Source organism: Halomonas sp. I5-271120, assembly GCF_030553075.1.
Lineage (GTDB): Bacteria > Pseudomonadota > Gammaproteobacteria > Pseudomonadales > Halomonadaceae > Onishia > Onishia taeanensis_A.
In genome coordinates, this window is the sequence record NZ_CP130701.1 from 2,636,780 (window position 1) to 2,747,743 (window position 110,964).

The following is a 110,964-nucleotide window of genomic DNA, read 5'->3' on the forward strand; positions in this document are numbered from 1 at the left end:
ACCGAGACCGCCGCCATTTGTGCCTACTTGGCCGATGCCTTCCCCCAAGCCGGGCTAGCGCCGCCATTGGCGCTGCGGGGCGACTACTACCGCTGGCTGTTCTTCGCGGCTGGGCCGCTGGAAACCGCCGTCTCGCTCAATGGCCTGCTGGGAGTCCATCCGGACGAGCGTCAGCAGATGCAGCTTGGCTGCGGCAGCCTTCAGGCGGTGCTCGATACCCTGGCAGGCGCTGTTGCGGGCAAGCGCTATATTGCCGGCGACGCCTTCAGTGCCGCGGATATCTATGTGGGGGCTCACCTGAGCTGGGGCCTGCAGTTTGGCTCCATCCCCTGGCGGCCCGAGTTCGAGGCTTACTGTGCTGGCCTTAACGAGCGTCCAGCGCGCCAACGCTGCGAGGCCTTCCTCCAGCAGGCCATGGCTCAGGGGGCCTGAGGCGGTAAATGAGATTCCCATGCGCCGGTGTGGCATGGCAGGCTAGCGCTTATGGAAAAGCTACTGATCAGTGCCTGCCTGCTCGGCCAGCCGGTGCGCTACGACGGCGGCGCCAAGGCGCTGCATGATCCCACCTTGGAGCGCTGGCGCCGGGAAGGGCGCCTGGTAGCCGCCTGCCCCGAAGTACAGGCCGGCATGAGCACTCCGCGGCCTCCCGCCGAGATTCAGGGCGGCACAGGCGCCGCGGTGCTGGACGGCACCGCCCAGGTGATCGCCCGGGACGGCGCAGATGTCAGCCAAGCCTTCCTAAGCGGCGCCGAACAGGCCCTGGCGCTGTGTCAGCGGCATCACATCCGCGTCGCCATTCTCACCGAAGCCAGCCCCTCTTGCGGCAGCAGTGCCCTCTACGACGGCAGCTTTACCGGCCAGCGCGTGCCCGGCCAGGGCGTAACCGCCGCATTACTCGAACGCCACGGCGTGCGGGTCTTCAGCCAGTTCGAACTCGATCAAGCGGAGCGAGCGCTACAAGAAAGCCTGGCGTGATCATCGGCGGCGTTGTGCCTTTATAAGCAAAAGGCTATGGTCGGACCTAGGATGGTGGCTTAAGACCTAAATCGGCCCTGCCGGCAAAGGGAGCAGGCGCGTTTATTGGTGTTATATAGCCACGCCAATGGAAATGCATCGAGAAATCAATGGGTTACTTAGGTGGCATGAGAATATTGCACGGCGAAGAAATGCTGAACAGTTGGGTGGTTTCTTAAATTTTAGAATTTCAGCTTATCGAGGAGTCAGCGTGACATCAAAGATTGAAGTTCTTCAGTCTCTCGAACTTGGGGCACGGGTCGCCGAGGACGAAGTCGAGAGCCTAGAGAAGTATTTTGTTGAAACTGATCAGTGGAGTCAGATTCGCTCGGGAAGAATAGATGTTGTATATGGTCCGAAGGGATCAGGAAAGAGTGCGCTCTACACTCTCTTGAATAGGCGAGAAGATGATTTTTTTGATGAGGGAATTCTGCTTTCTTCAGGGGAAAATGTACGAGGGGCCACAGTTTTCAGCCATGTCATTTCGGAGCCGCCCCCTAGTGAAACTGCCTTCATCTATTTGTGGAAGCTTTATTGCCTAACCTTAATTGCGAGAACTCTTCGAGACTATGACATAAGTAATGATGCGGCACGTGCGTTAGTAAGCTCCCTTGAAAAGGCCAAGCTGCTTCCAGATTCTGGCGTTTTATCTGTGATGTTTAGAGCCGTATCAAGTTACATAAAACGTTGGTTCAGCAGGGATGCCCAGGCAATAGAACATGCTGTTACTATAGACCCATCAAGCGGAGCTCCTACCGTGTCAAGAAAAACGGAGTTTCGAGAACAATCTGATGAAAAGAATCTTGCTGAAATACCTGCCGATGAGTTATTGCACTTCGCCAACTCGGCCTTGGAGAAAGAAGGCCTGAAAATGTGGCTGTTATTTGATCGACTTGATGTGGCTTTTGCAGACTCTCCAGATATGGAGAGAAATGCGCTGCGGGCATTATTTAGAGCGTACAATGATATGAAAGGGTTCTCTAGTGTCGCTTTGAAAATATTTGTTAGAGATGATATATGGAAAAGGATTACAAAGGGAGGCTTCACTGAGGCGAGCCATATTACAAAAACAGTAAATATAACATGGTCAGAGAATTCATTGATGAACCTGGTGGTTTCTCGGCTAGTTTCAAATGAAATTTTTTCACGTTATTTGGAAATTGATCCAGAGGAGATCAGAAAGAATTACTCTGATCAAAAAGAAGTGTTTTATCGAATAGCGCCGGAAAAAGTAGATACTGGTAGAAACCCCTACACTTTTGGGTGGATATTATCTCGAACTGTTGATGCGAGTGGAAATCCCGTTCCGAGAGAAGTGATTCACCTTTTAGATACGGCAAAAACTATCCAAATTCAGAAGCTAGAGAGAGGTGAGGACGATCCTGAAGGGGATATTCTGATGGATCGGGCTGCCTTCAAAGACTCACTTCCTCAGGTTTCGAAAACTCGCTTTGAACAAACGCTTCTCGCAGAGTATGCGGACGTTGCAAGTTATGTAACTAAGTTGGAAGGGGAGCGAGCGGAACAAACGAGCACTTCCTTGGCTCAGGTTTGGGGGGTGACTGAGGAGCAAGCTGGAGAGATGGCGCGGCGTCTTGCTGAAATTGGCTTTTTTGAAGTTCGTGGTGATAAAGAAGCACCTTCATATTGGGTGCCTTTTATTTATAGACCGGCATTAAATCTTGTCCAAGGGAAAGCTAATTAGAGTCGCAATACGGAAACCTGTGGAAATGCCACCCGACAAACGGCTGCACGGCTACCGGTTTTCGCCTCTTCGCGGGCTCCAAATCGGCGCGTGAGCCGGGCGTTATGTATAGGTGAGACCAAATGGAAATAGTACTGACTGAAATTATGGAAGATGGCTCGTCTATTGAAAAGGAAACTTGTTGGCTTAAGTGTCGGACATCTTCAGAGGGGGCGGTGGTCTTTTGGGGAGAGCCGGATGGCGCCAACAGGAATATCGTTTCTTTGAGAAACCAGATGCTTCCCGTCATGGTAGAGCTATCTGACCCCGAAGCTTGTATCCCAAGTGCACGAGAGCGGTCACGTCATAAAATATCACTCAGTATACCATCCAATGTGGTGGTTACTGTGAATACGGAGTTCTAAATATATAAAAGACACAGTAGTTCGAGGCCGGTGGCCGCCGGATGCCCTTTCCGTGGCTACTGCGTCGCCACTTCAAGGTCGCCGATGTGCTCCGGTGTTAAGATCTATTGTTGCGTGATGCGCAACATGCTATTATTCCTTCATGATTAAATCATTCCGTCACAAAGGACTGAAACGGTTCTACTCAACCGGCAGCACATCTGGCATCCAGCCTGATCACGCCAAGAAGCTGCGTATGCAGCTAGCTGCTCTGGATACTGCTACTTCGGTGGAGGACATGGACATCCCTGGCTTTCGGCTTCATCCATTGATGGGAAAGGATAAGGGGCGGTGGTCGGTCAGAGTTAACGGAAATTGGCGCATGACGTTCGAGTTTCAGGACGGTAACGCCTACATTCTTGATTATGAGGATTATCACTAATGACTATGCATAATCCGCCGCATCCTGGTGAATTCATTCGGGAGGTCTACTTGGAGCCTTTCGGTATCAGTGCCCGTCAGCTTGCGTCCAGTCTGGGGGTTTCACCCTCCACGTTGTCTCGGCTACTCAAAGGGGGGAGTGGTGTTAGCCCGGAAATGTCGCTTCGGCTATCCAAGGTTCTGGGGCGTACACCTGAGAGCTGGTTGGCGATGCAGGATATGTACGATTTGTGGGTGGCCCGCAACACGGTCAATCTTGATGAAATTCATCCACTGGACTTCGATGCAGCTTAACCACCGGCTGCTGTAGGACGCACCTAAGCTGCGCTGGCGCGCATTGCTACCGGCAATAAAAGAGAGGTAGTCACTGACCCTGCTCCGAAGTTTTTGGGTCGCTTCATCGCTGAAGCGTCCCTTTCTATTATTCTGGCTTCAAGCGCCCTTTGAGCACTTTTCCACTCGATGCTCCCGTCTGCCTGCGAGCAAGGTGCCAGCTGGTAGAGCGCTGCCGGTCGCTGTCACACTGGCAACATCATTGTTGGCCAATGGAGCCCATCATGAGCAATGGACCTTTCTACCAGGGCGACTGTGGCTGCGGGGCGGTGACGCTAATGGTCACCGGGGCGCCGCTGGGCGCGGCACACTGCGATTGTGCGGATTGCTGCGGGGCGGATGGCAGTGCCACCAAGCTGCTGTTCTGGCCAGAGGTGTCGGTGCAGTTCGCCGGCGGCTTCGATGAGCTAGAGCATCGACACGCGGGGCACGGCGGCGAGAAGCTATGCTGCCGGCGCTGCCAAGAGTGGGTGCTTACTGTCCATGAGAAGGCCGGCATCATGGCGCTGCCGGCAAAAGTGTTGCCCGAGATGACCAAACCGGTGGTCGATAACGCAGCATTGCTGGGTCGGCTCGGCCATCGTCGGCGGTAGCTCTCTAGTAATCGTTCTAGTCGTTAGCGTCTGTTCGTAAGCGCCTGCTCGGAAGCGTCTGGTCGTTCAGCCCTGTGTAGCACCGAGGGCCTGACGCTCTAGCTCGGCGCGCATCTCGGCGTCTAGCTCCAAGGCCGCGGCAAGCTGATCGAGCCAGGCGCGCTCCATGGGGTTCTGGTCGTCGATGATCGCCACGCTGGCAAGATAGATCTCCCGGGCGGCCTGGGGCGAATCGGCCTGCTGGGCCAACGCTTCGGCATCCAGCGGCGCCTGAAACTGCCGTTCAACCCAGGCTTGTAGCTCAGCGTCGGCGCCTAGGGCTTCTATCTGTTCACCAAGCTGGCGGCGCTCGGCGTCGTCGATGTGGCCATCGGCCCGGGCGGCCATAATCATTGCCTGTAGGATCTCCAAACTGCGCTGCTCTTGGGCCTGGCCGTCCAAGTCGTCGATGGGCGAGCCTTCTTGGGCAGAATCGCCACTGGCCTGGCGATTCTGCCAGGCCTTCCAGGCCAGCACGCCGACGCCTGCTATGGCGCCGTACTTGAGCGCCTTGCCGCCCATCTTGCGGCCGCGTTTGGAGCCGATCAGCGCGCCCAGGGCGCCTCCGCCGAGCAGGCTCTTGACGTCGAAGCCGCCGCTGGATGTGCCATCCTTGCCGCTATTGCCACTGAACTGAGAGGAAAGGCCTTTGACCAGCTGCTGGGCGTCGAAGCCGCCGCTGGATTTGCTTTGGCCGCCGGCCTGCTTCATCAGTTGATCGAGGATTCCCTTGGCATTCATTGGTCGTCTCCATTTCCGAATGGGGCCGGCTCGGCCTGTGAGGCGAGGGCATCGTCATGTGTGAGCCGCAGGCGGCGAGAAAGTTCGTGGCTCAGAAATCGATGCCGCGGCGTGCCTTGAGCCCCGCGTTGAAGGCATGGCGGGTCTCCTGCATCTCGGTCACTGTGTCGGCCATGGCGACCACCTCGCGGTTGGCGTTGCGGCCGGTAATGATCACCGTCTGCTCCGCTGGGCGGTTCTCGAGTGCGGCAATAACCTCGGCGCTGTCCAGGTAGCCGTACTTCATCATGTAGGTGATCTCGTCGAGCACCACCAGGTAGACCTCGGGGTCCTCGAGCATGCGTTTGGCTTCCTGCCAGACTTCCTGGCAGGCCTTGGTATCGCTCTCCCGGTTCTGGGTGTCCCAGGTAAAACCGGTGGACATGATCGCGACCTCGAGGTTGGCATCGTCGTTAAGCCGCTCGCGCTCGCCGCATTCCCATAGCCCCTTGATGAACTGGATCACGCCGACCTTATAGCCGTAGCCCAGCGCGCGGGTCACGGTGCCCCAGGCGGCGGTGGTCTTGCCCTTGCCGTTACCGGTGAAGACCATCAGCAGGCCGCGTTCTTCGGTGGCGTTGGCCACCTTGTCGTCGACGTGGGCCTTGAGTTTCTGCATCGATTGCTGGTGGCGCGTGTCGCGATCGGTCATGGGATCTCCGGCGGGAAATAGGAAGTCCTCAAGCTTACGCGAGCCATGCCATGGCGTCAGCTGTCCCTCGGGCAGCGGTCGGCATGGCAGGCGTCGGCATATGCTCTAGAATGGAGGTCCGGTTAGTGCCGGTTGTCTTCCCTCAAGGTCAGGAGTTTGCATGTCCAAGGAACGTGATGTCAGCGATACCATCGTCCTGGGGGCCGGCATGGTCGGCGTGTCGATCGCTTATCACCTGGCCAAGCGGGGGCGTTCGGTGGTGCTGGTCGATCGCCGGGAGCCGGGCCACGAGACGTCGTTTGGCAATGCCGGCATCATCCAGCGCGAAGCGGTGGCGCCCTATCCCTTCCCGCGGGATGCCAAGACCCTCATGCAGGTGGTGCCCAACCGCCGCGTGGATATCCGCTACCGGCCCAGCGGCATGCTGGAATCGGCCAGTTCGCTGTTTCGCTATTGGCAGAATTCAGCGCCGGGCCCCTATGCGCGAATTCTGTCCGAATACGCTTCGCTGATCGCGCTGTCGACTCAGGAACATGCACCGATGATCGAGGCGGCCGGGGCAGATGCCCTGGTCAGCCGCGACGGCTGGCTGGAGCTCTATCGCACCCGCGAGGCCTTCGAGGCGCGTCTGGCCAAGGTGGCCCCCCTGGCAAAGCGGTTTGGCCTCACCTATGACCGGCTCGATCGGGCAGCGCTCGCCGAACAGGAACCCGACCTGTCAGACGAGATCATCGGTGCGATTCTGTGGCGCGACAGCTGGACCGTCGCCGATCCCGGTGGCCTGGTGGCCGCTTATGCCGAGGCCTTCAAGGCGCTGGGCGGCAAGGTGGTCAAGGCAAGCGTCGAGTCGGTTGCCCAGAGCGCTGATGGCTGGCAGGTGAAAACCGACGCTGGCTCTCTGGAGGCCGGTGAGTTGGTGATGGCCATGGGCCCCTGGTCCGGCGACTGGCTGAGTCGCCTGGGCTACCAGTTGCCGCTGTTCGTCAAGCGCGGCTATCACATGCATTACGCCCTGCAGGAAGGGCGTGCGCTCAATCACTGGGTCATGGATGCTGAGATCGGCTATCTGCTGGCGCCGATGCGCGCCGGCGTGCGCCTGACCACCGGTGCCGAACTGGCGAACCGGGATGCCGCGCCGGCTTTGGATCAGTTGGATGCGGCCGAGGCGGTGGCTCGCAAGCTGGTGCCGCTGGGGGCCAGGCGCGACGACACGCCCTGGAAGGGCGCTCGCCCCTGCACCTCGGACATGAAGCCGGTGATCGGCCCGGCGCCGTCACACAAGGGGCTGTGGTTTGCCTTCGGCCATGGCCATCAGGGCTTCACGCTTGGGCCGGCGACCGGGCGTCTGCTCGGCGAGCTGATGGATGGCGAGACACCCGCCATCGATATGGCGCCTTTCCGCGCGGATCGCTTCTAGAGAGTGCGCGGGAGAGTGCGCGGGTCGGCTGGAGACCGCTGTTAGGTCACGACCGGGTCGATCTGGCGCTCATGGATAGCCCAGCGCCGTCTTGATGGCGGCCTGGTGGCGGGCGATCCACTCGGGGTTGATGGCGCCCCAGTCATGAATCACGTAGCGGCCAATGTTGTGGCGCTCGCCCGGCTCGGGCTCGAACCGGCAGTCGATGTCCAGCTCGGCCAGGGCGTTGAGGGTGTCCTGGGCAGTGCGCCTTGGCATGCCGGTGGCCTCGGTCAGGGCGGGCACGCTGGCGATTCCCTGCTCGATCAGGTAGGCCACATAGAGGCGGCGATAGAAGCTGGTCTTGGTCTTGCTGATCTGGCTTGGAGACATCGATGTTCCTGGCAGCGAATGGCCTGCTCATCCTACGTGAGGCAGCTTCCGCGTAAAGCCTGACACGCTATACGGACCAACTGTATTTGCCACCTTCTGCAGCCTCGCTCTTTTTCCAACCTTCTGCAGTCCTGATCTGTTAGCCGCCCTTCAATAATCCTCGAGACGCTGAATATCCCGGGCCAGCCGGCGCACTTCGCCATCGTGCCCGGCGGCGAGGGCAGCGAAAAATTCGCGCTCTTCCTCGATGCTGGCCCGGTCGGCCCGGTGCCGGTAGAGATCCTGCAGCGTCTTGTGGGTGGTCAGGGCGGTGGCCAGCACGTCCTGCACGCTTTCGCAGTCCATGCATCCGGGAAGCCGATCGAGCACCGGCAGGTGGGGAAAGTCGGCCGGGTCGTCGAACCAGGTGTCCAGCACGGCGTGGTGATCGCTGCCGTCGGTGAAGTAATCCTCGAGGTTTGCCTGCAGGGTGCGTTCATGATTGGCCAGATACTCGAGGGCCATGCGCACCCGCTCTTTGACATCGTCGCCGGCGTGCTTGGCGTAGTGCTCCGCCAATCGCTGGTGATAATCCGCCGCCCAGTGCACCAGCTCTTTTACCTGATGAAAGCGCATTGTCATGCCCTCTGTGATTATCGCCCTTGCACCCTTTGCCTGGGGCGTCCTTTTCTCAGGCTAGCCGAGTCTCAGGGCGGCGAGTGGATAAAGGTCACTGTCTGTCACAAAGCGTCGCCAGGCGCATGCTCGCGCCAGAGTCTCTGGCCTGTCGGTGAGGCGCGCAGGCCGAGCCCTGGCCACTGCAGGCCAGGCTCCGCGGGTGAGGCTCTGGTAAGATGCCTGGCTTGAAAAGAATCTCCGGAGACGCGCCGTGAATGATCCTTCGCCACTGATTCCCGGTCTCGACACAGCCTGTGCCGAACGGGTCGGTCGCTACCTCGATACCCTCACCAAGCCACCCGGCAGCCTGGGGCGCCTCGAGTCCCTGGCGGTGACCCTGGCCGCCATTACCGGCGAGGACTTCCCCAGCGTCACGCCGCCCGGCGTAGTGGTCTTCGCCGCTGATCACGGCGTGGCAGAGGAAGGCGTTTCGGCCTTTCCCCAGGCCGTGACTGCCCAGATGGTGGCTAATTTCGTCACCGGTGGGGCGGCCATCAACGTCTTTGCGCGACGCATCGACGCTCGGCTCGAGGTGGTCGATGTCGGGGTGGCGAGTGACGTGTCGGGCCCGGGGATCGTGCATGACAAGGTGCGTCCGGGGACGCGCAACATGGCGCGTGAGAACGCCATGACCCAGCACGAGGCCCGGGCGGCCATTGCGGTTGGCCGGCGTGCCGCCGAGCGCGCCGCGAAGGCCGGCTGTCGCTGCCTGATCGTCGGCGAAATGGGCATCGCCAATACCACCGCCAGCACGGCCATGCTGGCCGCCCTGACCGGTGTGCCGGTAGCCGAGCTGGTGGGGCCGGGCACTGGTGTGGCCGGCGATGCCCTGGCCAGGAAGCAGGCCGTCATCGAGGCGGCTCTGGTCGCTCGGGCGGCCGATCCCGACGATCCCATGGACGTGCTCGCCCGCCTGGGCGGGCTCGAGATCGCCGCCATGGTGGGGGCCTACCTCGGCGCCGCCGCAAGCCGCCTGCCGATTCTCGTCGATGGCTTTATTGCCACCGTCGCCGCGCTTACCGCCTGCCGCCTCGAGCCATCACTGCGCCCCTATCTGATATTTGGCCATCGCTCCCATGAGCCCGGCCATGATCGGGCCCTGGCGGCATTGGACGCCGCCCCCCTGCTGGATTTTTCCCTGCGGCTGGGGGAGGGCAGCGGCGCTGCCCTGGCCTTCCCGTTGCTCGAGGCGGCGACCGCGATGCTCTCGGAGATGGCGACCTTTGCCGATGCCGGCGTCGATAACCGTGAGGCCCGCTGAGCCGATGGCGGCCTCGTGCCGCTCGCCCGGGGCGTGGCTGGATGTGGGAGGCGGCCTCGCGCTTGCTGTCGATGCCGGCTGCGTGCACTTCCATCATGAGACGCCCCTGCGCACCCTGAGCAGTGCCCTGGTCGGGCCGGGACTCGGCTGGTCGCGGGACTTCTGCAACTTTCACGTCGACAAGGACTATGCCGGCCAGGCGCCCCGTGCCGACCTGTTGGGCTGGCTGTCCGCACGTGGCCTTGAGGCCGAGAACTGCGTGGCGATGATGACCGCGGTGCCCCTGGCCCATTTGGCGCTCGAGGAGGTCCACGCCGGCGAGCGCCGGGTGCTGGTCGCGGTCACCGCGGGGGTCGGTAATGCCGTGGATATCACCGCTCCGGTGCGGGACGACCCGCGCCTGGTCGCCGGCACCATCAATACGCTGGTTTTCATCGACGGCCATCTTGATGATGGCGCCCTGGTCAATGCCGTTCAGTCGGCCAGTGAGGCCAAGGTGCGGGCCCTGGCCGTGTGGGGCGTTCGGGATCCGATCTCGGGCACGCCGGCCACCGGCACCTCCACCGATTGCCTGGCCATCGCCGCCACCCAGTGCGGGGTGGCGACTCCTTATGCAGGCTCGGGCACGCTGCTCGGGCGGGCCATCGGAGCAGCCGTGTTCCAGGCCATCCAGGCCTCCTTGGCCATGGCGGAGGAGGGCAGACGATGAGTCTGGCACTTCCGGCGTTCGAGCCCCTGTCCCTGTCGCTGCTGGCCATGATCGCTGCCGCAGTGCTGCTCGACTTGTTGCTGGGTGACCCACGCTGGTTGCCGCATCCGGTGGTGGGCATTGGTCGGGTAATCGCTTGGCTCGAGCGGGCCTGGAATCACGGACCTCCTGCCGATCGCCGGCGGCGTGGCCAGTGGCTGGCGGCGCTGGTGGTGGGCGGCACCTGGGCGCTCGCCTGGAGCGTCCTCGCCGTTCTCGCCTGGATCAGCCCCTGGCTGTCAGCGGCCATGGAGCTTGTTCTTCTGGCCACGACGCTGGCGGCTCGAGGGCTCGCCGACGCTGCACGGGCGGTGGCCGTGCCGCTGGCACAGGGGGATATGGCGGCAGCCCGAAAAGCCCTTTCCATGATCGTTGGCCGTGACACGGCCGGCCTCGACGAGAGTCAACTGGCCCGGGGGACGGTTGAGACCGTGGCCGAGAACACCGTGGATGGCATCACCGCGCCGCTGTTCTGGGCGCTGCTGGGCGGTGCGCCGCTGGCGCTGGCCTACAAGGCCACCAACACCCTGGATTCCATGGTCGGCTACCGCAGTCCGCGCTTTGCAGATTTCGGTAACGCCTCGGCGCGGCTAGATGATGTGGCGAACTGGCTGCCGGCAAGGCTCACGGCGCTGACTCTCTGGTTGGCCGCCTTGGTCATCCCTGGGAGCCGTTGGCGCGGGGCCATCGCCAGCACTCGCCGCGAGGCACCGAGCCACCCCAGTCCCAATGCGGGCTGGCCGGAGGCCATGGTCGCCAACCTCATGGGGGTGCGGCTTGGCGGCCTCAATCACTACGCCGGGCGTCCCTCGCCGCGTGCCACCCTGGGCACGCCCCATGAGGCCCTTACTGCAGGCCATGTCGAGCGGGCCATTACGTACATGCACGGCGGGTGGCTGGTCTTCCTGCTGCTGGCGGCTCCCCTGGTGCTGATGCGGGAGTGGCTGATATGACGTCATGGATCGCCAACTGGCCCGCTCACGGTGGTCGCCGGGCGGCCTTGCTGGCGCGTTTCGGCCTGCCGTCTGACCATCCGCTGATCGACTTCAGCGCCAACCTCAACCCGTTGGGGCCCCCGGCCTGGCTGAGCGACTGGCTGACAGGCGCCGCCGATCGGTTGGCGGTCTACCCAAACCCGGATGACGATGCGCCTGCCCAGGCCATCGCCGCCCAGCAAGGGCTGACGCCCGAGCAGGTGCTGGTGACCAACGGCGGCGCCGAAGCCATCTATCTGGCGGCGGCCCTGCACGCCGGTGGCCGGGCACTGGTGGTCGAACCCACCTTCAGCGAGTACCGCCTCGCCTGCGCCCACTATGGCCTTTCGGTCGAGTCGCTTGCGCTGCGAGGCGAGGCATTCGAGCTCGACGTCGATGCGGCCGAGCGGGCCATGGAGGGCGCTGTTGAAAGTGCTGTTGAGAGAACCGAAGAGAGAACTGAAGAGAGAACTGAAGAGAGAACCGGAGAGGGGGCGAGAGCACCTGCCTCGGTGCTCTTTCTGTGTCGCCCCAACAACCCCACCGGCACTCTGTTGCCGTTTGAGACCGTTGAGCGCCTGCTGGCCCGAGGCTTTGAGACGGGCACCACCGTGGTGGTCGATGAGGCCTTTATCGACTTCAGCGATGAGGGCGCGCTCACGCCATTGCTGGCCTCTGCGCCGAACCTCGTGCTGCTGCGCTCGCTGACCAAACTCTATGATTTGCCGGGCCTGCGGCTGGGCTACCTGCTCGCTTCGCCATCGCTGGTGCGACGTGCCCGTGACCTGCAGATGCCCTGGAGCGTCAACGCCCTGGCGCTAGGGCTGGTGGCACCGCTGTTGGCCGACACCGACTATCTTTCCCGCACCCGTACCTGGCTTGCCGATGTACGCCCTGGCGTGCCCGAGGCGGTGCGCGCGCTGGGCTATGCGGTGCCGGCCACTCAGGCCAACTTCATGCTGCTGGATGGCGGAGACGCCGCCAAGGCAGAGGCGCTGTTCGCCTTCCTGCTGCGCCGGGGCCTGCTTTCCCGGCATACCCATAACTTCCCCGGCCTCGATGGCCGCTGGCTGCGCCTGGCGCTGCGCGACAGCGCGGACAACGCCGTTTTGCTCGAGGCGCTGGCCGCCTGGAGGCGCGCATGATCGCCTTCGTCTCGGGTGGCGCGCGTTCCGGCAAGAGTGCAGTGGCCGAGGCACTGGCCCGAGCTTGGCGCTCGCCTGCGCCCGGCGGCCTGGTTTACCTGGCCACGGCCCGGGTCAGCGACGACGAGATGGCGACAAGAGTTGCGCGGCATCGTCGCGAGCGCGGCGAGGGCTGGCTGACCCGGGAAGCGCCACTGGACATAGCCGGTGCACTCGATCGCGTACCGGTCGGGGCTTGCGTACTGCTCGACTGCCTGACGCTCTGGGCCAGCCAGGTCATGTTCGAGGCCGGCCTCGAGGGGGAGGCCGGGTGCAGGATGCTTCGCCAGTGGGTCGAGACGGCCCGCCGCCGCGAGATCACGCTGGTGGTGGTCTCCAACGACCTCAACGAAGATCTGCCGCCGCGAGATGAGCTGGTCTGGCGCTACCTGGTATTCCTGCAGCGCCTGCACCGAGACCTGGCCCATCAGGCTGACCGGGTGATCGAAGTGGTGGCCGGTTGCCCGGTCGACTGGAAGGGCTCGATCGATGGCAAGGACGCGGTCGATGGCAAGCACCCCGATGACGGCAAGGGAGAAACATCATGAAGGACGCTATCTTCGGCGCACTGCTGGCGATCCAGTTTCTGACCCGAGTCCCGGTGCCCGTGGCCTGCCCCTGGACGCCGGGCACCCGGCGCTGGGCGGCAAGGGCCTATCCGCTGGTGGGGGCGCTACTCGGCGCCCTGGTAGGTGGAATCGGTGTGCTACTGCAGCCGCTGCTGCCCACCCCGATGCTGGCCCTCATGCTGCTGAGTCTCTGGGTGGCGCTCTCTGGTGGCCTGCATCTGGATGGCCTGATGGACCTGGCCGATGCCCTGGGCAGCAATGCGCCGCTGGAGCGGCGCTGGGCGATCATGAAGGATTCCCAGGTGGGCAGCTTCGCCGTGCTGGCGCTGGTGTTTCACTTGGCCTGGAAGGCCGTGCTGCTATGGGCCCTGCTCGAGGCGGGAGCCAGCCCCTGGTGGCTGGTGCCCGTCGCGGCTCTTGGCCGGCTGGGCGGCGTCGGCCTGCTGGTCTGGGTGCCGGCGGCACGGCCCGAGGGCCTGGCACACGCCTGGCAGCAGAGTCTCGGCTTTCGGGATCTCGCCCTGGCGGCGCTGCTGCCGCTGGCCGTAGTGGTCATCATGCCAAGCATGGTCTGGCTGCTGATGGGCCTTGCGATATTCATCATCATCTACGGCCTGGCGGTACGCCGGGCCTTCGGCGGCATCAACGGCGACATCGTTGGCGCCGCCATCGAGGGAGGAGAATTATGGTTGCTGATGATCGCCTGGAGTTGGTGGTCGTTCGTCACGGTCTGACCAGTTGGAACCAAGAGCGCCGCTACCAGGGCCACCGCGATATTCCGCTGTTGCTGCCTGACGCTGAGCCAGACCTGGATCGGCTGCGCGATCACCTGGCAGGTGTCGATTTCGATGCCGTCTACTGCAGTGATCTGACGCGCTGTCGTCAAACGCTTGCGCATGTGCGTGAAGGCCATCCTGATACGCCGCGCTTTGATGCCCGGCTGCGCGAGCTGAATTTCGGCGACTACGAAGGGCAAACCTGGGCCGCGCTCAAGGACGATCCCGACTATCGGGCCTGGGTCGACAGCCAGGGCCTGTTGGCCACGCCCGGCGGCGAATCGGCGGATGATCTCTGGGCGCGGCTATCGGCCTGGCTGGATGAGGTGCTCGCCGAGGCACGCCAGTGCCAGCACCGTCGCGCGCTGGCGGTAAGCCACGGCGGCACTATTCGCGAACTGCGTCGCCGCCTCGAGGCGGCCGATTTCTGGGACGGGGTGGTCGGCCAGGCCCAGGGGCGCTGTTTTACCTTTACGATCAAGGAGGACGGCTGGTCATGCAGCTCTTCATCGGTGGTGCCTGCGCCGGCAAAGGCGACATCGTAACCGCGCGCTTTCCTGGCGCCTTGTGGTTGAAGGCGGATGATGCGCTCTCCGACTGGCGTGACCGGCTCGTCTCAGGGCGAGTGCTCGTGATTACCGGCTGGGCAGACTGGCTTGCACGGGCGTTGGCTGACGAGCGCGATGATGACCGGCTGCGCCAGCGTTTGGTCGATACCCTTCAGGCAATGATCGAGGCCGAGGGGCACACCGGCGGGCAGATGGTGTTGATTCTGCCGGAGATGGGGCGCGGCATCGTGCCATTGGCGCCCGAGGACCGCCGACTGCGTGATCTGGCCGGTTGGTTGAGTCAGGATGCGGCCTCCCGTGCTGACGCCGTCTGGTACGTGCGCCACGGGCTGGCTCGATGCCTTAAACGGCGCTCGCCGGGGGAGCGCGTTGACTCGCCTATCCGCGGTTGCTAGCTTACGTCTACTCTCAGGTGACCCAGGACCGCGCAGACGGGCCGGGTTTAAACGGGAAGTCGGTGATGCAATCAGCCATTCCGACGCTGCCCCCGCAACGGTGATCGAATCGAGGTCCGCCACTACCTTTAATGGTATGCCACTGTGCCCCTGCGGCATGGGAAGGCGGCGGTCCGGAAGGTGCCTCTCTTTTAGTAGTGCCAGGCCCTTCGTTCGTCAGTCCGGATACCGGCCTGTGAGCGCATGCCAGGACGCGGAGGGCGAACCATGGGCAGGGTCGCGTTGTCCTCATCGCTGACTGACCTGTCTTCCCCTTCGTTTCCCGGCCCTTCAAGGGTTCTTGCCGCACGGGTGCGTGCGGCCCTGGGATATACCATTATGATGACACCACTCTCCCGCCGTCGGGGCCTGGCCGCCCTGTGTCTTGGCGTGGCGCCGTTTGCCAGCGCCGCTTCCGGTACGGCATCCCCCGAGGCCGTTTCTTCCACGGCTGCTCCCGTTGCGTCCGACACTGCCGCTAGCGAGCAGATGCTCAATCCCATGGTAGTGACCGCGACCCTCGCGCCGCGCACCGCCGACCAGAGTCTTGCCTCGGTCACGGTGATCGACGAAGCCGAGCTGCGCCGCCAGGACCCCAAGGACATTACCGATATTCTGCGCGCCCAGCCCGGGGTGGATGTCACCTCCAACGGTGGCTATGGCAAGACCAGCAACGTCAATATTCGCGGCGCCGGCGGCGAATCCACGCTGCTACTGATCGACGGCATTCGGCTGCGCTCGGCCACCGCTGGTAGCCCGGCCTGGCAGCTCCTCGAGCCACGGATGTTCGAGCGGGTCGAGGTGGTCCGCGGACCGCGCGGCAGCCTCTATGGCGCTGATGCCGTGGGCGGCGTGGTCCAGCTGTTCACCCGCGAGGGAAAGGACGAAGGGCCGCATCCCAGCATCACCGCCGGCGGCGGTTCGTTTGGCACCGAGCGCTATGGGGCCAGTCTGACAGGGCGTGCCGATGACACCCGCTATGCCTTCTCTGCCAGCCACCTAAGCACCGATGGCACCGAGATAAAGCGAGGAGATGGCGACAAGGGCTACGACAACACCACCGGCTTCGTGCGGCTGTCTCAGGGCTTCGATAATGGCGGCGAGATTGGCCTGCTGGGGCTGCGTGCCCGGGGCAACAGCGAATACGTCGGTGGTAACACCGATTATGTGCAGCAGGTGGCCGGCCTCTACGGCGAGCTTCCGGTGACCGAACGCTGGACGAGCCGCGTCACCCTCAGCGAGGCCCGCGATGAGAGCGATGACGATGCCAACGGCAGTCTTACCCACTTCGATACCGTGACCCACAGCGCTCGCTGGGAAAACACCCTGATGCTTGGGCCCCATGATCTGATCGCCGGCGCCGAATACAGTCAGGACAAGATAGATAGCAGTTCAGACTACAGCGAGGACAGCCGCGACAACGCGGCCCTTTTTGCTCAGGCCCTGCTGGACTTTTCTCCCCTGAGCCTGCAGGCCGGGCTTAGGTTTGATGACAACGAAGCCTTCGGTGAAGAAGTTACCGGCCATCTGGGCATGAGCTACGCCCTGGATCGCGTGCATACCCTGCGGGCCAGCTATGGCACGGCCTTTCGTGCGCCGACCTTCAATGAGCTCTACTTCCCGGGCTTTGGCAATGACGACCTGGATCCCGAGCGTTCCAGGACAGCCGAACTTGGTCTGCGTGGCCAGTTTGGCAAAGGTTTCTGGGATCTGTCGGTCTATCGGACCGAGATCGATGACATGATCGCGAATACCTCGCGCAATGGCCGCTTTGCGCCCTTCAACGTCAATCATGCCCGCATTCGCAGTGTGGAACTGGCCACCGGCGCCGACGTGCGTGACTGGACGCTGCGCGCCGCCCTGACCTACACCGACCCCGAGGACCAGGACACCGGTAACAGGCTGGTGCGCCGGGCGTCACGCAGTCTGCGCCTGGATGCCGACCGTGCTCTCGGCGACTGGACGCTTGGCGGCTCCTTCATCGCCCAGAATCATCGCTACAACGATGTCGACAATGACCAGCGCCTGCCGGGCTTCGGCCTGGTCAATCTGCGCGCCGGCTGGCAGTTTGCACCCCTCTGGTCGGCCCAGATGACGCTTGAGAACGTGCTCGACAAGGAGTACGCAACGGCGCGTGCCTCGGCGTTCCAGGGCGGCTGGGATTACCTGAATCCCGGCCGTGCTGCCTTCCTTAGCGTGCGGTTCGGCGAGTGATGCGCAAGAGCGCCCGCGCGGCCCCGATGGCGGCCCTGCCCCTGACTCTGAGCCTGATTCTGGCCATAGGGCTGGGGGCTTGCCTCCCCGGCATTGCCTGGGCCGAGGCCTGCGTCAGCGACGACGCCGGGCATGACATCTGTCTGGAGGCGCCGGCTCAGCGTATCGTCGCGCTTTCACCCAGCGTCACCGAAATGCTCTTTGCCGCTGGCGCCGGCGAGCGGGTGGTCGGCGTGGTCAATTTCAGTGACTACCCGCCCGCTGCCAGAACGCTTCCTCAAGTGGGCGGTTACGACCGTCTCGACCTCGAGGCCCTGCTGGCCCTCGACCCCGACCTGGTGGTGGCATGGCAAGGTGGCAATCCCCGTGAGCAGGTCGACCGGCTGTCGCGACTCGGCCTGCCGGTCTACTTTTCTGACGTGGAAGACTTTGCCGGCATCGCCAAGACCCTCGAGCGCTTCGGCACCCTGGCAGGTACCTCTGAGGTCGCCGCAACCGCGGCGGCGTCACTGCGCGAAGACGTGGCGACGCTGCGTGAGCGTTATGCCGACGCTGCCCCGGTGCCGGTTTTCTATCAGGTCTGGGAGCAGCCGCTGATGACCATCAATGGTGAGCACTGGATCAGCCGCTCGCTTGAGCTGTGTGGTGGGGTCAACCTCTTTGCCGATGCCTCCGCCCTGGCGCCGCGGATCGGCGTCGAGGCAGTGCTGGCTCGTGACCCGGAAGCGATTATCACCGGCGGCATGGGCAACCCCGACTCCACCTGGCTCGAGGCCTGGCGTGATTTTCCCCGGCTGACTGCGGTGAAGCGGGACAACCTCTTCTTCGTCGACCCGGACCTGGTTCAGCGCGCTACGCCGCGGTTGCTGGACGGCACTCGGGCGCTCTGTCAACGTCTGGAGGTCGCGCGTGGCCGACGCTAGTGCTGATGTGGTGCGCCGTGCGCGGCGGCTGCGGCCCTTGGCCTGGCTGGCGCTGGCCGCGCTGCTGGCGCTGGCGATAGCCCTGGCACTGGGCAGTGTCGGTATTGCCCCCGATGAACTGGTGGCGGTGCTTTTGGGCGGCGGCGATGCTCTGCATCAGACGCTGGTGCTGGAGCTTAGGCTGCCTCGGGCGCTCGCGGCCTTCGGCACCGGTGCCTTGCTGGCCCTGGCCGGCGCCCTGATGCAGATACTGCTGCGCAACCCGCTGGCCGACCCCTATGTGCTGGGGCTTTCCGGCGGGGCCTCGGTGGCGGCACTGCTGGCAATGCTCGCCGGATGGAGCCTGGTGCTGGTCTCCGGTGCGGCCTTTACCGGCGCCCTGGCCTCGACCCTGATCGTCTTCGGCCTGGCTCATGGCACCGGCAGCTGGACGCCGACCCGCCTGCTGCTCACCGGGGTGGTAATGGCTGCGGGCTGGGGCGCCTTGATCAGTTTTCTGCTGGCAGTGAGCCCCGTGGAGCAGCTGCCCGGCATGCTCTACTGGCTGATGGGCGACATGGCCTATGCCGGCAGCCCCTGGCCGGTGTTGAGCGTGGCCATTGCCAGCCTTCTGGTGGTGACGCCCCTGGGGAGAACCCTCAACGTACTGGCTCGCGGCAGCCTTCAGGCTGGGGCCCTGGGCGTGGCGGTCCGTCCGTTGGAGTGGACCCTTTACCTGTTGGCCAGCCTGCTCACTGCGGTGGCGGTTACCACGGCCGGCAGCGTGGGCTTCGTTGGCCTGATGGTGCCCCACATGCTGCGGTTGAGGCTCGGCAACGATCAGCGGCTGATTCTGCCGGCAAGCCTGCTGGCCGGGGGCACGCTCTTGACTCTGGCCGACACCCTGGCGCGCACCCTGATCGCCCCTCAACAGCTGCCGGTGGGCGTGATCACCGCGCTGCTCGGGGTGCCGAGCTTTCTCTACCTGCTCTCTCGGAGCCGCTGATGGCCATCTCGGAACCGCTGATAGAGACACTCGAAGCTCGTGATCTGGTCATCGATGTCCCTGGACGTACCGGGGGAAGGCCGCTGCATCTGCGGATCGCTCCCGGCGAGCGCTGGGGCGTGCTGGGCCCCAATGGCGCCGGCAAGACGACGCTGATGCACACCCTGGCCGGGCTGCGGGCACCACGCTCAGGCGAGGTGCGTCTTGGCGGAACGCCCATCTCACGCCTCAAGCGTCGGGCACTGGCGCGCCGGTTGGGCATCGTCTTCCAGGCACACCACGACGATTTTCCGGCCACCGTCCGCGAGACGGCGTTGATTGGCCGCCATCCCTTCATCGCCCCATGGCAGCAGGAAGGGGCGGAGGATATCGCTCGTGCCGAGGCGGCACTCGAGCGGCTGGATTTGACGCACCTGGCCGAGCGAGAGCTCTCCACCCTCTCCGGCGGTGAGCGTCAGCGCGTCAGCCTCGCCACACTACTGACCCAGGCGCCGCGTTTCTGGCTTGCCGACGAGCCCACCAACCACCTCGATCTGCACCACCAGGTGGCGGTCATGGAACTGCTGGCCGAACAGGCCGATCGTGGCTGCGGCGTGGTGATGTGTCTGCATGACCTCAACCTGGCGGCTCGCTGGTGCAGCCACCTGCTGCTGCTCTACCCCGACGGCGAGGCCTGCTGGGGCGAGGCGAGCAGCATGTTGGTGCCGGCAGCGCTTGAAGGGCTCTACGGTCAGGCGTTGACCACCGCCATGGTGGACGGCGCGCCCGTCTTCGTGCCCAGGCGTTGAGGCGAGAGCGCTCAGTGCTTATCGAGTTTCTTGAGACGTTGAGCTGCCCGCTGGTTGGTCTTCATCCGCTCCTGCCGCTTCATCGCGCGCCAGTGGGTGATCTCCTCCATGGTGCGCCCGCAGCCGACACACAGCCCGCTCTTCAGCTGGCAGATCGCGACGCAGGGACTTTCGATGCCCTTGGCCATGTCAGTGACGCCCCCGGGTCGCCAACCGGCGCTCCCAGTCGCCGCCGTGCACGCGCCGGCATTCTTCCTCGCAGTCGACATCCAGGTGGGCATCGATGTCGGCGATGTCGGCCCCCACCTCGAAGAGGGCGGCCTCGGTGAGCTCAGCCATCTGGCGGCGGCCGTGGCCCTTGAGGGCGTAGGTCATGTCGGTCTGGGTCTCGAACACCCAGACGACCCTGAGGCTCTCGGGGAAGTGGTGGTAGTCCACCAGGTGGGTCAGCCAGGCGAAGCCCGGCAGCAGCGGCTTGGCGGTCTCGCAGGCTTTGGTCAGTGCCTGGGTCAACCGGCGCTCCATCTGCCGGCTGGCTTTCTTGTCGAGCATGACGGGGCTCCTGATGAAGATGTCGTGGTGACGCCCTGTGTGAATCAGCCGGCCGGGGCAGATGGCGCCGCGAGGGCTCCGGCGTACCTGCCGAAGGTATGCCGCGGCCGGTCGGTTGTCAGCAGCTTACGGGGCCGGCCCGTGGCGACCAGCAGGGCTCAAGGCTGCTGGGCCAGGGGCGGTCGATATGCACCCGCTGACACTCGCCGCCGGAAAGAGTATGCCAGAAGCGGTTCGCCAGGGGCGCCGGGTCGATGTCGGCCATCTTCAAGCGTCGCGCCGAGCTGCGCGTACGTCACGGCTGGATCACGGAGACCTATTGACTGGCACGGACGCCGTTATTGTCACGAACGCCTAGCTAAAGGGCGTTCTCGAATTTTCTCGATGGAGACTCCGATGAAGCATATCAACCCCGAGCGTCATGCTCAGCGAATGGCTGCCAAGCAGCGCATCATGGATGAGCGCATCGCCGCCGCCGACAAGGAGCAGGGCGTGCTGCTGGTGCTCACCGGCCCCGGCAAGGGCAAGAGCAGTTCAGGCTTCGGCATGGCCGCCCGCGCACTCGGCCACGGCATGAAGGTTGGCGTGGTGCAGTTCATCAAGGGGGCCTTCAGCACCGGCGAGGAGGCCTTCTTTCGTGACCTGCCCGGTGTGGATTATCACGTCATGGGCGAAGGCTATACCTGGGATACCCAGAGCCGCGAGCGCGACATTCGCGCCGCCGAAGCCGCCTGGGATCAGGCTCGACGCATGCTTGTCGACGAACGCTACGGACTGGTGCTGCTCGACGAACTCAATATCGCCCTGCGCCATGGCTACCTGGACCTCGATAGCGTGCTCGACGATCTGCAGGCGCGCCCGGCCATGCAACACGTCGTGGTCACCGGGCGTCATGCACCGGAGCCATTGATCGAGCTGGCCGACACCGTGACCGAGATGAAAGTGATCAAGCACGCCTTCAAGGATCAGGGCATCAAGGCTCAGAAAGGTATAGAACTCTAATGAGCGGCGACAGACATGCCTTCAGTGAGGCTGAGCGAGCCGGCCTTTACCGCGCCATCTTCGAGCGCCGCGACGTGCGCGCCCAGTTCCGCCCGGACCCGATTCCGCCCGAGGTGTTGGCGCGGCTGCTCGAGGCCGCTCATCATGCGCCCTCGGTGGGCTTCATGCAGCCCTGGGACTTCCTGATGATCGACGACCGCGCGGTGCGAAGCGGCGTACACGCCATCTTCGAGCGCGAGAACGCCAAGGCGGCCGAGGCCCACACCGGCGAGCGCGGCGCGCTGTATCGTCGCCTCAAGCTGGAAGGCATTCTCGAGAGCCCGATGAACCTGTGCATCACCTGCAACCGCAGCCGTGGCGGCGAGCACGTACTGGGGCGCCAGAGCATCGTCGAGATGGACCTGTTCAGCACCTGCCTGGCGGTCCAGAACCTGTGGCTAGCGGCCCGGGCCGAGGGCATCGGCGTAGGCTGGGTCAGCATCCTCGACCAAGAGGAGCTTGCCGAGGTGCTGGGCCTGCCGGAGCATGTCTATCCGCTCGCCTACCTGTGCCTGGGCTATGTCGATGAGTTTCTGGACAGCCCCGAACTGGCCCGCGCCGGCTGGCGTCAGCGCCTGCCGCTGGCCGAGCGGGTGCACGGTAACGGCTGGCAAACGCCGCCGGCGGATGAGGCGCTGGTCGCTGCTATCGACGCCTTGCCACCCCACTCATGAGGATACTGCCATGCCGACCCTGATGATCCAGGGCACCACCTCGGACGCCGGCAAGAGCACGGTGGTGGCGGGACTGTGCCGAGCGCTTGCTCGCCGCGGCGTGTCGGTGGCGCCCTTCAAGCCTCAGAACATGGCGCTGAACAGCGCCGTGACGCCGGAGGGTGGCGAGATCGGCCGCTCCACGGCCCTGCAGGCCTGTGCCGCTGGCATTGCCCCTCACTGCGACATGAACCCGGTACTGCTCAAGCCCGAGACCGATCAGGGCGCCCAGGTGATTCTCGACGGTCAGGTCTATGGTCACATGGGCGCGCTCGATTACCACGCCTTCAAGCGCCAGGCCCGCGCTTCGGTGTTGGCGGCCTGGGAGCGACTGTCGAGCCGCTTCGAGGTGATTATCGCCGAGGGGGCGGGCAGCCCCGCCGAGGTCAACCTGCGCGAGGGCGATATCGCCAACATGGGCTTCGCCGAGGCCATCGACTGCCCGGTGCTGCTGGTCGGTGACATCGATCGGGGTGGCGTCTTCGCCCAACTGGTAGGAACCCTGGTGCTTCTCTCCGAGACCGAACGGGCCCGCACCAAAGGCTTCATCATCAATCGCTTTCGCGGCGATATTGCCCTGCTCGAATCCGGCCTCGACTGGCTGACGACGTATGCCAGCAAGCCGGTGCTCGGTGTCCTGCGCCACCTCGATGGCCTGCTGCTCGACGCCGAAGATGGCGTTGGTCTCACCGGCCGGGAATCGGATCAACCCGAGCTGCATATCGTGGTGCCGATGCTGCCGCGCATCAGCAATCACACCGACCTCGATCCGCTGCGCCTGCATCCACGGGTGTCCTTGAGCCTGGTCAGCGAGGGCCAGCCGATTCCGCCGGCCGATGTGATCCTGCTGCCGGGCAGCAAGGCGACGGCATGCGATCTTGCCTGGCTGCGCGCTCAGGGCTGGGAGGCGGCGATTCATCGCCACCTTCGCTATGGCGGCAAGGTGCTCGGCATCTGTGGCGGTTTCCAGATGCTGGGGGACGCCATCGACGATCCCGAGGGCCGGGAAGGCCCGCCCGGCGTTACGCCAGGGCTCGGGCTACTACCCATGCGCACCCGTATGGTGGCGGGCAAGCAGCTGCGCAACGTGCGGGGTACGCTTGTCGGGTCTCTGGTTGGCACTCACGCTAGCACTCTCACCGGCACTGTTTCAGCCACTGTCTCAGCCACTGTCTTAGACACCCTGGCCGGCGAAGGCGTAGCGGTGAGTGGGTACGAAATCCATAACGGCGTCAGCGAGGGGCCTGCGCTGGAGAGGCCGTTGATGCACTTCGAGGGTCGCCCGGACGGGGCGGTCAGCGCGGACGTCCAGGTGCTCGGCACCTACCTGCACGGCCTCTTCGACGAAGCGAGCGCTTGCACCGCGCTGCTTAGCCGGCTGGGTCTCGAGGATAAAGGGGCCGCGGCGGTGGACTATGCGGCCCATCGCGAGCGCGAGCTTGACCGCCTCGCCGATGCGCTGGAGGAACAGCTCGATATGGCGCAGGTGCTCGAGCTGCTTGGCCAGCACGGATGCCAGCACTGATGCCGGCCGATGCCTGAGGCGTCAGTCGTTGTGCAGCACCAGTTCCACTCTGCGGTTACTAGCCCGGCCTTGGGCGTCGTCGTTGGAAGACAGCGGCTTGGTGTCGGCATAGCCGATGGCACGCAGGCGTGTGGCGTCGATACCTTGCTCGGTCAGGAATCGCAGCACGGCGCTGGCCCGCGCACTGGATAGCTCCCAGTTGGAGGGATAGCGCGACGTGGTAATGGGCCGGTTATCGGAGTGCCCCTCGACAGAGATGCGTCCTGGAAAGGCGCTCAGCTTGTCGGTCAGTTGGGCAAGCGTGGCCTCTCCGCTGGGCGTTAGCGAGGCGCTGGCGCTGTCGAACAGCAGGTGATCGGCGATGCGCAACATCGTGCCCTGGGCGTGGCGGGCCACCACCACGCCGTCTACTGCCAGGTCGTCGAAGGCGGCGCTCACGCCATCGCCCTGCTGCGGCAGTATCCCCGCCTGGCGCTCGCCTACCTTGGCCAAGGGAGTAAAGCTGGGGTTGTTGGACGTTGCCTGAGACGACGTGGCATCGCCTGCTTGGCCGCCGCTCATCGAGATCAGCAGCACGAAGAGGGTGATCAGTAGGGTCAGCACGTCCAGGTAGCTGGTCAGCCAGTTTTCGCCGTCGCTGTCTCTGCTGGCGTGGCCGGTGCCTGGCAGCAGGGAGTCATCTGAATCAGCCATCCTGTCGAGCCTCCTGACCTCCGGGGCCCCTGGTTTCTGGACTCGTGCTCGCGACGTCGATCCCCGGCGGCGCATCGCGGATCTCGTCGCGGTAGTTGGCCATGAAGGAGTTGAGGGTCTCTTCGATGAAGGAGGGCAGCCGGCGCCGGCAGATCAGCGAGATGCCTTCGAGCACCATGTTCATGGCGATTAGCCGTTCCTCGGTGCGGCGTTCGAGTTTCACGGCGATAGGCTTGAAGACCAGGTTGGCCAGTAGGATGCCGTAGAAGGTGGTCAGCAGGGCGATCGCCATGCGCGGCCCGATCACGCCGATATCGCCGGCCTCCATGACCTCGAGCATGTTCACCAGGCCGACCAGGGTGCCGATCATGCCGAAGGCCGGGGCATAGGTGGCCATGGTGCGAAATATCTGTGCCTCGGCGAACTCCCGAGCCTTGAGGCGGGCGATACGCCAGCGCAGCAGCTCGAGAATATCCTCTTCCTTGGTGTTGGCGATCACCAGCTGCACGCCGGTGCGCAGGAAGGGGTTACTGGCCTTTTCCAGCGACTGCTCTACGGCGCGCACATCGCCCTTGAACCACAGCCGCGAGATCGCCACGAGCTCCTGGATGTCGCCACGGGTGTAGGTGTTCTCGCGGCGAAAGACCAGGCCTACCAGGCGCACCACCCGGACGACTTCCCTGAGGGGATAGCTGATGAAGGTGGCGGCTAGCGTGCCGGTGACGACGATGGCGAGCCCCGGCAGATTGATGAAGCTCTGAGGCGATTCGGCGGTAAACAGCAATACGGTGCCGAGCAGGCCGATGCTTGCCAGTATGCCGATCAGCGTCGACGGGTTCATGCACATCTCCGATTCGGGGGAAGTCATGAACCCTCATCGGCGCCTGGGTGGCGCTCTTGACCACAGTGTCGCGCTGGTTTGATCCAGATCAATTCTTGCCAGGGGTTGAGCTCAATCTAGTCGAATTCCGCCTTTACTGAACCGCTAGACAGCATCGGGCAGTCGGCCGGAAAAACGTCGCGGATCGTCGCTGATCGCCGCATCGACGCCCCATTGCCACAGCGGCGCGAAGGCCTCGGGGGCGTTGGCGGTGTAGCAGATCAGCCGATAGCCGGCGGCCTTGATCGCCCGGGCGCGGGCTTCGGTCAGCCGCGTCCAGTCGCCGTGCACGCTGAACGCCTCGAGCCTGCTGGCATCCGCCTCCCAGCGCTTGGATATTTTGTCGTAGAGCCGGCCAAGCCTGAGTCGCTTGGGGTCTGGCTCGAGTCCCCGGGCGGCCTTGAGGGCCGTGCCCGAGAAGGAGGAGACGATCAGCCGTGTGGCGGGTAGCGTCGCCATCGCCCTGGGCACCGCCGTTTCGGCCAGCGCCGCCGGGTCGCGGCCACGGGCGAGCTTGAGCTCCAGATTGAGTCCCATGCCAAGCGTGTCGATCAGCGCGAGCATCTCGTCTAGGGTCGCCATGCGCTCGCCGGCAAAGGCCGCGTCAAACCATGCGCCTACGTCCAGCCGCCGAGCCTCGGCAAGGCTGAGTTTCGCCAGCCGGCCGCGGCCATTCGAGCAGCGGTTGACAGACGCGTCATGCCAGATGACCGGAGTCCCATCGGCGAGCAGCTGGACGTCGAGCTCTACCCAGGCACTGCCTGCCTCATAAGCGGCGCGCACCGCGGCAAGGGTGTTTTCCGGTGCGCTCGCCGAAAGGCCGCGATGGGCGATCAGCCGCGGCGGCGCCAGTGACGGGGACGACGAGACCGCCGAGGAACGTGTCGAAGAGTCTGGAGAAGAGAGGGGCGAAGTCTCTGACGCGTCGATGGAAGAGGCCGACATGACGGTGGCTCCTGAGCGTGAAGGGGCGGCTTTCAGACTAAACGATATGGGTCGCGCGGCGCAGTGCCGATGATTCGGTTAGCCCTTCATCCAGGTGCAAAAGTGCGGGACGGGGCCAGCGACGTCTGACTGTGCTAGGCTGCGGCTTTTTTACACGAAGGCCCGCGTCCGCGGGCGCTGCGATAGAGGTAAGTCGATGAGAGTCGTGCACGTCAAGAACGTCCAGCAGCGCGAGGCCTGCCTCGCTCGGTTGTGTGCCGAGGTCTACGGTCACCAGGCAGGATTGGCGCCGCTTGCGACCTTTGCCGGCACTCTGGGCGTGCTGGTCAAGCAGGAGGCCGCGCGCATTTTTGCGCTGGTCGACAATCAGTCGCGGCCGGCGGCCTTGGCGCTGTTGGTGCTGGATGAGGCGGGCCAGGGCATGGAAGTGTCGCTGCTCACCGCCCTCGAGGAGGGCAGCGTGGCGAACCCCGTCCAGCGCCTGGTGCAGGAACTCGCTCTCAAGGCGCCGCTGAAAGTGGTGGCGACCGATCCCAAGCAGGAAGCCATGTTCCGCGAAGCCGGCATCACGCGCTGGTTTGACGGCGAGCAGGGGCGGCGCATCGGGCTCGGCGCCCAGCATCCGGCCGAGGGGCTTGATGACATGACGCGCACGCTCGCCTTCGATGAAGGCTCGGTGGTGGCCTCCTTCAAGCAGGACAAGGAGGTCTTCGAGGGCTACAAGTCACGTTTCGTACGCGGGCTGGAGTCCTTTCCGGCCACGCTGTAAGCCGCCATCTGTTACGCCTTCTTGTCATGCCCTCTTGCTATGACAGGCAAGGTGGCAGCCGCCGCAGTGCCGGCGGTTGCTGCCAATGGCGGGCTTGACCCCCTCGGCTGAGGGCGCTTGGATAGACGCAGTTCCCTTACTCTGTTCATGCATACTCCAGCACAAGGAAGGTTTTTCATGGCCAAGCGCATTCAGCTCGCCAGCACCGGCGGCCCCGAGGTTCTCGAATTCGTCGACTTCACCCCCGCAGATCCCGCGCCGGGAGAGGTCCGGGTTCGCAATCAGGCGGTCGGGCTCAACTTCATCGATATCTATGTGCGCACCGGGCTTTACCCGGTGCCGGGGCTGCCCTCGGGCCTGGGTACCGAGGGGGCTGGCGTGGTCGATGCCGTCGGCGAAGGAGTGACGCACCTCAGGGTTGGTGACCGGGTGGCTTATGCCCAAGGGCCCCTGGGCGCCTATGGTGAGCTTCATACGCTGCCCGCCGAAAAGGTCGTCAGCCTGCCTGAGGGCGTAGACGTCGAGACCGCCGCCGCTTCGATGCTCAAGGGCCTCACGGTCCAGTACCTGCTGCGCCAGACCTATCCGCTCCAGGGTGGCGAGACCATCCTCTTCCATGCCGCCGCCGGCGGCGTCGGCTCGATCGCCTGCCAGTGGGCCAAGGCCCTGGGCGTTCGGTTGATCGGTACCGTCAGCTCCCCGGAGAAGGCGGCACTCGCCGAGAAGAACGGCGCCTGGGCCACCATTGATTACACCCAAGAGAATGTGGTCGAACGCGTCCGCGAACTTACCCAGGGTGTGATGTGCGATGTGGTCTACGACTCGGTGGGCAAGGACACCTGGGAGATGTCGCTTGATTGCCTCAAGAAGCGCGGCTTGATGGTCAGCTTCGGTAACGCCTCGGGTCCGGTGGAGGGGGTCAACATCGGCATCCTCAACCAGAAGGGCTCGCTGTTCGTCACCCGCCCGAGCCTCAACGGCTATGCCGACACCCGCGAGCGGCTGGAGGCCATGAGCGAAGAGCTGTTCGCGATGCTGGAAACCGGCAAGATCAAGGTCGATATCGCCCAGCGATTCGCGCTGGCCGACGCGGCCAAGGCACAGCAGGCCCTGGCCGGCCGTCATACCACCGGCTCGACCATCCTGGTGCCCTGACTTGCTGATGACCCGCTGACAGGAAAACGGACCGGCTGACACGACGACGCCCGCCATCGATATGGCGGGCGTCGTCGTTTGAGCTGGCGTTTTCGGCCGCTTGCTGGTGTGCTTAACGGGGTACCTGCGCTCGGGGTGCTGCCACAGGGAGGTGATATGCATGACCGACAGCACCCAGATATTCCTGATTCTTGGCCTGACCCTGGCGGCCTTCGCCTGGGGGCGCTTCCGCTATGATCTGGTGGCGTTGTCGGCCCTGCTGGCGACGACCCTGACTGGCCTGGTGCCGGCCAGTGAGGCCTTCCTGGGCTTTGGTCATCCGGCGGTGATCACCGTGGCGGCGGTGCTGGTGCTGAGCCGTGGCTTCGAGCGGTCTGGGCTTGTTGATGTGATCGCCGAGCAGACGCTGAAAGTCGGCGAGCAGCTGGTATGGCAGGTGCTGGTGCTCACCGGCACGGTGCTGGTGCTCTCAGCGTTGATGAATAATGTTGGTGCCCTGGCCCTGATGCTGCCGGTGGCGATGCGCATGGCCCGTGAGCATGCTCGCTCGCCGTCGCTGCTACTGATGCCGCTGGCCTTCGGCTCGCTGCTCGGAGGCCTCACCACCCTGATTGGTACCCCACCCAACATCATCATCTCCAGCTACCGCGCCGCCCAGACCGGCGAGGCCTTCGGTATGTTCGCCTTCTCTCCGGTCGGTGTGGGCGTGGCGTTGGCGGGGCTTTTCTTCATCGTGTTGCTGGGGTGGCGGCTAACCCCGCGCCGAGAGGGCCAAGCCTCCGCGGACGAACTCTTCGATACCGCCCACTACCTGATCGAGATGCGGGTTGATGAAGACAGCAAGGCCTTGGGTTGGAGCCTGCGTGAGCTGCAGGCAGCGCTTGAAGAGCCGGTGCCGGTGTTGGCGGTGGTTCGCGACGAGACACGTCGCGCCGGCCATGCCTTCATGGGAAAGCTCGAGGTGGGTGACATCCTTTTGATCGAGGCTGGCCCCGACGAGATGAAGCTGCTCGAGGATAAGGCCGGCCTGCGGCTTGGCGCCGAGCCCGATGGAACTGCCGATGGAACTGCCGATGAGGCTGGCGATGATGGTAGTGACGCTTCGGGTAAAGAGGTATCGGCAAACGTCGCCGCTAGTGAGGATGCCGGCGACGGGGCGGAGGCCGGTGTAGCCGATGCCGATGGAGAGCAAAAACCGCCACGTCGACTGGACCCCGAGGGCCTGCAGCTGGTCGAGGCGGTGGTGCGCAACGACTCGATGATGATCCATCGCACCGTGGTGCAGCTGCGACTGCTCAACCAGCATGGCTTGCACCTGGTGGCGGTGGCCCGGGACGGCGCGCGCCTCAAGCAGCGCCTGCGCGATATCCGCTTTCGCGCCGGCGACGTGCTGCTGTTGCAGGGCGATGAGGGCGGGCTTGGCGAGAGCCTGGCGATCCTCGGTTGCCTGCCTCTGGCCAGTCGCAATCTGACCCTCGGCCAGCCGCGACTGCTGGTGCTGTCGCTGGCGATCTTCGCACTGGCCATCGTCGCCATGCTGCTCGACTGGATGCCCGCAGCGGTGGCGCTGTCGACGGCGGCGCTGGCTTCCTTGCTCGCAGGGGTGCTGCCATTACGCGAGGCCTACCAGGCCATCGATGGGCCGGTGATCGTGCTGCTGGGGGCGATGCTGCCGGTGGGTCAGGCCCTGGACACCAGCGGCGGCGCCGCGCTGATCGCCGACCAGATGTTGGCGATGGGTCGCGACTGGCCAGTGGTGGCGACCCTGACGGGCCTCTTCGCCCTGAGCATGCTGCTCTCCAATGTCATCAACAACGCCGCAGCGGCCCTGCTGATGGCGCCCATTGCCGCCAGCCTCGCCAAGGGCTTCGATGTGTCGCTGGATCCCTTCCTGATGGTGGTGGCGGTGAGTGCCTCCTGCGCCTTCCTGACCCCCATCGGCCACCAGTCCAACACCCTGGTAATGGGGCCTGGCGGTTATCGGTTCAGCGACTACTGGAAGCTTGGCCTGCCGCTGTCGCTGGTGGTGATCGTCACTGCGATTCCCCTGATTCTATGGGTCTGGCCGCTATAGGGCGGGTTGTCGGCTCGCGTGACGCTAGCAGGGTGCTGACGATATCCGCGACCCCTCGGCCATGGGAGCGCTCGGTCAGCCAGGCCGGTTCGTGATTGAGTCGCTCGCGGTGGGGCAGCAGATTGGCGACCCCCACCGTATGGGCGAAGGTGGCGAACATGGGGGCATCATTGGGGGCATCGCCGATGTACATGACCTCGCGCTGTTGGTCGGCTTCGCTGAGCCCGAAAGTCTCGGCCAGTAACCGGCTCGCCATGCGGGCCTTGTCGAAGTCGCTCTGCCAGGCATTGATATGGATCGAGCTGGCGCGCGCCTGAATGTCGGCGGCCTGGAAACCATGCAACAGGGCGTCGATGGTTTCCGGCGCCAGGGGACCCACGGCCTGAGCATGATCGACGGCGACATCGGCCAGGCGGTAGGGCTGGTCCTGAGCCAGGGCGGCCTGCGGGTGGGCGGCGAGCAGGCGCTCTGTGACGGCCAGCACCTCCCGCTGCTGGGCGCGCAGCCGCTCGGCGTCGTCCCACCAGGTGGTCAACAGGCGCTTGCCGTCGCGGCGGAAGGCGAAGGCGCCGTTCTCGCCGATCACCGCGGCCACGGGCCAGCTGCGGGCAATATGATCGCACCAGCCGGCACAGCCGCCGGTGACCGGAATCACCTGGATGCCGGCATCTGTCAGGTGCTCCAGCGCTGCCAGGGTGCTGGCGGCCAGGCGGCCGTCTTCGGTCAGGGTGTCGTCGATGTCGGTGAGCAGGTAACGGATACCGGCAAGGGTGTCGGCGGGGCAGTCGGTGAAGGCTTGCATGGCAGTCGGGTGCATCCTCAAAGGGCGGTATCACAGGTTAGCGGGGCAGCGGCCAGGGCGTCCCGATATTCGGCAGACGCCGGCAGGTGATCGGTGACCAGGCGGTCGATGTCAGCCAGGGGGGCGATACGACACATGGCGGCGCGCCCCCACTTGCTGGCATCCGCGGCCAGTACCCGCTGGCGGGCATGGGCGAGCAGGGCCCGGCTGACGGCGGCTTCTTCGGGGTCGAAATCGAGCAGGCCCATGGCATCCAGGCCACCGCAGCCGAGCACGGCGATATCCACATGGTGGCGGGCGAAGAAGGCCACGGTGGCGCTGCCCACCACGTCCAGGTCGCGTGGCCGAAGATGCCCTTCGGCGAGCTGAACGTCGGCGCTCGGATGGTTGGCCAGTACCTGGGCCACCTGCAGGTTGTTGGTGATAACACGAAGATCGCGCCGCACGATCAGCGATTCGGCGACCGCCACCACGCTGCTGCCGATGCCCAGCGCAAGAGAGACGCCGTCGGGAATCTCCTCGACCACTCGTGCGGCGATGGCGCGCTTGGCGCCGGGGGCCAGGCCGAAGCGTTCGTCGAGGCCCAGGTTATGGCCGCCCGCCGGGCGCTCGATGCCGCCATGGCGGCGCCGTGCCAGGCCACGTTCGCAGAGCACGCCGAGATCGCGGCGGATGGTCTGGGGCGTGACACCGAAGTCCTCCGCCAGGGGCTCCACGTCAAGCCGCTGTGTCTGGCTCAAGCGCTCGAGGATGCGCGCCTGGCGCTCGGTGAGGTTCTCGGCGGCTGTCGCCGTCATGGCTGTGCCTCTTCATGGGAATGATTGACAGCATGATGGTCGCTGTCTTGCCCGGGCTCGTCCATCGTCGGTGCATCATTGAGCGCTGCATAGAACGATGTCGGCGTATCGCTGATTACGGCACTGATGCCCCAGGCCCAGCGCGAGGCGAAACTCGTGGCATCGTTGGGGGTATAGCAGAGCAGATGACGGCGGCTGGCGATTACCTCGGCGGCGCGCTCTGGGGTCAGCTTTCGCCAGTCGGCATGCAGGCTGGCGGCCGAGAGCTCGTCGGCCAGCGCCTGCCACTCTGGGGGAATGGCGTCATATAGGATGCCCAGGGCAAGCGCGGGATGGCGCTCCCGGGATAGTCTGAGTGCCTCTGGGCTGAAGGAGGACACCAGCAGGCGTTCGGGGTGCAGGGTGGCGATGGCGGGCGGCAGCGCCGCCTCGATGAGAGGGCCTGCCGCCTGGCCGGGACTTAGCTTGAGCTCGAGGTTGAGACCCATCTCGAACTCGTCAAGCAGTACCAGGGCTTCTTCCAGTGTCGCCATGCGCTCGCCGCTGAATCGATATTCGAACCAGCGGCCGACGTCCAGGTGGCGGGCCTCATCAAGTGTCAGGGCGGTGAGGGGCCCCAGGCCGTCGGAGCAGCGTTCGACGGTGGCGTCGTGCCACAGCACCGGCGTGCCATCGCCTAGCAACTGCACATCCACCTCGACCCAGGTGATGCCGGCGGCATGGGCGGCGCGGATCGCCGCCAGAGTGTTTTCGGGAGCGGCATTCGACAGGCCGCGATGGGCGATGGCTTTCGGCAGGTCGAGAGGGCTCTTGGAGGCGACAGGTGGCGAGGTCATGTTCATGTGGTGGCTCAAGCTCTGACTTAGGTTTCGTTCAAGTTCCGGTTCAGGACAGACGCTGACCGTCGCCGTCGAAGAGGTGCGCCCGGTCGGCGGTGATGGCCAGGCGCAGGCGGTCGTCATCGGCAACGGCATGCTCGCCATCCAGACGCACCACCAGCGGGGCCTCCTGACCCTCGAGACGGCAGTAGGCGAGGGTGTCGGCCCCCAGCGGTTCGACCAGCTCGACGCGGGCCTCGAGCTCGGCGGTGCCGGCGGGCATGCGTTGTCCGGCTTCCAGCGGGACCAGGTGCTCGGGGCGGATGCCCAGGGTCAGGGGAGCGTCGCTTGCCAGCGAGCGCGCTTTCTCATGGGAGAGGCGGGCGCCAGAGGGCAGCATCAGATCGCCGTCCTTGGGCTGGGCGGTCAGAAAGTTCATCGCCGGAGAGCCGATGAAGCCGGCCACGAAGGTGGTGGCCGGGCGGTCGTAGAGTTCCATCGGCGTCCCGCACTGCTCGACGCGACCGCCGTTCATGACCACCAGCCGGTCGGCCAGGGTCATGGCCTCTGTCTGGTCGTGGGTCACATAGACCGAGGTGACCTTGAGGCGCTTCTGGAGGCGGCGGATCTCCAGACGCATCTGCACGCGCAGTTTGGCGTCGAGGTTGGAGAGCGGCTCGTCGAACAGGAAGACCTGTGGTTCTCGGACGATGGCCCGGCCCATGGCGACCCGCTGGCGCTGGCCACCGGAGAGCTGCTTTGGACGGCGGTCGAGCAGGGTGCTGAGGTCGAGCAGCTCGGCGGTCTCTGCCACCCGGCGGCGGATCTCGTCCTTGGGGGTGCCACGGTTCTTGAGTCCGTAGGCCATGTTGTTGAACACGCTCATGTGCGGATAGAGAGCGTAGTTCTGGAACACCATGGCGATGTCGCGTTCTGCCGGCTCCAGATCGTTGACGCGCCGTCCATTGATCTCGAGATCGCCGCTGGAGATGTCTTCCAACCCGGCCAGGGTGCGCAGCAGGGTCGACTTGCCGCAGCCCGACGGGCCGACGATCACCACCAGCTCGCCGTCGTTGAAGGCGAGATCGATGCCGTGTAGCGCCTGAAAGCCGTTGGGATAGTGCTTTTTCAGCTGGGTCAGGGTGAGGGTTGCCATGACGAAGATTTTTCCAGATGACGGGGTTCGTGGGTGCCGCGCTGGAGCGGGCGGCCAGGGCATCGGGGCGACTATTTCTCGGTGTCGACCAGGCCCTTGATGAAGAAGCGCTGCATGACCAGGATCACCAGGATCGGTGGCCCCATCGCCAGCAGGGTCGCGGCGGTGACGTCCTGCCAGGGCACCAGGCCGTCGCCGGTGGTCAGCATGCGCTTGAGGCTGACCACGATGGTCAGGTAGTCGGCGTCGGTGGTGATCAGCAGCGGCCACAGGTACTGGTTCCAGCCGTAGATGAACATGATCACGAACAACGCGACGAGATTGGTCTTTGACAGCGGCAGCAGAATGTCACGCAAAAAGCGCCACGGTCCGGCGCCGTCGATGCGGGCGGCCTCCACCAGCTCGGCGGGAATCGTCAGGTAGAACTGGCGCAGCAGGAAGGTGGCGGTGGCGCTGGCGATCAGCGGCAGAATCAGGCCTGCATAGCTGTCCAGCAGGTTCAGGTCGGCCACTACCTTGAAGGTGGGCAGGATGCGCACCTCCACCGGCAGCATCAGGGTGATGAAGATCATCCAGAAGCAGAGTTTCCGGAAGCGGAACTCGAAGAACACGATGGCATAGGCGGCCAGTACTGAGATGGCGATCTTGCCAAGGGCGATGCCGAGCGCCATCACCATCGAATTGAACAGCAGCGTGGTCACGTTGGCGCCAAGGCTCGACACCGGATTGTTGAGCAGATGCGCATAGTTGGAGAGCCCGGCATCACCGACCCATAACGGGGCGACGCTCGAATAGAGGTCCCCCATCTCGTGCGTGCTGGCGGTGAAGGCCATCCATACGGGCAGGAAGAACAGGGCGCAGCCGACGATCAGCAACGCATGGCTGGCGATGTTCAGTCCGGGACGGTTGTAACGCATCAGTACTGCACCTTCTTCTCGACATACTTGAACTGGATCAGCGTCAGGACGCCGACGATTACCATCAGTAGCACCGACTGGGCAGCGCTCGACCCGAGGTCCTGGCCGATGAAGCCATCCTGGTAGACCTTGTAGACCAGGGTCCGGGTGGAGCCCCCGGGGCCGCCGGAGGTGGTGGCATCGATGGTGCCGAAGGTCTCGAAGAAGGCGTAGACCACGTTCATCACCATCAGGAAAAAGCTGGTCGGTGACAGCAGCGGAAAGGTGATGGTCCAGAAGCGTCGCACCGGCCCGGCGCGGTCCATGGCCGCGGCCTCGAGGAGGCTCTTGGGAATCGCCTGCAGGCCGGCGAGGAAGAACACGAAGTTGTAGCTCATCTGCTTCCATATCGAGGCCATCACCACCAGTGCCATGGCCTGGCCGCCGTTGAGTTGATGGTTCCAGTCGATGCCCAGCGTCTTGAGCACGGCCGGCATCAGCCCCAGGGTGGGATCGAACAGGAAAAGCCACAGCACACCGGCGACGGCCGGGGCGACCGCATAGGGCCAGATCAGCAGCGTCTTGTAGGCACTGGCGCCCTTGATCACCCGGTCGGCGAGCACGGCAAGCCCCAGGGCGATGGCCATGGCGCCGATGGCCACTGCGCTTGAGAACACCAGTGTCGTCCCGAGAGTGGAGAGATATTCGGGGTCGCCGAACACGGCGAGGAAATTGCTGAGGCCGGCGAATTCACGGGAAAGCCCGAAGGCATCCTCGATATAGAAAGCCTGGCTGACGGCCTGGAAGGCCGGCCAGAAGAAGAACACGGCGATGATGGCGAGCTGTGGCGACATCAGCAGCCAGGGCGTCACGGGGTGACGTTGGAAATGTGCCATGCGGGATCTCTCGGTAGTGCGTGACACACCGGCAGTCGCCTCTGTGGAGCATGCCGATAATAGGCGGGCAACTCCCTTGCGGGATGTCTGACGGTGCTGAGGCCATGGACCTTGATCGGCATGGCCAAACGTAAAAGGGCTTGATGACATCTGCCTGGTTGGACCAGGCACTGCCGCCGGACGTCATCCGGCGGCAGGACGGCTAGGCTTAGTTCAGCCCTGACGGCGGGCGAACTTTTCTAGCAGGGCGTTGCCGCGCTCGACGGCCTCATCGAGCCCCTGCTGGGCGCTCTTGTCACCCGAGAAGATCTGCTCGAGTTCCTCGTTGATCACGTCACGGATCTGCACCATGTTGCCCAGTCTCAGCCCCTTCGAGTTCTCGGTGGGGGTGGCGGAGGTCATCTGGGTGATGGCAACGTCGGTGCCCGGGTGCTCGGCGTAGAAGCCCTGCTCGCGGGTCAGTTCGGCGGCTGCCGTGGTGATCGGCAGGTAGCCGGTGAACTGGTGCCAGTCGGCCTGGACCTCGGGGCTCGACAGGTACTGGAAGAACTTGGCCACGCCGCGGTATTCATCGTCCTCCTGGCCGGTCAGCACCCACAGTGAGGCGCCACCGATAATGGAGTTCTGCGGGGTGTCGATGACATCGGCATCGTAGGGCAACGGGGCGACGCCGAATTCGAAGCCCTTGGCGCTTTCCTTGACGCCGGCGTAGCTCGCCGAGGAGCCCATCATCATGGCGCACTCCCCGGAGTAGAACTTGGGCGCGGCGTCATCGTAACGGCCGCCATAGACGAAGCGGTTGTCGGCCTGCCAGTCATCAAGGCGCTGTATCTGGTCGACCACGGCGGTCTGGTTGAACTCAAGGCGAGCATCCACGCCCGCGAAGCCATTGGCTTGGCTGGCGAAGGGGATGTCGTTGCGCGCCGAATAGTTCTCAAGCATTACCCAGGACGGCCAGGTGGTGGTAAGGCCGCACTCGGCGGCGCCTGAGTCGACGACCTTCTTGAGGGCGTCATCCATTTCCTGCCAGGTGGTCGGCACGCTATCGACGCCGGCCTTGGCCAGTACGTCCTTGTTGAAATAGGTGACCGGCGTGGAGGAGTTGAAGGGAAGTGACAGCATCTGGCCATCGCGGTCGGTGTAGTAGCCGGTGACCGCCGACAGGTAGGCGTCGGGATCGAAGGCGGCACCTTGCTCGGGGGCGTAGTCGGCCATCAGCTGATGCACCGGCACGATCGCACCCTTGGCACCCATCATGGTCGCGGTGCCGACTTCGAAGATTTGTACGATATCCGGGCCCTTACCGGCGCGGAAGGCGGCGATGGCGGAGGTCATGGTCTCGGTGTAGTTGCCCTTGAACACCGGCTTGATCACGTAATCACTCTGGCTTTGATTGAAGTCGTCGGCGATCTCATTGACCTTGTTGCCAAGGGTGCCGCCCATGGCATGCCACCATTCGATTTCGGTGGCAGCCATGGCACTGGCGGAGGTGGTGGTCAGCGCGGTAGCTACGACCAGGCCGAGCAGCCGGCGGGGAGAGGGGCTAGAGGGGGAACGATGCGAGAGGCAGGCGGGCAGATAACGCATGTCGAGCTCCTTGGAAGTCGGTAGCGCCATGGCGCAGACCGCGGTCGGCGATGGCGAGGCGATGCTCGAATGAAATACGCTCCGGCGTTTTTGATGATCATTCGAACATAGGCGACAACATATCCTGGCTCCATGACAGTCGTCTGACAGTTTCATGTGCGAATGATGATGATGGTATGACAGCCAATGAAATCGCCCCGCTCAGAGGAAATCCTGAGCGGGGCGATGGGGCCTGACCGTCAGGTGGTCAGGGTGGATGGAGCGGCCTTAGGCCGCGTTATGCCAGGTGACGTTTTCCTTGGCGCTGGCAAAAGCGTCGAAGGCGAAGTCGTCGACGCTGAGCATCGCAAGCACCTCGGCTTCATGCAGACGCATAAAGTGGGCGTCATCGTCGCTGATCAGGCCGGCGGCCAGGGCCGCTTCGATGCGCTGTTCGGGGTGTAGCGCGTCAGAAGGCAACTCGCCCTTGGCGTAGGCCTTGTTGAGGGTGCGATAAATCGGCTCAGCACGCTCCTGCTCAACAAGCAAGGCGTTGTAGCGGGCCAGGGGGTTGTCCTGCTGGCCTTTTTCCTGAGTATCCCAGGTATGGGCGAGCAGCATGGTGCGCAGCGCCGAGTCTTGTGAGACGTTCTTGGCGATACCGCGAGTCAGCGTATCGGCCGGGCGTGCCCAACGCCGCCCCAGCGGCATCACGATGGGCTTAAGCACTCGGGCCAGAGCGCGGTTCGGCAGGTTGTCGAACAACTCGACGAAGGCCTGTTCGGCGCGCTGCAGCAGGAAGCGACAGCTGTAGTGCAAGAGTTCGTCCTCGCCTTCGACCTTATCGCCTTCGTGCCAGGACTTGAGCACCATCGAGGCCAGATAGAGGTTCGACAGGACATCGCCAAGCCTTGCCGAGAGCATCTCGCGCAGCTTGAGGCTGGCGCCGAGGCTCGCCATTGCCGCATCTGCGGCGAGGCCGAAGCCCGCCGAGAGCCTGGCAATATCCTGAGCATAAGGCGCGGCGACGGCATCGAAGGGCACCGCCGGGCGGCCGATGCCAAGCCCCTGGGTCAGGGCACGAGCGGCGTTACCCAGGATCAGGCCGGTATGGGCGAAGAAGGCCTGGTCGAAGGCCTTGAGGTCGTCGGCGTCCTTGGCGGCCAGTTCCTCGAGCACATAGGGATGACAGCGAATCGCCCCCTGGCCGAAAATCATCAGGTTGCGGGTCATGATGTTGGCGCCTTCCACGGTGATCGCCACCGGGTTGGCAGAGTAGCCGATGCCAATATAGTTGCTCGGTCCAAGCGTGACCGCCTTGCCGCCGTGGATGTCCATGGCGTCGCCGAGCAGGCTGCGCTGGAACTCGGTGAGCTGGCTCTTGAGGATCGCCGAGGGTACCGCCGGCTTGTGGCCGTGGTCGATCATGTTGGCGGTCTGGCGCACCGTGGCCTGAGCGATATAGGCCATCGAAGCGATGCGGGCCAGCGGTTCCTGAACGCCTTCCATTTCCGCTACCGGGACGTTGAACTGGCGACGAATTCGGGCAAAGCCGCCGCTCCAGCCCAGAGCGTAGCGCGCGGTGCCGGTGGCGCCGGAGGGCAGGGTGATGCAGCGCCCCACCGACAGGCACTCGACCAGCATCCGCCAGCCTTGGCCGGCCATTTCCGAGCCCCCGATGATGGTGTCCAGCGGCACGAACACATCCTTGCCCTTGATCGGGCCATTCATGAAGGGGCTGCCGATGGGGTGATGGCGGCGGCCGATCTCCATGCCGTCGGTGTCGCGGGGAATCAGCGCGCAGGTGATGCCCAGGTCCTCGTCATCACCCAGCAGGTGATCCGGGTCGAACATGCGAAACGCCAGTCCGACCACAGTGGCAATGGGCGCAAGCGTGATCCAGCGCTTCTCGAAGTTGAGCCTGAGGCCCAGCACTTCCTTGCCGTCGACGACCTGTTTGCAGACTACGCCGGTGTCCGGCAACGCGGTGGCATCTGAGCCGGCCCGCGGGCCGGTGAGCCCAAAGCAGGGAATCTCGCGGCCGTCTGCGAGGCGCGGCAGGTAGTGATCCTTCTGGGCGTCTGTGCCGTATTTGAGCAGCAGCTCGCCCGGTCCCAGTGAGTTGGGCACGCCCACGGTGACCATCAGGGTCTCGTTGACCGCAAGCTTCTGTAACACGAGCGACTGTGCCTTGGCTGAGAAGCCCAGGCCGCCGTAAGCCTCTGGGATGATCATGCCGAAGAAGCCTTCCTGCTTCAGATAGGCCCAAAGCTCCGGAGGCAGGTCGGCGCGTTCTCGCGCGATGTCCCAGGCGTTGCACATGCCGGCCGCCACCGAGCACTGATGATCGAGGAAGGCCTGCTCCTTGTCTGTCAGGCCGTCGTCGGTGGTATCCAGCAGGGTCTGCCAGTCCGGCTTGCCGGAAAACAGCTCGCCGTCCCAGCCGACGCTGCCAGCCTCAAGGGCCGTGCGCTCGGTGGCCGACACCTTGGGGGCGACTCGCTTGAACATGGCGAAGAGCCGCGGCGACAGCCAGCGACGGCGCAGCGGCGGCAGACCGCATACCGCCACGCCAGCGGCTGCGATGAGAAGCACCAGGCCAAGCAGAGGTGCGCCGAGCACGAGTCCAGCGACGCCAAGTACGGCGAGTACGCCAAGGGCCGCGAAGGCCCCGGCTTCGCGCCGCATTACTGCGATGAGGCCCGCCAGGGCCAGAACGATCAGTAAGAGGTGGATCATGGGGGAGGCTCCGTTACGATAAGTGGCAGCATTCTAACGAGCGTTTGAATTCTTGTAGCCTAGCCCATTGGTCGGCCGGCGACCAGCCCCTGAGGCGACAGGCGATATCTGGTGTGCTGTTCGTTCCGATGCACCAAAAAGCCCCGCAGATGCGGGGCTTTTTGTTTGAAGTCAGGCAGAACCACCTGCTTTGTACGTTCATGGGTGGCGAGATCACGTAAGTAGCAGCGCTTAGATGTCCTGTGAAGCCTGATCATGGGAGGAGGGCGGCAACCCGGCCACACGCTGTTGGAAGGTGTCGATGGCGTCTCGTCCCTGCTGAGTATCCGCGAACCCCCAGGTGTCACGCTCTGCTCCCTCAATGATGGCGGTATAGACCGCCAGTTCGATGGCCTCACGTACGGCAAGTTGCGGTGGATCGTTTCGGGTATATCCGGCTTCGAGTTCGAGGATTTCATCGGCCGCGATGTACTTGAAGACCGACCCCTGAACCAGAACAGAGTAAATCTTCTTGGTGGTGGTAATGCTGTTGAGGATGCGCCCCGTCTGCACGCTCACCAAGCGTAGGTTGATGGTGACCAGATCGGTGCGGTATTCGGAGTTGACCCCTATGCCCAGGTATCGTGCGCCCGCACCGCCAGTCGATAAATTGGTTTCATAGGCAATAATGCCACCCTCGATAATAACGCCAGCAAAGGTCAGAGGGGGCAAGGGCGCAGCCGCCTGGCCATTGAACTGCTGGCGAGTGGCTTGTATGACCTGGCGCTCGCGTAGCAGGTTGGGGAGCCCCCGTCGTTCGACAACATTAAACCACTGGCCTTGCCCGGCATCGGCGAGCACATCGACAAGAATGGCATCGGCTCCCTGAGTCACTGCACGGGAGTATTCCGCAAAGCCTTCATTCGGCTTGTATTGTCCGGTCAGGTCAGAAAACTCATAGACCGCGATGTCGACTGGCCTGGCCGCCGCTGGCAGGTTCTTGAGCAGTGAAGATGTGCTGGTTTCACTGACGTAGGATGCGGGCTCTGACATCGGGCCAGGGGTCGATACACACCCGGACAGTATAATGCTTGCCAGTATGCATAGGGCTTGAGTGAGACTTTTCATGATATTCCCTGCGCGAGAATGCTGATTAATTAGTATTGGGCTTAGGAATGTCAAAGGAATTGGTGGTGATGCCATCCGATACTTTTACATAAACACGGTTATTGACTGTTTCATATGTCACCGTGGCGCCATTCAATCTGAAGGTGCCGGAAGGTGGAGCACCATCGTCAAAGATTGCTGCTTTTAGCTGTGAGGATGCGCCGGAAATCATGGTGTTTTGCATTGAAGATACAAACTGATCCGCAGCCGTTTCCTCCGCGAAAAGTGAGTCAAGGTTGCTGCCATCATCTTTGTACTGGTTTTGTATGTCAGCCATTTGCAGCAGATGAGTGCTGTTGAAGGGGTCGCCGCCAAACGAAGGATTGATGGGGCGGTAGGTAAGATCACCTGCGTAAACACTAACCGGGAAAAACAAAGTAGCTGCCGCCATCATAGTAAGGGCTGATATGGCGAGTGGCGTGGTGGTCTTCATTTTAGTATCTTCCTATAATAATAATTTTCAGTTGGCTATTGTTTTTGTCAGGCGCCCTTTGGGGGTGTCGAGGATGACCTGTGCTTCTCGCTGGTTCCCCGTATAAAGTAGTGGCTGTTGCTGGCCACTCTGACCGGTGCCTCGCTGAAAGTGGAAGATGACTTTATTGCTACCTACCACCTGGATATCCGAATCTAGGTAATTGCCACGTTGATCAACGGAAATGGCATTGCGTTGCCCTGCAAGCGCTATGTCCGAGGTGTTGCCTACTCCTTGCTGCTGCTGCAGGGTGATATTTGCCCTTCCCATGGCGACGACTGAAAGACGATTATCTCTTCCCTGCTGATTAGCGATAGAAAGAGTACCATGCGTGTTTTGTTCTGATACTTTAGATAACGCTAAACGGTCAATGTCCAAGGAGCCGAGCTGGCCAGTTCCAGGTGTTGAAAAGTTAGCGACTTGACGATCATTGTCTTGTGCCTGTGCATCACTTGTTGTCACTTGGGTAATGAAAGCGCTGCTGTCGCTTGCTGATGCAAGTGCTGGTAAAAAGGTAAATACCAGTGCAGTGAGATAATAGGAGAGTATTGATCGCATGGCATTTACCTTTTTAGTTGGTACGTTAGCAGGTGGCTCTATTGCCTGATGCTACATTGGGCTAACGATTTCCTTTGCCTCACATGAGGTCCCTGTCAACCGCTCAGTGACGCGTAAATGAAATTCGAGCCAACCTGTTTTAGCCAGTCTGTGAATTGTCTGTGCAGTAGTAGCGGACTCACCGGGTAGCAGTGAAATGGAACCGGATTGTTCACTTGTTCCGGAGCCGGCGGCATCAATTTTTAGTGCCCTAAGGACATAGTCGGCACGGGTTGGCTTGTTAGCCTCGATGACGCTTGTTGCCCTTACGGTTTCGCCGTCACGCTCGATGACGACTCTACAATTGAGCTGTGTAAAAACTTGCTGAGCCATGAGCGAAGGAGAAACACTGAAAGTGATAATGCCAGCGATAAGCGCCTTCGATAGCATTCTCGAGCGCCTGATGTTCCATTCTGTAATGTGGGGCATCAATTATCGCACCTTGAGAAAACCCGGGCACCCTATTGGGTGCCCGGCAGTTCTTATATGTGGCAGCCCTGGGTCAGTGCTGAGTCACATGGGCGCGGTTTCCGGTACCGGCTTGGCTCAGCTGTGCCATATTATCATTGCCATGCTGGTGCGAAACGATAAGGTTATGGCTACCAACCTGATATGAGGTCAGCATGTTGTCGGTGCCGAACTGCTTGGCAGTAAGGCTGTTGCTATCTACGAGCTGAACTGCTTCGATGGTGTTATCATCGCCGCGCTGCTCTGCATTAATATCGTTGCGGTAACCACTTTGAGTCGCGTTAATCAGGTTGTTGTCACCGATTTGCTTGGTGTTAGATTCGTTATCGACCCAATATTGAGCGACGTTAGTCTGGTTACCATCGCCTTTTTGGTAGGTGTTTGAATCGTTGCCGTAGCCGACTTGGTCGATGTCTGCGCGGTTATAGTTACCATCTTGCATGAATCGGTCGATGCCGTTGTAACTACCAGACTGGTCTAGGTCTGCGTAGTTGCTGCGACCATCCTGAGTGGCCGCATAACGGGACCCGCCGATGGTGTTTCCGTATCCGCTTTGATCTGAGTAAAAGCTGTTACTAACGCCGAGCTGATCCATATAGACTTCATTGCTATCCGCCAGGACCGGAGTAGACATGATGGCCATAATGCTTGCGGAGAGGAGAAGTTTCTTCATTTTTATCACCCTTGCTGTAAAACGATGAGATATCGTCGTAATTCCATCCACTGGCTCGACGATGGAGTGAGCAGATACGTTTGGTAACGTTTGTTTACGCTCGGACTCATACTGGCACTCGCCGGGTAGAGCGTCAATTTCTAGATGATGTGGTTTTTCTAATACATTAATATATTAGAAACCTAATACTGAAAGTATTAATCAACTAATCAGATGAAAGGTGAGAATGCTGCGAGTGTGTTGTGCTCTTGGTAGCTTTTTTGAGGCGAGGTGTGGCAGGTGGGGACTCATTGAAAAGAAGCAAAAAATAAGCCCCGGCAGGCCTAACCTTCCGGGGCTTTTAGACACATGCATGGCTAACGCTTCGGCGCTATTTCAAGCGATATTTGGGCGCTGCCTGGGCCGGTGTATCTTCAGCGACGTAGTAGGGCGCTTCGGAGCGGCTCAGGGGCGCACGGCCACGGATCTTGTCGGCCATTTTTTCGGCCAGCATGATCGTCGGCGCGTTGAGGTTGCCTGTGGGGATCAGCGGGAACAGCGAAGCGTCCACCACCCGCAGACCCTCGAGGCCGTGTACGCGGCCGGCGCCATCGACCACGGCGTCCTCGCCTTCGCCCATGCGGCAGGTGCCACAGGGGTGGTAGGCGGTCTCGGCATGTTCGCGCACGAAGGCGTCAAGCTCGGCATCGGACTGCACGTCTGGGCCAGGGGCTAACTCGCGACCACGGAACTCGTCCATGGCAGGCTGGGCGATGATCTCGCGAGTCAGGCGGATGGCGTCACGGAACTCCTGCCAGTCCTTGTCGGTGGACATGTAGTTGAACAGGATGCTCGGCGCGGCCTTGGGGTCGCGAGAGGTCAACTGCACGCGACCGCGGCTTTCCGAACGCATTGAGCCGACATGCGCCTGGAAACCGTGGGCCTGAATGGCGCTGGTGCCGTTATAGTTGATGGCAATCGGCAGGAAGTGGTACTGCAGGTTCGGCCACTTCTCGTCATCGCTTGAACGGATGAAACCGGCCGCCTCGAACTGGTTGCTGGCGCCAATGCCGGTGCCATTGAGCATCCACTCCAGGCCGATCTTCGGCTGGTTGTACCATTTCAGCGCCGGGTACAGGGAGATCGGCTTCTTGCACTCGTACTGGATGTACATCTCCAGGTGGTCCTGGAGGTTCTCGCCCACGCCCTTGAGGTCATGAACCACGGGGATATCGAACTGCTTGAGCAGTTCGGCATTGCCGACGCCGGAGCGCTGAAGCAGCTGCGGCGATGCGATGGCACCGGAGCACACCAGAACCTCGCGATGGGCGCGAACCTCAATGGTCTGGTCCTTGTGCTGGTAGCTGACGCCCACCGCACGCTTGCCCTCGAAGAGAATACGATCGGTGGTGGCCCGGGTGACGATGGTCAGGTTGGAACGCTGTTTGGCGGTGTCCAGGTAACCGCGGGCGGTGGAAGCGCGACGCCCCTTGGGGGTTACGAAACGGTCCATCGGGCCGAAGCCTTCCTGCTGGTAGCCGTTGACGTCCTCGGTACGCGGATAGCCGGCCTCGACACCGGCATCGATGAAGGCGTGATAGAGCGGATTATTGCCTTTCTTCGGGGTTGCCACTGCGACCGGGCCGTCACCGCCGTGGTAGTCGTTGGGGCCGATATCACGGGTCTCGGCCTTGCGGAAGTAAGGCAGGCAGTCGGCGTAGGTCCAGTCCTGGAGGCCGGCACCCTTGGCCCAGTTATCATAGTCAAGGGCGTTGCCGCGGATGTAGCACATGCCGTTGATCAGTGAGGAGCCGCCGAGGCCCTTGCCACGACCGCATTCCATGCGACGGTTGTCCATGTGCGGCTCGGGGTCGGTCTCAAAGGCCCAGTTGTACCGCTTACCCTGAAGCGGGTAAGCGAGAGCCGCCGGCATCTGAGTGCGGAAGTCGAAGCGATGATCCTTGCCACCGGCTTCGAGTAGCAGCACCGAGACGTTGGCGTCCTCGGTCAGTCGGGTGGCGAGCACATTGCCGGCTGAGCCAGCGCCAACGATGATGTAATCGAACTCTTTAGGCTGTGTCATCGACAAGCCCTCCTGATTCAGTGAATGGGGGTGGTGAACGTAACGCTTGGGTGATGTGCGCAAACGGCGGCGTCACGGTGATGAGACGCAAGATGCCGTGCCATGCCCCATCGGGGCATGGCAGGCGGTAGTGGTGCCGTTTCCGGGATTACGTCAGAGGCGTATCAGAACACCGATTCGAAGGGAGCCATCTCGATCTGCACGGACTTGATCTGGGTGTAGTGATCCAGGGTCGAAATGCCGTTCTCACGGCCTACGCCGGACTGCTTGTAGCCGCCCACCGGCATCTCGGCGGGGGAGTCACCCCAGGTGTTGATCCAGCAGATGCCAGCCTCAAGGCGATGGATGCTGCGGTGCGCACGGTTCAGGTTCTCGGTGAAGACGCCTGCGGCCAAGCCGTACTCGGTATCGTTGGCGCGGCGGATCACTTCGTCCTCATCGTCGAAGGCCAGCACGGACATCACCGGGCCGAAGATTTCCTCACGCACGATGCGCATCTCGTCGGTGCAATCGGTGAATACGGTCGGGGCCGCCCAGGCGCCTTTCGCCCACTCGACTCCATTGGCGTCGCCCTGGTCCCAGGCTTCGCCGCCGATCAGCACGCGAGCGCCTTCTTCCTTGCCCAGTGCGATGTAGGACAGGACTTTCTCCTGATGCTCGAAGCTGACCAGCGGGCCGAAGTTGACCGCCGGGTCCATCGGGTCGCCGGCCTTGATGCGGGCAACGCGCTCGATGAGCTTGGCTTCGAACGCTTCCTTGATGCTTGCATGCACGAACACCCGAGTGCCGTTGGTGCAGATCTGGCCGCTGGAATAGAAGTTGGCCATCATCGCCGCATCGGCAGCGCGATCAAGGTCGGCGTCTTCGAAGACGATCAGCGGGGACTTGCCGCCGAGTTCCATGGTCACGTCCTTGAGGCTCGAGCTTGCCGAGGCGGACATGACTTTCTTGCCGGTAGCGACCTCACCGGTAAAGGACACCTTGTCGATGCCCTGGTGGGCGGTCAGCATCTGGCCGACGCGGCCATCGCCCTGCACCACGTTGAAGACACCAGCGGGTAGGCCGGCTTCGGTAAAGATCTCGGCAAGTTTCATGGTGGTCAGCGGCGTCACTTCGCTGGGCTTGAAGACCACGGCGTTGCCGGCGGCCAGCGCCGGAGCGGCCTTCCAGCAAGCGATCTGGATCGGGTAGTTCCAGGCGCCGATCGAGCCGATCACGCCCAGCGGTTCGCGACGGGTGTAGACGAAAGAATCTTCGCGCAGCGGGATCTGCGTGCCTTCGATGGCGGGTGCCAGGCCGGCAAAGTACTCGAGGGCGTCGGCACCGGTGACGATATCGACCGCTGCGGTTTCGCTGATCGGCTTGCCGGTGTTGCGTGTCTCGAGTTCGGCTAGCTCGTCGTTACGCTCTCTCAGGAGTGCGACGGCCTTGAGCATAATGCGCGAGCGCTCCATGCCGCTCATGGCACCCCATATCTTCTGCCCTTCGCGGGCGGCGGCCACGGCGGCATCCACGTCGGCCTGAGAGGCCTGCTGGATGGTGGCGAGCAGCGAGCCATCGACCGGATTGGTGACGGTGAAGGTCTCGCTGGAGGTGGCGTCGGTCAGCTTTCCGTTGATATAGAGTTGCTGAGTGGGAAGTGTCGTCATGAGAACCTCCTTAGAATGTGCGTTAGGCCCTGCGCAGCGAACTGCGCTCTGCGCCGTGGGCAAGTTTCTCGTCCAGGTAGTCGTAGGCAAGCTTGCGGGCACGATCTACATCGAGGCCTTCGGGCGCCAGAGCGCCGCGCAGCCAGAGGCCATCGATCATGGCGGCCAGCCCGCCAGCGGCCTCACGGGCCTGCTGCTTTGGCAGGCACTGCCTGAACTGATGGCAGAGATTGGAATATAGCCGTCTATCGTTGACATGCTGCAGTCGATGCAGAGAGGTGCGGTGCATGCTACTGGCCCAAAAGGCCAGCCAGGTCTTCATCACCGACTGGCTGACCTGGCTGCGGTCGAAGTTGCCGTCGATGATGGCGCGCATGTGCGCTCGCGGGGCATGTTTGGGAAGCCCCTGGCGGCGCTGATGAACCGCATCCCCCAGGTCTTTCAGGATCTGGCGCATGGTGGCTTCCAGCAGCCCATCCTTGCCGCCGAAATAGTGGCTGATGATGCCTGCCGAGACACCTGCCAGGCGGGCGATGCGTACCACTGTGGCATCGGCCAGGCCGGCTTCGTCAATGGCCTCCATGGTGGCCTGAATCAGCTGACGGCGGCGGATGGGTTCCATTCCAACTTTCGGCACCGTGGTGACTCCTCTTCTGTTTGGCCCCGCCGCATACCGGGTGGGCAGGGGAGGGCAAATGCTCTATGGTGTTAAGTATGCATCTTTTTTATTGAACGTTCAATCAATAAAAAGATGTCGGCCAACTCGGCCTATGATCCGGGGGTGTCTGGCCATGTAGCAGGCGATGTCGCGCACGTCCCTGCTTCGTCGCTCAGTCATTCCTTTTTTTAGACCAATAAGAGGTTCGATCCCTATGTCCAAGACGATCCCGACTCTCAAGATGTCCCTGATGGCCCTGAGCGCCGGCGCGCTGACCCTGGCGGCGACACAGAGCCAGGCGGCTGCACCGGAATCCTGCCAGAACGTGCGTTTCGCTGAGGTTGGCTGGACCGACATCACCGCGACGACCGCCCTGACCTCCGAGGTGCTCGATGCACTGGGATACGATACCCGGGTTGATACGGTCTCAGTGCCGATCGCCTACTCCGGCATGAAAAACGGCGACTTTGATGTGTTCCTGGGCAATTGGATGCCGTCAATGGCGTCGATCAGTGACCCCTACGTCGAGCAGGGCTCGGTGGATCGTCTGAACGCCAACCTCGAGGGTGCCAAGTACACCCTGGCGGTGCCGCAGTATGTCTATGACGCTGGCGTTACCAGTGTGGCGGATCTGGCCGATCATGCCGAACAGTTCGATAGCGAGATCTACGGCATCGAAGCCGGCAACGACGGCAACATGTTGATCCAGGACATGATCGATGACGAAGCCTTTGGCCTGGGTGACTGGGAGCTGATCGATTCCAGTGAAGCGGGCATGCTGGCTGAGCTGAAGTCGCGCTCCAGCCGCGAAGACTGGATGGTGTTCCTGGGCTGGGAACCGCACCCGATGAACACCAACTTCGATATTGCCTACCTTGAAGGCGCCGATGACTACTTCGGCCCCAACCTGGGTGGTGCAACCGTTTATACCAATACCCGCGCCAACTATGCGCAGGAATGCGGCAATGTCGGGACGCTTCTCAACAACCTGACCTTTACCCTTGAGATGGAAAACCAGCTGATGGGCACCATCATGGATGACGGGGAAAAGCCGCGCGAGGCTGCACGCGCCTACCTGCAGGCCAATCCGGCAGTCCTTGATGGTTGGCTCGAGGGCGTTACCACCGTCGACGGTGAGCCCGGTCTGGCCGCGGTGAAGCAGGCGCTGGATATTTAAACCGGCCCGCTCTCATCTTTAGGCTTGCCAAGCGTAACGGGGGTATGCATAATACGCCCCCGTTGCCGAGCGCTAAGCCTTCGGTAGCGGTGTGGCTACGTAGCTCAGCTGGTTAGAGCACATCACTCATAATGATGGGGTCCCCTGTTCGAATCAGGGCGTAGCCACCAAGAATCAAGACAGCAGGCCCACACCCATGGTGTGGGCCTGTTTTGTTTGTGGGGTCTCAATCAGGTTCATCACTGATTCCGGCTTGTTTGTGGCGTCAGGTAATTGATTCGCCATGGGTTATGGTGCGAATTTACAGACCGGCCTTGACCTTGCGCTGCCAATCCTTATACTACGTCGCGTGTTCCGGTCATTCCCCGATAGCTCAGTTGGTAGAGCAAATGACTGTTAATCATTGGGTCACAGGTTCGAGTCCTGTTCGGGGAGCCACACTGAACATCACGATCGATAGGGTCATTCCCCGATAGCTCAGTTGGTAGAGCAAATGACTGTTAATCATTGGGTCACAGGTTCGAGTCCTGTTCGGGGAGCCATCCCTACCCTGATCGATCAATGACGCGGCGCGTCAATCCTGCCAGATACGCCATGTATCGTACGGCAAGCACAAAGCAGTAAGTATGTAGTTGTTCCCCGATAGCTCAGTTGGTAGAGCAAATGACTGTTAATCATTGGGTCACAGGTTCGAGTCCTGTTCGGGGAGCCATTTCTGCTGTTGTTTGCGGTTTTGGATAATCCTTCTTCTGCTCTATTAGCGTGCTCTTTCTGGGCTCGTTCTCTCTTAGATTAGTCTTGCTTGCTTGTCGAGCCTTAGCTTCTGTCTGAATTAGACCCTATGTGCCGACCGTTTCCGGTCGTTGGTGCAGGTCTTGTTGCGTTCTGTTGCTGTACTTGCTGTATTCCTTTGCGCGGGTGCGCCGCCAAGCGTGCTGGTTAATGCCAGTGGTTTTAGTCTGCGTTTGTGCGTCCAGCGCTTCGGCCGAACGTTATAAGCTGGTGTTATGAGCGATTGTTATGAATGGTTGAGGCTAGCTGTTAGCAGGCGCCGGATCTCCGGATGCTGGAAGAAGGCGCGGAGTTCTTGCGCGGTCACGGGGCCTATGCCATCGAAAGTTGTCCAGTCTTTTATCGATCGTGCTTGAAGGGCTGGCAGGTCCGTGACTGGCGTCAGGCTGTCGTCCGCGGCGGGAGGCATGCCTAGCGCCTTGAGCCAGGTGCTCAGCCGCCAGCCACCTGCTGGATGAAAGGCATCAAGCCACTGAGCGGCGCGCGCCTCGCCGACCCCTGGAAGTTCGCGCAGCTGCCCCTCCTCGATGGTCTGCCAGTCGCTGAGGCCTTGCACCAGGCCGGCGTCGATTAGCGTTGCCCAACTGCCCTCGCCAATGCCTGCCATGTCGAGCCCTTGATCCCCGGATAGCCAAGTTAGCCTGGCGAGAAACTGCTCACGACAACCGTCGCTGAGCCGCAGGCAACTCAGGGTGTCATAGGTGGCTGGGTCTGGAGGCGACACGGCGGGGCGTGGCTGTATGCGAACCAGCATCTGCTCGAATTGGGGAATGATACCACCGGCCAGCTGAATGATGACCTGGTCGCCGGGACGTACGTCTGCCTCCTGCCAGCGGTCTAGTGAGCCAAGACTGACGCGACTGATTTCACGGTCGTCCAGCTCGACGGGTTGCAGTTCGAGAAGGGGAGTGATTCGCCCAGTGCGACCGATGGTGAAATCGATGCCTGTGACCAGGGCGTGAGCGCTGCGTGAGGGGTGTTTCCAGGCGATGGCCCAGTCGGGTGGTGTGGTGGCTGCTTCACGAGTAGGTGTTGTTTGGGCCAGCCGGTGCGATTGACGAATCACCACGCCGTCGGTGGCAAAGGGGGCCGGCTCGCGATACCAGCGCTGCCTGGTTTTGGCGACTGCCTGTGCCGAGTCAACAGCTTTGCTGAAGCGCGCGCTGTCGGTGAAGCCCCAGTCGGCGAGTCGGCTTAGCCGTGTTTCGATGTCTCTGGGGCCATCCGGCCAGCCCCACACGAAGAGGCCTATCTCAGCACCTGCATCAGTGCTCAGTGTATTCCTTGCCATGAGTCCGGCAATGGCGCTGCGGGCGCCGGCGCTGCCTGAGTCGGCCTGGATGTGATCCTTGAGGCGGAGATAGAGCTCGCCTTGCAGGGTTGCTCGAGCCGGTGTCGGTGCAGGCAGCTGCTTGGGAATGCCAGCAATGGCCTGGGCCTTGTTGCGCCAATCCTGCCCCCTGACGTTATTGCCGCGGCTAATCACTCGCGTGAGCTCGCCGGACTCATAAACCAGGGTGACGGCGACGCCATCGACCTTGGGTTGAACCCATAGTGCCCGTTCTCGGCGCTGTGCCATCCAATCATGAAGCGCGGCTAGGTCGTCGAGCTTATTGAGCCCCGTCAGGGGGTAGGGGTGCCGAAGGGTTGAGTCCGCTGCGGGAGCGGTTGAGGTCTCGAGTGTTTGAATATCGAAGCAGGCTTGCCACTGACGGTAGTGCCGTTGAGCCTGATCATAGGTGGCATCATCGACCAGGCGTTCCCCGTCGCGGTAATAGGCGTCGCTCCATTCAGCAAGGCGTTTCCCAAGGGTGTCGATAGCGCTTTTAGCTGCGGGGCGTGACCAGTCTGGACAGTCGTCTGCCATTGAGGGTGATGTGGCCAGCCACAGTAGGCAGAGCAAAAGCATCAGTCGATTAAGGATGCGCGGGCAGTCGGGCATGGTGGGCCTCCCTGGTTTCTGGCGGTCGCACTCGGTCCATGAGTGGCTATTTCAGCAACAGCAACAGCAACAGCAACAGCAACAGCAACAAGGTTTCGTGTCTGTTTAGTAGAGCTCACTACATGAGCATAGTGCGTTATACCAATCGCGCATGGAGCATCGTTGTATGGCGTCGAGGCGAGGCTGCCATCACTTGGGGTGTGGTAGTCAAGGGGGGGGGAAGCGGGAGGAATAGGGCGTTAGGCGCGTGAGGACACCAGGCTGCGGCGGGGTTCAGACTGGCCATTGGGACCATATAAGCTATTGCCTGCTGCCTCGCGCAGCGCATTGAGCATGCGCTGATTTTGCTCGAGGCGCTGGCGAATCATGCCGCCGTTGATGGCATTGAGACGTGCCGTGCGTTGAGCGTCTTCCAGCAATGCTTGCCAGACGGAAAGGCAGTCTGCATCAGCGGCAGCCCTGGAAGCGCCTTCAAGGCCCGCGCCATAGCCAAGGCGTTGCTGTACCTGGTTGCGCTGGGTCTCGAAGCGCTCAATCTGGGTCAGCATTTCCTGCTTGTCGGCGGCAATGCGATTGAGCAACTCACCGTCGACACGGCCTTCGAACAATGCCTGTCGCTCATTGTTCAAGAGTGCTTCCAGTGAAGCGATGCGCTGCCGCTGGCGTTCGAGAGATTCTCTCAAACTCATGAAGACTCACCGTTGAGGATATCCTGGACGCTAGCGATGAGGCCGTCGGCGATCTTGTCGGCGTCGATTTCCATGCGGCCTTCGCTGATGGCAAGGCGGAGTTCTTCGACCCGTGCGGTGTCGATGTCTCCGCTGACATTCTGGCTGCCCTGGCTCAGGTGGGCGATTGATGCAGAGGTCGGCGTTGCCGATGCCTGTGCGTTGCCGGCGGGAGCGGGCTTGCCTGTCGTGGTCTGATCCGTCTGCTGTAGGCGGGTCAGAGACTGTGAGCTGTCGATTTTCAAGGGAGCGGCCTCGTCAGTGGTGCTTGCCCATGGTATCGGCCAGGTGGGCGGTATCTTTAATCGTAGCGGTCTTTTTTTGCCGGTGCCGCAAGATGCCTTTAGAAATCGACGGCGACGCGACCGGACCCAATAACTTTGCCGGTAATGATCTCACGTCGTGAGAGGCGAATTCTAACCTCATCTCCCATGCCTCCATCCTCCAGTGCCTCGCCTTCCCGCGAGATGCGGAACCCGCTGCCTTGAGCCTCCACCGATACGGACTGGCGTTGTTCGACCAGCGGAACGCTGCGCAGTTGGTGCTCTCGCAGGGTCGAGCCCGAGGTGATCGTGCGCCTGGTCAGCATGCCAATTGCCTCATCCGCATGGCGAATCGTGCCGGATGGCAGGCGGCCCAGGCTTCCCTTGCGCATGGTCAGCATGCCTTGATCGATGACCGTGCCGGTCTCGATGCGTTCGGCAGCCGTGACATAGCTGCCGATGCCTTCCACCTCTGCCTGAAGGTAGCGATCCTGAGCACCTGCACACTCGACGCCTACCGAGACGCGACCCCATTGGCGCTGGTTTCTATTGGGTAAGAAGGGGCGTGGTGATGAACAGGCAGCGAATTGTGCAGAAGGCGGAAACACCTCGACCCTGATCTCTTCGGCGTCCTCGGGCGCTTGATCCAGCAGAAAGCGTTTTACGGCTTCTACTAATGCTTGATCCTGGTTTAGCGCTTGATTCTGCGCGAGCGCAGGTGCCGCTGTCATCGCTATCCACATCAGGAGACATAGCGACAGGGCGAAGCGCAGGCTTCTCTTGCGAGATTCGCTCGCGATGCGAAATCGAGAGACAGGCTTGCAGGGCGTTTGGGGCATGGCAATCACTGACTCAAGGAGGCTGGATATCTGATCTGGGCCAATTCTACTCGGCTGCCGGTCAGGTCAATAACGGAATTGGGTGCGAAATGCGGGTCTGTTTGATCCTTTGAGATGACGGGGGCATCGCTATTCTTCACTCTCAACATTTCCCCATTTCGCGATTGTGGGTGCACAAATGATCGATAAGCTTGGGTCGGCGCTGAACTTCCAGCAGGAAGTCCTCAACCTTCGCCAACAGCGGCATGAGGTCTTGACCAGCAACATTGCCAACGCCGATACGCCTAATTACAAGGCCCGCGACTTTGATTTTTCGCAGGAGCTGTCGCGGGCGATGGAGGGTGGTGGCGCGAGTCAGAGCGGTCTCGCTCTGTCCACCACCTCTGCGGGTCACATTGAAGGTCACGGCTCTTCGGGCAGCAAGGTGCATGACCTGATGTATCGCGTGCCGGCCCAGCCAAGCCTCGATGGTAATACGGTCGATATGGATCGTGAGCGGGCGGAGTTCGCTGATAACGCTGTCCGCTATCAAGCCTCCCTGTCGATGCTGAACAGCAGTATCCGGGGCCTCAAGTCATCCATGCAATCGGAATGACCATCTGACTGATGGCTGCCCCGAGCCCTAGGAGTGAGCGTAGCATGTCGATGTTCTCAATCTTTGATATATCCGCCTCCGCCATGAGCGCGCAGGCGCAGCGGATGAACGTGACCGCCAGCAATCTCGCCAATGCGGATAGCGTGGCAGGTCCCGACGGTGAGGCTTACAGAGCCAAGCAAGTCTGGTTTGAAGCCCAGCAGCAGGGGGGCTCTGAGGTCGGTGGTGTGCGTGTCTCCGGCGTCGTGGATGACCCTTCGCCGATGCGCATGGAATATCGCCCTGAGCACCCGCTTGCGGATGATGATGGCTACGTGACCATGCCCAACGTGGATCCTACCAATGAGATGGTCAACATGATCTCGGCGTCACGTTCCTACCAGGCGAATGTCGAAGTAATGAATACCAGTAAACAGCTGATGACCAAAACGCTGACCCTGGGAGAGAGCTGATTATATGGCTACTAGCATCGATTCGAATGTCCTGAATAGTGTCAACGGCACCGTCGGGCAAGCCGGCAAGGCAGCCGCTAATCGTGAATCTGACGATCTCAACGATCGGTTCATGACATTGCTGGTAACTCAGCTGAAAAATCAGGATCCCATGAACCCCATGGAGAATGCTGAGATGACCTCGCAGCTGGCGCAGATCAATACCGTAAGCGGCATCGAGAAACTCAACACCACACTCTCTTCCATCACAGATCAGATTGACCAGGGCAGGGCGCTTGAAGCAGCCGGCTTGGTCGGCTCTGGCGTGATGGTGCCGGGCAACAAGGTGCTGACCAGTCAGGTGGATGGAAAGGTGACCACCACGCCCATTGGCATTGAGCTTGATCAGCCCGCCGATAACGTGCGCGTGACCATTACCAACGGCAGCGGTCAGGTCGTCGACCAGTATGACGCGGGTAGCGCCAAGGCCGGCGTATCGAATATTTCCTGGGATGGCCAGCTGTCCTCGGGTGAGCTGGCGCCTGACGGTGCCTATAACGTGTCCTTGCAGGCGACACGCGATGAAAAGCCCATCGGTTCCCAGGCCCTTAACTATGCACAGGTGGGGGCGGTGACGCCTCAGGAAAGCGGAGGTGTTCTGCTTGACCTCGGCGCCGTCTATGGACAGATCGGCCTGAATGACGTCAAGCAGATCCTGTGAATCCCTCGGTCTGAGGCTCAGCGAGTTTTATTCGGCCCAGGCTATCCGGTTTAAACACTGGTTAAGAACAAGTACCCGTCTCTCATATCGCATCTTCACATCGCTACAAAGGAAATGAACCATGGGCTTTTCACAAGCGCTGAGTGGCCTGAATGCCGCCAAGGCCAACCTGAACACCTTGGGCAATAACATCGCCAACTCCCAGACCGTTGGCTTCAAGTCGTCCACCACTCTGTTTGCTGATGTCTTCGCCAATGCCGATGTGGGCCTTGGGACACAGGTTTCGGACGTGCGGCAGGATTTCAGCGACGGCAACATTGAAAGCACCAGTCGTGAGCTGGATCTGGCCATCAGCGGCGAAGGCTTTTTCCGTATGCAGCAGAATGGCGAAACGGTCTATTCGCGCAACGGACAGCTGACCATGGACGCCGATGGCTACCTAGTGAATGCCCAGGGCGCACAGCTCATGGGTTACGGGCTCTCGGACCCTAACGATCCCTTCTCGGATGTAGTGGCCGGCGGCCAGCCCGAGGTGTTGAGAGTGCCGGCGGCCGGTATGCCAGCCCAGTCGACCACCCAGATCAATGCCGTCTATAACCTGGATGCCAGCTCTACCCCAGGCGATCCCGACCAGTTGGAAACGGCGACGGTGGATACGGGGCTTGCTGCACCCGACGATACGCTGGATATCGACTATCACTACTCCAACAGCTTCACGACCTTCGACTCGCTGGGTAATTCGCGCAACGTGACGGTCTACTACCAGAAAACCGGAGCGAATCAATGGCAGGGCAACGTCGCGCTCGATGGCCGCATCAATGATGATGGTGCTTTGCCCGTCGCAGACGAGAATCAGTTTACCCTTGAGTTCGATTCCAGTGGTGCCCTGAGCGGTGTCAACGGGACGCCTGGAGATGACGCTACCAACTTCACCTTTACTGCTGCTCAGCTTGGTGGGGGGGCAGCTGACATGGCTGGGGTGCAGCTCAATCTCGCTGGGACCTCGCAGTTTTCCAAAGACTCGACCAATGACCAGCTGACACAGAATGGCTATACCGCCGGTACGCTGGTGGGCATCCAGATCGAAGACGATGGCAGCATCGTGCGTAATTTCTCCAACGAGCAGTCCCAGGCCGCGGGGCAGATTGCCCTGGCCAACTTCCGTAATCCGGAAGGCCTGAAGTCCGCCGGTGACAACGCCTGGACCGAGACCGCTGCGTCTGGCGGTGAGCTGGTCGGGCAGCCGGGGACCGGGGTGCTGGGCAGCGTGACATCTGGTGCGGTCGAGACCTCCAACGTTGATATGGCCTCCGAGCTGGTCGACATGATCGTCGCGCAACGGGCCTACCAGGCCAACTCCCAGACCATCAAGGTCCAGGATGAGATTCTGCAGAGCGCGGTTAACCTGCGTTAACGGGTGAGGATGAGCCGATAATGGACCGCATGCTATATACCGCCATGAGCGGTGCCAGCCAGAGTCTTCAGCAGCAGACCGTGGTCAGCAATAACCTGGCCAACGCTTCGACCTCGGGGTTTCGTGCGCAGCTTCATGCCATGCGAGCCGTGCCGGTTCAGGGTGATGGCGTTCTGGATACGCGAGCCTCGGTGGCGGCCAGCACGCCGGGGTCGGACTTTAGCCCCGGCCCTGTCAACGCCACCGGCCGCGACCTCGACGTCGCGATTCGGGGTGATGGCTGGCTTGCCGTTCAGGATGCGGGTGGCAATGAAGCCTATACCCGCCGCGGCGACCTACAGATAGACGGTAACGGCGTACTGACCAGTGGTGGACGTCCCGTGTTGGGCGACGGCGGGCCCATCGCCGTTCCTCTGGAAGCCAAACTTGCCGTGGGGGGGGACGGTACCATCAGTGCGATTGGCGCCGGCCAAAACCCCGATGCCATCGTCAATGTTGGACGCCTGAAGCTCGTCACTCCCGGTGATGCCGGCCTGACACGTGGCGAGGATGGCCTCTTTCGTTCTGGGCCCAACGGTCAGGCACAAGTGCTGGGTCGTGACGAGGATGTCCGAGTTGCCTCCGGTGCGCTGGAAGGTAGTAACGTCAGTGCGATCGAATCGATGGTGTCGATGATCGATACGGCGCGGCGCTTCGAAATGCAGATGAAGGTCATCACCAGCGCCGACGAGAATGCTCAGCGTGCCACGAGCCTGCTGTCGATCAGTTGATAGCGGCTTAACTTCAGGCGAACTGTTTCAGGAGAGAACATCATGATTCGATCATTGTGGACCGCCAAGACGGGACTCGAGTCTCAACAGGTTCAGATGGACGTCATCTCGAACAACCTGGCCAACGTCAGTACCAACGGGTTCAAGAAATCTCGTGCCGTTTTCGAAGATCTTATGTATCAGAACCTGCGTCAGCCGGGCGCGCAGAACGATGCTCAGAACTCTTTGCCTTCGGGACTGCAGGTAGGTAGTGGTGTGCGTCCGGTTGCCAACGAGCGACTGCATAGCCAAGGGGGAATGGAGCAAACTGAGAACTCCCGCGACCTGGCGATCAACGGCAACGGTTTTTTTAACGTATTGCGTCCCGATGGCACTACGGCCTATACCCGCGATGGCAGTTTTCAGCTCGATGCCAACGGCCAGATGGTGACCTCGAGCGGTTATCCCGTTCAGCCGGCGATTGTGATCCCGGACAATGCGCTTTCGGTGAGCATCGGTCAGGACGGTATCGTCTCGGTTACCGAGCCCGGTGTGGCAGGCAATCGTGAAATTGGTCAGCTGACTCTATCAAGCTTCGTTAACCCGGCTGGTCTCGAGAGTATCGGGGAAAACCAATACCTTGAGACCGCATCCTCAGGGCCTCGTAACGAGAATATCCCCGGTGCCAATGGCTTGGGCACGATTTATCAGGGCTATGTGGAAACCTCCAACGTCAATGTCGTTGAAGAAATGGTCAGCATGATCCAGACCCAGCGGGCCTATGAGATCAACAGCAAGGCAGTCAAGACGTCCGATGAAATGCTGAGCCGGCTGGCACAGCTGTAACCAAGGGGCGGTCATGATGTTCAAGGGGTGTATGCCGGTCCGACTCTGGGCTTTGGTGGTGGTGCTGTGCTTGCTGGTCTCTGGCTGTGCACAGCTGCCGCGAGCATCGGTGGTGGGCGAGCAGGAACAGATCAACATCGCCGAACCGCGGCCGCCCGAGCCCAACGGCTCCATCTATCAAACAAACGCTGGCTACGCCTATCAGCCGCTTTTTGAAGATCGCAGGCCTAGAGCGATCGGCGACATTCTGACGATCGTGCTCGATGAAGAAGTCAGTGCCAGCAAGAACTCGCAAAGTAATGCGGATCGTTCCGGCTCTGCCGGACTGACCATCGATAACGCACCCGATGCGCTCGATAAGTTGGCCGAATATGGGTTCGACCTTTCCGGAAATAGCGACTTCACCGGCGGCGGCGGGTCCGAGGCCAACAATACGTTTACCGGCACCATTACCGTCTCGGTATTGGATGTCATGTCCAACGGTAACCTCCGAGTGAGGGGTGAAAAGCAGATCGCCATCAACCAGGGGACCGAGTTCATACGCTTCTCCGGCGTGGTGAACCCTCGCACTATTAGCGGACAAAATACCGTGCCTTCGACTCAGGTCGCCGATGCGCGTATCGAGTATGTGGGCGACGGCTATATCAACGAGGCGCAGCACATGGGTTGGCTGCAGCGTATTTTCCTCAATATTTCGCCGTTCTAGGTGTTATCCGACTTCCTTGGCAAGGCCTGAATGATGCGTGCATTTTTCGTTTCTCGAGAGTTTTGTGTTCTTCGGCAAGGCCTGTTGCTTGCCCTGCTGCTGGTTTGGGCGCTGTCTGCACGTGCCGAGCAGCTGCGTGAGCTGTCTGATTTTGCCGGTGTGCGTGATAACGCTCTCGTCGGTTACGGTTTGGCCGTTGGGCTTGATGGCACTGGCGACCAGACCACCCAGGCGCCTTTCACCAGTCAGAGCCTGACCAACATGTTGTCTCAGTTGGGGATCACGGTGCCTCAGGGTACTAACCTCCAGCTGCGCAACGTGGCGGCCGTGATGGTCACGGCCAAACTGCCGGCCTTCGCACGCCAGGGCCAAGAGCTCGACATCGTGGTGTCCTCAGTGGGTAACGCGCAAAGCCTGCGCGGCGGAACTCTGTTGATGACCCCTCTAAAGGGCGCCGATGGACAGACCTACGCCATGGCGCAGGGTAACTTGCTGGTTTCTGGCGTCGGTGCCCAGGCCGGTGGCAGCAGTGTCCAGATCAATCAGCAGGCCAGTGGGCGCATTCCGGGGGGCGCGCTGGTCGAACGCCAGGTGCCGCTCGAACTTGGCCGCCAGGGGGGAATGCTGGAACTGTTGCTCAAGGAGACGGATTTCGGCACGGCCCAGCGCGCCGTGACGGCGATCAACATGGAGTTTGGGCGCCCGGTGGCCTCTGCGCTCAATGGCCGCGTCATTCAGCTACAGGGGCCTTTAAACGACAATGCGCGGGTCGGCTTCATGGCGCGGGTAGAGAACGTGGACATCACCCCGCGTGAAGCGGCCGCCAAAGTGGTCCTTAATGCGCGCACGGGATCGGTGGTCATGAACAGTCGCGTAACGCTGCGGCATGCGGCGGTGGCTCATGGCAGTCTGTCGATCATCATCGATACCGACTTCCAGGTCAGTCAGCCCAATGCCTTGAGTCAGGGCGGCCAGACAGCCGTCGTGCCGAATACCAATATCGGGATTCAGCAGCAGGAGGCCTATCTGCGAGAGGTTGAGGGTGCCGATCTGACCGAGGTCGTGGATGCACTCAATGCGCTTGGGGCGTCACCCCAGGATCTGATGTCTATTCTTCAGGCCCTCAAGGCTGCTGGTTCTCTGCGCGCCGAGTTGGAGATCATCTAATGACGATTCAGGACATGAGCGGTCAGTTTGCCCTTGATATGCAAGGGCTGCAGCGCCTGAAGAACACGGCGCGCGTGGACGAGGATGCCGGTAGGCAGGCGGCGGCCAAGCAGTTCGAGGCCCTGTTCTTGCAGAAGATGATGACCAGCATGCGCGATGCGATCCCCCAGAGTGATCTTCTAAACAGCAAGCAAACCGAAATGTTTACCTCCCTGCTCGATCAGCAATGGTCGCAGCACCTTTCCGGTCAGGGCTTTGGTCTGGCCGAGATGCTGGAGGAACAGCTCGGTGGCGCCCGGCGTACCGTTGATACCCGCAGTGATAGCCTGATTTCGGGCATTCCCCGCGGCGAGCCGCTGCAACAGGTGGTCCGTTCAAAAGCGCAAAACGCGGCGAGAACCCAAGGTACAGACCGTTCCGCGGCACCACAGAGCTTCCTGGATGCATTGGACGCCAGGTTGCCGGGTGATACCGCAGAGCCTGCCGATCAGATGGCTGGCAGTTATGAGCAGGAGTCGACTCGTGAGGCTTCTCGCCTCGAGCATGTCGAGAACTTCAGGGCCAAGCTCGAAGAGCCCGCACAGAGGGCGAGTCGGACGACCGGTGTGCCTGCCGAACTGATACTGTCCCAGGCTGCCCTGGAAACCGGCTGGGGACGCTACTCGATTACTACTCAAGACGGCGGCAACAGCCACAACCTCTTTGGCATCAAGGCTGGCAGCGATTGGCAGGGTGAGACGACTGACGTGCGGACCCATGAGGTGATCGATGGCAAGCGGGTGGCGATCACCGATAGCTTCCGGGTCTATGACTCTTACGAGGCGGCCTTCACCGACTATGCCCGGCTGATCGGTGACAACCCACGCTATGCCGGTGTGTTGACCGCTCCGGATGCTGGGCAGGCTGCCCAAGCCCTGCAGGCAGGCGGTTACGCCACTGACCCCCGCTATGCCGATAAATTGATTGCCGTCATGGATACGCTGGGTCCGCTGACGCCTGCGGGTCAGCGCAGCCTGGCAGAAAACTCAGGTAGTGAACGCTAGCACGATTGCCCTGCACCACCATCAAGTCTCTGGGCCCCCGGCCGATATATTGGTTATTGATGTAAAGGATCCCCGTCATGAGCATGTTTTCTATCGGCCTCAGCGGCCTGAACGCCGCCCAGAATGCCCTGAATACTACCAGTAACAACATCAGCAATGTCTACACACCGGGCTACAACCGAGAGCTGACGATCCTCAACGAGGGTAATACCGCAGGTGGCGTCCAGGTTAGCGATATCCAGCGCCAGTTCGATCGCTACGTTGCCGATCAGCTCAATGATGCGACCAGCACCTCTACGGCCTTGGAGTCCTACCAGACTCAAGTCAGTCAGATCGACAACCTGCTGGCCGACGACGAGGCGGGGCTCTCACCGCTGATGCAGGATTTCTTCTCGGCAATGAGCGATCTGTCCGGCTCACCTTCAGACCCTGCCGCCCGGCAGGGCGTGCTGGGGTCGGCCGATACGTTGAGCGCTCAGGTGCGATCCTTCGATTCTTATCTCCAGGACATGCAAACCGGCATCAATGCCAAAATCGGTGATGAAGTCACGCAGATCAATAACACCACTAAGCAGCTTTCTTCACTTAACCGTGAGATCGTCCTGGCCGAAGCCAAGAACGGTGAGGCGCCAAACAGCTTGCTCAACCAGCGGGATAAGCTGGTGAACGATCTGAGTGAGCGACTGAATATCAAGCTCAATATTCAGGACGGCAGCACTTACAATGTGACGCTGTCTAACGGTCAACCTTTGGTTGCCGGTACCAACAACTACCAACTTGAGGCGATCAGCTCTAGTGCCGACCCCCAGCGCACCGTGGTGGGATACAAGGATTCCGGCGGTAACATGGTGGAGCTCAATGAAGATCGCATTACGGGTGGCAGTCTCGGTGGTCTGATGAACTTTCGCAGCGAAACTCTGGACAAGACCCAGAACCAGATCGGCCAGCTCGCGGTATCACTGGTCTCTGGTTTCAATGAGCAGCATGCGGCTGGTATCGATCTCGATGGCAATGTCGGCGAGGCTTTCTTCAGCGTCGGCTCACCCCGTGCCTATGCGCATTCCGACAATGACGGTACTGCCGATGTCGCTTCTACGACGTTTGGTGACACCGCCAACCTGCTTGCTACCGACTACGAAATTCGAGTCGAGAATGCCACTCCGACGGCGGCTGGCGACTTCACCATCACCCGTAGAGATTCGGGCGAAGAGCTAACTGCGGGCAGTGATTTTACCTTCAACGGTACCAACGAGCTGACGTTTGGGGGCGTGGTCATTACCTTCGATGGAGGGTCTCTGCAGCAGGGAGATCGTTTCGAAGTGCAGCCGGTTCGCCGCGCGGGCCGTGACATGCAGACAGAAATCAGCGATCTCGACAAGATTGCGGCGGGTAGCATATTGAGCGGTGATAAAGAGGCCGTCGAGTCCATTAAGGGCGACCCCGGTAACTCTCTTGCTTCGGGCAATGCTCCCTGGTCACTTAGCATCAGCGACGCTGGTGGCGGCAACTTCGATATCGTTGCCAACCCTGACACCGGCCCGTCTCAGAACTTCAGTGTGCAGTCTGGTGACGAGATAACCGTTGATGGTGTGACATTGACCCTCGGTAATCTGGCGGATGGACAGACACTGAGCCTAGGCCTGAATGGTGCCGGTACTGGCGACAATCGCAATGCGATTGCACTACAGGACTTGCAGGGAAGTGAGTTGGTTGCTGGTTCTGCGACGTTGAATGAGTCCTATGCGTCGATGGTCAGTGATGTGGGGAATCGCACGAATATCGTGCAGGTTAATCTCGATGCTCAGAGTGGCCTCACCGAACAGTTGCGCGGTGTCCAGCAGTCGGAATCCGGGGTCAACCTCGATGAAGAAGCGGCCAACTTGATTCGTTACCAGCAGTATTATCAGGCCAATTCCAAGGTCATTCAGACCGCTTCCACCGTGTTCGATACCATTCTCGGCCTGCGGACCTGATCATAGGAGTTTCGAATCATGCGTATCAGTACCGTGACAATGTTTGAGCAGAGTGTCAGCAGCCTGAACCGACAACAGAGTCAGTTCACTGACGTCGGCCAGCAGATTGCAAGTGGCCGCCGGGTGGTTAATCCTTCGGATGACCCTCAGGCGGCCTCACAGGCAGTTGGTGTCTCCCAATCAATATCGATTACCGAGCAACATACCGATTCTCGTGTCAGCGCCCGTAATTCCCTTTCACAAGAAGAGAGTGTGCTCAACAGTGCTAGCCAGGCGATCAGTAGTGCCAAAACACTGCTGGTGCAGGCAGCTAACGGCACACTGAGCGATGCCGACAGGCAATCTGTGGCCAGTGAGCTAGAAGGCATCTATAACACCATGCTCGGCCAGGCAAATGCCACCGATGGCAACGGGTCTTACCTGTTCGGTGGCTATCAGGATGACGCTCCGCCTTTCGTGCAGAATGATAGCGGCGACGTGGCCTATATCGGTGACAGCTTCAACCGTGAGGAGCGCATCGACTCATCACGGCTCATGCCCGTATCTGATAGTGGCGATGCCATTTTTAACAGTGTCCCCAGTGGTGCCGGCTATGTGGCCACTGCAGCACGCGATTCAGCAGGCGATGGCAGCGTCACCTTCTCCGGACCGAATCGTCTCGATGCCTCTGCTCCTGGATACGGGGATAACGCGTATCAGATCAACTTCCTTGATGACAGTAACTATCAGGTCGTTACTACCGAGCCTGATGGCACCACTACAACGGGGCCTGTTGAAAGTTACACCAGCGGGAAAAGCATTGAACTCGGCGGCGGAGGCTTGTCGATTACTCTTGAGGGCACGCCGGACGCAGCGGGAGGAGATAGTATCAATGTGAACCCTGCTGATGGTTCCGCCGCCAATCAGGATGTCTTTGCTACGCTCAAGTCGGCCATTGATGTGATGAAGACGCCGGTTGATGGCGACCCAGGCCGCCAGGCTGATCTTGAGAATACGCTTTCCACCTCGATGCGTGAGCTGGATAACAGCCTGGATAATGTGCTCACTGTGCGCGCGTCTGTAGGTGCTCGCCTTAATGAGTTGGATGTGGTGGACCAGGTCAGCAGTAACCGTACGCTGAGTTACGAACAAACGCGCTCGGATCTGGTTGATCTGGACTATGTGGAGGCGATCTCCGAGTACAGTCTGCGCCAGGTGGGCTTACAGGCAGCCCAAAAATCTTTTGCCGATATTCAGGGCATGTCACTCTTTGATCAGATCTGACGGTTATTTCGGCTATCTACAAGCATGAATGGATAGTGGCATGAGAAATGGAGTAGGTGGTGACATATCACTAGCCATGTCAGTGAGGTCATAACACAACGCTCCCTGATCAGATGATCGTTATCAGAACGCCTCTTACCTCAACGCTTCTGATGACAAGGTTACTTACCAAAAAAGCCCCCCGGAAGATAGAAGCCGGTAGGGGGCTTTTTCGTTGATATGGCTGTCAAGACGGCTACCTTCGCTGGAGCTAACCAAGAGGCGTCATGGCCGTCAGCAGGTTACGCATGAAGCCAAGCCCTATCGCAAACAAGTGCTCCAGATAGCGATCCAGATCGGTCATTAGCACCATCAGCAGGAAAACGCCGGCTGTGAGTGACATGGGAAAACCGATCGAGAAGACGGTTAGCTGGGGCGCCGAGCGGTTGAGAATGCCAAGTGAGAGGTTGATGATCAGTAGGGCTGAGACGACAGGTAAAGCCAGCTGTAAGCCTAATACGAAGATAGTGTTACCGAAGCGTGCCAGCAGTTCGAAGGCATCAAGATTCACACCCGAGCCTATGGGCAAGATACTAAAGCTATTGACCAGGATCTCCAGGGCAACCAAATGGCCGTTCATGGCCAGAAACATAAGTAACGTGATCATGTAGAGTATCCGGGCCAGGATCATGGTGTTAGTGCCGGTATCCGGAGAGAAAAAGGTGGCGAAGCCTAGCCCCATTTGTAGTGCAATGAAGTCGCCAGCTGCCTGAACGGTGGCAAAGATGACGTGCATGACCACGCCCATTGCGGCACCGATCACTACCTGCTCGATGATAATGCCAAGCCCTGCCCACGACATGATAGGCGCGTTGGGCATGGGGGGAAGGGTGGGGGTGATGGCCACACAGATTAAAGCAGTAAGGCCAATTTTTACCTGACGGGGGACGCTGGAATGTCCCCAGAGCGGTGATGCCATCACGAAGGCGGACAGGCGCATGAAAGGCCACAAGAAGGCGACTAGCCAGCCATGTAGTTGATCAAAGGTAATCTCGACCATGGCCCTAGCTGACCATGAGGGGGATATTTTGAATCAGCTCACGAGTGAAACCTATAATCAGCTTGAGCAGCCAGGGGCCAAGCAGTACCAGCATGCCAAATACCCCGAGTATCTTTGGGATAAAGGAAAGCGTCATTTCGTTAATCTGCGTGGCGGCTTGAAAGAGACTGACCAGCAGACCAATCAGCAGTGCTGTCAGCAGCAGTGGGGCGGCCATGAACAGCGTCACGCGCATACCCTGATAGGCCATGCTCATTACCATCTCTGGGCTCATGGGCGTTGCTCCTTACAACTTAGACGTTAAAACATCAGACGCATCGCCCGCGCTGTTTGCCTGGTGCGATGATGTTGATGCCGGTGTCATAAATAAAAGCTCTGCGCTAGTGAGCCCATTAACAGCTGCCAGCCATCGACCAGAACGAACAGCATCAGCTTGAAGGGCAGTGAAATTGTCGCAGGGGGCACCATCATCATGCCCAGTGCCATCAGCACGCTGGCGATGACCAAGTCGATGATGAGGAAGGGGATGAACAGCGTGAAGCCAATCTGGAAGGCAGTTTTTAATTCACTGGTGACGAAAGACGGCAACAATACGCGCATCGGCACATCCTCGGGGCCTTGCATCGGGCCTATGTCGGCCAGGCGTGCAAAGAGAGCCAGGTCAGGCTCGCGGGTCTGACCCATCATGAATTCACGCAACGGCTGACTTGCCAGCTCAAAGAAGCGAGGAAAGGCGATGTCATCATTAGCCATGGGTACCCAAGCGGTCTGATAAATATCGTTGAGCACCGGCGACATGACGAAGAATGTCAGAAAAAGGGCAAGGCCGAGCAATACTTGGTTGGGCGGGGCAGATTGGGTGCCCATGGCGGTTCGCAACAGGCCGAGGACGATAATGATACGCGTGAAGCAGGTCATCATCAGCAAGGCGGCCGGCAGAAAGGCCATGCTGCTGAGAAGCAGTAATGTCTGCAGCTTGATGGACCACTGTTGCCCGCCGTCCCCAGTAGGGCGCGATACAATGCCGGGAAGCGATTGTGCCCAGGCCGTCTCGGGTAGCAGGATCGCCACGAGCGCTATGATCACTAGGCCGAGGGTCAAGACATAGGCGGGTAATCTGGAACCGGAAAGTGGGCTCATGAGTCTTCCCGTCCGTTTTCTCGGTGGTTCTTCAGCATGGTGCCGGTATTGTGTCGCAAGGCAGTGGCAAAGCGTTCGGCGAACCCTTTACCGCTATCTTCAGATGCCGAGGAGGGAGATGAAGAAGGATCAGAAAGCGCTGGGGCTGTGAGCTCATGCAGTTTGTTGACCTGACCTCCGCCGACGCCAAGCACTAACCAAGTGCCTTCAACCTCGACGATGACCACACGCTCTCGCTGACCGACGGCCGCCGAGCTGACCACCTTGATACGTTGGCCAGCACGCAAACTGCGGGGACCTATCCGGCGTATCAGGCGGCTTCCAAGCAGGATTACACCGATCATAAGGGCTAGGACCAGCCCTACCTTACCGATAACCGCGAGCCCGATCAGGCTATCGCTGCCGGTGGCAAGGGTATCGATCCCAGCCGACGACATATCGGCAGCGGAGCCGGTGGTGGAGGCTGACAGACTCATCGATTCAGTTTCTGTACCCGCTCCGAAGGCGTGATGATCTCCGTGATACGAATACCATATTTGTCGTCGACTACCACGACCTCGCCCTGAGCGATCAGGTAACCGTTGATCAGGATATCCATCGGTTCGCCGGCGAGACCATCCAGTTCGATCACGGAGCCCTGCGCAAGCTCGAGCAACTGTTTGATGGTGATCTTGGTGCGGCCAAGCTCCACGCTCAGTTTGACCGGGATGTCCATGATCATATCAAGATCGCGAGCCGTACCACTGTCGGCTCCATCACCTAGCTGGCGAAAGACTTGGCTACCTGCCGAGGTCGCCTCTTTACTTTCGCCTGCTTCTTCTCCCACTTCACGACCTTTGGCATCACCCTGGTCACTCGCCTCGGCATCGCCCTGTTCTGCGAGTGCTGCTGCCCATGGATCATCTTCGGCCGACTGTTCGTTACCCGAAGCAGTGGCATCTTCTTGCTCGGCCATGGCGTCGGCCCAATCATCGGGGATAGAGTTCTGATCGGGTTTGTTCGGGTCACTCATCGTTACTTTCCTTGGATGTCTCGGATCCCTTGATGAAGGTATCCGGGGTGTTGCCGGACATTGAGGCGTGATCGATCATGCGCAGCACACGCAGAGCTCGTTGTTCCTTCTGACTGCCGTACTCGCACTCCATGACCGGAACACCATCGACGCTGGCGCCCACGGTCTGGGGAAGCTCGATTGGCAGCACATCGCCAACTTGCAGGCTCATTACGCGAGAAATGCGGGCGGGGATATCGACAAATTCGGCAACCAACTCGACTTCGGAGTGGCGGATCTCACCTGCCATCCGCTTGGTCCAAGTCTTGTCACCGCTACCGAAGCTATCGTTTTGCGGATTAGTCAGAATATCCCTGAGCGGTTCGATCATCGAATAGGGCATACAAATCTGGAAGTCACTCGCCAGATTACCCACCTCAAGATGAAAAGTGGTGTTGACCACGATCTCGTTAGGAGAGTTGGTGATATTGGCAAACTTCGCCTGAATCTCGGAGCGCATATAGCTGATTTCAAGCGGATATACTGATCGCCAAGCCTCCTGATAGGCTTCAATGGCCAGGTTGAGAATCCGCTGAATGATGCGCTGTTCGGTGTTGGTGAACTCACGCCCCTCGGATTTGGTCACGAAGCGACCGTCACCGCCGAACAGGTTGTCCACGACCATGAACACCAGACTGGGTGGAAACACCACCAACGCCGAGCCGCGCAATGGCTTCATGGTGATCATGTTGATGTTGGTCGGGACGGGTACGTTGCGCGTGAAATCGCTGTAGCTCTGGTAGCGCACGGAGTCGACAGTAATGTCGGCACTGCGTCTGATCAGGTTGAAGAGGCTCATGCGGAAGTGCCGCGCAAAGCGTTCGTTGATGATATCCAGGGCATGCAAGCGCTCACGGATCACCCGGTGCTGGTTGGCCGGGTCGAAGGGTTTTACCCGCGATTCATTGCCAGCGGCGTCAGAGGAACTGTCCTCTTCGCCGCTTACGCCCTTGAGCAGGGCGTCGATTTCTTCCTGCGATAGCAGATCATCTTGAGACATGGCGCTTGGGCACTATGAGTTATTGCACAATAAAATCGGTGAACAGCACATCACTGATCGCCAGCTCGGGTTGTGGCTCGGTCAAGGGGGTATCGAACAGGCTCATGACTTGATCCGAAAGACGGGTTTTCCCGTCTGGAGAGGTCAACTCCTCGACGCTTTGATCGGCAAATAGCATCAGCATTCGACTGCGTACCTGAGGCATGTGGTTCACTAGCAGGTCGCGTGTTGTCTCGTCGTCGACCTGCAGAGTCAGGCCTATATACAGGAAACGATTGCCGTAGTCGCCGCCACTGATGTTGACAGTAAAGGGGTCAATCTTGACGAAAATGGGGTCGGGAGCCGTAATGGGTTCAGGCTCGGTATTGTCGGCGGCCTGTGCCTGGCTACCAGTATCCATCAAAAGATAGACACCCGCTGCCGTCGCGGATGACACGAAAACCATCAGCAACACGACCAAAAGCCATTTTTTTCCTGAGGAGGTCGAAGATTTTGCCATTTATTCCGCCATTGTCGTAATTCATGCCCTTTGGGGAGCGAGTATGCAGGCTATTAGGGTAAAACGGTGGCGCGAATAGGCCACCGTAAAGCACTCATCTCACGATTTTGTCACCACTAACTCATCTGCCAGGTGGTGGAGATGTGACCATGTGGAACAGGTGACGGAGGAGAATGTTTCCGTCAGTGCCAGTCAGGCATACAGATCCACGCGCCCATCCAGTTGGGTGGTGGCCGTTGAGCTAAGCATTGAGCGCGGGTCCACCACACTTTCATCAGTATCCCCGATGCTGCCGGGTCCCTGTGACTGACGACCCGCAAGGCCCTGTTCCTGAGGCTGCTGGCCGGACGCTTGGTGTCCGACGGAAGTGTCGCCAAGAGTGATGCCCTGCTGGGCCAGTGCTTCCCTCAATTGAGGCATGGCTTGCTCAAGCGCGTTGCGAACCTGGGAATGAGCGGACAGGAACTGTGCTTGTGCACCACCATGTTCCGCTACCTTGAGGCTGACGGATAGTGGCCCCAGGTCGGCGGGATGCAGCTTCAACTCCATCTGCTGATCGCCGCGCTGGGTCATGCCAAGCAGTTGCTGTCCCAATTGTTGCTGCCATTGTTGGCTAGCGACCGGGGCGGTCAATGCCCCGCTGCCGGCCTGAGCCTGAGCAGATGCAGCGACAGATGCTGGGCTGGACGCTGTTCCGGCCATGCCGGTAAGACGGTCACCCGCTGAGAGGGCCAGCATATCCGAGCTAGCGGACGATGAAGAGAAGGCTGCGCTGCGAGCATCGCTTCCATCTGCCATCAGCGCGGCTGCCGCGCTATCCGAGAAGACGGTTCCTGCCATGCTTTGACGGTTGGTTGCTGCCGCAGAAGAATCACTGACTGCCTGGGCCACTGCGTTGCGGTTCAGCCAATCTGTATTGAGTGCAGTCTGACTGAGAGTTGCCTGGTCTCGACGGCCGTCGCCATTCGCCGCGGCCTGGCCTGCCAGCGCTAATTTGTCGCCATTGCTGGCGGCGGCTGCGGAACTGCCAACCTGGTCGATGAGATTCATTCGAGCGGCAATCATGGCCAGGCCAAGGGGGCCATCCTTGATCTCGGTGCTCGGCGTAGCATCAGGTGAGGTGCCGCTCGCTATGGATGAGTCGGCTGCACCCGTGTCGACGTCTCCCACCCAGGTCTGCGAGCCATCTAGGCCTGAAGCCAAGCGCTGCTGGGCATTCTTGGGCAATGACTCAAGTGCTGACAGGGCGTCGCTCAGGTCCTGGTAGGCTTTGTCGCCCAGAGCCTCGCCATCGAGAAGGGCGGTGAGTGCCTCTTGTTGTGAAGAGGTGAGTGCCTCCAGGGCGGCAGGATCCTGCTGAAGTTGCTCCTTCAAGGCACTTTGCTGCTCTGGGCTTAGCGCCGAAACCGCCTGCTCCAGGCTCGCTAGCGATGCGTCTTGAGACGTCGACAAGGTTTGGGTCGAGGAACCGGCTTGTTTGCCGTCGCCGTGGGTCTGGCGTTGAGACAGTAATGCCCCAAAGTCCTGAGTGGCGCCTTGCTGTGCACCGCTCGCCTGCCGTCCTGTGGCTTTGCTCGAGGATGAAGGGGCTGACATTACGTCTATGATATCCATATGATCTCCTAGAGGCCCCGATCATCGGGTGTGCGACGCAGCAGGCTATTGCTGCTCATTTCATCGTTGTGGCGTTGTTCCTGGCGTTGCTCGAGATGGCGCGCCTTTTCCTGGCGGCGATTCGCCAAGGTATCGTAGGACGTCAAGCGCTTTTGCTCTTCCCGCCAATGCTGCTGGCAGCCTTCGACACGTTGCGAATGATCCTCAAGCGCTGCGCGAGCTCGGTCTACGGCTGCATCCAGGGAGGCTAGGAACTGTTGATAGTTGTGCAGAGTCGCAGGGTCTATGCCTTTATGCATGGCATCCTGCAGTCGTGTGGCGTACTCAAGTCGGTAGCGGCGCAGCGTGTCCAATTGCGTCGAGGCCTGCTGCTGGGAGCGCCGTTCGTTGGCCAGCGTCTGGCCGGCAGTATCCCTGGCCTCTCTGGCCAGTTCTGTCAGGGTATCGAGCGGTAAAGATGCACTCATTTTCCACCTCCAACGATAGCCGATAAGGACTGCTTGGCCTCTGCCACGTCGGCCCGTTCTTCAATCTGCTGCTGCAGGAAGTATTCCAGGCGCGGGAATAGCTGGACGGCCTGATCAAGCTGCGGATCATGACCGGGGCTGTAGGCGCCAACGCTGATCAGGTCGCGGTTGCGCTGATAGCGCGAAAAATGCTGCTTGAAAAGGCGCGCCTGCTGTTGCTGTGCTTGATCCGTGATGGACCCCATCGCGCGGCTGATCGAGGCTTCGATGTCGATAGCGGGATAGTGGCCCGATTCGGCCAAAGTGCGCGACAGCACGATATGGCCATCCAGAATCGCGCGCGCCGAATCGGCGATAGGGTCCTGTTGATCATCACCTTCGGTCAAAACCGTATAGAAGGCAGTGATTGATCCGCCGCCTTTTTCGCCATTGCCTGCACGCTCGACCAGCCCAGGCAGTTTGGCGAATACCGAGGCGGGGTAGCCTTTGGTCGCGGGCGGCTCACCGATCGCCAAGGCAATCTCACGCTGTGCCATGGCATAGCGCGTCAGCGAGTCCATGATCAGCAGCACGTTCTTGCCTTCGTCGCGAAAGCCTTCTGCTAGGCGAGTGGCATAGGAGGCACCCTGCAGGCGTTGCAAAGGAGAGGTATCGGCAGGCGCCGCCACTACTACGGATCGCTTGCGACCTTCGTCACCGAGGATGTTGTCGATGAAGTCCTGCACCTCTCGCCCACGTTCGCCAATCAGCCCAACGACTATCACGTCGGCTTTGGTGTATCGGGCCATCATGCCCAGCAGCACCGACTTACCGACGCCTGAACCGGCAAAAAGGCCCATACGCTGACCGCGACCAACGCTTAGCAGCGAATTGATGGCGCGAATGCCAACATCGATCTGTGTATCAATAGGCGCACGTGAAAGCGGGTTCAGCGGCGGCGTTGCCAGTGGCGCATGGGGAGCGTCCTGTAATGACCTCTCACCGTCTAGAGGCTTACCGTTGCCATCGACGACTCGTCCGAGCAAGGCTGTTCCCAGCGGGAAGCGCCGGGCAGTTTGTACTCCACCATCACCGAGAGGCAGCACGCGGGCGCCTGGCGTCAGGCCGCTTATCTCCGCGAGTGGCATCAGGAACAGTTTTTCACCAGAAAAGCCCACTACTTCGGCTTCGGCGTAGCGCGCCTTAGCATGGGTGCTATCCGCGCTCAGCTCGATACGACAGGCGCTGCCCAATGGCACGCGAAGCCCTACGGCTTCAAGCACCAGCCCCGTGGCGCGAATGATTCGGCCGCTGGCCCGGTAGCTGGGCAATGCCTCGACGCGCGCCATTACCCGGTCGAGAGTTTCTCGCCAGTGGGCCTGGTGCGTGGTCGCGCGCTCGGCGGCATTCATGCTTCCGTCTCCTGATCTTGCTCCTGCTGCTGATGAAGGGCTGAGTGAGTAGGTAACCGCTGGCGTATCTGGTCAGAGATGGCCTCGAAGCGTGACTCCCAGCTGGCATCCAGTTCGCCGCTCTGACTCGTGACCCTACATCCGCCACGGCTGAGCTGATCGTCTGGCTGTAGCTGCCAGCCTGCACTTTCGATCTCGATGCCAAGCTGTTCTTGCACGATGGCCATGTCCTCTGGATGCAGCCAGAGTCTTGGCTTGCCGGACAGGGCCGGTTCGACATGAATCAGTTCACGCACGATGTCCAGAATCTGCTCGGGGCTGGCCTTCAAGGCATCCCCCGCTAGTTGGCGTCCCGTCGCAATGGCCAAGTTAACCAGTGCATCGGCGATCTCGTCATCGAGTTGTGCAATGGCTTCGCCAAAGCGAGAGGCCAGTGGTTGGAGAGGGGCAATGGTTTCTTGCGTCTTCTGGCGTAATTCCTCTTCGCCTTTTTGGCGGCCTTGTTTCAGCCCCGCTTCATGCCCTTCCTTGTGCCCTGTCTCGAAGCCCTCTTGGTAGCCTTGTTCGCGTGCCTCGTCATGTACTCGCTGCCGCTCGGCCTCAAGAGCTGCCTGATGTTCCTGAGCACGACGCCGGATTCTTGATTGGCGCTCGAGATCGGCAGGGCGTGCAGCAGGAGCGCTGCGTGCACGCTCCTTGAGCTCATCCATTTGCCAGGGGCGCCATTGATCATTCCAGCGACCGTCAGGATCAGACATAGCTGTCGTCTCCTCCACTCAGTACCACTTCGCCGTTATCGGCAAGGCGCCTGACGACTTGCAGAATGGACTTCTGTTCGGCTTCTACCTGGGACAGGCGAATCGGGCCACGAGCTTCCATGTCTTCACGCAGCAGCTGGGCCGCTCGCTGCGACATGTTGCGCATGAACTTCTCCATCAGGGTGTCTGGCGCACCCTTCAGTGCCACAACCAGCGAGTTGGTCTCGATCTCCTTGAGGAGCATCTGAATGCCGCGGTCGTCGATATCTTCCAGGTTCTCGAACAGGAACATTTCGTCGATGATGCGCTGAGCAAGGTCCTCGCTGTGAGCCCGCACGGTCTCGATAACGGTCTCTTCCTGGCTGGAGTTCATCAGGTTGAGGATTTCGGCTGCCGTTCTCACGCCGCCCATCTTGCTGCGCTTAAGGTTCTGGCCGTCCAGCATATTGCCAAGCACTTCTGTCAGCTCCTGCAGCGCCGCCGGCTGAACGCCGCTGAAGGTGGCGATGCGCAGGACCACGTCATTGCGCAGCTTGTCATCGAGAAGCTCCAGAATATCGGCGGCTTGGTTGCGCTCAAGGTGCACAAGGATGGTGGCAATGATCTGGGGATGCTCGTCGCGAATCATTTCGCAAACCAATGACGCTTCCATCAGATTCAGAGCATCTATGCCGGAACTCGCGCCCTTGGACTCAAGCACATCCTCGATCAGGCTGGTCGCGCGCTCACTGCCCAGCGCCTTGGTCAGGACGGAACGGATATGATCGCTGGAGTTGACGTTGATAGAGGCATATTCGTCAATCTCCCTACGGAACTCATTGAGCACGACGCGCATATCTTCATGTGAGATCTGGCCGAGTTCAGCCATCTGCTGACTGATATTCTGGACCTCTTGCGCCGAGTAAAACTTGAATACCTCGGCGGCACTGTCTTCATCGAGTGACAACATGAGGATGGCGCTCTTACGGGCGCCACTGAGTGTGCTCGCGTCTTTACTCATCTTTGTTCATCCAGCTGCGTGCGATCATCGCGACCATGCGGGGATCTTCCTGCGCCATTTCACGAAGATCTTGAAGGTTTTGTTCGTACGTCGCTGACTTGCGCGGTCGTCTGGGCGCTGAATAGGTTTCTGCCGGCCCTTCGTCTCCGCCTGCGATACTGTCGGCGCCACTCTCATCACCGTCCTGCCCGACCGAGGTACTGATGGTCTGGCCGGAGCTATTGATTTGGCCGGCGCCAGGCAGGCTTGGCTGCTCTGTATAGCGCTTGATCAGCGGGCGCAGGATCAATAGATACAGCAGCAGGATGGCAAGCCCCACCAGCAGGTAGCGTCCCAGCTTGAAGGCCATTTGCTGGATGTCTGACTGTTGCCACCACGCCAGTTCGACAGCCTTGTCATTCTGGCCAGTGAACGGGCTGTTGACGATTTCGATGGCGTCGCCACGGCCTTCCGAAAAGCCCATGGCCTGTCGTACCAGGCGCTCTATCTGGGCGATCTCAGCATCGTCCAGCGCGACCATTTCCATCTGGCCTTCGTCATTCATCTCTTCACGGTAGTTGACCACTACCGCGGCGGTGAGACGTTCGATATCACCACGCTGGTACTGGACATGGGTCACGTTACGATCGACTTCGTAATTGATGACGTTGTCTTGACTCAAGCGACTTGGTGGTTCGCCGCCATCGTTCGCACCGTTACCATTGGCATCATTGTTACCGCCAGTACCAGCATCCGCGTTGGCTTGATCGATCGGCGAGGCCGCGGCGCCTGGTGGCGTATTGGTGAGAGCCCCAGGCACCCCTTGGGCTAGTTCGTTGCCACCGGAATAGGTGCCACTGACCTGTGTGCTCCTGATGGCGGCTTCGTTCGGGGCCTGATTGGGACCATAGCGCTCAGCCGTTTCTTCACGACGTGAAAAATCGACCTGTGCCGTCACCTGGGCATGGATGTTCTGATCACCCAGAATGGGCTTGAGAATGTTTTCTATGCGCCGCTGGTAAGAGTTTTCTACCTCAGCAACATAGTCCAGCTGTGTACCGTTGAGACCGCTATTGGCCCCGCCCGATTGTGACAGCAGGCGGCCGTTCTGATCGACAACGGTGACATTCTCTAAGGCCAGGTCCGGCACGCTGCTGGAAACCATGTGGGTAATGGCGTTGATCTGCCCCTCACCCAAGACTCTGCCGGGTTGCAGGGTCAGAACTACCGACGCTTTGGCCGGTTTCTCGTCGCGGACAAATACTGACGGCTGAGCCATCGCTAAATGAATCCGGGCCTTGGACACAGGGCCCAGCGCCTCCATTGAGCTTGCGAGTTCGCCTTCCAGCCCCCGCTGGAAGTTGACCTGTTCGGCAAATTGACTGATGCCGAAGGCCTGATCGTCCATGATCTCGAGGCCGACATTGCCGCCCCGGGGAAGTCCTTGCTCGGCCAGTTGTAGGCGCAGCGTATTCACTTTGTCACTCGGCACCAGCAGGGCACTGCCGCCAGCAGCAAACTGATAGGGCACCTGACGAGTATCGAGTTCGTTGATGATGCGGCCGCCGTCTGCTTCGCTCAAATTGCTATAAAGCACACGGTAGTCCGGTGATTGAGCCCACATCAGCAGGGCGATCACTACCGCGATCACCGCAGCCAGTGCGATCAACAATGGCACCATGGGGTTGCGCTTCAACTGATCCTTGATTCGGTCGAAAGCTGGCTGTGCCGTGCCGCGCTGTGCGTTGGCAGAGGACGCATTGCCCTGGCGTGCGGAATCGGTGGCCGTGGCCCCGTTGCTCATGAAAGCCTCCGGCAGCGATCGGCAGTGCGTGTCGTGATGTGCTCAAAGGTGTGGGCAGAAGACATGTCAACATCCGTTCATCGCGGGTGTCCGTCCCGAGTCGGGCGGTACTAGTTCTGGCTGTGCTACTTCTATCAGTACTGTTTCGGTCAGTACTGTGTCTGCCAGCACAATTTTGTCAGTACTGTGATGAACGCTATTATCCCCAGCTGCAGCAACGACAAAGGTCAGAAAAGCCTGCGGTTTTGTCGCCAATTGGCTGAATGGGCAGCGGCGTGTTCCTGCTAGTCTTCATGCACTACTACCAAGACGAGGCTACGTCCATGAGTTCCCCTTCGATTCAGTCGGCGCTCCAACAGATGCAGAGCCTTTCCGCTCAGGCTAGCGGCGAGCAGCTCAAGGGGCAGTCCGTGTCCACGTCGGTTGGGCAGGGCGGCTTTGCCGACGAGCTCAGCTCATCGCTACAGCGCATCAATGAGATGCAACAGACGGCTGCCAGCCAGCGCACCGCATTCCTGTCAGGTGACAGCGACGTTGCGCTGAATGACGTGATGGTCGACATGCAGAAAGCCAGTGTGGCATTCGAAATGGGGGTGCAGGTCCGCAACCGCCTCGTCACCGCCTACAAGGACGTGATGAACATGCAGGTCTAGGCAGGCCTGACAACATTTCTTGCGGCTAAGCCGTGGGTATGACGTTTGCGGCGTGGGTACGAGTCCTGCGGATTGGCTTCCCTGATTTGCTCAAGGTTGCTTTTTTCAATTCCGGCATCGCTTGGCGCGGCATTGCTTGGCATGCCGACGAGAGCAGCAAGGCGCTAAGGTAAGGCGCTAAGAAGCGGCGGCCAGAAGCAAGGTTCATAAGCTTAAACGGCTTGGTATTCATATAGCCGGATCAAACTTCGAGGCTGATCAGGCGTCCCTGCAGCTCGTCCAGCTGTTGTGCAATTCGCAGCACTTCTTCTGACGGGATCTGGCGAATTACGTCACCGCTGGCACGATCGACAATGCGCGTCACCACGCGAGTCGGGTGTTCATCGAGGGTGAACTCGATCCCGTAGCTGCGCATGACCTCGTTGATGCGTTGAAGAGGGGCAACCAGCTCCCCTGCACCCGGTGATCCAGTGCCGGTTGCAGCACTTGCGGTGGAGGCACCAAGCCCATCGGCGCCCGATTCGTCTGCTGGCGGCAGTTGAGCGAGAGCACTGTCCATGCGCTGACGTGGAGTGAGTTCATTTAACCCCGGCATTGCGTTCATAGCGCCTGTTTCATTGATCGGTGACGTCATGGCCTTTTCCCTTCATGTGCAGACGTTGATCCCCTGCAGTTCGTTATCGACGGGGGAGATGGAAACTTTAGCGAGATATTGCTTTCACCTTGGTGATGAATACGACCCCTGAAGCGACCTACCGGTTTTTACTTTTCCTTATCAGCGACCCAGGCGGATATCCAGAACATGAACCCCTCCACACTGATTGGTATTGCGGCCAGCTTGATGATGCTGGCCAGTGTGCTATTGCTGAGCGCCCAGGCGCCGTCTAGCTTCATCAACCTCCCCGGGCTTGCTATCGTGCTGACCGGCACTCTTGCCGCCACTTTTATCAGCTATCCCTTGCGTGAAGTGGTGCGGGTGGTTCGCTTGGTTGGTCTGGTATTTCGTCGCGAGAACAGCCGTGTCGAAGAAGACCTGCAGGAGTTGGTGGGCCTGGCAAAGCTATGGTTTTCGGGCGACGTGCGAGGGGTCGAAAAAAGGCTGGACACCTTACGCAATCCTTTCATGCGCACCGGCATTCAGTTGGTCATCGACAATACCCGTGAAGAAGAAATCATTGATTTGCTGAGCTGGCGAATTGCCCGTCTAAAAGCCCGTGAGCGGGCCGAAGCACAGATATTTCGCACCATGGCCCTCTATGCGCCGGCCTTTGGCATGATTGGCACCCTGGTCGGGCTGGTCAATATGCTGGAGGGCATGGACGCCGCACAGATCGGCATTATTGGTGAGCGCATGGCCGTGGCCCTGCTGACGACCTTTTACGGGATCGTGTTGGCGAACCTGATTTTCAAGCCGATCGCCGTGAAACTCGAACGACGCACCGAAGAGCGCTTGATCGCCATGAATATGATCCTCGAAGGCGTATCGCTAATGTCGCGTCGGCGTTTGCCGTCGTTCATCGAAGAGACCCTCAAGTCGTTGATGGCCAATCATCGCGACGAGCTTCGTGATGAGCTGGGTGACGAACCCAATAACGCCGCAGATGCTCAAGCGGCCAGCGGAAAGCCACGCCGGCGGTTGCCCAAGATGATGCGTAAGGCCCGTAATAATGCGTGAGGCAAAACATGGGCGAACCAGCAAACACGATATTCTCGACGATGCCGTCCCTGAGGACAGCAGCAGCGTATGGATGCTCAGCTATATCGATGTGATGACGCTGCTGGTTGCCCTGTTTGCCCTGCTATTGGCGGTCGCCGCCGCAAATGACGCAGACGAGCCAAATGAGCAACTGTCGGGTGGACCGCTTGCAGAACAGGTATCGCCGGGGGCTATTGTTGTGGCGCTGGGTGTCGGTAATGGAGCGCCTGTGTTCGTTCCTGATGAGGCGCTACGCGTCCAGACGAAGGGAGCGGTGATGCTGGCCGGTGCCATCCAGGCCTGGCAGCAGGCGGCGTTGGAGGGAATGACAGCCTCATCCCGTTCTCAGTCTGAAAGACAAGCCATTACTCGCGAGCCCTTGGCCCTGGCGGAACACCTGCCAGCGCCGGTAAAGCAGCTTGATCCGTCTGGTGCCCTGGCACTTCGTCCGTCGTCTGGTGGGGGCGCAGGATTTGCTTCTATGCCCACTGTTATGCTCGACCAGCGTCTCAATCTAGCGGCGCTTGGCGATATGGAAGTCGTCGTTACGCCCGCCGCACCTGCCAATACCGTTCGCTTATCTCCAGAGGCGGTAGCGGCCGCGACAGATCTTAGCGATGCCATCGAATCACAGCTCGCCGACGCCACGGTGCTGCCAAGCCTGGAGGGCGTGGAGGTCGCAAGGGTCGCTGAAGGCCTCAATCTGCGCATCCAGGACCGGCTGGTCTTTGAGTCTGCCGCCGCGGACCTGACCGAGATCGGGGAAGACGTCGTCAACCGGCTGGTGAGCATCATTCAGCGCTACGACGGCACCGTTTCGGTGGAGGGCCATACCGATAGCCGTGACATCAACACCGATCGCTTCCCATCCAACTGGGAGCTGTCTGCAGCACGTGCCACCGCGATTCTTCGCCAACTTCAGGTGGCCGGCGTCGACGGTCAGCGGCTAAGAGCGATTGGCTACGGCGATACACGGCCGCTGGAAAGCAACGATACGCCAGAAGGGCGGTCAGCGAACCGGCGGGTGGAGGTGATTGTGCATTTGTAGCCTGTTGAAGTTGGGTGCGGCATGGCCCGGGGAGAGTGGGTGGAAGTGAGTGGAGAGAGAGGTGAGAAGATAAGGGAGGGGGCAGCACTGAAGGTAATGTTTGAACCGCAGCGTCATAAAACTGCTGTACCCAGCAGCCAGCAGGCTTATTCTTTGAGCATCGCTCGTGTGTAACAGGCTTGATCTTTTATCGCCTGATCATAGATGGCCAGCAGTTTGTTATAGTCTTCTTGCATTTCTCCATTCATGCCGGTGCTGTCGAAACGCTCGATTAGTTGCTTGGTATCCTGGATAAGCTGATCAAGCTCACGAATTACTCGCTGATAATCGTTTTCCTGCATGGGGGCGGGTATTGTTTCCGGCTTTTCATCTGGCATGGCGCGTCCACTTATTTAGAGTTGCGTGATGGCGCTATGAGTTGGCGTATAGAGTGCGAATTCGTTGGTGCAGTCGCTTCAAGTGCTCGATCGCTGCCGCTTCACTCTTGTCGATATCAACTTCAGGCCCGCAAGATTGTCGGCTGACTCCAAGCCGAGAAAGGGTCGCCTCATGTCGCTTGGTGAGGTGTTCGATATTCATGCGAATGATGAGAAGTTCCGTATCCAGTTCGGCTTTCAGGTTTTCCTCCCGCTTTCGCTCTTCGACACTCTCTTGCCGCTGAATACTTGCCGACAAGTTGTGATCAACGAAGCTCTGGATGGAAGCCAGCTTGGGCAGGATATCGTCAATGATCTCCCGTGCCGGAATCCTTGTATTCGGTTGATCCATTAAGTTGGCCCCTTAAAAAAACAGGCCTCCAACTGGAGGCCTGTTCGGTATCACGCTTTATGGTGCAACCTTGCGGTTTAACCCAGCAGAGACAGCACGCCCTGTGGCAGCTGGTTGGCCTGGGCCAGCACGGAAGTACCGGCCTGCTGCAGGATCTGGTTCTTGGTCATGTCGGCCACTTCGGTCGCATAGTCGGCATCTTCGATGCGCGAACGAGCGTCGGAAAGGTTGGTCTCGTTGGTCTGAAGGTTGGTAATGGCAGACTCGAAGCGGTTTTGGACAGCACCAAGATCTGAACGCAGCGTGTCGACCTTGCTAAGTGCATCATCCAGGGTCGACAGTGGATCAGCAGTGCTTCCATTCTGAAGACTAGCGGCACTCAATGAAGTACCATCAACTGTAAATGCTGCAGTTCCTGCTGTTGAAGTAGTATCTGCATCTTGCGGATCTAGTGCCACATAAAAAGTCTTAGCAGCGCCGTCGGCAGCAACATCAAGTCCTTTGCTAGCCAGGCTCTCTGAAGCGGCTTGACCTGCAGCGTCATTTGTAAGTGTAACTGAGACCTCGGCATACCAGTTGCCTTTACTGTCTACTTGGGCGTTGCCAGTAGACGTATCAGCAATAGTAACACTAGCATTTCCGCTCAAGCCCAAGGAAGTTTGCAGGTTAGCTGAGAAGTCATTGATAGTAGATGTAGTTACTGCCGTAGTATCACCATATGCCTCTTTCATGGCTGCAGTAGGGCCGCCAGTCTGAGCTGTAAAGCCTCCGGCAACATCTGGCCCGGAAACGCTAAAAGTACTCAAGCCCAAGGTTGAAGAGGTGATTTCTTCTAAGTTAACGGAGATCTGCTCGCCGTCATTTGCCCCGACTTGGATGCTGAGAGCTTGGTCCTCTGAAAGTACCTTCACACCGTTAAAATCGGTTTGTTGAGAGATGCGGTTGATCTCTCCCAGACGTTGACCGATTTCAGCCTGGATGGAGTCCAAGTCTTTTTGAGAGTTGGTGCCGTTCTGTGCCTGTACGCTCAGCTCGCGCACACGCTGCAGGTTGTCGTTCACCTGATTGAGAGCACCCTCAGCAGTCTGGGCGACGGAGATGCCGTCGTTGGCGTTGCGCTGCGCCTGACCGAGGCCGGTGATCTGACTCGACATGCGGTTGGCGATGGCCTGACCGGCGGCGTCGTCCTTGGCGCTGTTGATGCGCAGGCCGGAAGACAGGCGCTCCATGGAGGTAGTCAGGGCGCTCTTGGATTCGCTGAGGTTCTGCTGACCAATCATCGAGGTGATGTTGGTGTTGATTCCCATTGACATGGTGATGTCCTTCCTGTTTTTGAGGGCTCCATTGGCTGGCCGCGGTGTCGGCTGAGCGAGTCACGCCGGGCCTGCCACAACGGCGCCGTTGGCCGTTACCTTAGTTATCGGAAGGTGTCGAAAAAGCTTTAGGGCTTGATGCAGATTTTTTGATAAAGGCTCAGGCTGAGGGATGAGAGTTCACGTCGCGGGCAGCAGAGATGGCCGTTCGCGGGGACTCGTTGTGGTTTTCGCTTTGGTTTTCGCTTTCGTTTTCATTACGAGCGTCGTTGGCAGCCCCGCGCGCATCATCCATTTCGCTTTGCTGCATCGCGAGCTCCAGCCGCGCGGCCATCAGGTGCTGGCTGGCCTGAGCGGCGACCTTGCGATCCTGCGCCGAGGGCTCTGCGGGGGCATTGGCCGCGGCGCGGATCTGTTCCATTTTGGCGATGGTGGCGGCGGGGTCGCCGGGCACGGGGCTTGAATCGATCGACACCTCGCCGGCCACGGCATACTGCTGGCCGTCGGGGCCGCGCTCATATTCATATTCGATGCTGCCGGCGAACTTGCCGCCTGTGCTTTGATGGGCATGCTCGTGCTGACGCACCTCGCGGTCGGTCTGCTTGAGCCTGTCGAGTTGTTGTAGCTCGGCCTCGGTTAATGCCTCTTGGTTGGTCTTATTATGCGGGGCCTTGGTGTGCTCTGAGGTATCTGGCTTGTTGGTAGGCTTATCATCTGTCTTTTGGCCTGACTCGGGGGCGCCCGCCTGTCGAGTTGGCTGTATCTTGGAGGTGGACTGGGCATTTTAAGCTTGTGCGGCGTGTTGAGCTTCCTGGTGGGCGGATGATTTGTCACTGGTGCCTCTGGATGCCGCTGCGGCATCTACACGCTCGGCAGGGCGCTGGATCGTGGGCTGAAGGCTGTGATGGGCGCGACTTGCATGGCATCACCTGTGATCGAGGTAAGGTTGTTCGGCGTTAACGGCGCTTGGCCGGTAAAGTGGTGTCATCAGTATTTCCTTATGGCGCGGCCATCGCAAGCCAAGAGGGCGGGCAGTGAATTAACGTAAAAAAGGAGTCCGCGGTGCCGTGTGTCGATATCTGGCTGAGCCTGAGTCGTGAACAATGCCTGGGGTACTACCAGGGCCAGGTGCAGCAGGTCTATGCAAGGGCCCTGGATGGGCGTCGTGTAGCGTTCCCGGCAAGCGCGCTGAACAGGGTCGTGGGCAAGCACGGCGTGGAGGGCCATTTTCGCCTGAGCTTTTCTGGCGAAGGGCGTTTTGAGTCGCTGACGAGCATAGGGGGGGCGGGCCAGTAAGAGTCGTGATCCGCTGGGAGCTCTATTGACTAATCGCGCTTTAGACAGCTTTTCATGATGGTGCCGCCATGAAAAGCACGCGTGCTGGCCGTTTGCTGTCAGCGTGCTCTTCCCTACTAGTGCGCGTCGAGGGTGTGTCGAGTACGTGTAGAGAGACTCGAGTTACCTGATCTTTAGCAGCCTTAAAGGTTTGTTACATAAAGCCGATAGCAAAAAAATGGGCGTTACTACCTGCGCAGCGGCCGCTAGGCGCGGGCAGTGCAATCGAAGAGATGAGGGTGGGATGGCAGAAACAAGCAGTGATTACGAGCCGGTCAGCAATGGGCGGGATATACAAGGTTTGCTTGATGTCTTGAGCGAGCCAGGCGGTGCTTCACTGATGCTTGATAAGCCAGGGAGCGAGCCGCTGCCCGTCTTGTTGATGGATGTTCGTGTGGATGAATCGCTGGTATTGGATGTCAGCGCCATTCGCGAGGTGGCGGGGGACCTGAAGCGTGGGCTTGGTTTCCGGCTGCTGGGGCAAGCGCGATCCAAGCTGGTGCGTACACCGGTGCTGAATACCTCGCAGGCGTATGAATTCGAAGGCCGGCTGTTATGTGAGGTGCCTTATCCTGAGCAGTTGGAGGTGTTGCAGCGTCGTGACAATTTCCGCGCTGAGTTGAACATGAGCATGGACGCCACTGTGCTGCTGGGTCATGCACAAGACCGCGAGCCTTTGCAGGGGGCGCTAAAGAACCTTTCGCTTGAAGGAGCGTTGGTCGTTCTGCCGCTGGGAACGGGGTCGGTGCTGGCGTCTGCATCATCCACAATCCGACTCAAGCTGATCTTTCCCAATGGCAGTCAGTTGGAGGTCAATGGGGCCTTGCGCCACGATCACTCTGACCATGATCGACAAGTCATGTTTGCGGGCTTTGAGTTCATGGGATGCAGCCCTGAGCAAGAGAGGCAGTTGTGGTTCTTCGTGCGTGAGATCGAGCGTGAAGCGGCCCGGCGTGCCAGGGAAAGTGCCAGTGAAGGGAGCCCCGCAAAAGAACGTTCTCCCTTGTTTCAGGCAAGCGAGCAGAAGCCAGTTTGCGCGGCATCCAATCACAATGAATTTGCCACGCCAATGGCGCGAAGGCTGTCACGCCTTGCCGCCTACCTAGATAACCAGCTCTTTGCGCTAAAGCAGGGGCGCCGCTTGGATTCCATTCAGTTGTCGCGTCATGCTGATCGTCTGTTGGCATTGCTTGATGAGGACCGTGAAGCGGTGCTTTTTGCGCTTGTCTGCATGCAGCGTGAATCGGTGTTGGTTCAGCATGGGTTGGCCGTTGCCGTTCGTCTGGCGGATATCGCCGGTCAGCACTCCATGCCCCGGGATCTGCGCAAGGCCTTGTTGGCCTGTGCCATGGTGCACGACTTGGGCAAGGCGCTATTGCCTGATGGCCTACGCCAGGCAACTTCGCTGGATCAGGCCCAGTACCGTGAACTCCAAGTTCATGTGGAAAGCGTCATGAGTAGTCTCGCGGAATGTCACTGGTTGTCTCGTGCTGTCATTCAGGCGGTGGTTGGCGGTGCCAACGAGCGTCTGGATGGCACTGGATATCCGCGTGGGTTGCAAGGTGAACAACTGCACGAGCTTGCCCGGCTAATGGCAGTGGTGGACGTCATCGATGCGATGGGGCGCGACCGCCCGGACCGCGCCGCCTGGCCGATCGATGCTATCTACAAGCATCTGCTGGAACAGCCTCAGCAGTTCGACCAGCGCTGGGTCCGGCGCTATATCCGTCATTTTGGCGTCGTTCCTATCGGTACCCTGGTTCGCTACGCCGGTGGTGAGTTGGCCAGGGTATTGCGGGTAGATGAGCGAGGACAGCCTTCCCGCGTTTGGATGACTGAGGGTCTAGCTGCTCCTGAGCCGAAGACGCTGGGGGCAATGCTGGAGGGGAGGGCCCTGGCGCAACTTGGTAAGCCGACCGAAAGGTTGGCCGTGCCGGCAAGTGATTCCTGAAGGCGGGGTGCTTGAGGGCAGGATGCTCGAGGATGGATTGCGTGATGTGTTCCTCAAGTTCTCCTGCTAGTCGCCGATAGGTGAAATAACGGCAATTTAAGAAGCTATTCGGCCCCTCGCGGTGGCGCTCTACTTGGCAGAATGGCTTGCAACAGGAGGCACCGGCATGGCGACTATTTCATCACTGGGCATCGGCTCGGGGCTCGATCTAAACGGGCTGCTGGATCAGCTCAAGAGCGCTGAGCGCGAAAAGCTCGCGCCTATCACGCAGCAACAGAAGAGCTACCAGTCGCAGATTTCTGCCTATGGGCAGCTTGAGAGTGCGCTATCTAATTTTCAGGATGCCTCCGCCAAGCTGAATGACGCCGAGTTCTTTCAGGGCGTGACCAGCGAGGTGACCGGCAGTGCCGTGACGGCAGCAGGGGGCACCGATGCTGCGCCGGGTCGATACGATATCAATGTTACGAAGCTTGCCAGGGCTCAAAGCCTGGCGGCTAATGGCGTTGATGATAGCACCCGGGCGTTGAATTCCGCCGCCGGCACTCTGACGCTGAGCGTCGGGGGCGGTGCAGGCACGGATATCGCCATCGCTGCCGATAGCTCGCTCGAGGATGTGCGCGACAGCATTAATGCGTCTGGCGCCGGTATACAGGCCTCAATCGTCAATGATGGTGATGCTGCCAATCCCTACCGACTGGTGTTGACTTCCGAGGCCACGGGCACCGAGTCGGAAATGGATGTGTCTTACAGCGATCCCGGCAGTGAGCTCGGAGGTCTGATGGACTATGACAGTGCCGGTGGCTCAGGCGGCAGCATGACGCAATCGGTCGCGGCTGAAGATGCTGCCCTCAGCGTCAATGGTATCTCTATCTCCAGTCAGTCCAATACCGTCGAAGGCGCGGTACAGGGCGTGACGTTGTCGCTTGCGGAAACCGGTACCGCAACCCTTGCGGTCGAGCGAGATAACGGCGCCGTGGAATCCGCCGTAAAGGGCTTTGTCGACAGCTACAACAAGTTGCAGTCGAAGATAGCTGATCTGACCAGTTTCAATGCAGAAACCGGTGATGCGGGTGAATTGCTGGGAGATGGCACGCTCCGCAGCGTCGAATCTCAACTCCGCAATGCCCTGGGCGGCAGTGCCGGGGACGGCACTTTCAAGGTGCTCTCGGACGTCGGCATCAGCCTGCAGGTTGATGGCTCGCTTGAGCTCGATGAAAAGGCGCTTGGCGATGCAGTTGACAATGACCTTGCCGCCCTCGGTGAGTTTTTTACCGGTGCCGATGAGGCGGGCGGCATGGCCGGTCAGGTCGATGCCGTGCTGGGGCGTATGCTTGAAGAAGGAGGCCTGGTTGCAAACTCGACCCAAGGCCTTAAAGACAGCATCGAGCGCCTGGGTGAGCGCTACACGCGCACTGAGGAAAATATTAACGACACGATCGCTCGCTACCGTACTCAGTTCGCCCAACTGGACAGCATGATCGCCAACATGAACTCGACGAGCAGCTACTTGACCCAGCAGTTTGACAATATGAACGCTCAGCTGGGTAAAAACTAGCCGCCTGAGCAGCACCAGAAGTGTCAGCCACCAATGATGCTGAATATGAGGAAATGATCATGAGTGCCATGAGAGGAGCTGCCGCTTACAGCAAGGGAGCCAAGGCTTATGCTCGCGTCGGCGTCGAAAGCGGCGTGATGTCGGCCACACCGCATCAGCTCATTACCATGCTGTTCGACGGTGCGCAGGCATCGATTCGGAAGGCGCGCATTTATATGCAGGATGGCAATGTGGCGGAGAAAGGCCTCGCTATTTCCAAGGCATTAGATATCGTCAACAACGGCCTGCAGGCCGCGCTAGATGCTGAAAAAGGCGGGGAAATTGCCGAGCGGCTGTGGTCACTTTATGACTACGTGTCCCGGCTGCTAATGGAAGCTAATCTGCGCAATGATCCCGAACGTCTTGATGAGGCCTCGGCTCTTCTCGAGAATATCGGTTCTGCCTGGCGTGAGATCGGTGGCCGGTCTGACGGGGTGTGACATGACTGAGCGGCGGTTCGAAGAAGGCAATGGTGCCCATGCAGATATTATTTCCGGTTATGAGGCGCTGTTGGAGCGCTCAAGCCGAATGCTAGCCTTTGCCTGCGAAGAAGATTGGAGCCGCCTGCTCGAGGAAGAAGCGAGCTATGTGATCGAGGTCGAGCGACTGTCCAGAATCGAGGCCGGTCAAGCCTTGAATGCCGTCCAAAGCGAGCGAAAGGCGATGTTGCTTGAGCGCATTCTTGAAGGCGACCTGGAAATTCGCCGTCGACTTAACAAGCGGCGCGACGAGCTTGGCGCCCTGCTGAATGCCAGCCAGCGCAAGCGTTCGGTTGATAGCGCGTATGGGGGCGCCGCCGGGTCTCAGGTGCTTGGTGGTTCTTCGCGGTTCAAGAAGGGTGATGCTTGAGCGGTATCACGCCTTTGATCGATACCCTGCTCCATCAGGTGTTGGGGAAGCGGGTCGATGTACCCGTGCCGCGAGAACTCAATGCTCCGGTTCAGCCTTCGAGCCCAAGTGATGCCGTTCAAGCACTGCGCAGTGACTCACGGCTGGATCCGCGTCAGGGAACGGTTTCCACCCCGTTGGTCGGCCGTTCCGTTGGTCAGGGAGTTTTGCCCTCAGATGTATCCCGGCCTGGGGCTCAGCCCTCTACCCAAACGCACTTCAGCCCGTCGGCGCAAACCATCGCGAGCGTGCTCGACCGTTTCCCGGCTCCACCCTCCACGCTGCGCGTTCAAGGCCCCTTGCTGCCTACCGAGGCGAGTACTGCACCATCCACTCAAGTAGCCTCTCGGCTCCAGCAGAGCATTGAGACAAGTGGGCTTTTCTACGAATCGCATTTGTCAAAGTGGTACCGCGGTGAGCTTCCGCGACAGCAGCTGGCGCTCGAGCCCCAGATGAATCGCGCTAATAGCGCCAACCTCTTTCAACAACTGACGCCGATCACTACTGCGCCGTCGCCTATGTCATTGCCATCGCCCACGCCCACGCCCATGTCAGGCTCAGCCTGGGCTAGCATCATTGTGGGCTCCGTGCCAGTGGGCAACCCAGAGATGAGTGCTCGCAGTGCAGCGGGGGGGGCAACGTCTGCCTCGCCGGGTGGGTCAGTCAGTCCAGCAGCCAGTTCAGGCGCCGGGGCCGCTCTTGGTTCTAATGCTTCTGCAATGGCGCAGACGTCAGGCGTTAGTCCTAATCCTGCTGGGGGAGGTCCGGCGCTGCAAGCCTACCAACAAGGGGGCGGCGCTGAACGCACAGAAATGCCACTGCCGCCCGCTGGTGCGGAGCGTTCACATCATGCCTCGGCGAGTGTTGATGGCCTGGATGACGCACAGCAGAATGTGGTGCGACATCAATTGGAAATGCTTGCGACCCCGTCGCCTGTGTTGCGGTGGGAGGGGGATGTTTGGTCGGGTGTGTTCATGGCGCTCATCGTACAGATGCCTCAGGGAGGGCAGCGCGGCGGCGAGCAGTCGGCATCTGATGAACCTGACGAAGAAGCCGACCAGGGTGCCTGGCAGACGCAAATGTCGCTGCGGGTGGCGGGCCTTGGGAGCCTGGATGTGATGTTGCGTTTTGCTCCCAAGCAGCTGGATATTACGCTGTCTGCCGAGAATCAGGAGGTTCTGGCCAGGCTGCATACGGGTGAGGCTGACTTGCGTTCACGTTTGCAGGCCTGCGGTTTTGAGGCCGTCGGTTTGCATTTGATTGAGCGGCAAGGAAAAGGAGGCTCTGTATGAGTGCTAACTCTCGGGGCGAGCGGCGCCAGGCTGTGGCCCTGGCGTATCACCAAGGCGACCGGGCGCCGCATGTGGTTGCCAAGGGCTACGGTGATATGGCGGGTCGCATCATTGAGGCGGCACGGGAAAACGATATTTTTGTCCATGATGCGCCTGCATTAGTAAACATGCTCATGCAGCTCGACCTTGATGAAAAGATCCCGTCTGAGCTATATCAGGTGATTGCTGAATTACTGGTCTGGGTTCGTGATTTGGTGCCCCAGGCTGACTGACCGAGGGGCGGAGAACGTCACCTTGTCGATGGCTCTGCTTCTCATATCCTTTTCCCCCACGCTCTTCCCCCCCTTACAGAGATAATGAGCAAGCTAATCTCTTTCCGCGTAATGAAAAGAAAAAAAATGTATCTTAATGAAAGTTTCGTCAGTCTGGCATAAGCATTTTCCCGCCACGTATATGGTCCCCTTTGTGCAATTTACGGCCTTACACCCCTGCTTTTCTCCGGTTACGCCTTTGTAACCCGCTGGCGAAGGTTCGCTGGCGTACGGTTGAAAATGTAATGCTAAAAAACTAACAATGGCCAAAAGAAAGATCAGGCACTCCCTAAAAAAGCTGATGCACCTAGTCAGACATTGTCATGATCATTTAATAATTGCATGCCTTCGCAGGGGTCAGGAATGGTTAATCAGCAGCTCTTGGATGAAATCCAAGACTTGAATCTGTCGTATTTGCTATTGGCTCAGCGTCTGTTGGCCGAAGACCGGGCCATGGCCATGTTTAGGCTCAAGGTCGATGGAGAGATGGCTGATCTTCTTGCCTCACTCTCGGCGCGCCAGCTTGGTCAGCTCTCACGCACCAACCAATTGCTTTGCCAATTAAGCCTGGGGGATGCTGCTCAGTTGCAGGCTCTGGTCCGGCAGAGGCGCGAACATGGCCTTATCCACACGCATGCGTCAATGCTGCTGTCACAGGTTGCATCCACCTCGACAAGCCAGTCGACTGGAGGCCTGGCATGAGCGAAAAGAGCCTGGTGCTGGAGATGCAGCAAATCCAGATGGCCGTTGAGCTGATCGAGCTCGGTGCTCGATTACAGGTTCTCGAAACTGAAACTGAACTCAGTCGTGGTCGGTTGATCAGGCTATACAAGGAAGTGCGCGGCATGTCGCCTCCCAAGGGGATGCTGCCATTTTCTACTGACTGGTTTATTACTTGGCTACCTAATATCCACTCCTCTCTGTTTTATAATTATTATCATCGCCTTTCCGTCGACTGTGATTGCGATCGCATGGAGGCCTTTGTCAAGGCCTTTCGGCTTTACCTTGAGCAGGTTGAGCTGGACGGCGCCGAGCCGGTTCTGGGTCTGACGCGAGCCTGGACGCTGGTGCGATTCTTCGAAAGTGAGTTGCTTGAATTGGCCACCTGCACATCGTGCCGTGGTCAGTTCGTGGCTCATGCACATACGCCAACTCAGGAGTTTGTTTGTGGGATCTGTCAGCCGCCCTCCAGGGCCGGCAAGACACGCAAGCGTATTGCCAAGGCAAACGAGGATGTGCGCACTGCCAGTCTAGGCTCGCCTGAGCGTCGTGCCGCAGCATCGCGTATGTCATGAGTAAAACGGCGGTGTGAGAAATAGCTTCCCTGCTGATGCCCTGGCCCGATCGCCAGGGTTTTTTCGTTGCTGACTGACGTTTTTTCCCTTCTGGGCCTCAAGGCCTTCGACACATTGCCGATAGGTGTATAAGACGCCATTCGCCGCAGTGAAGGACGTAGCTTGTGTTTATACCTCTCGGGTTCATTATCGTAACGTTGTCGGTCTTCGGCGGTTTTGCCCTCGCCGGTGGCGAGCTCGGCCCTCTCTACCAGCCCACCGAATTTCTGATGATTTTCGGTGGTGCCTTGGGCGCTTTCATTGCTGCCAACAACGGCAAGGCAATGAAGGCGACGATCAAGAGCTTTTCCAAGCTCAAGCGTACTGCCAAGTATGACAAGCAGACCTATATGGAAGTCATGGCAGTGTTGTACAAGCTGCTGAGCAAGGTCCGTCGCGAAGGCATGCTGGGCATCGAGCGAGATATTGACGCGCCTGAGGATAGCCCGCTTTTCACTGAGCATCCGCGGGTCGTCAATGATCCTATGATCATGAATTTTATCACCGACTATTTGCGTCTAATGGTCAGTGGTGGCATGGATCCCCATCAGTTAGATGAACTGATGCTGCATGAGATCGAAGCCTTCGAACACGAGGCGCACATCCCCGCGGATGCCTTGGCCAAGGTTGGTGATGGCCTTCCTGCATTCGGTATCGTGGCGGCGGTCATGGGGGTGGTAAAAGCATTGAGTTCCGCGGATGCAGGAGCGGAGCAGATGGGCGTGATGATTGCCCATGCCTTGGTGGGAACCTTTCTCGGCATCTTGCTCGGCTATGGTTTCTTCAACCCATTGTCGAGCCGCATTGACCGCCAGGTTCAGGAAGGCGTCAAGATGCTGCAGTGCATTCGCGTGACCCTGCTGGCTAGCCTCAATGGCTATGCGCCCCAGTTGGCAGTTGAGTTCGGTCGCAAGGCACTGCATAGCGAGGAGCGGCCTGGTTTTGCCGAGCTTGAAGAGCATGTGCGATCAGCTAAGGCCTCTGCTGGAACGGGAGGCGCATGAGCTCGCAGGGCCCCCCCATTATCATCCGACGCAAGAAAGTCGTTCATGGTCACCATGGTGGTAGCTGGAAAATTGCCCTGGCCGATTTCATGACGGCCCTTATGGCGCTTTTTCTGGTCCTGTGGATTCTCTCGTCAGCGAGTCGAGAGCAGCGACAAGGTGTGGCCGAGTACTTTAGTACGCCACTGCTGACGGCTATCGCTGGTGGTGAGAAGCAGGCCAACACTCGCAATGTCATTCCCGGTGGCGGCCCTGACCCGACCACCACCGAAGGAGAGCGTGAGCGTATTGATCGGCGCATTGACCATCGGCCAAGCGAGATGCAGCAGCGCTTCAAGGATCTGCGCCGCAGCGTGGAAAACGCCATTCAGGCAGACCCCGTATTGCGTGAATTGCGCAACCAGCTTCGCTTTGACATGACGCGAGAAGGCCTGCGTATCCAGCTGGTTGATACGGACAAGCGGCCGATGTTCGAACTGGGGAGCGACCAGGTTGCCCCCTACATGCGCCGCCTGCTTCGGACACTGGCGCCTCTCCTCAATGAAGTGCCAAACCCGATCAGTATCAGTGGTCATACCGATAATGTGCCGTATTTGGGTGGGCTGCAGGGTTACAGCAATTGGGAGCTTTCTAGCGACCGGGCCAATGCCTCTCGCCGAGAGTTGGTAGCGGGCGGGCTTGAGCCTGACCGGCTGCTGAGAGTCGCAGGCATGGGAGATCAGGTGCCGATTCCGGATAGCGAGCCTGGTGATGCCATTAATCGTCGTATTGCTTTAGTGGTGTTGTATCAGCAAGTGGCCGATCACATCCGAAATCAGGGGGCGCGAGGGGAAAGGGTAGGGCTGCCGCCCGCAATGAATGGGCAGGGCAACTCCTCGCCGACTCAAGAATTCCTAGAGGGCGTGCGCCAGACGGTAGGTGCTCAATGACCCCTGTCGGCCGGTTATATGATCAGTTCGGGGACGAACATGGATATCAGTGAATTTTACGAAACATTCTTTGAAGAAGCCGAAGAGCTGCTCGGTGATATGGAGAGGCATCTGCTTGAGCTGGATGTCGATGAACCTGATTCAGAACAGCTTAATGCGATCTTTCGAGCGGCGCATTCAATAAAGGGCGGTGCCGGCACTTTCGGCTTCGATGTCTTGCAGCACACTACGCATCTGCTCGAGAACCTGCTCGATCACACGCGTCACGGCGAGCTGGTGCTACGCAGAGATATCGTCGACACCTTTTTGGAAGCCAAGGATATGCTGCACGATCAACTTGATGCCTATCGACAGGGTGATGAACCCGATCCTGAAGCCTTCGAGCGCATCTGTCAGACCTTAAAACAACTTGCTCTTGATGAAATGGGCAAGAAGGTCGGTCATGATGCGCCGGGAGCTGCACCAGCAGCCAAAGCTGAGCCTGAGCGGAATCCCCAGCCTGAGAGCGAGTCGTCTGGCGCAAGCGATGGCAGTGCAGAGGGTCGGCTGAATATCGCGTTGCTGGGTATCGCCGACAAGGATCGGGAGCTGCTGGTCGAGGAGCTGGCCAACTTTGGTGAAATCATCGAGCGTCGCGGTGACAGCAGTCGCTACGAGGTGCTGCTGGAGACCTCGACCAGCGTCGATGATATCGAAATGGTGATGTGCTTCATCGTCGAGCCCGAGCAGCTCGAAATAGTTGCGGCCGGCGCCCCGGCGGCTGGCGACCCAGCGGCTGGCGACCCAGCGGCCGGCGTTTCAGAAGCCGAGCCTACGTCAGGCTCGGCTAAGTCAGAGGAAGAGTCTGAAAAAGGTGGTCAGCAACAAGGTGAGGTGACAGCAAAACCACCGGAAAAGACGCCTGAGCAACCGGCCAAGGCGGAGTCCGGTAAGCCTGCCGCCAAAGCGCAGGATAAAGCCAAGGCCAAAGCCAAGGCCGCGAGTGGGGGTGAGTCTTCGATTCGCGTGCCGGTCAACAAGGTCGATCAGATCATCAACCTGGTCGGTGAGCTGATCATTACCCAGTCGATGCTGGATCAGACCGTCAGTGAAATGGATGCGACTCAGGCTGGTTCATTGGTCAATGGCATGAGTCTTCTGCAGCGCAATGCGCGTGACCTGCAAGAGGCCGTCATGTCGATCCGTATGGTGCCGATGGACTATGTCTTCAGTCGCTTCCCGCGGCTGGTGCGAGACCTCGCCGCCAAGCTCGACAAGAATGTGGAGCTGGTCACTGAGGGTGAGTCCACTGAGCTCGACAAGAGCCTCACCGAGCGCATTATCGACCCGCTAACGCACCTGGTCCGTAATAGCCTTGATCACGGCATCGAGTCTCCGGATAAGCGCGAGGCGGCAGGCAAGTCTCGTACCGGACGTCTGACTCTCTCTGCACAACATCAGGGCGGTAATATCCTGATTGAGGTTAAAGACGATGGCGCTGGCCTGAATCGAGAGAAGTTGCTGGCCAAGGCTGAGGCCAACGGCGTTCCCACCGCTGAGAACATGAGTGATGACGATGTCTGGCAGCTGATCTTCGCGCCCGGTTTTTCTACCGCTGATCAGGTCAGTGATGTCTCGGGGCGCGGTGTCGGCATGGATGTGGTCAAGCGCAACATCCAGGCTATGGGTGGTCATGTCGAGATTCAGTCTCGTCAGGGGCAGGGCACCACAACCCGCATCGTGTTGCCGCTCACCCTGGCAATCCTTGATGGCATGTCCATCAAAGTCGGGAAGGAGATGTTTATTCTTCCCCTCGGTACGGTGCTGGAGTCACTTCAGCCGCGCAAGGAAGACATTTATGCCATGGCCGGTGATGACGTGGTGATGAAGGTGCGAGATGAGTACCTACCGGTTGTCGCCGTTCATCAGGCCCTAGACGTGTCCGAAGCCGAGACCGAGCCGACCGATTGCATTGCCGTGATCGTGCAGGGCGAAGGTCGCCGTTATGCGTTGCTGGTGGATGACTTGATCGGCCAGCAGCAAGTGGTGGTCAAGAACCTGGAAACCAATTATCGCAAGGTGCCCGGCGTGTCCGCGGCCACCATACTCGGCGATGGCAGCGTGGCCTTGATCCTAGATGTCACTGACCTGCATCGCCTGAGCCGTACCAAGAGAGAGGCGCAGAGCGCCCGTCGCCAGACCACGCCTGCCAAGGAGGTAGAAGTATAATGACAGACCTGAATGCCGCCAGTGCTGCTGCTACAGAGGCACATAGCCGTGAGTTCCTGGTGTTTTCACTGGGTGATGAAGAATATGCCATCGATATTCTCAAGGTGCAGGAGATTCGCGGCTATGAGAATGTCACGCGCATTGCCAATGCGCCGGACTTCATCAAAGGGGTGACCAACCTGCGCGGTGTGATCGTTCCGATCGTTGATCTGCGCATCAAGTTCCACCTGGAAAATGTCGAGTACGGCGGCCAGACGGTGGTGATCGTTGTCAATGTAGGCGAGCGGATCGTCGGTATCGTTGTGGATGGGGTCTCCGACGTGATGACGCTGACGCCTGAGCAGATCAAGCCGGCTCCGGAGTTTGGGGTTTCCTTGTCTTCCGATTATTTGAGCGGTCTTGGCAGCCTCGAAGATCGCATGCTGGTATTGGTCGATATCGACAAGCTGTTGACCAGTGAGGAAATGGCGCTGGTGGATACCATCGACGCCTGATGTTGCCTGATATTGTCACTTTCATCGCCCGGCCACTGTCGGGCGATGCTGTTTTGTTGCATTTTTTTTCGCGCCTTGCGCTTCCTGCCTAAAGACCTGCCCGCCTCCGGCCGATAATCCCTTTAGTTTAGATAGTACGTTCGACATGTGACGAGTTTATTCATGAGCGAATTGTTAGAAAAATAATATTAGCAAGATAATAACTACAACAACCGCCCCATCATTTCGCCCTGACGACACGGCGAGGGTTGTGGCTGCCGGCCTACGGGGGCGGTGGCGATGCTCAATTAAGGACGGCGTGAGAGCGGTATGACGCCATTGAAGGGAAGAGGGGTTCATGAAGTTAATTGACAATATGACGGTGCGGATGAGCTGGGGGCTGGTGTTGGTGATGTTCTCCAGCCTGATTCTCGTGCTCAGTGCGCTTGGATTCTATGCCGTTAGTGACCTGGGATCGGAGGCCGATAAAGCCCCATTGGTCGAGGGCGGCATCTTTCTCGTATTAGGCGTGACGTTCATCACCATTGCCTTGGTGCTGTGGGGTGTAACGGTGAACGTTATCCGTCCGCTGGAACGGGCGGTCGGGCATTTCGAGCGCATGGCCAAGGGGGATTTATCGGGGGCCGTCGAGCAGCGAGGAAATAACGAGATTGGTCGTCTTTTCGCGGCGATGGATCACATGCAGCAAAGTATTGGGCTTACCGTCGGCAAAGTTCGCCAAGGTGGCCAGACCATACACCGCCATTCGCAGGAAATTTCGCTGGGCAACACCGACCTGTCATCTCGGACCGAGCAGCAGGCCGCTTCTCTGCAGGAAACGGCCTCGAGCATGGAAGAGTTGACCTCTACGGTTAGCCAGAATGCCGATAATGCTCGCCAGGCCAGTCAGTTGGCTGTTGAGGCTTCCCAGACCGCGCGCCGCGGCGGTGAGGTGGTAAGCGAGGTGGTGGGCACCATGCGCGGCATCAATGACAGCTCACATCAGGTCAGCGAGATCATCAAGGTGATCGACTCGATCGCCTTTCAGACCAATATCCTGGCTCTCAATGCATCGGTCGAGGCGGCGCGGGCTGGCGAGCATGGCCGCGGCTTTGCCGTCGTTGCTGAGGAAGTGCGCAACTTAGCCGGCCGCAGTAGCGGGGCGTCAAAGGAGATTCGCAGCCTGATCGAAGCCTCGGTGGCCCGCGTAACAGAAGGGACGGCGCTCGTGGATCGCGCGGGCCAGACCATGGAAGCGATCGTATCCGCCGTTCAGCGCGTCAGCGACATCATGGATGAAATTGCTGCTGCCTCCCAAGAGCAGAGTAATGGCATCGGTCAGGTTAACCAGGCAGTGACTCAGATGGATCAGGTGACGCAGCAGAACGCGGTGCTGGTCGAGCAGGCAGCCAATGCCGCCAGCGAGCTGGAGCGAGAGGCCGAGCAGCTGCGAACGGCCGTTGCGACCTTCCGTCTTGGCAGCCAGGCAAGCGAATCGGCACCTGCTTTTAGCACCGACCATGCGACACGGAATCATCGGCACGACGATGACGCCGAGCTCGCACGCTGGATGCCTCAGCTCATCGGCAAGCCTGATCAGCAACCGAATCGGACGTCCAGGTCCTCGGCGTTGCCTGACGACGACTGGTCGTCATTCTAGGCGATGAGAACTGCCTGGTACCGCTTCAACTCGTTGAATCTGAATATAACAACCAAGTCTGTCAGGACCCTGCAGGGTCCAATGCAAGGGGGAAGAGATGCGCAATAACCAACCTGTCACGCAGCGGGAAGTAGAGCTGAAAGAAGATGACTTCCTGATCTCGAGAACGGATACCAAGGGGCGCATCACCTATGCCAACCCGGCTTTCATCAAGATCAGCGGCTTCTCCCAGGAAGAGTTGCTAGGGTCGCCGCACAACTTGGTGCGCCATCCCGACATGCCGGTGGAAGCCTTCGCCAACATGTGGGAGACCCTCAAGGCAGGGGAGAGCTGGGCAGGGCTGGTCAAGAACCGCCGTAAGGATGGGGATCATTACTGGGTTCATGCCAGTGTCACTCCGATCATTGAGGACGGTGAGCTCGTTGGCTATGCCTCACTAAGGGTTAAGGCGGAACGCGAGGCTATCGAGGAAGCGGAGCGAAGTTATGCGCTGATCCGCGAGGGGCGGGGCAAGCACCTGACACTCGATCGCGGCCGATTGCGTCGCCGAGGCGTAGTGAGTCGGCTCCGGCAAATCAATCTGCGCAGTATGCGTTCTCGCTTGACGACCATGATCGTGGTCTCTGTGTTACTGCTGGTTGCCAGCAGTGGCCTGGGGCTTTTCAGTCTCAACGTTGCCGGTGAGCGCCTCAATGAGATCAACCAGGATGGCCTGGAAGACGTGGCGCGTTTACAGCGTATTGAACAGCTGATGACCCAGGGGCGTGACCGGCTCGATGGACCTGTCAGTAACCCAATGTCTGCCGATGTGGCCAGTCTCAAGGTGGCTGTCGGTGAGCTGGTGACAAAACTCGAGGGTGCCTGGGGCGATTTCGTCGGTGATAGTGCCAACCTCTCGGCGACAGAGCAGTCGTTCGCTGATGGTCTCGATGTCTATATCGACGACGGTCTGAATGCAGCGATAGCAGCGCTCGACTCGGGTGATTTCTACAAGGCCTATGTCGCCTTCAACGAGGTATTGCGCCCCAAGGGCGACGAGCTCTCCACTACTATCAATGACCTGGTGGCTGAAAAGCAGGCAAATGCCGCCAGCATAGCCGAGCTGGCTGAGGCCGATCAGCAACAGATGGTCTTCATTCTGGGGGCGTTGCTGGCTGTCGGGCTGCTGCTGCTTGGTCTGCTGGGTATGCTGACTATTCGGGCCCTGGTCAAGCCGCTGCTTGAATCGATGCAGTTCACTCAGCAGATCGCCGCGGGCAATCTCGCCGCCAACATGCCGGCGCACCGCGATGATGAGGCCGGTCGGCTGATTGTTGCTCTGAATACGATGCGCAAGAGCCTCGGCACCATCATCAACGACGTCAACGGCAGCGTGACGGTGGTCGGGCCAGCGGCTCGCGATATCGCGCAGGGCAATGAAGACCTGTCATCGCGCACTGAGCAGCAGGCCGCTTCTTTGCAACAAACTGCCTCCAGCATGGAAGAAATGACTGCCACGGTTAGGCAGAACGCCGACAATGCGCGTCAGGCCAGCACCCTCGCGGTGGAGAATGCCACCCAGGTGGGCAATGCCGGTGAGCTGATGAATCAGGTCGTCGAGACCATGGAGCGCATTACGGCAAGCTCGCGCAAGATGACCGAGATTATCGACGTCATCGATTCGATTGCCTTCCAGACCAATATTCTGGCACTCAACGCTTCAGTAGAGGCGGCGCGCGCTGGCGAACACGGTCGTGGCTTTGCCGTGGTCGCCGAAGAGGTTCGTAGCCTGGCCGGTCGCAGCAGTTCGGCGTCCAAGGAGATTCGCGGCCTGATCTCTGGCTCGGCCAAGGAAATCGACAGTGGCGCCGGCCTGGTCAAATCAGCAGAAGAAGCCATCGGTGAAGTGGTGTCAGCAGCGACGCGTGTCAATGACATCATGAGCGAGATTACCGCTGCCTCAGAGGAACAGAGCAGCGGTATTACTCAGATCAATCAGGCGATCGCGCAGATGGACGAGGTGACTCAGCAGAATGCCACTCGGGTGCAATCCTCGGCACGTGCCGCCTCACAGCTTGAACACCAGACCCTGATTCTGAGTACGGCCATTGCCGCTTTCCGCCTGCGCGGCGTTGGTGCGGAAACAGTCCAGCGGCTACCGAATAAGGTAAGCGAGATGCCGGCGCTTGGGCAGTCCTCAGGTCGTGGCGAGCGGTCATCCTCGTCCTCAAGCCAGCAACCTTCGCGTAGCTCAACCCAGGCGTTGAAACAGAATCGTCAGTTGGCGAATGCCAACGATGACTGGGAGGCGTTTTGAACAGTCACGTACCCCATGAGGCGGCCGGGCATGGAGGTTGGTCGACCTCCATGGCCGAGCGGGATCTAGTGCTAACCGAGAAGGATTTTACCCGCATCCGCGAACTCATCTATCAGCGAGCGGGTATCGTGCTCGCTGAGCACAAGCGCGAGATGGTTTATAGCCGTCTTGCCAAGCGGTTGCGACATCATGGGCTTACTCACTTCAGTGATTATCTGGCCCGCCTCGAGCGGCAACCAGAGGCACGTGAATGGGAAGCCTTCACCAACGCCTTGACCACCAACCTGACGGCGTTCTTTCGCGAGGCGCATCACTTTCCCCTGCTTTCCCAGCATGTTGCAGAACGGCGGGATACCGTGCGTGTCTGGAGTGCTGCGGCATCAACGGGTGAAGAGCCTTATTCGATAGCCATGACGCTGCGTGAAGCCTTGGGTGCACGGGCCGACCATTGCCAGGTGGTGGCCACCGACATTGATTCCGATGCGCTAAATCGAGCCCGGGACGGCATCTACGCCATGGACCAGGTCACCAAGTTGGAGGAAGAGCGCATCAAGCGTTTCTTCCAGAAGGGGAGTGGTCGGCGGGCCGGGTTTGCGCGGGTGCGGCCCGAGGTGGCGTCGATGGTCGAGTTCAAGTCATTGAACCTGCTCGCCCCGGGATGGCCTATCGAAGGTCCATTCGATGCCATCTTCTGTCGCAACGTGATGATCTACTTCGACAAGTCGACTCAGGCGAAGATTCTTCAGCGGTTTGCCCCGCTGTTGAAGCCCGATGGTCTGTTGTTTGCCGGGCATTCGGAGAACTTTTCCTACATCAGTGATGCTTTCCGGCTGCGTGGCCAGACCGTTTATACCCTGTCACCTCGTGCCTGATGCCCTGGCTGTTGCTAGCTAGTGTGGTTTGCCGGTGCATTGGGCTACTAAAGCTGGCTTGACGGCAGCCGATAACATGAAAGATGCCGGCTAGTTACGCGTTTGTCGCGGCAGCCGGCACTTAACAAAGGAGATTTGCCTTGAGCTCAGCCAGGATCAAGGTGCTTTGCGTCGATGATTCGGCGCTGATACGCGACCTGCTTAGCGAAATCATCAATAGCCAGCCTGACATGGAAGTGGTGGCTGTAGCACCAGATCCGTTAGTGGCACGGGATTTGATCAAACAACACAACCCTGATGTCCTGACCCTGGACGTGGAAATGCCACGCATGGACGGTCTGGATTTTCTGGAGCGCCTGATGCGCCTTCGTCCCATGCCGGTGCTGATGGTTTCGTCGCTGACTCAGGCGGGGTCAGAAGTGACCTTGCGTGCTCTGGAGCTTGGGGCGCTGGACTTTCTGGCCAAACCTTCCATGGGCATTCGCAGCGGCATGATGGACTATGGCGAGTTGATCGCCGAAAAAATTCGTGCCGCGGCGCGTTCTCGTCCACGGCAAGTGCGCCAAAAGGACCGTCCTGCCCCACAAACGCTCAAGGCGCCATTGGTGTCGAGTGAGAAGCTGTTGATCATTGGGGCTTCAACGGGCGGCACCGAAGCCATTCGCAATGTGCTTGAGCCTTTGCCTTCCAATGCCCCTGCGATCCTGATCACCCAGCACATGCCGGGCGGTTTCACTCGATCTTTTGCCGAGCGTCTAGACAAGCTTTGCCAGATTCGCGTAAAGGAAGCCCATGACGGGGAGCGCGTTTTGCCGGGCCATGCCTATATAGCTCCGGGCGATCAGCACCTCAAGTTAGCGCGGAGCGGTGCCAACTATGTGGTGCGTCTCGATAGCGGTCCGCCGGTCAATCGTCACCGCCCGTCGGTAGATGTGCTCTTCGAATCCGCAGCTCAGCAGGCCGGACGTAATGCCATAGGCGTGCTGCTGACTGGCATGGGTAAGGATGGTGCTGCTGGTTTATTGACCATGCGCAATGCCGGCTCCGCAACAGTGGCTCAGGACGAGGACAGTTGCGTTGTATTCGGTATGCCGCGTGAAGCCATCGCCTTGGGGGCCGCCGACGAAGTGCTGCCTCTCGATGCTATCGCCCCACGTTTGCTGAAACTGGTGGCAGCAGCAGGCCGCGCACAGCGCGTCTAATACCGGCTTCACAATAAGCAAAACAACATCATTGCATGACAGGGAGTACACAACCATGCAGCTGTTTCGGAATCTGAGTATTCATGCAGCCATTACCACAGTGCTCGTGGTCTTCGCCCTTTTGATCGGGTTGATTGCTTTCCTGGGGCAGACGGCTAACCACAAGGCAGGAGAGACCTTTACCACCGTCGATCAGATCAATGTCCAGCAGCTCAACGAGCTCAATCGGGCCGATGCATTGTTGACAGGAGCACGGCTGGATCTGATGACAGCCTCCAAGCAGTTGCTGGTTGGTCGCACTGACGAGGCCAAGGCCAGGATGGCCGACGCCCTGGATCAAATCGAGCGTGCTGAGGCACGTTACCAGAGCTTCGAGTCCGTGCCGGTAAGCGAGCTCGGGCGTGAGGCCGTTGATCAGGTGGAAGTGCAGTTCCCTCGCGTACTGGACCTAGTTCGAGCCGAGCATGAGGCGTTAAGTAACCGTAACAATATGATGTTCGACAGCCTGACGAAGGAGCTGGCTCAGCCAAGCGATGACTTGGATGAGGCCATTACCAACTTCGTGCGTTATGCGGATCAACGCGGCGACGCGCTCATCGATGACTACCACGCCAGCGCTTCGACGTTCGAGCTGATCGGCCTTGCCGCACTGCTGATAACGGCGGCTATTCTGGTGCTGATCTACGTGGCCATGCGCCGTGTAGTGATCCAGCCGCTGAACTCTGCGGTGGTCACTCTTGAGCGTATCGCCAAGGCGGATCTCACCGAAGACATCCGTGCCACCACCCGAAACGAGATTGGTAAGCTGTTCGCCGCCATGCGCGATATGCAGCAGGGGCTTTCCAGTACGGTGGGTACGGTCCGTGAGAGCAGCAGCTCGATTCATGTGGGTACGCGCGAGATCGCCAGCGGCAACGCCGACCTGTCATCGCGCACCGAAGAACAGGCGGCTTCGCTTCAGCAGACCGCTTCCAGCATGGAAGAGCTGACCACCACTGTTAAGCAGAATGCCGACAACGCGCGTCAGGCCAGCGGTCTTGCGCTCGAAGCGTCGAGCACGGCAGGTAAGGGAGGCGAGGTGGTTGATCGCGTAATTACCACCATGCATGGTATTTCGCAAAGCTCTCAGAAAATTGCCGATATCACTGGCGTCATCGATTCGATTGCCTTCCAGACCAATATCCTGGCGCTCAATGCCTCGGTCGAAGCCGCAAGGGCTGGTGAGCAGGGTCGAGGCTTTGCCGTGGTGGCGGGGGAAGTTCGCAATTTGGCGGGACGTAGCGCTTCGGCAGCCAAGGAAATCAAGACCCTGATTGATGACTCCGTGGGCCAGGTCAAACAAGGCTCCACCCTGGTCGAGCAGGCAGGGCAAACCATGCAAGAGGTGGTGGATGCCGTTAAGCGCGTGACAGACATCATGGATGAAATCTCGGCTGCTTCGCAGGAACAGAGCGATGGCATCGAGCAGGTCACACAAGCGGTTGGCCAGATGGATCAGGTGACGCAGCAGAATGCGTCGCTGGTGCAGCAAGCGGCGGCGGCTGCAACTTCTCTCGAGGAGCAGGCCAGCCGTCTCGAGCAGGCGGTGGCCGTCTTCCGTCTGGCGGGCGGCGTCCCTCAGGCATTGCCCTCGGCGAGCGCCTCCGCACCGTCTGGTCGTACGGAAGAGCGTCGCTCTGGGCTGACTCGCTCGACGGCCGCGCATCAGGTGCCGGCAACCCGTGAAAAGGCAACGACCGAAGACGACTGGGAAGAATTCTGATAACGGGCCGGCGCATCCGCCGGTCTTGATAACGACGACATGACGCAGAGGTTGAAATGGCCAATAAGGATATGAAAATTCTGGTGGTGGATGATTTTCCCACCATGCGGCGCATCGTGCGCAGCCTGCTCAAGGAGCTGGGGTTCACGAATGTGGAAGAGGCCGAGGACGGTCAGGACGGGCTGAACAAGCTCAAACATGGCGGCTTCGAATTTGTGGTATCGGATTGGAACATGCCCAATCTTGATGGCCTGGAGATGCTCAAGCAGATTCGCGGCGACGATAGCCTGAAAGAGCTGCCGGTACTGATGGTGACCGCTGAAGCCAAGAAGGAAAACATCATCGCCGCCGCTCAGGCAGGCGCCAATGGCTATGTGGTCAAGCCGTTCACCGCCGCGACGCTCGATGAGAAGCTGAACAAGATCTTCGAAAAGCTCGGCATGTAATCACGACGAGGGGCTTGCCCTCGGCAGGAGAAACGATCATGAGCGATAATGCTCAACAGGCGTCTACCCACGGTGGTGACAGCGAAGATCTGGTGAAGCGCATTGGGCAACTGACGCGCATGCTGCGCGAAAACATGCGCGAGCTCGGGCTTGACCAGGAAATCGAGAAGGCGGCCGAGGCGATTCCTGATGCGAGGGACCGTCTGAACTACGTGGCCTCGATGACCGAACAGGCTGCGGATCGAGCACTCAATGCCATCGATCGGGCTCAGCCGCTGCAGGATGATCTCGAGTCCCGCGCCTCGGCGCTCGACAAGCGCTGGGCTGAGTGGTTCGAAGCGCCGAAAGAGCTGGATGAAGCTCGCGAGTTGGTCATTGATACTCGCAGCTATCTCGCTGAGGTGCCTGAGAAGACTCAAGGGACGCAGAAGGAGCTGATGGAAATTATGATGGCCCAGGACTTCCAGGACCTGACGGGCCAGGTGATCAAGAAGATGATGGATGTCATCCGTGAGATCGAGCATCAGTTGGTACAAGTGCTGCTCGACAGCGTGCCCGCCGAACAGGGTCGCGACGAGATGAAGCGTCGTGCCGAAGGGCAGTGGGAGGCCGATGCCAAGCGTGAGGCCTCGCTGCTCAATGGCCCTCAGGTCAAGCCAGAGGCCCCAGATGTGGTCAGCAGTCAGGACCAGGTCGATGACCTCCTGGATGAACTGGGTTTCTAAATCTCGAGCCCCGCCGGACATCATCATGTTCGGCGGAGTTTTATCCAGAATTCACTCTGTATGCTTATTTCCCCTGCCACTCTCAAGCTTCCCCCTGGCTGAGTGATAAAGCGTATGCGCCTGAATAAGGCCTAATACCTCGCGCTATTTGACGCATCGCCCCTTCCCCGCTTTCTCGACAATGATCAACATCCAATCGCCCTCTCCGCAAAGGCCCGCTGGTTATGGCTTATGGCCGATGAAAGCAGTGATGACGAAAAGACAGAAGATGCCACACCACGACGAGAACAGAAGGCGCGTGAAGACGGTCAGGTAGCTCGTTCGCGCGAACTGGCGACCTTCTTGCTCCTGTTGGCCGGTGTCATTGGTTTGTGGTCGATGGGCAACACCTTGTACAACGAGCTTGGCACGGTTATGGAGCAGTCGTTTCTGTTCGAGCGTCGACAGGCGTTCGAAGTGATGCCCATGCTCACCCATGCCTGGACGCTTGGGCAAAACGCCTTGTTCACGCTGATGCCGTTATTCTTCTTACTGGTGTGCGTGGCTCTGGTCGCGCCGGCCTTGCTGGGTGGATGGCTGATATCAGCCAAGTCGCTGCAGCCTCAGCTCTCCAAGATGAACCCCCTCAAGGGGCTGAAGCGGCTTTTCTCGACTCAAGCACTGGCTGAGCTGGCCAAGGCAATCGCCAAGGCGGTCCTGGTAGGAGGGGTGGGGGCATGGTTTCTGGTGACTCATCTTGGCGAGTTCATGTCGCTTATGAACCAGCCCGTCAAGCAAGCCCTAGCCAATGCGATGGGCCTTGCTGCGACGGCCTGCGGCTTGATGATACTGACCTTGATTGTGCCGGTTCTCATCGACGTCCCTTTCCAGCTCTGGAGTCATGCCAAGAAGTTGCGCATGAGTAAGGACGAGGTCAAGCGGGAGCACAAGGAGTCCGAGGGTGACCCTCAAGTCAAAGGGCGCATTCGCTCTCAGCAACAGGCCATGGCTCGCAACCGCATGATGAGCAAGGTGCCAGAAGCCGACGTTATCGTGACCAACCCGACACACTACGCCGTGGCACTTAGCTACGACCAGAGCAAGATGGCTGCGCCGCGGGTGGTGGCCAAGGGCGCCGATGAGGTGGCCAAACGGATTCGTGAGCTGGGTGAAGAACATGGTGTCCCGATGCTCGAAGCCCCACCGCTGGCGCGAGCTCTGCATGGCCATGTCGATCTCGATGGAGAGGTGCCCATGGCGCTGTATACGGCCGTGGCCGAGGTCCTGGCCTGGTCTATGCGCCTCAAGAGCGTACGCGTGGATGGCGGTGAGATGCCAGAGACACCTCATGATCTGCCGGTCCCCAGCGAGTTGGATGGTGGGTCCTAGCCTGACGCCCCGAGCGATGAAATCACCAAGGAGCCTCGATGAGAGCGCTGACTAACTATCTGGGCCGCATGGATCTGTTGGGTGACATGCGGATGAAGCTGCTGGCAGGCCCGTTGCTGATCATCATGATCCTGTCGATGATGATCCTGCCGCTGCCTCCCTTCGCGCTGGACCTGTTTTTCACCTTTAACATCGCCTTGGCGGTGATGGTGCTATTGGTCAGCATGTTCACCCAGAAGCCGCTCGACTTTGCAGCCTTTCCGGCAGTGCTGCTGTTCACCACTCTGTTGCGCCTGTCATTGAATGTGGCCTCGACGCGTGTGGTGCTGATGGAAGGCCACCAGGGCGGCGACTCGGCAGGCAAGGTCATCGAGGCGTTTGGTCAGTTTTTGGTCGGCGGCAACTTCGCTGTTGGCTTGGTGGTGTTCCTGATCCTGGTCATCATCAACTTCATGGTCATCACCAAGGGCGCTGGGCGTATCGCCGAAGTGGGGGCTCGCTTCATGCTCGACGCCATGCCCGGCAAGCAGATGGCGATCGATGCCGACCTCAATGCCGGCCTGATTGGTGAGGACGAAGCCCGCCAACGTCGCTCCGATGTGTCTCAGGAGGCCGACTTCTACGGTTCCATGGACGGTGCCAGCAAGTTCGTGCGTGGTGACGCCATGGCGGGGCTTGTCATCATGGTGGTCAACATCATCGGTGGGCTGTTGATCGGCATGATGCAGCATGACCTGGACTTCGGCACCGCCGCCAAGACCTATACTCTGCTGACCATCGGTGACGGCTTGGTCGCACAGATCCCTGCGCTGGTGATCTCCACCGCTGCCGGCGTGACCGTCTCTAGGGTCACTACCGATCAAGATGTCGGCCAGCAGATGATCAGTCAGCTATTCATCAACCCTCAGGTGTTGTGGCTGGCTGCTGGCGTCATGGGGATGCTGGGGCTGGTGCCGGGCATGCCCAACCTGGTGTTCCTGACTTTTACCGTGCTGCTCGGAAGCCTGGCCTGGTGGCTGCAGCGCAACGAACAAAACCGCGTGACCGAGGAAGCGGTCAAAACCGCGCCTCCCCCCGCTCAGGAAGCACCTGAAGCAAGCTGGGACGATGTCCACCTGGTCGACACTCTGGGCCTCGAGGTGGGACACCGGCTGATTCCTCTGGTTGACCACCGCCAGCAGGGCGAGCTGCTAGGCCGCATCAAGAGCGTACGCAAGAAATATGCTCAGGAGGTGGGCTTCCTGCCGCCCGTCGTGCATATCCGCGACAACCTCGAGCTGGGGGCCAACACCTACGTGATTACCCTCAAGGGAGTAGAGATCGGTCAAGCCGAAGCCTACCCGGGCAAGTGGCTGGCCATCGATCCTGGCCAGGTCTCGGGGCAGCTCGAAGGCACCCGGACAGAAGACCCAGCCTTTGGGCTGCCCGCCGTTTGGATCGAGGCCGCGCAGCGCGAACACGCCCAGGTATACGGTTACACCGTGGTCGATGCCGGCACCGTCGTCGCCACGCATCTCAACCACTTGCTGCATCAGCATGCCGGCGAGATGTTGGGTCGACAAGAGGTTCAACAGCTACTCGACAAGCTGGGCGAGGAAGACAAGACCCTAGTCGAAGATGTGGTGCCGAAGATCGTCAACCTCACACAATTGCAGCGGCTGCTTCAGCAATTGCTCGAGGAAGATGTGTCGATTCGCGATATGCGCACCATTCTCGATACTCTGGCCGAACATGGCGGTGGCCAGGTAGATGTCAGCGATCTTACGGCCATGGTTCGCGTCGCCCTGGGACGTGCGATCACTCAGCAATGGTTCCCGGTCCAGGGCGATCTGCATGTGATCGGCCTCGATGCCAACCTCGAGCAGGTGCTGATGCAGGCCATGAACAGTGGTGGGGCGCTCGAACCCGGACTCGCCGAAACCCTGATGGATCAAGCCTCCAAGGCGCTGGAGCGTCAGGATCAGAGCGGTGAGCCCCCGGTGCTGGTGGTCCAGCACAGCCTGCGTGCGCTGCTGTCGCGCTTTCTGCGCCGGCGCCTGCGCCACCTGGTGGTGATGTCTCAGGCCGAAATACCCGACGACCGCACGCTCAGGATCACCAGCATGGTGGGAGGTGATCGATGAGCGTGAAACGCTTCCTGGGGGCGAACAGCCGCGAGGCTATGCGCCAGGTGCGTGCGCTGCTGGGTGATGACGCACTTATCCTCGCTAATCGCCCGGTCGAAGACGGCGTCGAGATCCTGGCGATGGCCGACGATACAGGTGACGCCATGGCGACATCAGAACCGGCTGCCCGTGAGGCACCGCCTGCCTCGCGACCGGCGGCCACCGCTGGAAGTAACGGCGGTCTTGACTGGCGAGCCGCTCATCGCGCCTCTTCCGGACTGATGGCGCAGAGAGCACAGCCAGCCGTCGAGGCCCCCCCGACTCGCCCTGCGGCGAGTGTCTCAACGCCGCAGGACTTCGCTGCCCTTAGCCAGCAACTGCTGGGTGAAATGCAGGAAATGCGCGAAATGCTCGGCCAGCAAGACCGCGCCGGGCCCGGACCCGCGTCTGATCTGCGCCGCCGCTTGCTGGCATCGGGCTTCGGTCATGAGTTGGTCGCTGAGTTACTGGCGGCCCTGCCTTCGGAACTTGCCGGCACCTCCCTCGAGAACCAGCGGGCGTGGCTGCAACGTCAATTGGTGGCCCGGCTTGCTGTCGCATCGGAGCCCGAGGCGCTGCTCGACCAGGGTGGGGTGATTGCCCTGGTGGGTCCAACCGGTGTCGGCAAGACCACCACGACGGCCAAGCTCGCCGCCCGCTATGTGATGCGCCACGGCCCTGAGCAGGCGGTTCTGGTCACTACCGACGCCTACCGCATCGGCGCCCAGGACCAGTTGCGTATCTACGCTGACCTGATGGGCATCGAGATGCACGCGCTCGAAGCCGATCGTCCCCTGGAAAGTCTCTTGCCGCAACTGGTCGACAAGCACCTGGTCATCGTCGATACCGTGGGCATGAGCCAGCGTGATCGCCGGCTGCTTGAACAGATCGCTCACCTGCGCGGCGACAGTCGTGCCGTACGCTTGGTGTTGCTGCTCAATGCCGCCAGCCAGGGCGAGACGATCGATGAGGTGGTGACCACTTACTTACAGTCTGCCCGCGCCGTTGGCGGACGCCTTGAGGATGCCATCCTCACCAAGCAGGACGAGGCCGCTAGACTGGGCGGCGCCCTGGATACCCTGATCCGCCATGGATTGACCCTGCACTTCGTTTCTCACGGCCAGCGGGTGCCCGAAGATCTAGGGCTGGCTGATGCACAGGAACTGATCCGAGAGGCACTGGAAGCCGGCGTCCCTTCACCCTTCGCCGACGCCCAGGCCGATGAGTCTCAGGCCAGTGCCAGTCGAGGTGCACCGGCGCTGCTTGGCCAGGGCAGGGCGCTTGGCAGTATCTGGGAAATGCTGCATGCCCAGGTGCCTGGCTTCGCCACCCTAGCCGATGCTTGGGCGATCAGCTCACTGCCGCCGAGCCTGCATTCAGAGCGCCTGGCGCCCCTTCATGAGCGGGTGCCAGCGTCGGTGTCTACGCTCTTGTGGGCGCGGTCATCGACGCTTCAGGGTGAGGACTGGGTGTTACCTCATCTGGCCGTCGATGACGAGGGGCGCCCGGCGGTACAGCCGTTCCCCGAGCACCGGCTGATGGCGGGTCAATGCGCGCGCATGGAGTGGGCCGAGACGACATTGGGAGTGAGCGCTCATTTGCTGCCCCGGCTGCCCGATGCCCGGGCAAGAGCTTGGCTTCAAGCGCGTAGCAGCGGTTGGTTGAGCCAGGCACAGGGCAACAGCCGCGTGCTTTATCGCGCCGAGCGTCTGCCCCTTGCCGGGCTTGCCAATGAGGCACAGGCCATCGAACCTGCGCTGATTCGCTATCGTGGCCAGGCGGCCAAAGTCATGCTGAGCCGGCTTGACGTCCTCAGTTACGGTGCAGGTGAAGCCAGCGGCGATGCCTTGTGTGCCTGGTTCGCTGAGGTACGCGGTCGTGATAGCGGCATGATGCTGACCCGTCGTTACGCCTTGTCGCCAGCCTGGTGGTCGATCGAGTCTGGCCGAGAGGCATTGCTCAAGCAGCTTTACAACGATGAGCTGCCGACACTTGCTCGCCAGGCATCGCGGCAGCTCGCCGGGCATGGGCCGCTTGCCATCGACAGCGAGTTAAGGGTGTTCATGGCGACGGGCATTGCCGCCTTGGCGCTGCATCTCGAGCATGCCGAAGATGATTGGGCCATGGACGTGCGTGCGCACCTGTTGCGACTGCAGGCGGGTCGTCGGCCACGTCGCGCCAAGAGCCTGTTGGAGGGATTGATACAGGTACTGGATGCCCGCGAAGCGATTCGCCACTTCAGTGAACAGGCAGGGCGTTGAGTATGAGTGATCAGGCAGCCGGCCTGCGCCGCTGGGCTCAGGAACGAGAAGCCTCTGGCGATGAAGTGCCGGAGGAGGCCGTGCGCTCAGATGATCAGCCGCCGGCTGATGACGCCGACCGCGGACCGGATGCCCCGGACATGATCGGCTCGGCCCAGGCGTCAGAGCCCGAGCCGGAGCCGGAATCGAAACCCGGGCCGGAACCGGCGCCTGAGCCAGAACCTATTCCTACCATTCCGCTGATGGTGCTGGGGCTTCCCAAAGTCGATGGCGTCGAGCGTGCACAGGCGGCATTGGTCAGCTGGTCACGCCGGGGGAAGCGCTGGGTCGGTGATCCGGCGGCCTGGCAGGTCGTGGCCTGCGACGCCCACAGCCCGCGACTGGCCCAACTTGCTAACCAGGAGAAGCGCTGGGCTTTGTGGGTCGATACCGACGGCGACGGTTTTCGTCAGGCCTTCAATGTGATGCAGGCCGTCCGGCGTGGCGGCGGGCCTCGGCGCATGCTGGCACTGCATCCGCCGGTGGCCTCGCGGCGCGGTTTGCTCAACAATCTGCAGCAAGCGGCCCGCGAGGCTTTCGATATCGACCTTCTGGTGCTGGCGCCATGAGCCGGTACTGGGCAATCCGGTTAGTCTGCGTCGCGATGATGCTGGGAATGGTACCAGCGTGTCTGGCCGCGGGCAGTTGGGTGGCCAATGCCCCTTCGGTGACCGTGGCCGTGCCGGGGCGAGTGGCAAGTTCTGAGGCTCTCTCACCGGCTCACTCTTCACGACTGGCAGGACGACAGGTCAGCGAGGTCAGTTGGCGATTTCGCCTGCCGCCCGGCCAGGCGCTCCGTGCATGGCTATGTCAGGGCAGCGAGTGCCTGTCATTGACCTCGTCCCGGGGGCGTCGTTCCGCCCCCATGTCCTGGCAGGCTGGACGGCCATTGCATTTTCGCTTTCAGCTTCCGAACGGCCAGCGGCGAGCGGTCAAGGCCGAAAGTTTGCAGGTCATCGTCAATTATCGAAGCCCAGGCGCTTCATCAGCGAAATAACCGCCATCATTAGGGGCTATTTCACCCTTCTGCCAAGCGGCACAGGCTGAATAATAGAGTCATCGAACTCCGGTTTTACGGAGCGTCGTCCTAACCACGCTTTCCGGCTCCATGTCGGTCCTTGAGGCAACAGGATGTACACGGCACAGGGCAAGATCGATCAAAATGCAATGCTCGAGCAGTACCTGCCCGTGGTCCGGCGTCAGGCACTGTCGCTGCAGGTCAAGCTACCGGCAGCGGTCGAGCTGGATGATCTGATTCAGGCGGGTATGGTGGGGTTGCTGGACGCCCTCGGACGCTTTGACGCCAAGGCAGGGGCCAGCTTTACCACCTTCGCCAGCCAGCGCATTCGCGGCGCCATGATCGACGAGCTGAGAACCCGGGACTGGATGCCACGCAGCGTAAGGCGCAATGCCCGCAGCGTGGATGCCAGCGTGCGTCGTCTCGAACA

General features: G+C 60.3%; 113 protein-coding genes, 4 tRNA genes and 1 riboswitch (2 of these 118 only partly in view). Of the genes, 70 read left to right on the forward strand and 47 right to left on the reverse strand.

Going from position 1 to position 110,964, the window contains the following annotated elements; translation table 11 throughout:
- From Q2K57_RS11705 to Q2K57_RS11730, 6 genes are all read left to right on the forward strand, one after another.
- Positions 1 to 432, forward strand: partial view of an HTH domain-containing protein gene (locus Q2K57_RS11705; RefSeq protein ID WP_304525163.1) — the end only. 645 nt of this gene lie to the left of the window's left edge; 432 of the gene's 1,077 nt are visible here — the last part of the coding sequence; its start codon lies beyond the left edge, outside the window; the stop codon is at positions 430 to 432.
- Between the two features lie 51 nt (positions 433 to 483).
- Positions 484 to 975, forward strand: a complete 492-nt coding sequence (locus tag Q2K57_RS11710; protein ID WP_304525164.1) for a DUF523 domain-containing protein — start codon at positions 484 to 486, stop codon at positions 973 to 975.
- Positions 976 to 1,225: 250 nt separating this feature from the next.
- The gene (locus Q2K57_RS11715; protein WP_304525165.1) at positions 1,226 to 2,719 is read left to right on the forward strand and encodes a P-loop ATPase, Sll1717 family; all 1,494 of its coding nucleotides are present in this window, start codon (positions 1,226 to 1,228) and stop codon (positions 2,717 to 2,719) included.
- A 546-nt stretch (positions 2,720 to 3,265) separates the two neighbouring features.
- On the forward strand, positions 3,266 to 3,544 hold the full coding sequence (locus tag Q2K57_RS11720) for a type II toxin-antitoxin system RelE/ParE family toxin (protein WP_175069758.1): 279 nt from the start codon (positions 3,266 to 3,268) through the stop codon (positions 3,542 to 3,544).
- Positions 3,544 to 3,837 carry a HigA family addiction module antitoxin gene (locus Q2K57_RS11725; RefSeq protein ID WP_175069757.1) on the forward strand — a complete coding sequence of 98 codons (294 nt, stop codon included), beginning with the start codon at positions 3,544 to 3,546 and terminating at the stop codon, positions 3,835 to 3,837. Before Q2K57_RS11720 ends, Q2K57_RS11725 begins: the two co-directional genes overlap by 1 nt.
- A 263-nt stretch (positions 3,838 to 4,100) precedes the next feature.
- Complete coding sequence (locus tag Q2K57_RS11730; RefSeq protein ID WP_304525166.1) at positions 4,101 to 4,469, forward strand: hypothetical protein; 369 nt, start codon at positions 4,101 to 4,103, stop codon at positions 4,467 to 4,469.
- 66 nt (positions 4,470 to 4,535) lie between these two features.
- On the opposite strand, the gene Q2K57_RS11735 is transcribed toward Q2K57_RS11730, so the two are convergent.
- Both Q2K57_RS11735 and cobO (Q2K57_RS11740) read right to left on the reverse strand, forming a co-directional pair.
- Complete coding sequence (locus Q2K57_RS11735) at positions 4,536 to 5,249, reverse strand: tellurite resistance TerB family protein (protein ID WP_304525167.1); 714 nt, start codon at positions 5,247 to 5,249, stop codon at positions 4,536 to 4,538.
- Positions 5,250 to 5,340: 91 nt separating this feature from the next.
- Positions 5,341 to 5,940 (reverse strand): cob(I)yrinic acid a,c-diamide adenosyltransferase, encoded by a 600-nt coding sequence (gene cobO / locus Q2K57_RS11740; RefSeq protein ID WP_304525168.1) that lies wholly within the window; start codon positions 5,938 to 5,940, stop codon positions 5,341 to 5,343.
- A 160-nt stretch (positions 5,941 to 6,100) separates the two neighbouring features.
- On the opposite strand from cobO (Q2K57_RS11740), the gene Q2K57_RS11745 reads away from it, so the two are divergent.
- The gene (locus Q2K57_RS11745; protein ID WP_304525169.1) at positions 6,101 to 7,357 is read left to right on the forward strand and encodes an FAD-binding oxidoreductase; all 1,257 of its coding nucleotides are present in this window, start codon (positions 6,101 to 6,103) and stop codon (positions 7,355 to 7,357) included.
- 69 nt (positions 7,358 to 7,426) lie between these two features.
- On the opposite strand, the gene Q2K57_RS11750 is transcribed toward Q2K57_RS11745, so the two are convergent.
- Entirely contained in the window at positions 7,427 to 7,729 is a 303-nt protein-coding gene (locus Q2K57_RS11750; protein ID WP_112053506.1) for a helix-turn-helix domain-containing protein, read from the reverse strand.
- Between the two features lie 150 nt (positions 7,730 to 7,879).
- Positions 7,880 to 8,350, reverse strand: a complete 471-nt coding sequence (locus Q2K57_RS11755) for a 2-hydroxyacyl-CoA dehydratase (RefSeq protein WP_304525170.1) — start codon at positions 8,348 to 8,350, stop codon at positions 7,880 to 7,882.
- 247 nt (positions 8,351 to 8,597) lie between these two features.
- Between Q2K57_RS11755 and cobT the strand changes: the two genes are divergently transcribed.
- From cobT to Q2K57_RS11815, 12 genes are all read left to right on the forward strand, one after another.
- Positions 8,598 to 9,647: a nicotinate-nucleotide--dimethylbenzimidazole phosphoribosyltransferase gene (gene cobT, locus Q2K57_RS11760; RefSeq protein ID WP_304525171.1), complete on the forward strand. Its 1,050-nt coding sequence runs from the start codon at positions 8,598 to 8,600 to the stop codon at positions 9,645 to 9,647.
- A 43-nt stretch (positions 9,648 to 9,690) separates the two neighbouring features.
- Positions 9,691 to 10,356 (forward strand): adenosylcobinamide amidohydrolase, encoded by a 666-nt coding sequence (locus Q2K57_RS11765; RefSeq protein ID WP_304525172.1) that lies wholly within the window; start codon positions 9,691 to 9,693, stop codon positions 10,354 to 10,356.
- Complete coding sequence (gene cbiB, locus Q2K57_RS11770) at positions 10,353 to 11,348, forward strand: adenosylcobinamide-phosphate synthase CbiB (protein ID WP_304525173.1); 996 nt, start codon at positions 10,353 to 10,355, stop codon at positions 11,346 to 11,348. The genes Q2K57_RS11765 and cbiB overlap by 4 nt, the downstream gene beginning before the upstream one ends.
- Complete coding sequence (cobD, locus tag Q2K57_RS11775; RefSeq protein WP_304525174.1) at positions 11,345 to 12,514, forward strand: threonine-phosphate decarboxylase CobD; 1,170 nt, start codon at positions 11,345 to 11,347, stop codon at positions 12,512 to 12,514. Before cbiB ends, cobD begins: the two co-directional genes overlap by 4 nt.
- On the forward strand, positions 12,511 to 13,101 hold the full coding sequence (locus Q2K57_RS11780) for a bifunctional adenosylcobinamide kinase/adenosylcobinamide-phosphate guanylyltransferase (protein WP_304525175.1): 591 nt from the start codon (positions 12,511 to 12,513) through the stop codon (positions 13,099 to 13,101). Before cobD ends, Q2K57_RS11780 begins: the two co-directional genes overlap by 4 nt.
- Positions 13,098 to 13,856, forward strand: coding sequence for an adenosylcobinamide-GDP ribazoletransferase (gene cobS / locus Q2K57_RS11785; protein ID WP_304525176.1), 759 nt, complete (start codon positions 13,098 to 13,100; stop codon positions 13,854 to 13,856). Before Q2K57_RS11780 ends, cobS begins: the two co-directional genes overlap by 4 nt.
- On the forward strand, positions 13,808 to 14,443 hold the full coding sequence (locus Q2K57_RS11790; RefSeq protein ID WP_304525177.1) for a histidine phosphatase family protein: 636 nt from the start codon (positions 13,808 to 13,810) through the stop codon (positions 14,441 to 14,443). The genes cobS and Q2K57_RS11790 overlap by 49 nt, the downstream gene beginning before the upstream one ends.
- Complete coding sequence (locus Q2K57_RS11795) at positions 14,395 to 14,862, forward strand: bifunctional adenosylcobinamide kinase/adenosylcobinamide-phosphate guanylyltransferase (RefSeq protein ID WP_112053497.1); 468 nt, start codon at positions 14,395 to 14,397, stop codon at positions 14,860 to 14,862. Before Q2K57_RS11790 ends, Q2K57_RS11795 begins: the two co-directional genes overlap by 49 nt.
- Positions 14,861 to 15,114, forward strand: a riboswitch (cobalamin riboswitch). It overlaps the preceding gene by 2 nt.
- 129 nt (positions 15,115 to 15,243) lie before the next feature.
- A complete protein-coding gene (locus Q2K57_RS11800; protein ID WP_369700311.1) occupies positions 15,244 to 17,115 on the forward strand; it encodes a TonB-dependent receptor domain-containing protein in 1,872 nt (623 codons plus the stop codon).
- Positions 17,115 to 18,038: a cobalamin-binding protein gene (locus Q2K57_RS11805; protein WP_304525179.1), complete on the forward strand. Its 924-nt coding sequence runs from the start codon at positions 17,115 to 17,117 to the stop codon at positions 18,036 to 18,038. The genes Q2K57_RS11800 and Q2K57_RS11805 overlap by 1 nt, the downstream gene beginning before the upstream one ends.
- A complete protein-coding gene (locus tag Q2K57_RS11810) occupies positions 18,025 to 19,023 on the forward strand; it encodes an iron ABC transporter permease (protein ID WP_304525180.1) in 999 nt (332 codons plus the stop codon). The genes Q2K57_RS11805 and Q2K57_RS11810 overlap by 14 nt, the downstream gene beginning before the upstream one ends.
- Positions 19,023 to 19,811, forward strand: a complete 789-nt coding sequence (locus Q2K57_RS11815) for an ABC transporter ATP-binding protein (protein ID WP_304525181.1) — start codon at positions 19,023 to 19,025, stop codon at positions 19,809 to 19,811. The genes Q2K57_RS11810 and Q2K57_RS11815 overlap by 1 nt, the downstream gene beginning before the upstream one ends.
- An 11-nt stretch (positions 19,812 to 19,822) precedes the next feature.
- On the opposite strand, the gene Q2K57_RS11820 is transcribed toward Q2K57_RS11815, so the two are convergent.
- Together Q2K57_RS11820 and Q2K57_RS11825 are read right to left on the reverse strand one after the other, a co-directional pair.
- Positions 19,823 to 19,999 (reverse strand): DUF1289 domain-containing protein, encoded by a 177-nt coding sequence (locus tag Q2K57_RS11820; RefSeq protein ID WP_112053495.1) that lies wholly within the window; start codon positions 19,997 to 19,999, stop codon positions 19,823 to 19,825.
- A 1-nt stretch (position 20,000) separates the two neighbouring features.
- On the reverse strand, positions 20,001 to 20,363 hold the full coding sequence (locus tag Q2K57_RS11825) for a hypothetical protein (RefSeq protein WP_304525182.1): 363 nt from the start codon (positions 20,361 to 20,363) through the stop codon (positions 20,001 to 20,003).
- 396 nt (positions 20,364 to 20,759) lie between these two features.
- Here Q2K57_RS11825 and cobO (Q2K57_RS11830) point away from each other — a divergent pair, with 396 nt between their 5' ends.
- Genes cobO (Q2K57_RS11830) through Q2K57_RS11840 form a run of 3 tightly spaced genes read left to right on the forward strand, consistent with a single transcriptional unit; the run spans position 20,760 to position 23,642 of the window.
- Positions 20,760 to 21,365 carry a cob(I)yrinic acid a,c-diamide adenosyltransferase gene (gene cobO, locus Q2K57_RS11830; protein ID WP_304525183.1) on the forward strand — a complete coding sequence of 202 codons (606 nt, stop codon included), beginning with the start codon at positions 20,760 to 20,762 and terminating at the stop codon, positions 21,363 to 21,365.
- Positions 21,365 to 22,078, forward strand: a complete 714-nt coding sequence (gene bluB / locus Q2K57_RS11835) for a 5,6-dimethylbenzimidazole synthase (RefSeq protein ID WP_112053492.1) — start codon at positions 21,365 to 21,367, stop codon at positions 22,076 to 22,078. The genes cobO (Q2K57_RS11830) and bluB overlap by 1 nt, the downstream gene beginning before the upstream one ends.
- A gap of 10 nt (positions 22,079 to 22,088) precedes the next feature.
- Complete coding sequence (locus Q2K57_RS11840) at positions 22,089 to 23,642, forward strand: cobyric acid synthase (protein ID WP_304525184.1); 1,554 nt, start codon at positions 22,089 to 22,091, stop codon at positions 23,640 to 23,642.
- A 21-nt stretch (positions 23,643 to 23,663) separates the two neighbouring features.
- Here the strand turns inward: Q2K57_RS11840 and Q2K57_RS11845 are convergent, their stop codons facing one another.
- The 3 genes from Q2K57_RS11845 to Q2K57_RS11855 form a co-directional block, all read right to left on the reverse strand.
- Positions 23,664 to 24,335: an OmpA family protein gene (locus Q2K57_RS11845; RefSeq protein WP_304525185.1), complete on the reverse strand. Its 672-nt coding sequence runs from the start codon at positions 24,333 to 24,335 to the stop codon at positions 23,664 to 23,666.
- On the reverse strand, positions 24,328 to 25,176 hold the full coding sequence (locus tag Q2K57_RS11850; RefSeq protein ID WP_304526686.1) for a motility protein A: 849 nt from the start codon (positions 25,174 to 25,176) through the stop codon (positions 24,328 to 24,330). The genes Q2K57_RS11845 and Q2K57_RS11850 overlap by 8 nt, the downstream gene beginning before the upstream one ends.
- A gap of 144 nt (positions 25,177 to 25,320) precedes the next feature.
- Entirely contained in the window at positions 25,321 to 26,160 is an 840-nt protein-coding gene (locus tag Q2K57_RS11855) for a glycerophosphoryl diester phosphodiesterase (protein WP_304525186.1), read from the reverse strand.
- A 196-nt stretch (positions 26,161 to 26,356) separates the two neighbouring features.
- Between Q2K57_RS11855 and Q2K57_RS11860 the strand changes: the two genes are divergently transcribed.
- From Q2K57_RS11860 to Q2K57_RS11870, 3 genes are all read left to right on the forward strand, one after another.
- Positions 26,357 to 26,929: a hypothetical protein gene (locus tag Q2K57_RS11860; RefSeq protein ID WP_112053487.1), complete on the forward strand. Its 573-nt coding sequence runs from the start codon at positions 26,357 to 26,359 to the stop codon at positions 26,927 to 26,929.
- A gap of 177 nt (positions 26,930 to 27,106) precedes the next feature.
- On the forward strand, positions 27,107 to 28,084 hold the full coding sequence (locus Q2K57_RS11865; RefSeq protein ID WP_304525187.1) for an NADPH:quinone reductase: 978 nt from the start codon (positions 27,107 to 27,109) through the stop codon (positions 28,082 to 28,084).
- Between the two features lie 160 nt (positions 28,085 to 28,244).
- Positions 28,245 to 30,158 carry an SLC13 family permease gene (locus tag Q2K57_RS11870; RefSeq protein ID WP_304525188.1) on the forward strand — a complete coding sequence of 638 codons (1,914 nt, stop codon included), beginning with the start codon at positions 28,245 to 28,247 and terminating at the stop codon, positions 30,156 to 30,158.
- Here the strand turns inward: Q2K57_RS11870 and Q2K57_RS11875 are convergent.
- From Q2K57_RS11875 to betI, 16 genes are all read right to left on the reverse strand, one after another.
- Entirely contained in the window at positions 30,118 to 30,960 is an 843-nt protein-coding gene (locus Q2K57_RS11875; protein ID WP_304525189.1) for an HAD-IIB family hydrolase, read from the reverse strand. The genes Q2K57_RS11870 and Q2K57_RS11875 overlap by 41 nt on opposite strands.
- Positions 30,961 to 30,977: 17 nt before the next feature.
- Positions 30,978 to 31,757 (reverse strand): DeoR/GlpR family DNA-binding transcription regulator, encoded by a 780-nt coding sequence (locus Q2K57_RS11880; RefSeq protein ID WP_304525190.1) that lies wholly within the window; start codon positions 31,755 to 31,757, stop codon positions 30,978 to 30,980.
- The gene (locus tag Q2K57_RS11885; protein ID WP_369700259.1) at positions 31,754 to 32,599 is read right to left on the reverse strand and encodes a glycerophosphodiester phosphodiesterase family protein; all 846 of its coding nucleotides are present in this window, start codon (positions 32,597 to 32,599) and stop codon (positions 31,754 to 31,756) included. Before Q2K57_RS11885 ends, Q2K57_RS11880 begins: the two co-directional genes overlap by 4 nt.
- A 43-nt stretch (positions 32,600 to 32,642) precedes the next feature.
- Positions 32,643 to 33,731, reverse strand: a complete 1,089-nt coding sequence (locus Q2K57_RS11890; protein WP_112053482.1) for a sn-glycerol-3-phosphate import ATP-binding protein UgpC — start codon at positions 33,729 to 33,731, stop codon at positions 32,643 to 32,645.
- 71 nt (positions 33,732 to 33,802) lie between these two features.
- On the reverse strand, positions 33,803 to 34,648 hold the full coding sequence (gene ugpE, locus Q2K57_RS11895) for a sn-glycerol-3-phosphate ABC transporter permease UgpE (protein WP_304525191.1): 846 nt from the start codon (positions 34,646 to 34,648) through the stop codon (positions 33,803 to 33,805).
- Positions 34,648 to 35,523, reverse strand: a complete 876-nt coding sequence (gene ugpA / locus Q2K57_RS11900) for a sn-glycerol-3-phosphate ABC transporter permease UgpA (protein ID WP_304525192.1) — start codon at positions 35,521 to 35,523, stop codon at positions 34,648 to 34,650. Before ugpA ends, ugpE begins: the two co-directional genes overlap by 1 nt.
- 213 nt (positions 35,524 to 35,736) lie before the next feature.
- On the reverse strand, positions 35,737 to 37,110 hold the full coding sequence (ugpB, locus tag Q2K57_RS11905) for a sn-glycerol-3-phosphate ABC transporter substrate-binding protein UgpB (protein WP_369700260.1): 1,374 nt from the start codon (positions 37,108 to 37,110) through the stop codon (positions 35,737 to 35,739).
- Between the two features lie 267 nt (positions 37,111 to 37,377).
- A complete protein-coding gene (locus Q2K57_RS11910; RefSeq protein WP_304525193.1) occupies positions 37,378 to 39,828 on the reverse strand; it encodes an acyl-CoA dehydrogenase in 2,451 nt (816 codons plus the stop codon).
- A 231-nt stretch (positions 39,829 to 40,059) separates the two neighbouring features.
- Entirely contained in the window at positions 40,060 to 40,860 is an 801-nt protein-coding gene (locus Q2K57_RS11915; protein WP_220086219.1) for a CsgG/HfaB family protein, read from the reverse strand.
- Between the two features lie 100 nt (positions 40,861 to 40,960).
- On the reverse strand, positions 40,961 to 41,407 hold the full coding sequence (locus Q2K57_RS11920) for a curli assembly protein CsgF (protein WP_304525194.1): 447 nt from the start codon (positions 41,405 to 41,407) through the stop codon (positions 40,961 to 40,963).
- A 27-nt stretch (positions 41,408 to 41,434) separates the two neighbouring features.
- Positions 41,435 to 42,004: a hypothetical protein gene (locus Q2K57_RS11925; protein WP_304525195.1), complete on the reverse strand. Its 570-nt coding sequence runs from the start codon at positions 42,002 to 42,004 to the stop codon at positions 41,435 to 41,437.
- Positions 42,005 to 42,055: 51 nt separating this feature from the next.
- Positions 42,056 to 42,472, reverse strand: a complete 417-nt coding sequence (gene csgH, locus Q2K57_RS18360; protein WP_369700261.1) for a curli-like amyloid fiber formation chaperone CsgH — start codon at positions 42,470 to 42,472, stop codon at positions 42,056 to 42,058.
- A gap of 73 nt (positions 42,473 to 42,545) precedes the next feature.
- Complete coding sequence (locus Q2K57_RS11930) at positions 42,546 to 43,184, reverse strand: hypothetical protein (RefSeq protein WP_304525196.1); 639 nt, start codon at positions 43,182 to 43,184, stop codon at positions 42,546 to 42,548.
- A gap of 370 nt (positions 43,185 to 43,554) precedes the next feature.
- On the reverse strand, positions 43,555 to 45,246 hold the full coding sequence (betA, locus tag Q2K57_RS11935) for a choline dehydrogenase (protein WP_304525197.1): 1,692 nt from the start codon (positions 45,244 to 45,246) through the stop codon (positions 43,555 to 43,557).
- A 164-nt stretch (positions 45,247 to 45,410) separates the two neighbouring features.
- Positions 45,411 to 46,895: a betaine-aldehyde dehydrogenase gene (betB, locus tag Q2K57_RS11940; RefSeq protein WP_304525198.1), complete on the reverse strand. Its 1,485-nt coding sequence runs from the start codon at positions 46,893 to 46,895 to the stop codon at positions 45,411 to 45,413.
- A 22-nt stretch (positions 46,896 to 46,917) separates the two neighbouring features.
- Complete coding sequence (betI, locus tag Q2K57_RS11945; RefSeq protein WP_304525199.1) at positions 46,918 to 47,532, reverse strand: transcriptional regulator BetI; 615 nt, start codon at positions 47,530 to 47,532, stop codon at positions 46,918 to 46,920.
- Between the two features lie 235 nt (positions 47,533 to 47,767).
- Between betI and Q2K57_RS11950 the strand changes: the two genes are divergently transcribed.
- The 5 genes from Q2K57_RS11950 (at position 47,768) to Q2K57_RS11970 (ending at position 49,442) form a co-directional block, all read left to right on the forward strand.
- Positions 47,768 to 48,730 (forward strand): choline ABC transporter substrate-binding protein, encoded by a 963-nt coding sequence (locus tag Q2K57_RS11950; RefSeq protein ID WP_112053470.1) that lies wholly within the window; start codon positions 47,768 to 47,770, stop codon positions 48,728 to 48,730.
- 93 nt (positions 48,731 to 48,823) lie between these two features.
- Positions 48,824 to 48,900 (forward strand) — tRNA-Met (locus tag Q2K57_RS11955).
- A 192-nt stretch (positions 48,901 to 49,092) separates the two neighbouring features.
- A tRNA-Asn gene (locus Q2K57_RS11960) sits at positions 49,093 to 49,168 on the forward strand.
- 28 nt (positions 49,169 to 49,196) lie between these two features.
- Positions 49,197 to 49,272: transfer RNA gene (locus Q2K57_RS11965), tRNA-Asn, on the forward strand.
- A gap of 94 nt (positions 49,273 to 49,366) precedes the next feature.
- Positions 49,367 to 49,442: transfer RNA gene (locus Q2K57_RS11970), tRNA-Asn, on the forward strand.
- 306 nt (positions 49,443 to 49,748) lie between these two features.
- Here the strand turns inward: Q2K57_RS11970 and ligB are convergent.
- The 4 genes from ligB to flgA all read right to left on the reverse strand — a co-directional run bounded on the left by ligB (position 49,749) and on the right by flgA (position 53,186).
- Positions 49,749 to 51,464 (reverse strand): NAD-dependent DNA ligase LigB, encoded by a 1,716-nt coding sequence (gene ligB, locus Q2K57_RS11975; RefSeq protein WP_304525200.1) that lies wholly within the window; start codon positions 51,462 to 51,464, stop codon positions 49,749 to 49,751.
- Between the two features lie 239 nt (positions 51,465 to 51,703).
- Positions 51,704 to 52,153 carry a flagella synthesis protein FlgN gene (locus Q2K57_RS11980; RefSeq protein WP_112053469.1) on the reverse strand — a complete coding sequence of 150 codons (450 nt, stop codon included), beginning with the start codon at positions 52,151 to 52,153 and terminating at the stop codon, positions 51,704 to 51,706.
- Positions 52,150 to 52,437 (reverse strand): flagellar biosynthesis anti-sigma factor FlgM, encoded by a 288-nt coding sequence (gene flgM, locus Q2K57_RS11985; protein WP_258395901.1) that lies wholly within the window; start codon positions 52,435 to 52,437, stop codon positions 52,150 to 52,152. Before flgM ends, Q2K57_RS11980 begins: the two co-directional genes overlap by 4 nt.
- A gap of 98 nt (positions 52,438 to 52,535) precedes the next feature.
- Positions 52,536 to 53,186: a flagellar basal body P-ring formation chaperone FlgA gene (flgA, locus tag Q2K57_RS11990; RefSeq protein ID WP_304525201.1), complete on the reverse strand. Its 651-nt coding sequence runs from the start codon at positions 53,184 to 53,186 to the stop codon at positions 52,536 to 52,538.
- Positions 53,187 to 53,472: 286 nt separating this feature from the next.
- Here flgA and flgB point away from each other — a divergent pair, with 286 nt between their 5' ends.
- The 11 genes from flgB to flgL all read left to right on the forward strand — a co-directional run bounded on the left by flgB (position 53,473) and on the right by flgL (position 64,202).
- Positions 53,473 to 53,889, forward strand: a complete 417-nt coding sequence (flgB, locus tag Q2K57_RS11995; RefSeq protein WP_112053467.1) for a flagellar basal body rod protein FlgB — start codon at positions 53,473 to 53,475, stop codon at positions 53,887 to 53,889.
- Between the two features lie 44 nt (positions 53,890 to 53,933).
- On the forward strand, positions 53,934 to 54,341 hold the full coding sequence (gene flgC / locus Q2K57_RS12000; protein ID WP_112053466.1) for a flagellar basal body rod protein FlgC: 408 nt from the start codon (positions 53,934 to 53,936) through the stop codon (positions 54,339 to 54,341).
- Positions 54,342 to 54,453: 112 nt separating this feature from the next.
- The gene (locus Q2K57_RS12005; RefSeq protein ID WP_369700262.1) at positions 54,454 to 55,041 is read left to right on the forward strand and encodes a flagellar hook assembly protein FlgD; all 588 of its coding nucleotides are present in this window, start codon (positions 54,454 to 54,456) and stop codon (positions 55,039 to 55,041) included.
- 121 nt (positions 55,042 to 55,162) lie between these two features.
- Positions 55,163 to 56,455 carry a flagellar hook protein FlgE gene (flgE, locus tag Q2K57_RS12010; protein WP_304525203.1) on the forward strand — a complete coding sequence of 431 codons (1,293 nt, stop codon included), beginning with the start codon at positions 55,163 to 55,165 and terminating at the stop codon, positions 56,453 to 56,455.
- A gap of 20 nt (positions 56,456 to 56,475) precedes the next feature.
- On the forward strand, positions 56,476 to 57,225 hold the full coding sequence (locus Q2K57_RS12015) for a flagellar basal body rod protein FlgF (protein WP_304525204.1): 750 nt from the start codon (positions 56,476 to 56,478) through the stop codon (positions 57,223 to 57,225).
- 42 nt (positions 57,226 to 57,267) lie between these two features.
- Entirely contained in the window at positions 57,268 to 58,050 is a 783-nt protein-coding gene (flgG, locus tag Q2K57_RS12020; RefSeq protein WP_112053462.1) for a flagellar basal-body rod protein FlgG, read from the forward strand.
- 16 nt (positions 58,051 to 58,066) lie between these two features.
- Positions 58,067 to 58,756: a flagellar basal body L-ring protein FlgH gene (locus Q2K57_RS12025; protein WP_304526689.1), complete on the forward strand. Its 690-nt coding sequence runs from the start codon at positions 58,067 to 58,069 to the stop codon at positions 58,754 to 58,756.
- A 33-nt stretch (positions 58,757 to 58,789) separates the two neighbouring features.
- Positions 58,790 to 59,923: a flagellar basal body P-ring protein FlgI gene (locus Q2K57_RS12030; protein WP_369700312.1), complete on the forward strand. Its 1,134-nt coding sequence runs from the start codon at positions 58,790 to 58,792 to the stop codon at positions 59,921 to 59,923.
- A complete protein-coding gene (flgJ, locus tag Q2K57_RS12035; protein WP_304525206.1) occupies positions 59,923 to 60,966 on the forward strand; it encodes a flagellar assembly peptidoglycan hydrolase FlgJ in 1,044 nt (347 codons plus the stop codon). The genes Q2K57_RS12030 and flgJ overlap by 1 nt, the downstream gene beginning before the upstream one ends.
- Before the next feature lie 77 nt (positions 60,967 to 61,043).
- Positions 61,044 to 62,939, forward strand: coding sequence for a flagellar hook-associated protein FlgK (flgK, locus tag Q2K57_RS12040; RefSeq protein ID WP_304525207.1), 1,896 nt, complete (start codon positions 61,044 to 61,046; stop codon positions 62,937 to 62,939).
- A gap of 18 nt (positions 62,940 to 62,957) precedes the next feature.
- Positions 62,958 to 64,202, forward strand: a complete 1,245-nt coding sequence (gene flgL / locus Q2K57_RS12045) for a flagellar hook-associated protein FlgL (RefSeq protein ID WP_112053457.1) — start codon at positions 62,958 to 62,960, stop codon at positions 64,200 to 64,202.
- Between the two features lie 250 nt (positions 64,203 to 64,452).
- Here the strand turns inward: flgL and fliR are convergent, their stop codons facing one another.
- The 13 genes from fliR to fliF all read right to left on the reverse strand — a co-directional run bounded on the left by fliR (position 64,453) and on the right by fliF (position 75,944).
- On the reverse strand, positions 64,453 to 65,241 hold the full coding sequence (gene fliR / locus Q2K57_RS12050) for a flagellar biosynthetic protein FliR (protein WP_304525208.1): 789 nt from the start codon (positions 65,239 to 65,241) through the stop codon (positions 64,453 to 64,455).
- A gap of 4 nt (positions 65,242 to 65,245) precedes the next feature.
- Complete coding sequence (gene fliQ / locus Q2K57_RS12055; protein ID WP_092524835.1) at positions 65,246 to 65,515, reverse strand: flagellar biosynthesis protein FliQ; 270 nt, start codon at positions 65,513 to 65,515, stop codon at positions 65,246 to 65,248.
- Between the two features lie 86 nt (positions 65,516 to 65,601).
- A complete protein-coding gene (gene fliP, locus Q2K57_RS12060) occupies positions 65,602 to 66,381 on the reverse strand; it encodes a flagellar type III secretion system pore protein FliP (RefSeq protein WP_112053455.1) in 780 nt (259 codons plus the stop codon).
- Entirely contained in the window at positions 66,378 to 66,857 is a 480-nt protein-coding gene (fliO, locus tag Q2K57_RS12065) for a flagellar biosynthetic protein FliO (RefSeq protein WP_304525209.1), read from the reverse strand. The genes fliP and fliO overlap by 4 nt, the downstream gene beginning before the upstream one ends.
- Complete coding sequence (gene fliN / locus Q2K57_RS12070; RefSeq protein WP_112053453.1) at positions 66,854 to 67,393, reverse strand: flagellar motor switch protein FliN; 540 nt, start codon at positions 67,391 to 67,393, stop codon at positions 66,854 to 66,856. The genes fliO and fliN overlap by 4 nt, the downstream gene beginning before the upstream one ends.
- Positions 67,386 to 68,432, reverse strand: a complete 1,047-nt coding sequence (gene fliM, locus Q2K57_RS12075; RefSeq protein WP_112053452.1) for a flagellar motor switch protein FliM — start codon at positions 68,430 to 68,432, stop codon at positions 67,386 to 67,388. The genes fliN and fliM overlap by 8 nt, the downstream gene beginning before the upstream one ends.
- A 19-nt stretch (positions 68,433 to 68,451) precedes the next feature.
- Entirely contained in the window at positions 68,452 to 68,931 is a 480-nt protein-coding gene (gene fliL, locus Q2K57_RS12080) for a flagellar basal body-associated protein FliL (RefSeq protein WP_304525210.1), read from the reverse strand.
- A gap of 192 nt (positions 68,932 to 69,123) precedes the next feature.
- Complete coding sequence (locus Q2K57_RS12085) at positions 69,124 to 70,545, reverse strand: flagellar hook-length control protein FliK (RefSeq protein ID WP_304525211.1); 1,422 nt, start codon at positions 70,543 to 70,545, stop codon at positions 69,124 to 69,126.
- A gap of 8 nt (positions 70,546 to 70,553) precedes the next feature.
- Positions 70,554 to 71,012: a flagellar export protein FliJ gene (gene fliJ, locus Q2K57_RS12090; RefSeq protein WP_304525212.1), complete on the reverse strand. Its 459-nt coding sequence runs from the start codon at positions 71,010 to 71,012 to the stop codon at positions 70,554 to 70,556.
- On the reverse strand, positions 71,009 to 72,403 hold the full coding sequence (gene fliI, locus Q2K57_RS12095; RefSeq protein WP_304525213.1) for a flagellar protein export ATPase FliI: 1,395 nt from the start codon (positions 72,401 to 72,403) through the stop codon (positions 71,009 to 71,011). The genes fliJ and fliI overlap by 4 nt, the downstream gene beginning before the upstream one ends.
- Positions 72,400 to 73,161: a flagellar assembly protein FliH gene (fliH, locus tag Q2K57_RS12100; RefSeq protein WP_304525214.1), complete on the reverse strand. Its 762-nt coding sequence runs from the start codon at positions 73,159 to 73,161 to the stop codon at positions 72,400 to 72,402. Before fliH ends, fliI begins: the two co-directional genes overlap by 4 nt.
- The gene (fliG, locus tag Q2K57_RS12105) at positions 73,154 to 74,110 is read right to left on the reverse strand and encodes a flagellar motor switch protein FliG (RefSeq protein ID WP_369700263.1); all 957 of its coding nucleotides are present in this window, start codon (positions 74,108 to 74,110) and stop codon (positions 73,154 to 73,156) included. Before fliG ends, fliH begins: the two co-directional genes overlap by 8 nt.
- Positions 74,111 to 74,153: 43 nt before the next feature.
- Positions 74,154 to 75,944, reverse strand: coding sequence for a flagellar basal-body MS-ring/collar protein FliF (gene fliF, locus Q2K57_RS12110; protein WP_304525216.1), 1,791 nt, complete (start codon positions 75,942 to 75,944; stop codon positions 74,154 to 74,156).
- Between the two features lie 323 nt (positions 75,945 to 76,267).
- Between fliF and fliE the strand changes: the two genes are divergently transcribed.
- Positions 76,268 to 76,597, forward strand: coding sequence for a flagellar hook-basal body complex protein FliE (gene fliE / locus Q2K57_RS12115; RefSeq protein ID WP_304525217.1), 330 nt, complete (start codon positions 76,268 to 76,270; stop codon positions 76,595 to 76,597).
- A gap of 241 nt (positions 76,598 to 76,838) precedes the next feature.
- Here fliE and Q2K57_RS12120 read toward each other — a convergent pair whose 3' ends face one another.
- Entirely contained in the window at positions 76,839 to 77,231 is a 393-nt protein-coding gene (locus Q2K57_RS12120) for a flagellar protein FlaG (protein WP_304525218.1), read from the reverse strand.
- Positions 77,232 to 77,399: 168 nt separating this feature from the next.
- Here Q2K57_RS12120 and Q2K57_RS12125 point away from each other — a divergent pair, with 168 nt between their 5' ends.
- Entirely contained in the window at positions 77,400 to 78,272 is an 873-nt protein-coding gene (locus Q2K57_RS12125) for a motility protein A (protein WP_304525219.1), read from the forward strand.
- Between the two features lie 73 nt (positions 78,273 to 78,345).
- Complete coding sequence (locus Q2K57_RS12130) at positions 78,346 to 79,341, forward strand: OmpA family protein (RefSeq protein WP_304525220.1); 996 nt, start codon at positions 78,346 to 78,348, stop codon at positions 79,339 to 79,341.
- Between the two features lie 146 nt (positions 79,342 to 79,487).
- On the opposite strand, the gene Q2K57_RS12135 is transcribed toward Q2K57_RS12130, so the two are convergent.
- From Q2K57_RS12135 to Q2K57_RS12150, 4 genes are all read right to left on the reverse strand, one after another.
- Complete coding sequence (locus tag Q2K57_RS12135) at positions 79,488 to 79,718, reverse strand: hypothetical protein (protein WP_304525221.1); 231 nt, start codon at positions 79,716 to 79,718, stop codon at positions 79,488 to 79,490.
- Between the two features lie 34 nt (positions 79,719 to 79,752).
- On the reverse strand, positions 79,753 to 80,109 hold the full coding sequence (locus tag Q2K57_RS12140) for a hypothetical protein (RefSeq protein WP_304525222.1): 357 nt from the start codon (positions 80,107 to 80,109) through the stop codon (positions 79,753 to 79,755).
- 77 nt (positions 80,110 to 80,186) lie between these two features.
- Positions 80,187 to 81,422 (reverse strand): FliC/FljB family flagellin, encoded by a 1,236-nt coding sequence (locus Q2K57_RS12145; protein WP_304525223.1) that lies wholly within the window; start codon positions 81,420 to 81,422, stop codon positions 80,187 to 80,189.
- Between the two features lie 160 nt (positions 81,423 to 81,582).
- Complete coding sequence (locus Q2K57_RS12150) at positions 81,583 to 82,185, reverse strand: putative metalloprotease CJM1_0395 family protein (protein ID WP_304526690.1); 603 nt, start codon at positions 82,183 to 82,185, stop codon at positions 81,583 to 81,585.
- A gap of 365 nt (positions 82,186 to 82,550) precedes the next feature.
- Between Q2K57_RS12150 and Q2K57_RS12155 the strand changes: the two genes are divergently transcribed.
- From Q2K57_RS12155 to Q2K57_RS12275, 26 genes are all read left to right on the forward strand, one after another.
- Complete coding sequence (locus Q2K57_RS12155; RefSeq protein WP_304526691.1) at positions 82,551 to 82,718, forward strand: DUF2835 family protein; 168 nt, start codon at positions 82,551 to 82,553, stop codon at positions 82,716 to 82,718.
- Between the two features lie 283 nt (positions 82,719 to 83,001).
- On the forward strand, positions 83,002 to 84,708 hold the full coding sequence (locus Q2K57_RS12160; RefSeq protein ID WP_304525224.1) for an HD domain-containing phosphohydrolase: 1,707 nt from the start codon (positions 83,002 to 83,004) through the stop codon (positions 84,706 to 84,708).
- Between the two features lie 166 nt (positions 84,709 to 84,874).
- Positions 84,875 to 86,263, forward strand: a complete 1,389-nt coding sequence (gene fliD, locus Q2K57_RS12165; RefSeq protein ID WP_304525225.1) for a flagellar filament capping protein FliD — start codon at positions 84,875 to 84,877, stop codon at positions 86,261 to 86,263.
- Positions 86,264 to 86,322: 59 nt separating this feature from the next.
- Positions 86,323 to 86,742 (forward strand): flagellar export chaperone FliS, encoded by a 420-nt coding sequence (fliS, locus tag Q2K57_RS12170; protein WP_304525226.1) that lies wholly within the window; start codon positions 86,323 to 86,325, stop codon positions 86,740 to 86,742.
- A gap of 1 nt (position 86,743) precedes the next feature.
- Positions 86,744 to 87,151, forward strand: a complete 408-nt coding sequence (fliT, locus tag Q2K57_RS12175; RefSeq protein WP_304525227.1) for a flagellar protein FliT — start codon at positions 86,744 to 86,746, stop codon at positions 87,149 to 87,151.
- A 1,013-nt stretch (positions 87,152 to 88,164) separates the two neighbouring features.
- Entirely contained in the window at positions 88,165 to 88,482 is a 318-nt protein-coding gene (locus Q2K57_RS12180; protein WP_304525228.1) for a flagellar hook-length control protein FliK, read from the forward strand.
- Positions 88,479 to 88,754 carry an EscU/YscU/HrcU family type III secretion system export apparatus switch protein gene (locus tag Q2K57_RS12185; protein WP_304525229.1) on the forward strand — a complete coding sequence of 92 codons (276 nt, stop codon included), beginning with the start codon at positions 88,479 to 88,481 and terminating at the stop codon, positions 88,752 to 88,754. Before Q2K57_RS12180 ends, Q2K57_RS12185 begins: the two co-directional genes overlap by 4 nt.
- A 402-nt stretch (positions 88,755 to 89,156) precedes the next feature.
- Positions 89,157 to 89,495 carry a flagellar transcriptional regulator FlhD gene (gene flhD / locus Q2K57_RS12190; RefSeq protein ID WP_304525230.1) on the forward strand — a complete coding sequence of 113 codons (339 nt, stop codon included), beginning with the start codon at positions 89,157 to 89,159 and terminating at the stop codon, positions 89,493 to 89,495.
- Positions 89,492 to 90,088, forward strand: coding sequence for a flagellar transcriptional regulator FlhC (flhC, locus tag Q2K57_RS12195; RefSeq protein WP_304525231.1), 597 nt, complete (start codon positions 89,492 to 89,494; stop codon positions 90,086 to 90,088). Before flhD ends, flhC begins: the two co-directional genes overlap by 4 nt.
- A 164-nt stretch (positions 90,089 to 90,252) precedes the next feature.
- Positions 90,253 to 91,131, forward strand: a complete 879-nt coding sequence (motA, locus tag Q2K57_RS12200) for a flagellar motor stator protein MotA (protein ID WP_304525232.1) — start codon at positions 90,253 to 90,255, stop codon at positions 91,129 to 91,131.
- Positions 91,128 to 92,060, forward strand: a complete 933-nt coding sequence (motB, locus tag Q2K57_RS12205; protein ID WP_304525233.1) for a flagellar motor protein MotB — start codon at positions 91,128 to 91,130, stop codon at positions 92,058 to 92,060. The genes motA and motB overlap by 4 nt, the downstream gene beginning before the upstream one ends.
- 39 nt (positions 92,061 to 92,099) lie before the next feature.
- The gene (gene cheA, locus Q2K57_RS12210) at positions 92,100 to 94,268 is read left to right on the forward strand and encodes a chemotaxis protein CheA (protein ID WP_304525234.1); all 2,169 of its coding nucleotides are present in this window, start codon (positions 92,100 to 92,102) and stop codon (positions 94,266 to 94,268) included.
- Entirely contained in the window at positions 94,268 to 94,762 is a 495-nt protein-coding gene (gene cheW / locus Q2K57_RS12215; RefSeq protein ID WP_112053426.1) for a chemotaxis protein CheW, read from the forward strand. Before cheA ends, cheW begins: the two co-directional genes overlap by 1 nt.
- Positions 94,763 to 95,099: 337 nt before the next feature.
- Complete coding sequence (locus Q2K57_RS12220; RefSeq protein ID WP_304525235.1) at positions 95,100 to 96,401, forward strand: methyl-accepting chemotaxis protein; 1,302 nt, start codon at positions 95,100 to 95,102, stop codon at positions 96,399 to 96,401.
- Between the two features lie 97 nt (positions 96,402 to 96,498).
- Positions 96,499 to 98,697, forward strand: coding sequence for a methyl-accepting chemotaxis protein (locus tag Q2K57_RS12225; RefSeq protein WP_304525236.1), 2,199 nt, complete (start codon positions 96,499 to 96,501; stop codon positions 98,695 to 98,697).
- Positions 98,698 to 98,747: 50 nt separating this feature from the next.
- Entirely contained in the window at positions 98,748 to 99,569 is an 822-nt protein-coding gene (locus tag Q2K57_RS12230) for a CheR family methyltransferase (RefSeq protein WP_304526692.1), read from the forward strand.
- A gap of 140 nt (positions 99,570 to 99,709) precedes the next feature.
- A complete protein-coding gene (locus Q2K57_RS12235; protein ID WP_112053422.1) occupies positions 99,710 to 100,771 on the forward strand; it encodes a chemotaxis response regulator protein-glutamate methylesterase in 1,062 nt (353 codons plus the stop codon).
- A gap of 55 nt (positions 100,772 to 100,826) precedes the next feature.
- Entirely contained in the window at positions 100,827 to 102,533 is a 1,707-nt protein-coding gene (locus Q2K57_RS12240; protein ID WP_304525237.1) for a methyl-accepting chemotaxis protein, read from the forward strand.
- 56 nt (positions 102,534 to 102,589) lie between these two features.
- The gene (gene cheY / locus Q2K57_RS12245; RefSeq protein ID WP_304525238.1) at positions 102,590 to 102,979 is read left to right on the forward strand and encodes a chemotaxis response regulator CheY; all 390 of its coding nucleotides are present in this window, start codon (positions 102,590 to 102,592) and stop codon (positions 102,977 to 102,979) included.
- A gap of 38 nt (positions 102,980 to 103,017) precedes the next feature.
- Positions 103,018 to 103,704, forward strand: a complete 687-nt coding sequence (cheZ, locus tag Q2K57_RS12250) for a protein phosphatase CheZ (RefSeq protein ID WP_304525239.1) — start codon at positions 103,018 to 103,020, stop codon at positions 103,702 to 103,704.
- A 231-nt stretch (positions 103,705 to 103,935) separates the two neighbouring features.
- Positions 103,936 to 105,072: a flagellar biosynthesis protein FlhB gene (flhB, locus tag Q2K57_RS12255; RefSeq protein WP_304525240.1), complete on the forward strand. Its 1,137-nt coding sequence runs from the start codon at positions 103,936 to 103,938 to the stop codon at positions 105,070 to 105,072.
- Positions 105,073 to 105,110: 38 nt separating this feature from the next.
- On the forward strand, positions 105,111 to 107,195 hold the full coding sequence (gene flhA, locus Q2K57_RS12260; RefSeq protein ID WP_304525241.1) for a flagellar biosynthesis protein FlhA: 2,085 nt from the start codon (positions 105,111 to 105,113) through the stop codon (positions 107,193 to 107,195).
- Complete coding sequence (gene flhF, locus Q2K57_RS12265; RefSeq protein ID WP_304525242.1) at positions 107,192 to 109,477, forward strand: flagellar biosynthesis protein FlhF; 2,286 nt, start codon at positions 107,192 to 107,194, stop codon at positions 109,475 to 109,477. The genes flhA and flhF overlap by 4 nt, the downstream gene beginning before the upstream one ends.
- A 2-nt stretch (positions 109,478 to 109,479) precedes the next feature.
- A complete protein-coding gene (locus Q2K57_RS12270; protein ID WP_304525243.1) occupies positions 109,480 to 110,085 on the forward strand; it encodes a hypothetical protein in 606 nt (201 codons plus the stop codon).
- Positions 110,086 to 110,132: 47 nt separating this feature from the next.
- Positions 110,133 to 110,513, forward strand: a complete 381-nt coding sequence (locus Q2K57_RS18365; RefSeq protein ID WP_369700313.1) for a flagellar protein FlhE — start codon at positions 110,133 to 110,135, stop codon at positions 110,511 to 110,513.
- Positions 110,514 to 110,647: 134 nt separating this feature from the next.
- Positions 110,648 to 110,964: the 5' portion of an RNA polymerase sigma factor FliA gene (locus tag Q2K57_RS12275; RefSeq protein WP_304525244.1), read on the forward strand. 388 nt of this gene lie beyond the right edge of the window; the window shows 317 of its 705 coding nt (coding positions 1–317); it begins with the start codon at positions 110,648 to 110,650; its stop codon lies off the right edge, out of view.

What these genes read in the sequence shown, in the direction of transcription:
- ugpA (WP_304525192.1), bottom strand. Translation starts at nt 35,523, where the DNA reads ATGGCACATTTCCAACGTCACCCCGTGACGCCCTGGCTGCTGATGTCG.
- cheW (WP_112053426.1), top strand. Translation starts at nt 94,268, where the DNA reads ATGACAGACCTGAATGCCGCCAGTGCTGCTGCTACAGAGGCACATAGC.
- Q2K57_RS12140 (WP_304525222.1), bottom strand. Translation starts at nt 80,109, where the DNA reads ATGGATCAACCGAATACAAGGATTCCGGCACGGGAGATCATTGACGAT.
- Q2K57_RS11885 (WP_369700259.1), bottom strand. Translation starts at nt 32,599, where the DNA reads ATGAACATGACCTCGCCACCTGTCGCCTCCAAGAGCCCTCTCGACCTG.
- Q2K57_RS11710 (WP_304525164.1), top strand. Translation starts at nt 484, where the DNA reads ATGGAAAAGCTACTGATCAGTGCCTGCCTGCTCGGCCAGCCGGTGCGC.
- Q2K57_RS11805 (WP_304525179.1), top strand. Translation starts at nt 17,115, where the DNA reads ATGCGCAAGAGCGCCCGCGCGGCCCCGATGGCGGCCCTGCCCCTGACT.
- ugpB (WP_369700260.1), bottom strand. Translation starts at nt 37,110, where the DNA reads ATGCGTTATCTGCCCGCCTGCCTCTCGCATCGTTCCCCCTCTAGCCCC.
- Q2K57_RS11725 (WP_175069757.1), top strand. Translation starts at nt 3,544, where the DNA reads ATGACTATGCATAATCCGCCGCATCCTGGTGAATTCATTCGGGAGGTC.
- fliN (WP_112053453.1), bottom strand. Translation starts at nt 67,393, where the DNA reads ATGAGTGACCCGAACAAACCCGATCAGAACTCTATCCCCGATGATTGG.
- Q2K57_RS12220 (WP_304525235.1), top strand. Translation starts at nt 95,100, where the DNA reads ATGAAGTTAATTGACAATATGACGGTGCGGATGAGCTGGGGGCTGGTG.
- Q2K57_RS11925 (WP_304525195.1), bottom strand. Translation starts at nt 42,004, where the DNA reads ATGCGATCAATACTCTCCTATTATCTCACTGCACTGGTATTTACCTTT.
- fliM (WP_112053452.1), bottom strand. Translation starts at nt 68,432, where the DNA reads ATGTCTCAAGATGATCTGCTATCGCAGGAAGAAATCGACGCCCTGCTC.
- cobO (WP_304525168.1), bottom strand. Translation starts at nt 5,940, where the DNA reads ATGACCGATCGCGACACGCGCCACCAGCAATCGATGCAGAAACTCAAG.
- fliR (WP_304525208.1), bottom strand. Translation starts at nt 65,241, where the DNA reads ATGGTCGAGATTACCTTTGATCAACTACATGGCTGGCTAGTCGCCTTC.
- ugpE (WP_304525191.1), bottom strand. Translation starts at nt 34,648, where the DNA reads ATGCGTTACAACCGTCCCGGACTGAACATCGCCAGCCATGCGTTGCTG.
- Q2K57_RS11795 (WP_112053497.1), top strand. Translation starts at nt 14,395, where the DNA reads ATGCAGCTCTTCATCGGTGGTGCCTGCGCCGGCAAAGGCGACATCGTA.
- Q2K57_RS11790 (WP_304525177.1), top strand. Translation starts at nt 13,808, where the DNA reads ATGGTTGCTGATGATCGCCTGGAGTTGGTGGTCGTTCGTCACGGTCTG.
- flgC (WP_112053466.1), top strand. Translation starts at nt 53,934, where the DNA reads ATGTCGATGTTCTCAATCTTTGATATATCCGCCTCCGCCATGAGCGCG.
- ligB (WP_304525200.1), bottom strand. Translation starts at nt 51,464, where the DNA reads ATGCCCGACTGCCCGCGCATCCTTAATCGACTGATGCTTTTGCTCTGC.
- Q2K57_RS11930 (WP_304525196.1), bottom strand. Translation starts at nt 43,184, where the DNA reads ATGAAGAAACTTCTCCTCTCCGCAAGCATTATGGCCATCATGTCTACT.
- fliQ (WP_092524835.1), bottom strand. Translation starts at nt 65,515, where the DNA reads ATGAGCCCAGAGATGGTAATGAGCATGGCCTATCAGGGTATGCGCGTG.
- Q2K57_RS12230 (WP_304526692.1), top strand. Translation starts at nt 98,748, where the DNA reads ATGGCCGAGCGGGATCTAGTGCTAACCGAGAAGGATTTTACCCGCATC.
- cobD (WP_304525174.1), top strand. Translation starts at nt 11,345, where the DNA reads ATGACGTCATGGATCGCCAACTGGCCCGCTCACGGTGGTCGCCGGGCG.
- Q2K57_RS11920 (WP_304525194.1), bottom strand. Translation starts at nt 41,407, where the DNA reads ATGAAGACCACCACGCCACTCGCCATATCAGCCCTTACTATGATGGCG.
- cheZ (WP_304525239.1), top strand. Translation starts at nt 103,018, where the DNA reads ATGAGCGATAATGCTCAACAGGCGTCTACCCACGGTGGTGACAGCGAA.
- cheY (WP_304525238.1), top strand. Translation starts at nt 102,590, where the DNA reads ATGGCCAATAAGGATATGAAAATTCTGGTGGTGGATGATTTTCCCACC.
- flgB (WP_112053467.1), top strand. Translation starts at nt 53,473, where the DNA reads ATGATCGATAAGCTTGGGTCGGCGCTGAACTTCCAGCAGGAAGTCCTC.
- bluB (WP_112053492.1), top strand. Translation starts at nt 21,365, where the DNA reads ATGAGCGGCGACAGACATGCCTTCAGTGAGGCTGAGCGAGCCGGCCTT.
- Q2K57_RS12185 (WP_304525229.1), top strand. Translation starts at nt 88,479, where the DNA reads ATGAGTGCTAACTCTCGGGGCGAGCGGCGCCAGGCTGTGGCCCTGGCG.
- Q2K57_RS12025 (WP_304526689.1), top strand. Translation starts at nt 58,067, where the DNA reads ATGTTCAAGGGGTGTATGCCGGTCCGACTCTGGGCTTTGGTGGTGGTG.
- Q2K57_RS12135 (WP_304525221.1), bottom strand. Translation starts at nt 79,718, where the DNA reads ATGCCAGATGAAAAGCCGGAAACAATACCCGCCCCCATGCAGGAAAAC.
- fliJ (WP_304525212.1), bottom strand. Translation starts at nt 71,012, where the DNA reads ATGAGTGCATCTTTACCGCTCGATACCCTGACAGAACTGGCCAGAGAG.
- Q2K57_RS18365 (WP_369700313.1), top strand. Translation starts at nt 110,133, where the DNA reads ATGGTACCAGCGTGTCTGGCCGCGGGCAGTTGGGTGGCCAATGCCCCT.
- flhC (WP_304525231.1), top strand. Translation starts at nt 89,492, where the DNA reads ATGAGCGAAAAGAGCCTGGTGCTGGAGATGCAGCAAATCCAGATGGCC.
- fliS (WP_304525226.1), top strand. Translation starts at nt 86,323, where the DNA reads ATGAGTGCCATGAGAGGAGCTGCCGCTTACAGCAAGGGAGCCAAGGCT.
- Q2K57_RS12130 (WP_304525220.1), top strand. Translation starts at nt 78,346, where the DNA reads ATGCTCAGCTATATCGATGTGATGACGCTGCTGGTTGCCCTGTTTGCC.
- Q2K57_RS11745 (WP_304525169.1), top strand. Translation starts at nt 6,101, where the DNA reads ATGTCCAAGGAACGTGATGTCAGCGATACCATCGTCCTGGGGGCCGGC.
- fliP (WP_112053455.1), bottom strand. Translation starts at nt 66,381, where the DNA reads ATGAGCCCACTTTCCGGTTCCAGATTACCCGCCTATGTCTTGACCCTC.
- flgL (WP_112053457.1), top strand. Translation starts at nt 62,958, where the DNA reads ATGCGTATCAGTACCGTGACAATGTTTGAGCAGAGTGTCAGCAGCCTG.
- flhF (WP_304525242.1), top strand. Translation starts at nt 107,192, where the DNA reads ATGAGCGTGAAACGCTTCCTGGGGGCGAACAGCCGCGAGGCTATGCGC.
- fliT (WP_304525227.1), top strand. Translation starts at nt 86,744, where the DNA reads ATGACTGAGCGGCGGTTCGAAGAAGGCAATGGTGCCCATGCAGATATT.
- fliI (WP_304525213.1), bottom strand. Translation starts at nt 72,403, where the DNA reads ATGAATGCCGCCGAGCGCGCGACCACGCACCAGGCCCACTGGCGAGAA.
- Q2K57_RS11750 (WP_112053506.1), bottom strand. Translation starts at nt 7,729, where the DNA reads ATGTCTCCAAGCCAGATCAGCAAGACCAAGACCAGCTTCTATCGCCGC.
- flgK (WP_304525207.1), top strand. Translation starts at nt 61,044, where the DNA reads ATGAGCATGTTTTCTATCGGCCTCAGCGGCCTGAACGCCGCCCAGAAT.
- Q2K57_RS12005 (WP_369700262.1), top strand. Translation starts at nt 54,454, where the DNA reads ATGACATTGCTGGTAACTCAGCTGAAAAATCAGGATCCCATGAACCCC.
- Q2K57_RS11825 (WP_304525182.1), bottom strand. Translation starts at nt 20,363, where the DNA reads ATGCTCGACAAGAAAGCCAGCCGGCAGATGGAGCGCCGGTTGACCCAG.
- Q2K57_RS11890 (WP_112053482.1), bottom strand. Translation starts at nt 33,731, where the DNA reads ATGGCAACCCTCACCCTGACCCAGCTGAAAAAGCACTATCCCAACGGC.
- Q2K57_RS12225 (WP_304525236.1), top strand. Translation starts at nt 96,499, where the DNA reads ATGCGCAATAACCAACCTGTCACGCAGCGGGAAGTAGAGCTGAAAGAA.
- cobO (WP_304525183.1), top strand. Translation starts at nt 20,760, where the DNA reads ATGAAGCATATCAACCCCGAGCGTCATGCTCAGCGAATGGCTGCCAAG.
- Q2K57_RS12145 (WP_304525223.1), bottom strand. Translation starts at nt 81,422, where the DNA reads ATGTCAATGGGAATCAACACCAACATCACCTCGATGATTGGTCAGCAG.
- Q2K57_RS11980 (WP_112053469.1), bottom strand. Translation starts at nt 52,153, where the DNA reads ATGAGTTTGAGAGAATCTCTCGAACGCCAGCGGCAGCGCATCGCTTCA.
- betB (WP_304525198.1), bottom strand. Translation starts at nt 46,895, where the DNA reads ATGACGACACTTCCCACTCAGCAACTCTATATCAACGGAAAGCTGACC.
- flhD (WP_304525230.1), top strand. Translation starts at nt 89,157, where the DNA reads ATGGTTAATCAGCAGCTCTTGGATGAAATCCAAGACTTGAATCTGTCG.
- flgA (WP_304525201.1), bottom strand. Translation starts at nt 53,186, where the DNA reads ATGACAGCGGCACCTGCGCTCGCGCAGAATCAAGCGCTAAACCAGGAT.
- Q2K57_RS11860 (WP_112053487.1), top strand. Translation starts at nt 26,357, where the DNA reads ATGAGAGTCGTGCACGTCAAGAACGTCCAGCAGCGCGAGGCCTGCCTC.
- Q2K57_RS12030 (WP_369700312.1), top strand. Translation starts at nt 58,790, where the DNA reads ATGCGTGCATTTTTCGTTTCTCGAGAGTTTTGTGTTCTTCGGCAAGGC.
- Q2K57_RS12015 (WP_304525204.1), top strand. Translation starts at nt 56,476, where the DNA reads ATGGACCGCATGCTATATACCGCCATGAGCGGTGCCAGCCAGAGTCTT.
- Q2K57_RS11735 (WP_304525167.1), bottom strand. Translation starts at nt 5,249, where the DNA reads ATGAATGCCAAGGGAATCCTCGATCAACTGATGAAGCAGGCCGGCGGC.
- Q2K57_RS11840 (WP_304525184.1), top strand. Translation starts at nt 22,089, where the DNA reads ATGCCGACCCTGATGATCCAGGGCACCACCTCGGACGCCGGCAAGAGC.
- Q2K57_RS11755 (WP_304525170.1), bottom strand. Translation starts at nt 8,350, where the DNA reads ATGACAATGCGCTTTCATCAGGTAAAAGAGCTGGTGCACTGGGCGGCG.
- Q2K57_RS11720 (WP_175069758.1), top strand. Translation starts at nt 3,266, where the DNA reads ATGATTAAATCATTCCGTCACAAAGGACTGAAACGGTTCTACTCAACC.
- Q2K57_RS12270 (WP_304525243.1), top strand. Translation starts at nt 109,480, where the DNA reads ATGAGTGATCAGGCAGCCGGCCTGCGCCGCTGGGCTCAGGAACGAGAA.
- Q2K57_RS11910 (WP_304525193.1), bottom strand. Translation starts at nt 39,828, where the DNA reads ATGATCCACCTCTTACTGATCGTTCTGGCCCTGGCGGGCCTCATCGCA.
- fliL (WP_304525210.1), bottom strand. Translation starts at nt 68,931, where the DNA reads ATGGCAAAATCTTCGACCTCCTCAGGAAAAAAATGGCTTTTGGTCGTG.
- fliF (WP_304525216.1), bottom strand. Translation starts at nt 75,944, where the DNA reads ATGAGCAACGGGGCCACGGCCACCGATTCCGCACGCCAGGGCAATGCG.
- fliG (WP_369700263.1), bottom strand. Translation starts at nt 74,110, where the DNA reads ATGTTGTCACTCGATGAAGACAGTGCCGCCGAGGTATTCAAGTTTTAC.
- Q2K57_RS11875 (WP_304525189.1), bottom strand. Translation starts at nt 30,960, where the DNA reads ATGCAAGCCTTCACCGACTGCCCCGCCGACACCCTTGCCGGTATCCGT.
- Q2K57_RS11850 (WP_304526686.1), bottom strand. Translation starts at nt 25,176, where the DNA reads ATGAACCCGTCGACGCTGATCGGCATACTGGCAAGCATCGGCCTGCTC.
- flgJ (WP_304525206.1), top strand. Translation starts at nt 59,923, where the DNA reads ATGACGATTCAGGACATGAGCGGTCAGTTTGCCCTTGATATGCAAGGG.
- fliO (WP_304525209.1), bottom strand. Translation starts at nt 66,857, where the DNA reads ATGAGTCTGTCAGCCTCCACCACCGGCTCCGCTGCCGATATGTCGTCG.
- flhB (WP_304525240.1), top strand. Translation starts at nt 103,936, where the DNA reads ATGGCCGATGAAAGCAGTGATGACGAAAAGACAGAAGATGCCACACCA.
- cheA (WP_304525234.1), top strand. Translation starts at nt 92,100, where the DNA reads ATGGATATCAGTGAATTTTACGAAACATTCTTTGAAGAAGCCGAAGAG.
- Q2K57_RS11820 (WP_112053495.1), bottom strand. Translation starts at nt 19,999, where the DNA reads ATGGCCAAGGGCATCGAAAGTCCCTGCGTCGCGATCTGCCAGCTGAAG.
- Q2K57_RS11880 (WP_304525190.1), bottom strand. Translation starts at nt 31,757, where the DNA reads ATGACGGCGACAGCCGCCGAGAACCTCACCGAGCGCCAGGCGCGCATC.
- motB (WP_304525233.1), top strand. Translation starts at nt 91,128, where the DNA reads ATGAGCTCGCAGGGCCCCCCCATTATCATCCGACGCAAGAAAGTCGTT.
- Q2K57_RS11865 (WP_304525187.1), top strand. Translation starts at nt 27,107, where the DNA reads ATGGCCAAGCGCATTCAGCTCGCCAGCACCGGCGGCCCCGAGGTTCTC.
- flhA (WP_304525241.1), top strand. Translation starts at nt 105,111, where the DNA reads ATGAGAGCGCTGACTAACTATCTGGGCCGCATGGATCTGTTGGGTGAC.
- flgE (WP_304525203.1), top strand. Translation starts at nt 55,163, where the DNA reads ATGGGCTTTTCACAAGCGCTGAGTGGCCTGAATGCCGCCAAGGCCAAC.
- Q2K57_RS11950 (WP_112053470.1), top strand. Translation starts at nt 47,768, where the DNA reads ATGTCCAAGACGATCCCGACTCTCAAGATGTCCCTGATGGCCCTGAGC.
- Q2K57_RS11800 (WP_369700311.1), top strand. Translation starts at nt 15,244, where the DNA reads ATGACACCACTCTCCCGCCGTCGGGGCCTGGCCGCCCTGTGTCTTGGC.
- betA (WP_304525197.1), bottom strand. Translation starts at nt 45,246, where the DNA reads ATGACACAGCCTAAAGAGTTCGATTACATCATCGTTGGCGCTGGCTCA.
- cbiB (WP_304525173.1), top strand. Translation starts at nt 10,353, where the DNA reads ATGAGTCTGGCACTTCCGGCGTTCGAGCCCCTGTCCCTGTCGCTGCTG.
- flgG (WP_112053462.1), top strand. Translation starts at nt 57,268, where the DNA reads ATGATTCGATCATTGTGGACCGCCAAGACGGGACTCGAGTCTCAACAG.
- Q2K57_RS12085 (WP_304525211.1), bottom strand. Translation starts at nt 70,545, where the DNA reads ATGGATATCATAGACGTAATGTCAGCCCCTTCATCCTCGAGCAAAGCC.
- Q2K57_RS12160 (WP_304525224.1), top strand. Translation starts at nt 83,002, where the DNA reads ATGGCAGAAACAAGCAGTGATTACGAGCCGGTCAGCAATGGGCGGGAT.
- Q2K57_RS11870 (WP_304525188.1), top strand. Translation starts at nt 28,245, where the DNA reads ATGACCGACAGCACCCAGATATTCCTGATTCTTGGCCTGACCCTGGCG.
- Q2K57_RS11730 (WP_304525166.1), top strand. Translation starts at nt 4,101, where the DNA reads ATGAGCAATGGACCTTTCTACCAGGGCGACTGTGGCTGCGGGGCGGTG.
- Q2K57_RS11855 (WP_304525186.1), bottom strand. Translation starts at nt 26,160, where the DNA reads ATGTCGGCCTCTTCCATCGACGCGTCAGAGACTTCGCCCCTCTCTTCT.
- Q2K57_RS11780 (WP_304525175.1), top strand. Translation starts at nt 12,511, where the DNA reads ATGATCGCCTTCGTCTCGGGTGGCGCGCGTTCCGGCAAGAGTGCAGTG.
- Q2K57_RS12125 (WP_304525219.1), top strand. Translation starts at nt 77,400, where the DNA reads ATGAACCCCTCCACACTGATTGGTATTGCGGCCAGCTTGATGATGCTG.
- fliD (WP_304525225.1), top strand. Translation starts at nt 84,875, where the DNA reads ATGGCGACTATTTCATCACTGGGCATCGGCTCGGGGCTCGATCTAAAC.
- Q2K57_RS12180 (WP_304525228.1), top strand. Translation starts at nt 88,165, where the DNA reads ATGGCGCTCATCGTACAGATGCCTCAGGGAGGGCAGCGCGGCGGCGAG.
- fliH (WP_304525214.1), bottom strand. Translation starts at nt 73,161, where the DNA reads ATGTCTGATCCTGACGGTCGCTGGAATGATCAATGGCGCCCCTGGCAA.
- Q2K57_RS11915 (WP_220086219.1), bottom strand. Translation starts at nt 40,860, where the DNA reads ATGTCAGAGCCCGCATCCTACGTCAGTGAAACCAGCACATCTTCACTG.
- Q2K57_RS12240 (WP_304525237.1), top strand. Translation starts at nt 100,827, where the DNA reads ATGCAGCTGTTTCGGAATCTGAGTATTCATGCAGCCATTACCACAGTG.
- fliE (WP_304525217.1), top strand. Translation starts at nt 76,268, where the DNA reads ATGAGTTCCCCTTCGATTCAGTCGGCGCTCCAACAGATGCAGAGCCTT.
- Q2K57_RS11815 (WP_304525181.1), top strand. Translation starts at nt 19,023, where the DNA reads ATGGCCATCTCGGAACCGCTGATAGAGACACTCGAAGCTCGTGATCTG.
- cobS (WP_304525176.1), top strand. Translation starts at nt 13,098, where the DNA reads ATGAAGGACGCTATCTTCGGCGCACTGCTGGCGATCCAGTTTCTGACC.
- Q2K57_RS12120 (WP_304525218.1), bottom strand. Translation starts at nt 77,231, where the DNA reads ATGACGTCACCGATCAATGAAACAGGCGCTATGAACGCAATGCCGGGG.
- Q2K57_RS11845 (WP_304525185.1), bottom strand. Translation starts at nt 24,335, where the DNA reads ATGGCTGATTCAGATGACTCCCTGCTGCCAGGCACCGGCCACGCCAGC.
- csgH (WP_369700261.1), bottom strand. Translation starts at nt 42,472, where the DNA reads ATGCCCCACATTACAGAATGGAACATCAGGCGCTCGAGAATGCTATCG.